We start from the raw sequence: 87,848 nt of genomic DNA, 5'->3' as shown, positions 1-87,848 counted from the left end.
TAAGTAGTAAGCCGGTGCATAAATCCGGTGGTTACAGCAGTCTTCGGTGGAGCGGTAGTTCAGTCGGTTAGAATACCTGCCTGTCACGCAGGGGGTCGCGGGTTCGAGTCCCGTCCGTTCCGCCACTTATTAAGACATTAAGCCTGCCTTTCCTGGCAGGCTTAATGGCAAGAAAATTTAGGGGCGTAGCTCAGTTGGTAGAGCACCGGTCTCCAAAACCGGGTGTCGCGAGTTCGAGTCTCTCCGCCCCTGCCATATATAATCCTTTGCTTAGGCAAAGGATTTTTTTTGCCTGTAAAACAGCGAAAACTCGCCTTCTGAATGTGCTGCCTGCATCCCTGCAGGCTTATGCATTAATCCGTTATGTTGATTTTTAGCAGATCTTTTATCTGTGATTGTTTGTCACTGTTTTGCAGCCAGATCGCATATAGCGGCCTGGAAAGCGTTGTGGAATCTGTGACAGCATGCAGTCCAGCTTTGTTGTCTGCCCAGCGGGTAGGTAACCAGGTACAACTCTTCAGCAAAGCAAGTTGCTGACAGGCGATCTCTGCAGAGCTTGTGGTGAGCTGCGGAACATCGTCGCTGGCAATTAATCCTGCTTCATGTTGTTGAAAATCCGGGCCCCATTCCAGACGCAAATAACTGAGATCTGCCTTCATCATAGAAGGCTCAGAAGCATAAAGCGCCAGGCCAAATTGCCCAACAATCTGGCTGCTAAATTCGTCCATCTTGGGGGCTTCGGTCGTGATCAGAAGATCAAGCTGACGCTCATGAAGTTGCTTAACAAGCGACTGGCGTTGCGCAATTCTGGCCTCAAATTGCAGATGGCTATGAGAGTGGTACAACCGGGTAAGCCACTGACTCAGCATGCATTCCCACAGGGAGGCGCTGGCACCAATAGAGAACTCATTGTGCCTTGAGGTATGTGCAACCTCTTTACGAGCCGCCTGCCAGGTGTTCATCAACGTTTCTGCATACGGGAGAAGTTTTTCACCGGCTGGCGTTAAGCGGATGTTGTTGCGGTGACGGGTAAAAAGATTTACACCCAGTTGATTTTCCAGCTGTCGAATACGAAAACTGACCGCTGACTGCGTCAGGTAGAGGGCTTCAGCTGCTCGCCCAAAGTGGCGCGTTCTGCTCACTTCAAGGAAAGTTTTTAGCAATTCCGTATCCACATCTTTCTCCACAAAATTATTTGTCGTTATGATTTAAATGTTTTGTTTTACACTCTGTCAAGCGTAACTAATACTCCGCGCCATAAATAGCTCGGCCAAAGAATTAGGAGCGTGTAGGATGGCGGAAAGCTTTACGACGACTAATCGTTTTTTCGACAATAAAAATTATCCACGCGGGTTCTCTCGTCACGGCGATTTCACCATCAAAGAGGCGCAGTTACTTGAGCGTCATGGTTATGCCTTCAACGAGCTGGATCTGGGTAAGCGTGAACCAGTAACCGAAGACGAAAAACAGTTCGTTGCTGTTTGCCGGGGTGAGCGTGAACCGCAGTCTGAAGTAGAACGTGTATGGATCAAGTATATGGCTCGCATTAAGCGTCCAAAGCGTTTCCATACGCTGTCAGGCGGTAAGCCGCAGATGGAAGGTGCTGAAGACTACACCGAGTCTGAAGACTAATCTGATGTGAAAAGGGGCTACGGCCCCTTTTTTACGCCAGCATCTTTTGCAGATGTAACAACAAGCGATCGATCGCGCGATAGCTTAACGCCTCCTGCAGGTGTCGTCTTTCAATGTCAGGGTCACCTTCGATGTCGGCAATGGTTCGGGCCACTTTCAATAAACGTTGCCATGCCCGGATGGAAAGACCAAACCGCGACAGTGTTTCCTCCAGCCAGCCTGCATCCTCAGGCGACAGAGGGCAATACTGACGAATTCCGGTGTTGTCCAGCCGTGCATTCAGTCTGTTCTGACGCGCATGCTGCCGTGCCTGAGCGGCAATAACTCTGTCGCGTACTTTTACCGTACTTTCTCCTTTCATGTTTGTCTGCCGAAGCAGGCCTGGCGGCGGCAGTGGGATCTCCAGCGATAAATCAAATCGATCGAGAAAAGGGCCGGATAATTTGCCCAAATAGCGAAGCGTCTGTTCAGGCGTACAGCGGTTATGGTTGCCCTGGTAATGTCCCGTAGGACTAGGGTTCATTGCGGCAACAAGTTGAAACTGCGCGGGATAGCTGATTTTAGCGCGTGTGCGTGAGATATGAATCTCACCTGATTCGATGGGTTCTCGCAGCGCATCCAGGACGCGGCGTTCAAACTCAGGCAGCTCATCCAGAAACAGAATACCGTTATGCGCCAATGAAATTTCACCTGGCGCGGGGATAGACCCGCCACCGACCATCGCGGCAAGAGAGGCGCTATGGTGCGGGGAACGAAACGGGCGACGTCGCCACTGTTTTTGCAGTGACGTTGAACTTACCAGGCTAAAGATTGCGGCACTTTCGAGCGCCTCGTGGTTATCAAGGGGAGGAAGCAAGCCGCTCAACCGACTGGCCAGCATGGTCTTACCCGTACCGGGAGGGCCTATCAGCAAAAGATTATGCCCGCCTGCGGCGGTGATCTCTAATGCTCGCTTTCCCTGCTCCTGGCCCATGATATCGCTAAGATCTTCAGGCGCATCCGGCAGGATATCGTCACTCTCTTCCGGTTCGGCCAGTTCATGGCGACCTTCCAGATACGCGCATACCTCCTGCAAATGCCCGGCTATAAGGCATCCTTTCTCTGCAATAAGGCTCACTTCTGAAGCATTCTCATTCGCCACAATAATTTGTCGACCGGCTCGTATGGCTTCCAGAGCCCCGGAGATAGCACCAGGAACGCCTCTGAGCGAGCCTGTAAGCGCCAGTTCACCGATGAACTCATACGAGCTTAGCCTTGTCGTATTAAGCTGCTCAGAGGCTGCGAGAAGCGCAATAGCGATAGGTAAATCATATCGCCCTCCCTCTTTGGGCAGATCAGCAGGGGCGAGATTGATCGTGATCTTCTTTGCGGGAAAGGTATAACCACTATTGATAATCGCGCTACGTACCCGATCTCTGGCCTCTTTAACCGTGGTTTCTGGTAAGCCGACGAGCGTCAGCCCGGGCAGCCCATTACTCAAATGAACCTCAACAGAAATGAGTGGGGCCTTCACTCCAATAGCGGCTCGGGTATAAACAACCGACAGTGACATAAATACCTCCTTCTGGCGTAACTATGCCAGTAGAGGATTTTCACTTTTATCGTTAATTTGTTTATTTACGGCGCATGTTCCTGCTTTTTCGCTGCAAGTTGTAATTGTTGCAGGGAAATGGAACCCTCCTCGCAGCGATTGAATATTCACCGTTTTGGCGAGGGACAGATAACCCAAAAAATGAAAAATATTCATTTTCTAATTTATTCATATAAAACAAAGGTTTTTAGAAATTCTGTTTGCGGGTTAACAAAATCAGCCATAAATAAATCTTGTGTTTGATTTTAAAACTGTGATAACTCTTTAGGCATTCCTTCGAACAAGATGAAAAAAGAACTGAAAATGACAGCCCTTCTACGAGTGATTAGCCTGGTCGTGATTAGCGTGGTGGTGATTATTATCCCACCGTGCGGGGCTGCACTTGGACGAGGAAAGGCTTAAAAATCAAGCCTTAACGAACTAAGACCCCCGCACCGAAAGGTCCGGGGGTTTTTTTATGACTAAAAAACGTAAACGAGGAGCAGAGAATGACGACTAGCATAAAATTCTGTTTCTCACGATTTATGACGGGGAACTAACTATGAATGGGGCACAGTGGGTAGTACATGCGTTGCGTGCACAGGGAGTCGAGACTGTCTTCGGTTATCCGGGGGGCGCAATTATGCCGATTTACGATGCATTGTATGACGGCGGCGTGGAACACCTGTTGTGCCGACACGAGCAGGGTGCAGCGATGGCCGCTATTGGCTATGCGCGTGCTACCGGTAAAACAGGCGTCTGCATGGCAACATCAGGCCCGGGCGCAACCAACCTGATCACCGGTCTGGCGGATGCACTGCTTGATTCTGTTCCTGTGGTGGCGATCACCGGCCAGGTGGCTTCCTCGTTCATCGGTACCGATGCCTTCCAGGAGGTAGATGTACTCGGTTTGTCGCTGGCCTGCACCAAACATAGCTTCCTTGTTCAGTCCCTGGAAGAGCTGCCGCGCGTGATGGCAGAAGCGTTTGAAGTGGCCAACTCTGGCCGCCCTGGCCCGGTTCTGGTTGATATCCCGAAAGACATTCAGGTTGCCTCTGGCGATCTGGATCCACACTTCTCCACTGTAGAAAATGATGATGCTTTCCCACATGAAGAAGTGGAAGAGGCGCGCCAGATGCTGGCTCAGGCGAAACAACCAATGCTGTATGTCGGTGGTGGCGTGGGTATGGCTCAGGCAGTTCCGGCCCTGCGCGAATTTATCGCAGCAACCCAAATGCCAGCCACTTGCACATTGAAAGGTCTGGGTGCGGTTGAGGCTGACTACCCATACTATCTGGGCATGCTGGGGATGCACGGCACCAAAGCGGCAAACCTGGCGGTGCAGGAATGTGATTTGCTCATCGCGGTAGGCGCGCGTTTCGATGACCGCGTAACGGGTAAGCTGAATACCTTCGCACCGAATGCCAAAGTCATCCACATGGACATCGACCCTGCTGAAATGAATAAGCTGCGTCAGGTGCATGTGGCACTTCAGGGCGATCTCAACGCATTGTTGCCGGCTTTACAGCAGCCGTTGAACATCAATGAATGGCGTCAACACACGGCAGATATGCGTGCTGAACACGCCTGGCGTTACGATCACCCTGGCGAAGCAATCTATGCCCCTCTGCTGTTAAAACAGTTGTCCGACCGTAAACCAACAGACAGTGTGGTGACGACCGATGTCGGTCAGCATCAGATGTGGTCTGCACAGCATATGACTTACACCCGTCCGGAAAACTTCATCACCTCCAGCGGGTTAGGGACAATGGGCTTCGGTCTGCCCGCAGCGGTGGGGGCGCAGGTTGCCCGCCCGAACGATACGGTTATCTGTATCTCCGGTGACGGCTCCTTCATGATGAACGTTCAGGAGTTGGGCACCGTTAAGCGTAAGCAGTTACCGCTGAAAATCGTATTGCTCGATAACCAGCGTTTAGGGATGGTTCGCCAGTGGCAACAGCTGTTCTTCCAGGAGCGTTACAGCGAAACCACCCTGACCGATAACCCCGATTTCCTCACTCTGGCCAGCGCCTTTGGCATCCCTGGCCAGCACATCACCCGTAAAGACCAGGTTGAAGCGGCACTCGACACCATGCTGTCAAGCGAAGGGCCGTACCTGCTTCATGTCTCAATCGACGAGCTTGAGAACGTCTGGCCGTTGGTACCGCCAGGTGCCAGTAACTCACAAATGCTGGAGAAATTATCATGATGCAACATCAGGTCGCCGTGCAGGCTCGCTTCAATCCCGAAACGTTAGAACGTGTTTTGCGTGTGGTTCGTCATCGTGGTTTTCAAATTTGCTCTATGAATATGGAAACGGCCACTGACGCCCGGAACATCAATATCGAATTAACCGTTGCCAGTCCGCGGTCGGTCGACTTACTGTTTAGTCAGTTAAATAAACTGGTAGATGTTGCCCATGTCGCTATCTGCCAAAGCACAACCACATCACAACAAATCCGTGCTTAAGCGCGGCAGGAAGAGAAAATGACGACGAAAAAAGCGGATTACATTTGGTTCAATGGTGAGATGGTTCGTTGGGAGGACGCGAAAGTTCACGTGATGTCCCACGCGCTTCACTATGGTACGTCTGTGTTTGAAGGTATCCGTTGCTACGATTCCCACAAAGGGCCAGTAGTGTTCCGTCATCGCGAACATATGCAGCGCCTGCGTGATTCAGCCAAAATCTATCGTTTCCCGGTTTCTCAGAGCGTTGATGAACTGATGGAAGCTTGCCGCGCAGTGCTGCGTAAGAACAACCTGAAAAGTGCCTACATTCGCCCACTGGTGTTCGTGGGTGATGTGGGGATGGGTGTTAACCCGCCAGCCGGTTATACCACCGATGTGATCATTGCTGCGTTCCCGTGGGGTGCGTACCTGGGTGCGGAAGCACTGGATCAGGGGATCGATGCAATGGTTTCTTCCTGGAACCGTGCGGCACCTAACACCATTCCGACGGCGGCTAAAGCGGGCGGTAACTACCTCTCCTCACTGCTGGTCGGCAGCGAAGCACGCCGTCATGGCTACCAGGAAGGTATCGCGCTGGATGTGAATGGCTATATCTCTGAAGGCGCAGGCGAAAACCTGTTTGAAGTGAAAGATGGCATTCTGTTCACTCCGCCATTCACCTCTTCCGCGCTGCCGGGTATTACCCGTGATGCCATCATTAAGCTGGCGAAAGATCTGGGTATCGAAGTGCGTGAGCAGGTGCTGTCTCGTGAATCCCTGTATCTGGCCGACGAAGTATTCATGTCCGGTACCGCCGCTGAGATCACACCGGTGCGTAGCGTAGACGGTATTCAGGTAGGCGAAGGCCGCTGTGGCCCGGTAACTAAACGTATTCAGCAGGCATTCTTTGGCCTCTTCACCGGTGAAACGGAAGATAAATACGGCTGGTTGGATCAGGTTAATCAATAAGTATAAATATGGGGTGGCACGCACCGCCCCAGTTAAATAGTCAGACGGGAGTAAATAAAGCATGCCTAAGTATCGTTCCGCCACCACCACCCACGGCCGTAACATGGCGGGGGCCCGCGCGCTGTGGCGCGCCACCGGGATGACCGACGCCGATTTTGGCAAGCCAATTATCGCGGTGGTTAACTCCTTTACCCAGTTTGTGCCGGGCCACGTACACCTGCGCGATCTCGGTAAACTGGTTGCCGAGCAGATTGAAGCCTCTGGCGGTGTGGCGAAAGAGTTCAACACCATTGCGGTGGATGATGGTATCGCGATGGGGCACGGGGGCATGCTCTATTCACTGCCGTCGCGCGAGCTGATCGCTGACTCGGTGGAGTACATGGTGAACGCCCACTGCGCTGATGCAATGGTCTGTATCTCCAACTGCGACAAAATTACCCCGGGGATGCTGATGGCTTCCCTGCGTCTGAACATTCCGGTGATCTTCGTTTCCGGCGGCCCGATGGAAGCAGGTAAAACCAAGCTTTCCGACAAAATCATCAAGCTCGACCTGGTCGATGCGATGATTCAGGGGGCCGATCCGAAAGTCTCCGACGAGCAGAGCAATCAGGTGGAACGCTCCGCGTGTCCGACCTGCGGTTCCTGTTCCGGAATGTTCACTGCGAACTCCATGAACTGCCTGACCGAAGCGCTGGGCCTGTCTCAACCGGGTAACGGATCGCTGCTGGCGACGCATGCCGATCGTAAACAGCTGTTCCTCAACGCCGGTAAACGTATCGTTGAGCTGACCAAACGTTACTACGAGCAGGACGATGCAAGCGCGCTGCCGCGTAACATTGCCAGTAAAGCCGCGTTTGAAAATGCCATGACCCTGGACATCGCGATGGGTGGCTCCACCAACACCGTTCTGCACCTGCTGGCTGCAGCCCAGGAAGCGGAAATCGACTTCACCATGAGTGATATCGACAAGTTGTCCCGTAAAGTGCCACAGCTGTGTAAAGTCGCACCGAGTACTCAGAAGTACCACATGGAAGATGTACACCGCGCCGGTGGCGTTATCGGTATTCTCGGCGAGCTGGACAGGGCCGGTCTGCTGAACCGTGATGTGAAGAACGTTCTCGGTCTGACGTTACCGCAGTCTCTGGACAAATACGACGTGATGCTGACCAAAGACGAAGCGGTCAAAAACATGTTCCGCGCAGGCCCGGCAGGTATTCGCACCACTCAGGCTTTCTCACAGGATTGTCGCTGGGATACCCTGGATGACGATCGCGCCGAAGGCTGTATCCGTTCTCTGGAACACGCTTACAGCAAAGACGGTGGTCTGGCTGTTCTGTACGGTAACTTCGCGGAAAATGGCTGTATCGTTAAAACCGCAGGCGTGGACGACAGCATCCTGAAATTCACCGGCCCGGCTAAAGTGTACGAAAGCCAGGACGATGCGGTAGAAGCCATTCTCGGTGGCAAAGTGGTGGAAGGCGATGTAGTTGTGATCCGCTACGAAGGGCCAAAAGGCGGGCCAGGGATGCAGGAGATGCTCTACCCAACGACCTTCCTGAAATCGATGGGTCTCGGTAAAGCTTGTGCGTTGATCACAGATGGTCGTTTCTCTGGCGGTACATCTGGATTATCCATCGGCCACGTTTCACCGGAAGCGGCAAGCGGCGGCAACATCGCAATCATCGAAGATGGCGATCTGATTGAAATCGACATTCCGAACCGTGGTATCCAGCTGAAGCTGAGTGACCAGGACATTGCCGCCCGCCGTGAAGCGCAAGAAGCGCGCGGCGACAAAGCGTGGACGCCAAAAGATCGCCAGCGCGAAGTTTCCTTCGCTCTGCGTGCTTATGCGAGCCTTGCCACCAGTGCAGATAAAGGCGCGGTGCGCGATAAATCGAAACTTGGGGGTTAATGATGGCTGAGTCACAACCCTTATCCGCCGCCCCTGAGGGGGCGGAATATCTCAGAGCGGTGCTACGTGCGCCGGTCTATGAAGCCGTGCAGGTTACGCCACTGCAGAAAATGGAAAAACTCTCCTCGCGCCTCGACAACGTGATCCTGGTGAAGCGTGAAGACCGGCAGCCGGTACACAGCTTCAAGCTGCGTGGTGCCTACGCGATGATGGCCGGGTTAACCGATGAGCAAAAAGCACGTGGCGTGATCACGGCTTCTGCGGGCAACCACGCGCAGGGCGTTGCGTTCTCGTCTGCACGTCTGGGGCTGAAAGCGCTGATCGTAATGCCCGTTGCAACCGCAGATATCAAAGTCGATGCGGTACGCGGTTTCGGTGGCGAAGTGTTGCTCCACGGTGCCAATTTTGACGAAGCGAAAGCCAAAGCGATTGAGCTGGCGCAGCAGCAGGGGTTCACCTGGGTGCCGCCGTTCGATCATCCGATGGTGATTGCCGGACAAGGCACACTGGCGCTGGAGCTGCTGCAACAGGATGCGCATCTCGACCGTGTCTTTGTGCCGGTTGGCGGTGGTGGCCTCGCGGCAGGCGTGGCGGTGCTGATCAAACAGTTGATGCCGCAAATCAAAGTCATTGCTGTTGAAGCAGAAGACTCTGCCTGTCTGAAAGCAGCGCTGGATGCGGGTCATCCGGTGGACTTACCGCGCGTCGGGCTGTTTGCCGAGGGCGTAGCGGTCAAACGTATTGGCGATGAAACCTTCCGTTTGTGTCAGGAATATCTCGACGACATTATCACCGTTGATAGCGATGCTATCTGTGCGGCGATGAAAGATCTGTTCGAAGATGTTCGCGCGGTGGCGGAACCTTCCGGCGCGCTGGCGCTGGCGGGAATGAAAAAGTATATCGCGCAGCACAACATTCGCGGCGAGCGTCTGGCACATGTACTTTCTGGTGCCAACGTGAACTTCCACGGCCTGCGCTACGTGTCCGAACGCTGCGAGCTGGGTGAACAACGTGAAGCGTTACTGGCGGTAACTATTCCGGAAGAGAAGGGCAGTTTCCTGAAGTTCTGCCAGCTGCTGGGTGGTCGTTCGGTGACAGAGTTCAACTACCGTTTTGCCGATGCCAAAGATGCCTGCATTTTTGTCGGTGTGCGCCTGAGCCGTGGTCTGGAAGAGCGCAAAGAGATCCTTAACCTGTTGCACGAAGGCGGCTACAGCGTGGTGGATCTTTCCGACGACGAAATGGCGAAGCTGCACGTGCGTTACATGGTGGGGGGGCGTCCGTCGAAGCCACTCCAGGAGCGTCTGTTCAGCTTCGAGTTCCCGGAATCACCTGGTGCGTTGCTGAAGTTCCTGCATACGCTGGGCACCTACTGGAACATTACCCTGTTCCACTATCGCAGCCACGGCACCGACTATGGTCGCGTGCTGGCGGCGTTCGAACTGGGCGAGCATGAACCTGATTTCGAAACGCGGCTGAACGAGCTGGGCTATGAGTGCCATGACGAAACCCATAACCCGGCGTTCCGGTTCTTCCTGGCAGGCTAGTGGTTCGGCAAAATCTGCCAGAACGCGTCAATAAGCGGCTCATGCAGCCGCTTTTTTTGTGCGCACACGCCAAGCTCGAACGGTGTTTTTTCATCGCTGCGTTCTAAAATCATCACGCGGTTGCGCACCGGTTCCGGGCTGTTTTCCAGCACCACTTCTGGCAGCAATGCCACGCCACAGCCCAGGGCCACCATTGACACCATCGCCTCATGGCCGCCAACTGTCGCGTAAATTGACGGGTTGCTGATCTTCTGGCGGCGGAACCACAGCTCAATGCGGCGGCGTACTGGCCCCTGATCGGCCATGATAAACGGTACCGTTGACCAGTCGGGCTTTTCCACCGATACCTGGTTACGCACCGGGCAGGGCAGTGCCGGGGCAATCAGCACCACGGCCAGATTTTCCAGCATTGAGAAAGCCACCGCACCCGGCAATGTTTCTGGTTTCCCTGCGATGGCGAGATCCGCTTCACCCGTCACCACTTTTTCCATCGCGTCGGCGGCATCACCGGTGGTGAGTTTAATCTCTACTGACGGATGTTCGGCGCGGAAGCGGTCGAGGATAGGCGGAAGGTGGCTATAGGCGGCGGTGACGGAACAGAAAATATGCAGCTCGCCGGACAGCGACGGTCCTTGCTGGTCGATGGTGTGGCGCAGTTGCTGATACTGCAACAGCGTTTGCTGGGCAAAAACGCGCAGCTCTTCCCCGGCTTCCGTGAGGGTGACGGTACGGTTATCGCGCACAAACAGCGGCTGGCCGAGGTCTTCCTCAAGACGCTGGATCTGGCGCGAAAGCGTGGAGGGGCTGACGTGCATCGCGCGTGCGCTGCGGCCAAAATGACGGCTTTCCGCCAGATGCAGGAACATTTTCAGATCGCGTAAATCCACCGATTCCACTCCCCCTTTTTACATTGCAGATATTGCAACGTGACGTTGTGAATATATCAATTTCCGCAATAAATTTCCTGTTGTAATGTGGGTACATTCTCGCTGAACGGCGAACCGAACAATAAGCACCACAACACAACATCACGGAGTCCAACATGGCTAACTACTTTAATACACTGAACTTGCGCCAGCAGCTGGCGCAGCTGGGCAAATGCCGCTTTATGGCGCGCGACGAATTTGCTGATGGCGCGAGCTACCTTCAGGGTAAAAAAGTGGTCATCGTCGGCTGTGGCGCACAGGGCCTCAACCAGGGTCTGAACATGCGTGACTCTGGTCTGGATATCGCCTACGCCCTGCGTAAAGAAGCCATTGCTGAGAAGCGTGCTTCCTGGCGCAAAGCGACCGAAAACGGCTTCAAAGTGGGTTCTTACGAAGAGCTGATCCCGCAGGCGGATCTGGTGGTTAACCTGACGCCAGACAAACAGCACTCTGATGTTGTACGTTCCGTGCAGCCGCTGATGAAAGATGGTGCGGCACTGGGTTACTCCCACGGCTTCAACATTGTCGAAGTGGGCGAGCAGATCCGTAAAGACATCACCGTTGTGATGGTTGCACCAAAATGTCCAGGTACGGAAGTGCGTGAAGAGTACAAACGTGGCTTCGGCGTTCCAACGCTTATCGCGGTTCACCCGGAAAACGATCCGAAAGGCGAAGGTATGGCGATTGCTAAAGCATGGGCAGCGGCAACTGGCGGACACCGTGCGGGCGTTCTGGAATCTTCCTTCGTTGCAGAAGTGAAATCTGACCTGATGGGCGAGCAGACTATTCTGTGCGGGATGCTGCAGGCCGGTTCTCTGCTGTGCTTCGACAAGCTGGTGGAAGAAGGTACCGACCCGGCATACGCCGAAAAACTGATTCAGTTCGGCTGGGAAACCATCACTGAAGCGCTGAAGCAGGGCGGTATCACGCTGATGATGGATCGCCTGTCCAACCCGGCGAAACTGCGTGCTTATGCGCTGTCCGAACAGCTGAAAACCATCATGGCTCCGCTGTTCCAGAAACATATGGATGACATCATCTCCGGTGCGTTCTCTTCCGGCATGATGGCTGACTGGGCGAACGACGATAAGAAACTGCTGACCTGGCGTGAAGAGACCGGTAAAACCGCGTTCGAAACCGCACCACAATTTGACGGCAAAATCAGCGAGCAGGAGTACTTCGATAAAGGCGTACTGATGATCGCAATGGTGAAAGCGGGCGTCGAACTGGCGTTCGAAACGATGGTGGATTCCGGCATCATTGAAGAGTCTGCTTACTACGAATCACTGCACGAACTGCCGCTGATTGCGAACACCATCGCCCGTAAGCGTCTGTACGAAATGAACGTGGTTATCTCTGATACCGCTGAGTACGGTAACTACCTGTTCTCTTACGCTTGCGTACCGCTGCTGAAAGAGTTCATGACCACCCTGCAGGCGGGTGATCTGGGCAAAGCCATTGCCGAAGGTGCAGTAGATAACGCGCAGCTGCGCGATGTGAATGAAGCGATTCGCGGTCACGAAATCGAGAAAGTAGGCCAGAAATTGCGTGGCTACATGACCGACATGAAGCGTATTGCAGTAGCGGGTTAACAACCTTGTCGGGTGGCGCTTCGCCTACCCGACCTACAAAACCGTAAGATGTAGGCCGGGTAAGGCGCAGCCGTCACCCGGTTTTTTTATTTGCGGTACAGAACCTTAATAATGTGGTAACCAAACTGCGTGTGCAGTGGGCCAGTTGGCTCTAGCACTGGGCAAGAGAACACGACTTTATCAAACGCCGGAACCATCTGACCCTGACGGAATTCACCTAAGTCACCGCCGCGTTTGCCTGACGGGCAAATGGAGTGCTTCTTCGCCAGCTTGCCGAAGTCGGCACCGTTTTTAATCTGTTCCAGAAGATCTAAAGCCAGTTTCTCTTCTTTAACAAGGATATGCACTGCTGCTGCTGTTTTTGCCATGATCGTGCCTTGAATGGGTTGAGATAAATCGGGGCGCAATATACCACGCGTTAGCGGCGATACAGCACCTTAATGATATGGTAGCCAAACCTGGTTTTAACCGGGCCGAAGGGCTTCAGGAGCGGACAGCTAAAGACCGCCTGATCGAATGGCCCGACCATCGCCCCCTGCTTAAACTCCCCTAAATCACCGCCGTTGCGCCCGGACGGGCACTTAGAGTAACGCTTTGCCAGATGATCAAAGCTGATGCCACGTTCAAGCTTAGCGAGGATCTCCTGGGCCAGCTTTTCTTCTTTTACCAGAATGTGCAGGGCTGCTGCGGTCTTTACCATAATTCTGCTCTCGGGATTAATCGCGTTTTCTTCACTTTATCATTAGCCGGTAAATCCGCGCCCGGCTTTCTGCTACAATCCATCCCCCGTTCGAAGATTGAGCAATATTCCCATGCGTTTAAACCCTGGACAACAACAAGCGGTCGAATTCGTTACTGGACCATGCCTGGTGCTGGCAGGGGCAGGTTCCGGTAAAACCCGCGTGATCACCAACAAAATCGCCCACTTGATCCGTGGCTGCGGGTATCAGGCACGCCATATCGCGGCGGTCACCTTTACCAATAAAGCGGCGCGCGAGATGAAAGAGCGCGTCGGTCAGACGCTGGGACGCAAAGAGGCGCGCGGGCTGATGATCTCCACGTTCCACACGCTGGGACTGGATATCATCAAACGCGAGTATGCGGCGTTGGGGATGAAGTCCAACTTTTCGCTCTTTGATGACACCGACCAGGTCGCGTTGCTTAAAGAGCTCACCGAAGGGTTGATTGAAGACGACAAAGTCTTGCTGCAGCAATTGATCTCGACGATCTCCAACTGGAAAAACGATCTGATGACGCCTGCCCAGGCGGCGGCGAGCGCCAAAGGTGAACGGGATCGGATCTTTGCTCATTGCTATGGCCTGTACGATGCGCATATGAAAGCGTGCAACGTGCTGGATTTCGACGATCTGATCCTGCTGCCCACGCTGCTGCTGCAGCGTAATGAAGAAGTGCGCGAGCGCTGGCAGAACAAGATCCGCTATCTGCTGGTGGATGAATACCAGGACACCAACACCAGCCAGTATGAACTGGTGAAGTTGCTGGTCGGGCAGCGCGCCCGCTTTACCGTGGTCGGTGATGACGATCAGTCGATCTACTCCTGGCGCGGTGCACGTCCACAAAACCTGGTGTTGTTAAGCAAAGATTTCCCGGCGCTGCAGGTGATTAAGCTGGAGCAGAACTACCGTTCGTCCGGACGCATCCTGAAGGCGGCGAATATCCTGATCGCCAATAACCCGCACGTGTTTGAAAAGCGTCTGTTCTCTGAACTTGGCTACGGTGCCGAACTGAAAGTGCTCAGCGCCAACAATGAAGAACACGAGGCGGAACGCGTCGCGGGTGAACTCATTGCTCACCACTTCGTTAACAAAACCGAATACAAGGATTACGCGATCCTCTATCGCGGTAACCACCAGTCACGCGTCTTTGAAAAGATGCTGATGCAGAACCGCATCCCGTACAAAATTTCGGGCGGCACGTCGTTCTTCTCGCGTCCTGAAATCAAAGACCTGCTGGCGTATCTGCGCGTCCTCACCAACCCGGATGATGACAGCGCATTTCTGCGCATCGTGAATACGCCGAAACGTGAGATTGGCCCCGCGACGCTGCAAAAACTGGGTGAATGGGCGATGACCCGCAACAAAAGCTTGTTCACCGCCAGCTTTGATATGGGGCTGAGCCAGACGCTGACCGGGCGCGGCTATGATAACTTAACCCGCTTCACCCACTGGCTTGGCGAGGTACAGCGCCTGGCGGAACGCGAGCCTGTGGCGGCGGTGCGTGATTTGATCCACGGTATTGATTACGAATCCTGGTTATACGAAACCTCTGCCAGCCCGAAAGCGGCAGAGATGCGGATGAAAAACGTTAACCAGCTGTTTAGCTGGATGACCGAAATGCTGGAAGGCTCTGAGATAGACGAGCCGATGACCCTGACCCAGGTAGTCACCCGTTTTACGCTGCGCGATATGATGGAGCGCGGTGAGAGCGAAGAAGAGGCCGATCAGGTTCAGCTGATGACGCTGCATGCGTCGAAAGGGCTGGAGTTCCCGTATGTCTATCTGGTGGGCATGGAAGAGGGGTTGCTGCCGCATCAGAGCAGCATCGATGAAGATAATGTCGATGAAGAGCGCCGCCTGGCCTACGTGGGGATCACCCGCGCCCGTAAAGAGCTTGTCTTTACGCTGTGTAAAGAACGTCGACAGTATGGCGAGCTGGTACGCCCGGAACCGAGTCGCTTCCTGCTGGAGTTACCGCAGGACGATCTGACATGGGAACAGGAGCGCAAAGTGATTACGGCCGAAGAACGGATGCATAAAGGTCAGGCTAACGTGGCAAACATTCGTGCCATGCTGGCAAAAGCCAAAGAGAAGGGATAACTTTTGAAAGCCGGGTAAGCGCAGCACCACCCGGCATGTTTCGCTGTATTACTTAACGTCCAGCACCCAGTGCACATAGCTTTGCCACTGGCACTCCTGCTCGACAAGTTCTGCACCAAGCGGGTGATTCTCAAGCCATTTTTCCGGAAGCGTCAGTGAAAGTTTCTCATTTTCCGCCACCAGGTTAATTGCAGGCAGTAAATCATCGCGGCGACGGCTGGCAAACAGGATGGCCAGTCGCAGCAGCCGGCACAGATGCTCGGCAACGCGCGGCGGTACGGCGTTTTGCTGATGCAAAGAGGAGAGGTCAACGGTGTTGGTCTGGTTTAGCAGCAGGGTAGCCAGCAACTTTTTCTGTGCGGGGGTGTAGCCCGGTAAATCGAGATTACGTACCAGCCAGGCTGCATGCAACGGTGCTTGCTTGTACTCAACGCTCAGACCAATTTCATGCAGCGCACACGCACTTAGCAGCAGATCGCGGCTTAAAGGTTCAATATCCCAGCTTTTGCTAACCTGATCGGCGAACAACGACGCCAGTTGCCCGACTCGCTGCGCCTGATCGGTATCAACGATAAAGCGGCGCTGAACGTTGCGCAAGGTACGGCTGCGGATGTCCTGATCAACCGACAAGTGAAGCATCCCGTAGACCAGACCTTCGCGCAGTGCGCCGCCAGCCAGAGTCATACACTGAATGTTCAGCTCGGTGAAAATGGCGATCAGAATGGCAAGCCCGCTTGGGAAAACCAGCGCACGTTCGAGTGTCAGACCTTCAATTTCCAGCTCTTCCAGACGACCACACTGGATGGCACGCTGTTTTAGCTGCTGGAGTTTGGCGAGCGTGATCCGCTCGTCCATCCCCTGCGCCATCATGATTTCCTGCAATGCCTGCACGGTACCCGAAGCACCCACGCAGACTTTCCAGCCGTGGTAGCGCAACTCATCCATCACCGGGCGCAACACCTCACGCGCGGCATTTTCCGCCTCGTCGAAGTTCTCTTTCGCGAGATTACGATCGGTAAAGTAGCGCTCAAGCCAGGTCACGCAGCCCATCGACAGGCTGAATAACGATGTCGCCTGTGCACCCGTGCCGGTCACCAGTTCGGTACTGGCTCCGCCGATATCCACCACCAGACGACGATCGTCACCCCCGGTGGTGTGGGCAACGCCCTGATAAATCAGGCGGGCTTCTTCTTCACCGCTGATGACCTGAACCGGGCAACCGAGAATGTCCTGCGCTTTGGCAATAAATTCTCCGGCGTTCACCGCCAGGCGGAGTGTCGCGGTGGCGACAACGCGAATCTGATTATGCGGGATATCCTGCAAACGTTCGGCAAAGAGGCGCAGGCACTGCCAGCCACGTTCCATCGCTTCAGGAGAGAGGTGATTGCTGCTGCTCAGGCCCGCTGCGAGGCGGACCTTGCGCTTAATGCGCGTCAGCGTTTGTATACTTCCCGCCACCTCGCGAACAACCAGCATATGAAAACTATTGGAACCGAGATCAATGGCCGCGTAGAGCGAGGAGCTGGAGAGCATAGTGACCTTTCTTAACCTGAACGACGACGATTACGCGGCGCGCCGGAACGACGCGGGCCGTTGCCGGAGCGGGCGCGGGTTAGGCGCTTAGGCGGCGGCAGTTCGCTTAACAGTGCTTCCGGATTGTATTTGCTCTGCGGAATAGAGTGACCGATGTAGGTCTCAATCGCTGGAAGATTCAGCGCATACTCTTCACACGCAAGGCTAATAGAGTGACCGCTTGCACCAGCACGACCGGTACGACCGATACGGTGTACGTAGTCTTCGCAGTCATCCGGCAGGTCATAGTTGAAGACGTGCGTGACGGCAGGAATATGCAGGCCGCGAGCCGCAACGTCGGTTGCGACCAGAATATCCAGGTCACCACGGGTGAATTCGTCGAGAATACGCAGGCGTTTTTTCTGCGCAACGTCGCCAGTCAGCAGACCAACACGGTGACCGTCGGCAGCCAGATGGCCCCAGATATCTTCACAGCGGTGTTTGGTATTCGCGAAGATGATGGCGCGATCTGGCCACTCTTCTTCGATCAGGGTTTGCAGCAGACGCATTTTCTCTTCATTAGAAGGGTAGAAGAGTTCTTCTTTAATGCGGTGCCCTGTTTTCTGTTCCGGTTCCACTTCCACATATTCGGCGTTGTTCATCTGCTCGAACGCCAGCTCGCGGACGCGATAAGAAAGGGTTGCGGAGAACAGCATGTTCAGGCGTTGGTTCGCCGGAGGCATGCGACGGAACAGCCAGCGGATGTCTTTAATGAAGCCCAGATCGTACATACGGTCAGCTTCATCCAGCACGACAACCTGAATGGCACCGAGATTAATGTGATTCTGTTTTGCGTAGTCGATAAGACGGCCAGTGGTACCGATCAGGATATCTACGCCGCTTTCCAGCACTTTCAGCTGTTTATCGTAGCCGTCGCCGCCATAGGCCAGGCCCAGCTTCAGGCCAGTAGCCTGCGCCAGGGGTTCCGCGTCTGCGTGGATCTGTACCGCCAGTTCTCGCGTCGGGGCCATAATTAGCGCGCGCGGCTGGTTAACTTTGCGGTCTGCAATCGCTGGATGAGAAAGTAAATAATGAAACGTTGACGTTAAAAACGCCATCGTTTTGCCAGTACCGGTTTGCGCCTGCCCTGCAACATCGCGACCAGCCAGCGTCAGCGGCAGGGCGAGGGCCTGAATGGGCGTGCAGTTATGAAACCCTTTATTTTCAAGGGCTTCAATCACTTTTGGGTGCAGGGCGAAGTCGGAAAACTTCTGTTCTGTTAAATGTGTTTTGCTCATAGTGTGGTAGAATATCAGCTTACTATTGCTTTACGAAAGCGTATCCGGTGAAATAAAGTCAACCTTTAGTTGGTTAATGCGACATCAACACGTCGTTGGTGGAGACAAAACCAACGTACCAGGCTTATTCCTGTGGAGTTATATATGAGCGATAAAATTATTCACCTGACTGACGACAGTTTTGACACGGACGTACTTAAGGCTGACGGGCTGATCCTCGTCGATTTCTGGGCTGAATGGTGTGGTCCTTGCAAAATGATCGCCCCGATTCTGGATGAGATCGCTGACGAATATCAGGGCAAACTGACCGTTGCCAAGCTGAACATCGACCAGAACCCGGGTACCGCGCCGAAATACGGCATCCGTGGCATTCCGACCCTGCTGCTGTTCAAAAACGGTGAAGTGGCGGCGACCAAAGTGGGCGCACTGTCCAAAGGTCAGCTGAAAGAGTTCCTGGACGCCAACCTGGCGTAAGGTTTCTCGGCTGAGCGTCCAGAGCGCCTAAATTGTGTGGATCTCTGGACGCCCGGCTTTAGTCGTGCTAAGTTAGCTATGACTTCGTTTTAAACATATCTTGTTGTTTGAATCTTGTTTTACCCGATACTTCCCGTTGTTGCCATAAACAGTGCGTGAAGTTGCTAAATTCCGGGCTTGTCACTCAATCCGTCTTGTCGTTTCAGTTCTGCGTTCTTTCCCTGTGACCAGACAGCGAACAGACATGAGTTGATGGCCGCTAAACAGGCATGGATGACCCTGCCATACCATTCACAACATTAAGTTCGAGAATCACCCCGAGTTTAAGAACCCACACCATTATGAATCTTACCGAATTAAAGAATACGCCGGTTTCTGAGCTGATCACTCTCGGCGAAAATATGGGGCTGGAAAACCAGGCTCGTATGCGCAAGCAGGACATCATTTTCGCCATCCTGAAGCAGCACGCTAAGAGTGGCGAAGATATCTTTGGCGACGGTGTGCTGGAGATATTGCAAGACGGATTTGGTTTCCTCCGCTCTGCAGACAGCTCCTACCTCGCCGGCCCTGACGACATCTACGTATCCCCTAGCCAAATCCGCCGTTTCAACCTCCGCACTGGTGACACCATTTCAGGTAAGATTCGTCCTCCTAAAGAGGGTGAACGCTACTTTGCGCTGTTGAAAGTTAACGAAGTTAACTACGACAAACCAGAAAACTCGCGCAATAAGATCCTGTTTGAGAACTTAACGCCGCTGCACGCGAACTCTCGCCTGCGCATGGAGCGTGGTAACGGTTCAACCGAAGACTTAACCGCGCGTGTTCTGGATCTGGCTTCTCCAATTGGTCGTGGTCAACGTGGTCTGATTGTGGCTCCGCCAAAAGCGGGTAAAACCATGCTGCTGCAGAACATCGCGCAGAGCATCGCCTACAACCACCCTGACTGTGTGCTGATGGTGCTGCTGATTGACGAACGTCCGGAAGAAGTGACCGAGATGCAGCGTCTGGTGAAAGGTGAAGTTGTTGCTTCTACCTTCGACGAACCAGCATCTCGCCACGTTCAGGTTGCTGAAATGGTTATCGAGAAGGCCAAGCGTCTGGTTGAACACAAGAAAGACGTTATCATTCTGCTCGACTCCATCACCCGTCTGGCACGTGCGTACAACACCGTGGTACCGGCTTCCGGCAAAGTGTTAACCGGTGGTGTGGATGCCAACGCCCTGCACCGTCCTAAACGCTTCTTCGGTGCGGCACGTAACGTGGAAGAGGGCGGCAGCCTGACCATCATTGCAACCGCGCTTATCGACACCGGTTCTAAGATGGATGAGGTTATCTACGAAGAGTTTAAAGGTACAGGTAACATGGAACTGCACCTCTCCCGTAAGATCGCTGAAAAACGTGTCTTCCCGGCTATTGACTACAACCGTTCCGGTACGCGTAAAGAAGAGTTGCTCACCACGCAGGAAGAGCTGCAGAAAATGTGGATCCTGCGCAAAATCATCCATCCAATGGGTGAAATTGACGCGATGGAATTCCTCATTAATAAGCTGGCGATGACCAAAACTAACGACGACTTCTTCGATATGATGAAGCGCTCGTAACGGAAATGAATCCAGCAAACGCCACGTTTTTACGTGGCGTTTTTCTTTTATGGCTTATACGCTGTTACCACAGACTCCCAATTTTGACTGAACGGTGCGACAATAAGACGGTTTGTATAGTCAAAGAAATAATTGATTGAAAAACATACAAAGGGAGTTGTAGGAAGCCCGCTTTATTCTTTCTGGGGCAGGGGCTTCATAGTTATACTTCCGGGACTAACATTTGTTGAGAGCAATCCATTGTGAATCTACTCACTGCAGTTACTGAGTTAATTAGTATTTTCTTATTCACAACCTGTTTTTTGTTCATCGCACGCAAGGTGGCCAAAAGAGTCGGGTTGGTGGATAAACCCAATTTTCGTAAACGTCATCAAGGGTTGATCCCACTTGTGGGGGGCATCTCTGTTTACGCTGGTATCTGTTTCACATTCGGTATTGCGGATTACTACATCCCGCACGCTGCACTCTACCTGGCATGTGCGGGTGTGCTGGTGTTAGTCGGGGCACTTGATGACCGGTTTGATATCAGTGTGAAGTTCCGTGCTACCGTACAGGCGGCCATTGGCGTCATTATGATGGTAGTCGGCGGCCTTTACCTGAGAAGTCTCGGCTATGTTTTCGGTCCCTGGGAGTTAGTGCTTGGTCCATTCGGTTTCTTCCTGACACTGTTTGCCGTCTGGGCGGCGATTAATGCCTTCAACATGGTTGATGGTATTGACGGCCTGCTCGGTGGGTTATCGTCCGTCTCGTTCGCCGCTATCGGCATCATTCTGTGGTTTGATGGACAGTACAGCCTGTCAATGTGGTGCTTTGCCATGATTGCCGCCATCCTGCCTTATATCCTGTTGAACCTCGGTGTCCTGGGTCGTCGCTACAAAGTCTTTATGGGTGACGCAGGCAGTACATTAATCGGTTTTACCGTTATCTGGATTTTGCTGGAAACCACGCAGGGTAAAACTCACCCAATCAGCCCGGTTACCGCACTGTGGATTATTGCTATTCCGCTGATGGACATGGTGGCGATTATGTATCGCCGTCTGCGTAAAGGCATGAGTCCTTTCTCTCCGGATCGTCAGCATATCCATCATCTGATTATGCGTGCCGGTTTTACTTCTCGTCAGGCATTCGTCCTGATTACCCTGGCAGCGGCTATTCTGGCCGGGGTTGGTGTTGCCGCAGAATATGCTCATTTCATTCCTGAATGGGCAATGTTGGTATTATTCTTGCTAGCATTCTTCCTGTACGGTTACTGCATTAAGCGCGCATGGAAAGTTGCGCGATTCATTAAACGTGTAAAACGCAGGATGCGTCGTAACAGTGGCAAAAACACAACATTAACTAAGTAAAGCCGGGATTATGATGACTCAACCGTTGGCGGGAGCGAAATCAGTGGTAACTGAAAATGAGCTGGATATTCGTGGTTTGTTTCGCGTGTTATGGGGAGGCAAGCTGTGGATTGCGGGGATTGCGCTGGGATTCGCCCTGTTAGCACTGGTCTATACCTTCTTTGCAAAACAAGAGTGGAGCACCACGGCGATCACCGACCGGCCAACGGTTAACATGCTGGGTGGGTACTATTCCCAGCAGCAATTCCTGCGTAATCTGGATATTAAAGCCAATCTTGCCGCGCCCGATCAGGCGTCAGTGATGGATGAGACTTATAAAGAGTTTCTGATGCAGCTGGCTTCATGGGATACGCGTCGTGATTTCTGGTCTCAGACGGATTATTACAAGCAACGCATGGTCGGAAACAGCAAAGTCGATGCTGCTCTGCTGGATGACCTGATCAACAATATCCAGTTTATGCCGGGTGATGCAGCACGCAACATCAACGATAGCGTGAAGCTGGTTGCGGAAACCGCGCCAGATGCTAATAACCTGCTGCGTCAGTACGTTGCGTTTGCCAGCCAGCGTGCGGCGAGCCATCTCAATGATGAGCTGAGAGGTGCCTGGTCTGCGCGCACTATCCAGATGAAGGCTCAGGTGAAGCGACAGGAAGAAGTGGCGAGAGCGATTTTTACTCGTCGCGTCCACAATATTGAGCAGGCTCTGAAAATAGCGGAACAACGCAATATTTCTCGCAGCGAAACTAATGTTCCGGCTGATGAACTGCCAGATTCCGAAATGTTCCTCCTTGGTCGTCCAATGCTGCAGGCGCGTCTGGAAAATCTTCAGGCAGTCGGTCCAGATTTTGACCTCGACTATGACCAAAACCTTGCGATGCTCAATACCCTGAATGTAGGGCCAGCACAGGATCCACGTTTTCAGACGTATCGTTATTTAAGAACGCCTGAAGAACCTGTAAAACGCGATAGTCCGCGTCGCGCATTCCTGATGATTATGTGGGGGATTGTGGGCGCACTGACTGGAGCAGGCGTGGCATTAACTCGCCGTCGCACGAAATAAGAACGGCGTCTACGATGAAGGTTACTGCCTTCATCGTCTAATCGAAGAGAATCGATGTGAAAGTACTTACCGTATTTGGCACCAGGCCGGAGGCCATTAAGATGGCTCCTCTGGTGCATGCGCTGGCCAGGGATCCTGATTTTGACGCGAGAGTGTGCGTCACTGCCCAGCATCGGGAGATGCTCGATCAGGTCTTAACGCTCTTTTCTATCGTTCCGGATTACGATCTCAATATTATGAAACCGGGACAAGGGCTGACGGAGATCACCTGCCGTATTTTGCAAGAACTCAAGCCCATTCTGGAATCCTTTAAGCCTGATGTAGTACTGGTTCATGGTGACACCACCACGACAGTGGCGACAAGCCTGGCCGCGTTTTATCAACGTATTCCTGTCGGCCATGTTGAGGCAGGTCTGCGTACCGGCAATCTTTATTCGCCGTGGCCGGAAGAAGCTAACCGAACGCTCACCGGACATCTGGCGATGTACCATTTCGCACCAACGGAAAACTCGCGCCAGAATCTGCTGCGAGAAAATATCGTCGACAACAAAATCTTTGTAACCGGAAATACGGTCATTGATGCGCTGATTTGGGTACGTGACCGCGTGCTGGCAAACCGTGAACTCCAGTCTGAACTCACGGCACGCTATCCGTTTTTGAATAACGGTAAAAAGACCATTCTGGTCACCGGCCACCGTCGCGAAAGTTTTGGTCGCGGTTTTGAGCAAATCTGCCACGCGCTGGCTGAAATTGCCGCGCAAAACGAAGACGTGCAGATTGTCTATCCGGTGCACCTCAACCCTAACGTCAGCGAGCCGGTAAATCGCATTCTGGGTCATGTCGACAACGTCTTACTGATTGAGCCGCAGGACTATATGCCGTTTGTCTGGCTGATGAACCATGCCTGGCTGATCCTTACCGATTCCGGCGGGATTCAGGAAGAGGCTCCTTCCCTCGGCAAGCCGGTGCTGGTCATGCGTGAAACCACCGAACGCCCGGAAGCAGTAAAAGCGGGCACGGTACGTCTGGTGGGAACGGACACGCAGCGTATCGTCGAAGAGGTCACGCGACTGCTGCACGACGATGAAGAGTATCAGGCGATGAGCCGGGCCCATAACCCGTATGGTGATGGGCAGGCTTGTGGCCGCATTTTGCACGCACTTAAACACAATCGGGTATCGCTATGAGTTTTACTACCATCTCTGTCATTGGTCTTGGCTACATTGGGTTGCCGACTGCGGCAGCCTTTGCCTCTCGTCAACAGCAGGTTGTGGGTGTGGATATCAACGCGCGTGCGGTGGAAACCATCAATCGTGGCGAAATTCATATTGTGGAGCCCGATCTCGACCGTGTGGTGAAAGCGGCCGTTGAGGGGGGATTCCTGAGCGCCAGCACGACGCCAGTGACAGCCGATGCGTATCTGATTGCTGTTCCAACGCCGTTTAAAGGCGATCATGAACCCGATATGCGCTACGTCGAGGCGGCGGCGAAATCCATTGCGCCCGTTCTGAAGAAAGGGGCGCTGGTGATCCTGGAGTCGACCTCCCCGGTTGGGGCAACGGAACAGATGGCGCAGTGGCTTGCAGAAGCCCGCCCTGATTTAAGTTTCCCGCAGCAGGCAGGTGAGCAGGCGGATATCAATATCGCTTACTGCCCGGAGCGCGTGTTGCCGGGCCAGGTGATGGTTGAACTGATTAAAAACGATCGCGTGATTGGTGGTATGACTCCCGTCTGCTCCGCGCGTGCCAGCGCGCTGTACAAGATTTTCCTCGAAGGTGAATGTGTGGTGACCAACTCCCGCACTGCCGAAATGTGCAAGCTGACGGAAAACAGCTTCCGTGACGTTAATATCGCTTTTGCGAACGAACTGTCGCTGATTTGCGCCGATCAGGGGATTAACGTCTGGGAACTGATTAGCCTTGCGAATCGCCATCCGCGCGTCAACATTCTCCAGCCAGGCCCGGGTGTGGGTGGTCACTGTATCGCCGTTGACCCGTGGTTTATCGTGGCGCAAAACCCGGATCAGGCGCGTCTGATCCGTACCGCGCGTGAAGTGAACGACAGCAAACCACACTGGGTTCTTAACCAGGTGAAAGCCACGGTCGCGGATTGTCTGGCGGACAGCGGTAAGCGCGCCAGCGAGCTGAAAGTTGCCTGCTTTGGCCTGGCATTCAAACCGAACATTGACGATCTGCGCGAAAGCCCGGCGATGGAAATTGCCGGAATGATTGCTGACTGGCACAGCGGTGAAACGCTGGTTGTAGAGCCTAACATCCACGAACTGCCAACAAAACTGATGGGGCATTGCACGCTTACTGCGCTGAATGATGCGCTGGCTACAGCGGATGTGCTGGTACTGCTGGTGGATCATAAAGCGTTTAAAGCAATCCCTGGTGATGCTGTACATCAACAATATGTTGTTGATACCAAAGGCGTGTGGCGTTGAGTGAACTGAAAGGGGTGCTTGAATCCCTCCCGTGGGAAAGTACCTTCTTTGGTCTTCCTTCGGCAATCGTGCGTCTGCGCGACGATGCCCATGCCCTGACAGAAACCGACTTTGCTGCCTGGCCACGCGTGCAGGCCAAAATCCCGGCAGGGCGTGCCGATTTGCTGGATGTGCTTCAGGAGCATGGTTTTTGCCTGGTCGAAGGTGAGGTTGATCTTTCCATTACGGTGACCCACCACGATTCGCCCGGCGCGGAAATGGCAACGGAGCAGGATATACCGGTGCTGCGTCAGATGGCAGCGCAGGCATTTGCTCAGAGCCGCTTTCGTGCGCCCTGGTACGCGCCTGAAGATAGCGGACGTTTCTATGCCCAGTGGGCAGAAAACGCGGTAAAAGGGACGTTCGACCACGTCTGTCTGGTTTTCCGCGCCGCAGATGAACATATTCAGGGTTTTGTCTCGCTTCGTAAGCTCAATGAGCACGAGGCGCGTATCGGCTTATTAGCCGGGCGCGGTATGGGCGAGAAACTCATGCAGGCGGCGCTCTACTGGACGCAGCAGCAACAGCTTTCAACTCTGAGGGTGGCGACCCAACTGGGCAACACCGCCGCGCTTAAACGTTATATTGCGAGTGGTGCCAACATCGATGCCACTGCGTACTGGTTATACAGGTGACAAGATGATTCCATTTAACGCACCACCCGTCGTGGGAACCGAACTCGATTACATGCAATCTGCTATGGGCAGCGGCAAGCTCTGCGGTGACGGCGGGTACACTCGTCGCTGCCAGCAGTGGATGGAACAGCGTTTTCGCAGCGCCAAAGTGCTGTTGACCCCGTCCTGTACCGCCTCGCTGGAAATGGCGGCGCTGTTGCTGGATATCCAGCCTGGCGATGAAGTGATCATGCCGAGCTACACCTTCGTCTCCACGGCGAACGCGTTTGTTCTGCGTGGGGCGAAAATCGTCTTTGTGGATATTCGCCCGGATACCATGAATATTGATGAAACGCTGATTGAAGCGGCGATCACGGAAAAAACGCGTGCGATTGTGCCGGTTCACTACGCAGGTGTCGCCTGCGAAATGGACACCATTATGGCGATCGCTAAAAAGCACAACCTGTTCGTGGTGGAAGATGCCGCTCAGGGGGTGATGTCCACCTACAAAGGACGCGCGCTGGGTACGATTGGTCATATTGGCTGCTTTAGCTTCCACGAAACCAAGAACTACACCGCGGGTGGTGAAGGTGGCGCGACGCTGATTAACGACCGTGCCCTGGTAGAGCGTGCGGAAGTGATCCGCGAAAAAGGCACTAACCGCAGCCAGTTCTTCCGTGGTCAGGTAGATAAATACACCTGGCGTGATATTGGCTCAAGCTATCTGATGGCCGATCTGCAGGCGGCCTATCTCTGGGCGCAACTGGAGGCGGCAGAGCGAATCAACCTGCAGCGTCTGACCCTGTGGCAAACCTACTACGATGCGCTGGAGCCGCTGGCAAAAGCTGGCCGGATTGAGCTGCCGACCATTCCGGCAGATTGCGTCCATAATGCCCATATGTTCTACATCAAGCTGCGTGATAACGACGATCGCAGCAATCTGATTGCCTGGCTGAAAGAGGCCGAGATCATGGCGGTGTTCCATTATATCCCGCTGCACTCCAGCCCGGCCGGGGAAGCGTTTGGGGTGTTCGTGGGTGAAGACCGTTACACCACTAAGGAAAGTGAGCGTTTGCTTCGCCTGCCACTGTTCTACAACCTTGCGCCTGTTAACCAGCGTACAGTGATCAATACCCTTCTGAGTTATTTCGGCTGATATGTCTCTGGCAAAAGCTTCGGTGTGGACCGCTGCGTCCACACTTGTAAAAATTGGCGCTGGGTTACTGGTCGTCAAGCTGTTGGCCGTCTCATTTGGCCCCTCAGGCGTTGGCCTGGCGGGTAATTTTCGCCAGCTGGTTACCGTACTTGGGGTACTGGCAGGTGCGGGGATCTTCAACGGCGTAACCAAATATGTTGCCCAGTACCATGATGATGCAGCACAACTGCACAGGGTAGTTGGCACGTCATCGGCGATGGTGTTGGGTTTCTCAACGCTGCTGGCCGCCGTGTTTTTGCTGGCGGCAGCGCCGGTTAGTCAGGGGCTGTTTGGACATACGCACTATCAGGGGCTGGTACGTCTTGTCGCGCTGGTTCAGATGGGGATTGCCTGGGCTAACCTGTTGCTGGCGCTGATGAAAGGTTTTCGTGATGCGGCCGGGAATGCGCTTGCGCTGATCCTGGGCAGTATCATTGGCGTTATTGCCTACTACTTCTGTTATCGCCTGGGTGGCTATGAGGGTGCACTGCTGGGGCTGGCGCTGGTGCCTGCGCTGGTGGTCGTTCCGGCATCAATTATGCTGATGCGCAGAGGCCTTATCCCACTGCGCTATCTCAAACCGCAGTGGGATAAGGCTCTGGCAGGGCAATTAGGGAAATTTACCCTGATGGCGCTGATTACCTCCGTCACGCTTCCGGTGGCCTACGTGATGATGCGAAACCTGCTGGCGGCGCATTACAGCTGGGACGAAGTGGGGATCTGGCAGGGTGTCAGCAGCATTTCCGATGCCTACCTCCAGTTTATTACGGCTTCCTTTACCGTTTATTTGCTGCCAACCTTATCGCGCCTGAATTCCAGGTCGGATATAACTCGCGAGATTCTCCGTTCCCTGCGCTTTGTGCTTCCCGCCGTGGCGGCAGCCAGTTTTACCGTCTGGTTGTTGCGCGATGTCGCCATCTGGCTGCTTTTCTCCGCAAAGTTTACCGCGATGCGCGATCTCTTTGCCTGGCAGCTGGTGGGGGATGTATTGAAAGTAGGCGCTTACGTTTTCGGCTATCTGGTCATTGCGAAAGCGTCACTGCGGTTGTATATCCTGGCAGAAATTAGCCAGTTTACGTTACTGACCGCGTTCTCACACTGGCTGATCCCCGCGCACGGTGCGCTGGGGGCGGCTCAGGCCTATATGGCAACCTATATCGTTTATTTCGCCGCCTGTTGCGGTGTATTTTTACTTTGGCGTAAACGCGCATGACTGCACTGATTCACATCCTGGGATCGGATATCCCACACCATAACCAGACCGTTTTGCGGTTCTTCAATGATGAGCTGGCATCGGGCACGCCTGAGGCTCGCGAGTTTATGGTTGCAGGTCAGGATAATGGTTTGAGTACGGCGTGCCCGGCGCTGAACATCACCTTCTGGCCGGATAAGGCCGCGCTGGCGAAGGCGGTTGTCGCCAAAGCTAAAGCGGATCGGGAGCAACGCTTCTTCTTTCACGGCCAGTTTAATACCGGCCTGTGGCTGGCGCTGTTGAGCGGTGGGATCAAACCTGCTCAGTGCAGCTGGCATATCTGGGGAGCCGATCTTTATGAAGTCTCCCGTGGCTGGAAATTCCGCCTTTTCTATCCACTGCGCCGTATGGCACAGGGACGCGTGGGTTGCGTTTTTGCTACCCGTGGCGATCTTAGCTACTTTGAGAAACAGCACCCTGGCGTACGCGGTGAGCTACTCTATTTTCCAACCCGTATGAACCCGGCGCTGAATAATATGGCGAACGATACGCCGCGTGAGGGCAAGCTAACGGTGCTGGTGGGGAATTCCGGGGATCGCAGCAATGAGCATATTGAGGCGCTTCGGGCGGTGCATCAGCAGTTTGGCGATACGGTCAATGTGGTTGTGCCGATGGGATATCCGGCAAATAACGATGCGTATATTGATGAGGTTCGCCAGCAGGGGCTTACGCTGTTTAGTGCGGCGAATTTACATATTCTCCGTGATAAGCTGGAATTTGATGACTACCTCGCGCTGTTGCGCAAGTGTGACCTGGGCTATTTCATCTTTGCCCGCCAGCAGGGGATTGGTACGCTGTGCCTGCTGATTCAGGCTGGGGTACCTTGCGTGCTTAACCGTAAAAACCCGTTCTGGCAGGATATGGCTGAGCAGCATCTTCCGGTGTTGTTCACAACAGATGCGCTTAATGAGAATGTGGTACGGGAAGCACAGCGGCAGCTGGCGCTGGTGGACAAAAGCACCATCGAGTTCTTTAGTCCAAATTACCTCACCCCGTGGCACCGTGCGCTGCGTATCGCTTCAGGAGACAAAGCATGAGCCAGTTGCAATTCAGCGGCTTGTTGGTGGTTTGGCTACTGAGCACATTATTTATCGCCACGCTCACCTGGTTTGAATTCCGCCGTGTGCGCTTTAACTTTAACGTCTTCTTCTCGTTACTGTTTCTTCTGACCTTCTTTTTCGGTTTTCCGCTGACCAGTATTCTGGTCTTCCGCTTTGATGTGAGCGTTGCACCGCCAGAGATTCTGCTTCAGGCGCTTCTGTCGGCAGCCTGTTTCTATGCCGTGTACTACGTCACGTATAAAACGCGTCTGCGTTCAGTACAACAGACTGCGCCACGCCGGGCTCTGTTCACCATGAACCGGGTGGAAACGCACCTGACATGGGTGATGCTGATGACCATCGCTCTGGTAAGTGTCGGTATCTTCTTCATGCATAACGGCTTCCTGCTGTTTAAGCTGCAGTCCTACAGCCAGATTTTTTCTGCTGAAGTCTCCGGCGTTGCGCTCAAGCGTTTCTTCTATTTCTTCATTCCGGCGATGCTGGTGGTCTTTTTCCTGCGTCAGGACAGCAAAGCGTGGCTATTTTTCCTGGTCAGTACCGTTGCCTTCGGCTTCCTGACCTACATGATAGTGGGCGGGACGCGCGCTAACATCATTATCGCTTTCGCGATCTTCCTGTTTATCGGCATTATTCGCGGGTGGATCTCCCTGTGGATGCTGGTGGCGGCAGGGGTGTTTGGTATTGTGGGGATGTTCTGGCTGGCGCTGAAGCGCTACGGGCTCAACGTGGCCGGTGATGAAGCGTTTTACACCTTCCTGTACCTCACGCGCGATACCTTCTCGCCGTGGGAAAACCTGGCCCTGCTGTTGCAAAACTACGACAAAATTGATTTTCAGGGCTTAGCGCCGATTGTGCGTGATTTCTATGTCTTTATCCCGACATGGCTATGGCCCGACCGCCCGGGTATCGTCCTGAACACAGCGAACTACTTTACCTGGGAAGTCCTGAATAACCATTCCGGCCTGGCTATCTCGCCCACGCTGATTGGCTCGCTGGTGGTGATGGGTGGCGCGTGGTTTATCCTGCCTGGTGCGGTGGCTGTAGGGTTAATTATTAAGTGGTTTGACTGGCTTTATCAGCGCGGTAACGAAGAGACGAACCGCTATAAGGCGGCGATTTTGCACAGTTTCTGTTTTGGTGCCATTTTCAATATGATCGTCCTTGCGCGTGAAGGGCTGGATTCATTTGTCTCGCGTGTCGTGTTCTTTATGGTCGTTTTCGGCGTCTGCCTGCTGCTGGCCAAACTGTTGTACTGGTTGTTCGACAGTGCAGGGCTTGTGCATAAACGCGAGCCCCGGGGCAGCACGCCACTGTCGCAAGTCTGAGTAGGGATTGTCATGACTGATACAACTTCCGCGCCGCGTTATGCGTTGCGCGGTCTGCAGCTTATTGGCTGGCGTGATATGCAACACGCGCTGGATTTTCTGTTCGCTGATGACCAGATGAAATCCGGTACTCTGGTGGCCATCAACGCGGAAAAGATGCTGGCGGTAGAAGATAATGCTGAAGTGAAAAGCCTGATAGAAGCCGCCGAGTTTAAATACGCTGACGGTATTAGCGTGGTGCGTTCTATCCGCAAAAAGTATCCCGATGCTAATGTTTCACGTGTGGCGGGAGCCGATCTCTGGGAAGCGTTGATGGCGCGCGCAGGCGCAGAGAGCACACCCGTGTTCCTGATTGGTGGTAAGCCGGATGTGTTGGCACAAACCGAACAGAAGCTGCGTAGTCAGTGGAATGTTAACATTGTGGGCAGTCAGGATGGCTACTTCAAAGCGGAAGATCGACAGGCTCTGTTTGAACGCATACGTGACAGCGGGGCGAAGATTGTCACCGTAGCGATGGGCTCCCCGCGTCAGGAAATCCTGATGCGCGATTGCCGTCAGGTCTGCCCGAATGCCCTCTATATGGGCGTTGGTGGCACCTACGACGTCTTTACCGGTCACGTTAAACGCGCGCCAAAGGTATGGCAAAACCTGGGGCTGGAATGGCTGTACCGTCTGTTATCGCAACCGACGCGTATCAAACGGCAGATCCGTCTGCTGCGTTATCTCACCTGGCACTACACCGGGAAAATGTAATCAAAATGTAGCGCGATATGCTGTTCGCGCTGCAACTCTCCTGCAAAACTGCTGCGATTCTGTGCAATGCATTCATTTTTTTTATGCATCGTTTGCCATTTGCCCGATTTTAAGAAACCATTCGCTCCGTATTTCAGTACCCCAAAAAACAATAACCGGCAAAAAGCCGGGAAACAGCAAACACAACCGAGGATTTATGGCAGAGAAAAAACCAGAGCTTCAGCGTGGGCTGGAAGCTCGACATATTGAATTGATAGCGCTGGGCGGCACTATCGGCGTGGGCCTGTTTATGGGCTCCGCAAGTACGCTCAAATGGGCAGGCCCTTCTGTATTACTGGCGTATATCATCGCCGGGCTGTTTGTTTTCTTCATCATGCGTTCAATGGGCGAAATGTTGTTCCTGGAACCGGTGACTGGTTCTTTCGCCGTTTACGCGCACCGTTATATGAGCCCGTTCTTTGGCTATCTCACGGCCTGGTCGTACTGGTTTATGTGGATGGCAGTGGGTATCTCGGAAATCACCGCGATAGGGGTCTACGTGCAGTTCTGGTTCCCTGACATGGTTCAGTGGATACCGGCGCTGATAGCCGTGGGGCTGGTGGCGCTGGCAAACCTTGCCGCGGTGCGCCTGTACGGTGAGATTGAGTTCTGGTTTGCGATGATCAAGGTCACCACCATTATCGTGATGATTGTGGTTGGCCTGGGCGTTATCTTCTTCGGCTTTGGTAACGGTGGACACGCCATTGGTTTCGGTAACCTGACCGAACACGGAGGCTTCTTCGCGGGGGGCTGGAAAGGCTTCCTGACGGCGCTGTGTATCGTTGTGGCCTCGTATCAGGGTGTGGAACTTATCGGTATTACCGCTGGTGAAGCGAAAAACCCGCAGGTCACACTGCGTAGCGCAGTAGGTAAAGTGCTGTGGCGTATCCTGATTTTCTACGTGGGTGCGATCTTCGTTATTGTGACCATCTTCCCGTGGAATGAAATCGGCACGACAGGCAGCCCGTTTGTCTTAACCTTTGCGAAGATTGGTATCACGGCGGCGGCAGGTATCATTAACTTTGTGGTGCTGACGGCGGCACTTTCCGGCTGTAACAGCGGAATGTACAGCTGTGGCCGCATGCTTTACGCACTTTCCAGAAACAACCAGCTGCCTGCAGCAATGGGCAAAGTGTCGCGTTCTGGTATTCCGGTGGCGGGCGTGGCGGTATCGATTGTGATTCTGCTGGTCGGTTCATGTCTGAACTACATCATTCCTAATCCGCAGCGCGTCTTTGTGTATGTCTATAGCGCCAGCGTGCTGCCGGGGATGATTCCGTGGTTTGTTATCCTGATTAGCCAGCTGCGTTTCCGTCATGCGCATAAAAAGGCGATTGCCAGCCATCCGTTCCGTTCCATTCTGTTCCCGTATGCGAACTACCTGACGATGGCGTTCCTGATTTGCGTATTAATCGGGATGTACTTTAATGAAGATACCCGCATGTCGCTGTTTGTCGGGATGATCTTCCTGGCTGCCGTCACGGCGGGATATAAGCTATTTGGTCTGGGTCGCCGCGCCACCACGCAGAAAGTGGAGGAATAAGCGGCAAAATGTGCAAACCATAACCAAACGCGCATTTTTTTAAAAAAAGCACTAGACAGCGGGGACGGAGGTACGTAATATCCAGCCCCGCAACGGCGCTAAGCGCCCGTAGCTCAGCTGGATAGAGCGCTGCCCTCCGGAGGCAGAGGTCTCAGGTTCGAATCCTGTCGGGCGCGCCATTTTAGTCCCGGCGCTAGAGCTGCGGTGGTCTGAGAAGTAGTCAGTACCGCGTGAAAGAATACAGTGGTGGCTATAGCTCAGTTGGTAGAGCCCTGGATTGTGATTCCAGTTGTCGTGGGTTCGAATCCCATTAGCCACCCCATTATTTGAAAGAGTTGTGAATTGCGAAGGTGGCGGAATTGGTAGACGCGCTAGCTTCAGGTGTTAGTGTCCTTAGGATGTGGGGGTTCGAGTCCCCCCCCTCGCACCACGACTTTTTAAATGAATTGAACTAAAAATTCAAAAAAGCAGTACATCGGCGAGTAGCGCAGCTTGGTAGCGCAACTGGTTTGGGACCAGTGGGTCGGAGGTTCGAATCCTCTCTCGCCGACCAATTTTGAACCCCGCTTCGGCGGGGTTTTTTGTTTTCTGCGATTTATCGCCCTGTAGCCACTCCCCGACAATGCCGTTTCTTAATGTCGCCATTCAGCGACACCTAACTACATAAAAAATAAATAAATTATCTGATAGTGGCATTGTTGTCTCTTTCTGGCGACACATCGACATGCTTAGCGGTACGTTGTGTGGGTTCAGACGGGTCTTAACAGCAGAAATTCCTTTTATCTTAAAATGTTGCGCGATGTAAAAGTTCTGCGTGTAACGTTGGCATGTTACGTGCAATAATATGCGTGTAGATGCTCATTCCATCTCTTATGTTCGCCTTAGTGCCTCATATACTCAGGAATGACGCAGAGCCGTTTACGGTGCTTATCGTCCACTGACAGATGTCGCTTCGGCCTCATCAAACACCATGGACACAACGTTGAGTGAAGCACCAAATATGTTGTCTTAAAGACCTGTTTTAACGCCTGCTTTTATAGCAGGCGTTTTTTTATGCCTCATTCCTGGCAACGGCTCATGACTACAGGTGAGCATCATTCATGAAGATTTCCTTGTTACACCGGCGGGTTCGTTTCCTGATGAAGGTGTAAGGAATGTAGCAGGGGAAGGGCGATAAAAAAGGAGGCCAGCTGGCCTCCTTCATGTTTACTGCTGGGTGTTGTTATTCTGCAACGTCAACAACAACCCGTCGCGCCGCATAGCGGCAGCTTCTTCCGGCTTATGCTGCTTGTCCAGCGTATCGGCCAGCCACGCGTAGTCAAACGCATCCGGACGCTGTTTCAGTGCCGCGCGGAAGGCGAGGCTTGCCTCCTGCCATTCACCGTGCTTCATCAGCGACTGGCCCAGCGTGCTCCACAACAGCGGGCGGTCACCCACGGTTTTGATCTGCTGGCGCAACAATTTCTCAAGCTGTTCCGGATTATTGGTTTTCAGGCGCGGGATCACCATCACCAGGCGATCGTCATACTGACGCTTCAGGCCATCAAGGAGGATCTCCTGAGCTGTGTCATGATCGTCACATTCAATCAGATGTTCTGCCATCGCGACCTGCAGTGGGATCTGCTGGCGTGTTTTACGGCTCTGATTCTTCCACCAGTCTTTCAGACCATTGCTGCCCAGATCGGCACGAGCCTGATCCATCAGCCCAATCCACGCCTGACGCTGCAGCGCATCACGATGCTCATCGTCACCCACATCCGCTTTCGCCATTGAAGGAATGATGTCCAGCAATGAGCCCCATGCGCCAGTACGAATGTAAGCCTGCTCGGCAAGACGCAACACTTCAGGGTGACGTGGGGTAATTTCCAGCAGACGGTCTACGCCGTGTCTCGCTGCGTGGTTTTCATTACGTACCAGCTGCAGGCGAACGCGGGTAATTTCTACCGGGATCTGGTCACTGGAGGCCAGCTCTGATGCGCGCTCCAGATGCTGATTGGCGCGGGCTTCATCACCACGCTGTTGCGCTGCTTCAGCGGCCAGCAGGTAGTTCACCACCGGCTGCTCGGCGTGGTCGGCATTTTTCGACATCAGCTTTTCAACCTGCTGATAGTCCCCTTCGGCGAGCTTCAGCAGTGCCTGTTCGGTTTGCTTACGGGCACGACGACGCTTACGACCCACGAACCAGCCGCGGGTATGCGCCCCGGTGCGGAAAATGCGGCGCAGGAGCCATTCCACGGCAAACAGTACCACGACGGCAAGGATCAGAATGATCACCAGTCCCGTTACGCTGGTTTCGATGTTGTAGTTATCGGTCTGGATCAACACATAGCCCTGATGACCGGCAAGCATTGGTCCCAGAACGATCCCGGCGATCAGCAATAAGAAGAGTAAAAGCACTTTCAACATGATTACTCTCCTTGTGGCGTGTTTTCAGGTGCAGGCACGGGGGCGGGCGCGGGTACGACAGCAGGGGCAACACCGGCCTGTTCCGCCGGAACGCCTGGCTGTGCCAGCAGGTTACGCACACGCGTCTGCATCAGTTTCTCCAGAATAGGCTGGCTTTCCAGCTTATCCGGCACATTCATGGTGATGTTCTGCTGGCTCAGCTTATCAATATCTTCGAGGAATGCGGTGGTCGTCTCATCATCGGTATTGTAGTAAGCACGTACCCACGTAGAGACATTATCCAGCGCCTGTTTATAGGTCTCTTCCTGATGGCGTGGTACGGCCTGTGCGGCAACCAGCAGGCGGGAACGAATGTTTTCGCGCAGGTAAATATCCTGATTAGGAGCCAGCAGCGGTACGGCGGTTTCGTCGCGGCGACGAATTGTAATGAAGCTGTCCATAAAGTTCTGCCAGCTTTTTTGCAGGTTCACACGCCATTCGCTCAGTGAGCTGGAAAGCTCGGTGCCGTCGGAATCCATCGGGGAGTCATCGTCGTTGTTATCCGCCAGCTGCAGGTTATCAATCTGGTTCGAGAGCTGGTTTACCTTGAGGATAATGCCATCGTAATCCACCTGCGAAACGGCGGAGAGACTGGCGATATCGGCGGTAATGGCACGACGTGCGGTGATCAGGCTTGGGTCGTTCATGTCAGCCAGGCTGGCATCGGCGCTTTTCAGCAGCGTGGCAGCGGTGGTGACGTCCTGATCGCTCCAGAGCTTACGTCCGGCCAGTTTCACCAGGAAATCGGCCTGTGAGAGCAGCCAGGTTTTGGCATCAGTACCGGAAATGGTGGCGACTTTTTGCTGCACTTCACCCAGCTGTTTGGTCAGCTCTTCCTGCTTGCTGTTGGCTTCGGCCAGCGCAGTCGCTTGCTGTTTGATAACGCTTTCCAGCTCGGTTTTTTGCGTCTCCTGCGCTTTTTGCAGGGCTGTGAGCTGGTTGACCAGCGCGTCGCTGGTGGCGGTCTGGTTTGTGCTTTGTTGCTTAACAAGACCATACAGACCAACGCCTGCGGCCAGCGCAATGGCGATGGCAATCGCGCTGAGTGCAAGGCTGGTTTTATTGCTGCCGTTTTTCTTCTCAGCGGCCTTTTTAGTCGTCTCTGGCTGTGACGTGGTGTCCACAGTCTCCCTGGTCTCTTCAACCACGGCGGAGGATTTTTCGTGTTCCGTCATTATGGCTTCCCATTATGAGAGTTATTGTAATGCGCGCAGCAGCGCATCGTTGTCGGCGTTATCAGCGATCCGAATATCTTGCCAGCCCAGTTCCCGGGCATGGTTCGCCAGACGCTCACTGACGACCAGAAGCCGACAGCGGAGTAACCAGTTTTCACGATACCATTGTGGAATCAGCGACCAAAGTTGCTGCAGCATTTCACCACTGGTGACCACCAGGGTGTTGATGCCGCGCATATGCCAGCGCATTGCCTCTTCCGCACCATCATAATTTTTTGCACAGCGCTGGTAGCATTCGCAGAACGTGACGTTGGCACCACGTTCCCGCAGCGCTTCACCCAGCAATTCGCGCCCGCCGTTGCCGCGTAAAATCAGCGCCCGTTTTCCTTCAATGGTTTGTAATTCAGGTAATTGTAGCAAGACTTCGCTGATTTCCCGATCTAACGGATAACGAACGTCAATTCCGCTTACGGTATGCAAAGCCAGTGCGGTGGAGCGACCAATAGCAAAGTAGCGGGGGGCCGTTGGCCAGCGTTGTCCTTCCTGCTGCAATTGCGCCTGGGCAAATTCCACGGCATGTTGCGACAGGGCAAAGAGCAGATCGCCTGCCTGCAGGGTATTCATACGGTCGGTGAGCGCAGACAGCTCCCGACCAGGGGAGAATTCAATCAGCGGAAAACTCCAGGCCACCTGCCCCAGTGCGCGCAGACGGCTCACTAATTGCTCTCCTGCGGGAGAAGGGCGGGTGACAAGAATACTCATGCAGGGGGTTCTCCGTTATAAACCTCGGTCAGAATCTCACGAGCGCCGTTATTGAGCAGCTCTTCCGCCAGCGATACGCCAAGCTGTTCGGCGTCTTGTGGCTGGCCGCGACGTTCACCACGTACCATCTGCGAACCGTCCGGTGCGCCAACCAGCGCACGCAGCCACAGTTCACCGTCGATTAATTCAGCATAGCTGCCAATGGGCACCTGACAGCCTCCTTCGAGGCGGGTGTTCATTGCCCGCTCGGCTTTCACCCGGATGGCGGTCTCGTCATGGTTGAGCGGTGCAAGCAGCTCACGGGTACGCGCATCAATCAGGCGGCACTCAATACCGACGGCACCCTGGCCCACGGCGGGCAGCGACAGTTCTGGCGGCAGCGCGACACGAACGCGTGACTCCAGCCCCAGGCGCTTCAGGCCCGCCACGGCGAGGATAATTGCGTCATAGTCACCGTTATCCAGCTTGCTAAGGCGTGTGCCAACGTTACCGCGCAGCGAGCGAATGACCAGATCCGGGCGGCGTTCAGCCAGCTGACACTGGCGGCGTAAACTTGACGTGCCAACCACGCTGCCCTCTGGCAATGCATCCAGCGAATCATAGTGGTTGGAGACAAAGGCATCGCGCGGATCTTCGCGCTCGCAGATGGTCACCAGCCCCAGCCCTTCCGGAAACTCAACGGGGACATCTTTCATTGAGTGAACGGCGATATCGGCGCGGTTCTCAAGCAATGCCAGTTCCAGCTCTTTAACAAACAAGCCCTTTCCGCCGACTTTCGCCAGAGGCGTATCAAGAATCACATCACCGCGCGTGACCATTGGCACTAGCTCGACGCGCAATCCGGAGTGGCAGGCTTCAAGGCGCTGCTTAACATAATGTGCCTGCCAGAGCGCAAGAGGGCTTTGGCGTGTGGCAATTCTCAAAACATTGTCTAACATGCTTGTTACCGTCATTATCAATCGCTAACCATCCTAACATTGTTGACTCTGGGATGGCAGTTTTCGGTTGATGAAGATAAAGAGGGACAAGGCGGCGTTCTCGTCAGCCATCGCCGTATTCAGGAATTTACACGTACAGAACGGTGCTACACTTGTATGTAGCGCAACTTTCTTTACGGTCAATCGGCAAGGTGTTAAATTGATCACGTTTTAGACCATTTTTTCGTCGGTACCACCATTAAAGATAAGGGCGAAAAAGGGTAACGGTTATCTTTTTGAAATACTGCGGGCTCGCCGTTATTCGATTCTGGAATAGCTTGCGACACCGGAAACATCAGGCGATACGTCTTGTACCTCTATATTGAGACTCTGAAACAGAGACTGGATGCCATAAATCAACTGCGTGTGGATCGCGCGCTTGCTGCTATGGGACCTGCTTTCCAGCAGGTTTACAGTCTGCTGCCGACATTATTGCACTATCACCACCCGCTGATGCCGGGTTACCTTGATGGTAACGTTCCCCGTGGCATCTGCGTTTTCACGCCTGATGAAACCCAACAGCATTATCTGAATGAGCTGGAACTCTACCGTGGCATGCCGCCACAGGAATCCCCGAAAGGCGAGCTGCCAATCACTGGCGTTTACTCTATGGGGAGTACCTCATCGGTAGGGCAAAGCTGTTCATCTGACCTGGATATCTGGGTCTGCCATCAATCCTGGCTCGATAACGACGAGCGTCAGCTGTTGCAGCGTAAATGCAGCCTGCTGGAAAGCTGGGCGGCATCGCTCGGTGTGGAAGTGAGTTTCTTCCTGATTGATGAAAACCGTTTCCGCCATAACGAAAGCGGCAGTCTGGGTGGTGAAGACTGCGGCTCAACGCAGCACATCCTGTTGCTGGATGAGTTTTACCGTACTGCCGTTCGCCTGGCCGGTAAGCGTATTCTGTGGAATATGGTGCCGTGCGAAGAAGAAGAGCATTACGATGATTACGTCATGTCGCTGTATGCGCAGGGCGTACTGACGCCAAACGAATGGCTGGATCTGGGTGGCCTTAGCTCCCTGTCTGCCGAAGAGTACTTTGGTGCGAGCCTCTGGCAGCTCTATAAAAGTATCGACTCACCGTATAAAGCGGTGCTGAAAACGCTGCTGCTCGAAGCCTATTCCTGGGAATACCCCACACCGCGCCTGCTGGCGAAAGATATCAAGCAGCGTCTGCACGACGGGGAGATTGTCTCCTTCGGGCTTGATGCCTACTGCATGATGCTGGAACGCGTTACCGAATACCTGAAAGCCATAGATGACACCACGCGTCTTGACCTGGTGCGTCGGTGTTTTTATCTCAAAGTTTGTGAAAAACTGAGCCGCGAACGCGCATGCGTGGGCTGGCGTCGTGAAGTGGTCAGTCAGTTAGTCAAAGAGTGGGGATGGGACGAAGAGCGCCTGTCCATGCTCGACAACCGCGCTAACTGGAAAATCGATCAGGTGCGTGAAGCGCACAACGAACTGCTCGATGCGATGATGCAAAGCTACCGTAACCTGATCCGCTTTGCGCGCCGTAATAATCTCAGCGTTTCCGCCAGCCCGCAGGATATTGGGGTACTGACCCGTAAACTGTACGCCGCGTTTGAAGCGCTGCCGGGCAAAGTGACGCTGGTGAACCCGCAGATTTCACCTGATTTGTCAGAACCGAACCTGACCTTTATCTATGTTCCTCCGGGCCGTGCGAACCGCACCGGGTGGTATCTGTACAACCGTGCGCCAAGCATGGACTCGATCATCAGCCATCAGCCGCTGGAATATAACCGCTACCTGAACAAGCTGGTGGCCTGGGCCTGGTTCAATGGCCTGTTGACCTCCCGTACCCGCCTGTTTATTAAAGGCAACGAAGGGGTCGATTTAGCCAAACTGCAGGAAATGGTGGCGGATGTGTCGCACCACTTCCCGCTGCGTCTGCCGGCTCCGACGCCAAAAGCGCTCTATAGCCCGTGTGAAATTCGCCATCTGGCGATTATCGTCAATCTGGAATATGACCCGACGGCGGCGTTCCGCAATCAGGTGGTTCATTTTGACTTCCGCAAGCTGGACGTCTTTAGCTTTGGCGAGCAGCAAAACTGCCTGGTCGGCAGTGTAGACCTGCTGTACCGCAACTCGTGGAACGAAGTGCGTACCCTGCACTTCAACGGCGAGCAGGCGATGATCGAGGCGCTGAAAACCATTCTCGGTAAGATGCACCAGGATGCCGCACCGCCGGACAGCGTTGAGGTGTTCTGCTACAGCCAGCATCTGCGCGGTTTGATCCGTACCCGCGTGCAGCAACTGGTGTCTGAGTGCATTGAACTGCGTCTTTCCAGTACCCGTCAGGAAACCGGGCGCTTTAAAGCGCTGCGCGTCTCCGGCCAGACCTGGGGCCTGTTCTTCGAGCGCCTGAATGTGTCGGTGCAAAAGCTGGAAAACGCCATCGAGTTCTACGGCGCAATTTCGCACAACAAGCTGCATGGCCTGTCAGTACAGGTGGAAACCAACCACGTCAAACTGCCGCAGGTGGTGGATGGTTTTGCCAGTGAAGGGATTATTCAGTTCTTCTTTGAAGAGTCGGGTGACGACGCCGGTTTTAACATCTACATCCTGGATGAAACCAACCGCGCTGAGGTGTATCACCACTGTGAAGGCAGCAAAGAGGAGCTGGTACGCGACGTCAGCCGCTTCTACTCGTCGTCACACGACCGTTTCACCTACGGCTCAAGCTTTATCAACTTCAACCTGCCGCAGTTCTATCAGATTGTGGACGTGGACGGTCGTGCACAGGTCATCCCGTTCCGTACCCAGGCTGTGGCACCTGCGGTACCTGCCAGCCAGGATGCGACTGCTCCGTTGTTGCAGCAGTATTTTTCCTGAGACGTTGTACCGGGTGGCGTAGCGCCACCCGTGTAACGCTTACCGGAAGCTAACCTTTTCACCCGCCTGCGCGGTCGCCGCCTGCTCCAGCAGGTTCCAGAACGTTTCGCCGCTACGGTCGCAAACCCACTCGCCCTCTTTCAGATCGAAATGGTAGCCACCCTGACGGGTTGCCAGCCATACCTGGTGAAGTGGCTCCTGGCGGTTAATAATAATTTTGCTACCGTTTTCGAAGCTGAGGGTCAACACGCCACCGTTGATTTCACAATCGATATCGTTGTCGCCGTCCCAGTCGTCCAGACACTCTTCAATGGTCATCCACAGGGTGTCGGCAAGGCGATGGAATTCACTGTCGTTCATGGTTTTGTTCCTGTTTTTCGTGATGTCGGCAGTATAACGCTAAATAATTCCCGTTGCAGGAAAGCGGCAAACTCTTGCTTTTGTGTCTTCTCCTGCGATGATAGAAACAGATTTGAACTTACGGGCAACTTGAATAATGAAAAACGTTTTCCGAACGCTTGCCGTTCTCATCACGCTGTTTAGCCTGACAGGCTGTGGTCTGAAAGGGCCGCTGTACTTCCCGCCTGCAGATAAAAGCGCGCCGCCGCCGACGAAACCGGTGCAAAGCGGTATTGAGTCCACGACGCCAACCACGAACGATCGTGGCGACAATGGCGGTCCGACTCAGGTCAATCTCTGACGATTACGTTCTGTACCCGCGCAATGGAGCAAATGATGCAGTTCTCTAAAATGCATGGCCTTGGCAACGATTTTATGGTCGTCGACGCGGTAACGCAGAATGTCTTTTTCTCCCCGGAACTGATCCGCCGTCTGGCGGATCGGCATCTGGGTGTGGGGTTCGATCAGCTTTTGGTGGTTGAGCCGCCGTACGATCCCGATCTCGATTTCCACTACCGTATTTTTAACGCAGACGGCAGCGAAGTTTCCCAGTGCGGCAATGGCGCACGCTGTTTTGCCCGCTTTGTTCGCCTGAAAGGGCTGACCAACAAGCGCGATATTCGCGTCAGCACGGCTAATGGCCGCATGGTGCTCAGTGTCACCGATGACGAGCTGGTGCGTGTGAACATGGGCGAGCCGAATTTTGAACCTTCCGCCGTGCCGTTTCGCGCGAACAAAGCGGAAAAGACCTATATTATGCGTGCGGCCGAACAGACAGTATTGTGCGGCGTCGTCTCAATGGGTAACCCGCACTGCGTGATTCAGGTTGATGATGTGGAAACCGCGGCGGTCGAAACCCTCGGCCCGGTGCTGGAAAGCCACGAACGCTTCCCGGAGCGGGCGAATATCGGTTTTATGCAGGTGGTGAAGCGTGAGCACATCCGCCTGCGTGTCTACGAACGCGGCGCGGGTGAAACCCAGGCCTGCGGAAGCGGTGCCTGCGCTGCTGTGGCAGTCGGCATCTCTCAGGGATTACTGGCAGAAGAGGTTCGCGTGGAATTACCAGGCGGTCGTCTTGATATCGCCTGGAAAGGCCCGGGTCATCCACTGTATATGACTGGCCCGGCGGCACATGTCTATGACGGGTTTATCCATCTATGAAACAACCAGGGGAAGAACTGCAGGAAACGGTGACGGAACTGGACGACAGAGCTGTTGTTGATTATCTGCTGCGCAATCCTGAGTTTTTTATCCGCAATGCACGCGTCGTCGAACAGATGCGCGTGCCGCATCCGGTACGTGAAACCGTGTCGCTGGTCGAATGGCATATGGCGCGCTCACGCAACCATATCAATCAGCTCGAAGAGAACATGACGCTGCTGATGGAACAGGCGAGTAATAACGAAAGCCTGTTTTATCGTCTGCTGCATCTGCAGGCACGTCTGGCGTCGGCGCATAGCCTTGAAGAGTTCCTCAACCGTTTCCACCGTTGGGCACGTGAGCTGGGGCTGGCTGGCGCAACCCTTCGTCTTTTCCCTGACCGCTGGCGCATTGGTGCACCGTCTGGCTTCACCCATCTGGCGCTGAGCCGTCAGGCGTTTGAACCGCTGCGTATTCAGCGTCTGGGCCATGAACACCACTATCTGGGGCCGCTGAACGGACCAGAGTTGCTGCTGCTGTTACCAGAGGCCAAAGCCATTGGCTCGGTGGCGATGTCACTGATGGGGCGCGATGGCGATCTGGGGGTGATGATATTTACCAGCCGCGATGCACACCACTATGAGCAGGGGCAAGGCACGCATCTGTTGCAGGAGATTGCCCTGATGCTGCCGGAGCTGCTGGAGCGCTGGATTGAGCGCGTATGACCGACGGACTGCTCGGCCCTGACGTCACGCGATTTCTGCGCTACCTGGGCGTTGAACGTCAGCTTAGCCCCATTACGCTGCTGAACTATCAGCGTCAGCTTGATGCCATCATGCAGATTGCCGACGAGATCGGCCTGAAAAGCTGGCAACAATGTGACGCTGCGACGGTACGCGGGGTTGTCGTGCGTAGCCGCAAAAAAGGGCTAGGCCCGGCGAGTCTGGCACTCCGGCTCTCAGCCCTGCGCAGTTTCTTCGACTGGCTGGTCAGCCAGGGGGGGTTAACAGCCAACCCGGCTAAAGGGATCGCCACGCCAAAAGCGCCGCGCCATCTGCCCAAAAATATCGACGTCGACGATGTGAACCGCCTGCTGGATATCGATCTTAACGATCCGCTGGCCGTACGCGACCGCGCGATGCTGGAGGTGATGTATGGCGCAGGGCTGCGTTTGTCTGAGCTGGTGAACCTTGATTTAAAACACCTTGATCTCGAGTCCGGCGAAGTGTGGGTCATGGGTAAGGGCAGCAAAGAGCGCCGCCTGCCGATGGGGCGCAACGCCGTCTCCTGGATTGAACACTGGCTGGATCTGCGCGGGCTGTTTGGCGCAGAAGAAGATGCGCTATTCCTGTCAAAACTCGGGAAGCGGATCTCGGCGCGTAACGTGCAGAAGCGCTTTGCTGAGTGGGGCATCAAACAGGGGCTGAACAGCCATGTTCACCCGCACAAGCTGCGCCACTCGTTTGCCACCCATATGCTTGAATCGAGCGGCGATCTGCGCGGCGTGCAGGAGCTTCTCGGCCACGCGAATCTGTCGACCACTCAAATCTACACCCACTTAGACTTTCAGCACCTTGCCTCGGTGTATGACGCGGCGCATCCACGCGCCAAACGGGGGAAATAATGCGTTTTTACCGCCCACTCGGTCAGATTTCCGCAATCACATTTGACCTTGATGACACCCTTTACGACAACCGTGAGGTGATCCTGCGAACCGAGCAGGAGTCGCTGGCGTTTGTGCAAAACTACCATCCGGCGCTGAAGGCAATGCAGAGTAAAGACTTTCAGCGACTGCGCCAGGCCCTGCGGGAGACCGAGCCGGAGATTTATCATGACGTGACGGAATGGCGTCGCCGCGCGGTTGAGCAGGCAATGCTGAACGCAGGAATGAGCGCGCGTGATGCGGCCATTGGGGCAGAAGCCTCAATGGAGAACTTCGCCAGGTGGCGCAGCCGCATTGATGTGCCGCAGGAAACACATGATACGCTGGCAAAACTGGCCGAAAAGTGGCCGCTGGTGGCGATCACCAACGGCAATGCCCAGCCGGAGTTGTTTGGTCTGGGCGACTATTTTGAATTTGTGCTGCGTGCGGGTCCGCACGGACGCTCGAAACCCTTTAACGATATGTACCATCTGGCGGCGCAAAAACTGCGCCTGCCGCCCGGTCAGATCCTGCACGTCGGGGATGACCTGACCACGGACGTGGCCGGGGCGATCCGCTGCGGCATGCAGGCCTGCTGGATCAAACCGGAAAATGCCGATCTGATGACAACGCTGGACAGCCGTCTGCTGCCGCACGTGGAAATTTCGCGGTTGGCATCCCTCACGACGCTGATATAATCATCAATTGTTCTGTATAAATTAACAGGGTTTTGGCGAATGATAACATTCGCCTGCCCGACATGACGTGACGGTGCCAATGGACGTTTCTTACCTGCTCGACAGCCTTAATGACAAACAGCGTGAAGCCGTAGCTGCCTCGCGCACTAACATGCTGGTGCTGGCTGGGGCGGGCAGTGGTAAGACGCGCGTGCTGGTTCACCGTATCGCCTGGCTGCAAAGCGTGGAACACTGCTCGCCGTACTCCATTATGGCGGTGACGTTCACCAACAAGGCGGCGGCAGAGATGCGCCACCGTATCGCACAACTGATGGGCACCAGCCAGGGCGGTATGTGGGTCGGCACTTTCCACGGCCTGGCGCACCGCCTGCTGCGCGCGCACCATATGGACGCCAACCTGCCGCAGGATTTCCAGATCCTCGACAGCGAAGATCAGCTGCGTCTGCTGAAGCGCCTGATCAAGGCAATGAACCTCGATGAGAAGCAGTGGCCGCCGCGTCAGGCGATGTGGTACATCAACGGTCAAAAAGACGAAGGGCTGCGTCCGCACCATATTCAGAGCTTCGGTAATCCGGTTGAGCAGACCTGGCAAAACGTCTACAAGGCTTATCAGGAAGCGTGCGATCGCGCCGGTCTGGTCGATTTCGCCGAGCTGCTGCTGCGTGCCCACGAGCTGTGGCTCAACAAGCCGCATATCCTGCAGCACTATCGCGAACGTTTCACCAATATCCTGGTGGACGAATTCCAGGATACCAACAACATTCAGTACGCGTGGATCCGCCTGCTGGCGGGTGATACCGGCAAGGTGATGATCGTCGGCGATGACGACCAGTCAATCTACGGCTGGCGTGGAGCGCAGGTGGAAAACATCCAGCGCTTCCTCAAGGATTTCCCGGGCGCGGAAACTATTCGTCTGGAACAGAACTACCGCTCGACAAGCAACATCCTGAGCGCCGCCAACGCCCTGATTGAAAACAACAACGGGCGTCTGGGTAAAAAGCTGTGGACTGATGGCGTCGACGGTGAGCCGATCTCTATCTACTGTGCGTTTAACGAACTCGATGAAGCGCGCTTCGTGGTTAATCGCATTAAAACCTGGCAGGACAACGGCGGTGCGCTGGAGCAGTGCGCCATTCTCTATCGCAGCAACGCCCAGTCGCGCGTGCTGGAAGAGGCGCTGCTGCAGGTGAGTATGCCGTACCGGATTTATGGCGGGATGCGCTTCTTCGAGCGTCAGGAAATCAAAGATGCGCTCTCCTATCTGCGTCTGATTGCTAACCGTAACGACGATGCTGCGTTTGAGCGCGTGGTGAATACGCCGACGCGTGGCATTGGTGATCGTACGCTGGACGTGGTGCGTCAGGCGTCCCGCGACCGTCAGCTTACCCTGTGGCAGGCCTGCCGTGAGCTGTTACAGGAGAAAGCCCTCGCCGGACGTGCCGCCAGCGCGCTGCAGCGCTTCCTGGAACTGATTGATGCTTTGGCTCAGGAGACGGCAGATATGCCGCTGCACGTGCAGACCGACCGGGTGATTAAAGACTCTGGCCTGCGAACCATGTACGAGCAGGAGAAAGGTGAAAAGGGCCAGACCCGTATTGAGAACTTAGAGGAACTGGTCACGGCAACGCGCCAGTTCAGCTACAACGAAGAAGACGAAGACCTGATGCCACTGCAGGCGTTCCTCTCCCATGCTGCGCTGGAAGCGGGCGAAGGGCAGGCGGATACCTGGCAGGATGCGGTTCAGCTGATGACCCTGCACTCCGCCAAAGGTCTGGAGTTTCCGCAAGTGTTTATTGTTGGCATGGAAGAGGGGATGTTCCCGAGCCAGATGTCGCTGGATGAAGGTGGGCGTCTGGAAGAAGAACGCCGTCTCGCCTATGTGGGCGTGACCCGCGCTATGCAAAAGCTGACGCTAACCTACGCCGAAACTCGTCGTCTGTATGGCAAAGAGGTGTATCACCGTCCGTCGCGCTTTATTGGCGAACTGCCAGAAGAATGCGTGGAAGAAGTTCGTTTACGCGCCAGCATCAGCCGTCCGGTCAGCCATCAGCGCCTGGGCTCACCGATTTCTGAAACCGACACCGGTTACAAGCTGGGCCAGCGCGTGCGCCATTCTAAGTTTGGTGAAGGCACCATCGTAAACCTGGAAGGCAGCGGTGAGCACAGCCGCCTGCAGGTGGCGTTCCAGGGGCAGGGGATCAAATGGCTGGTGGCGGCTTACGCCAGACTGGAAACAGTGTAACATTCAGAAAATTATCATTATTTTGTAATAATCTGCTAGCCTTATACGTTGAAGGTCAATTAATGCCTTTCAGCGTTCCGTTGCGTGTTGACGCCACAGTTACTGCTGGCGTAACATGCGCGCACGATTACGCTAAGAGGACATTCGCCTTGGACACACCCAGTAGATACTGGCTCAATTCCCTGTCATCCAGGAACAACTCCTAAGGCTATCTCCTCTTGCTGATGGCCTTAGTGGTTGTCAGCGACCTGTATTATTCCCGTCGCGCTGAGTCAGGCTGTTTAATGGTCTGAAACCCAATTTGTTTCTGTGTGCCCACCGAACTGTCCGATATTTTTTGCATTGGGAGTCCCGGTCATGTTGAGCGCATTTCAACTCGAAAATAACCGACTGACTCGGCTTGAAGCCGAAGAGTCACAGCCCCTCATTGATGCCGTATGGGTGGATCTGGTCGAGCCGGACGACGATGAACGCCTTCGCGTACAATCTGAGCTGGGGCAAAGCCTGGCAACCCGTCCGGAACTGGAAGACATCGAAGCATCGGCACGTTTTTTTGAAGACGAAGACGGTCTGCACATTCACTCCTTCTTCTTCTTTGAAGATGCGGAAGACCACGCGGGTAACTCCACCGTGGCGTTTACCATTCGCGATGGCCGCCTGTTTACCCTGCGCGAGCGCGAACTGCCTGCATTTCGTCTCTACCGTATGCGCGCCCGTAGCCAGGCGATGGTGGACGGCAACGCGTATGAGCTGTTGCTCGACCTGTTTGAAACCAAAATCGAACAGCTGGCGGATGAGATAGAAAACATTTACAGCGACCTGGAAAAGCTGAGCCGTGTCATCATGGAAGGTCATCAGGGCGATGAATATGACGAAGCGCTCTCGACGCTGGCAGAGCTGGAAGATATCGGCTGGAAGGTGCGTTTGTGTCTGATGGATACCCAGCGTGCGTTGAACTTCCTGGTGCGTAAGGCACGCTTGCCGGGTGGTCAGCTGGAGCAGGCGCGTGAGATCCTGCGCGATATCGAATCCCTGCTGCCGCACAACGAATCCCTGTTCCAGAAGGTTAACTTCCTGATGCAGGCGGCGATGGGTTTTATCAACATTGAGCAGAACCGCATCATCAAGATCTTCTCGGTGGTATCCGTGGTGTTCCTGCCGCCTACGCTGGTGGCATCAAGCTATGGGATGAACTTTGAGTTTATGCCGGAGCTGAAGTGGAGCTTTGGTTACCCGGGCGCGATTATCTTTATGATCCTCGCCGGGCTTGCGCCGTATCTGTACTTTAAGCGCCGCAACTGGCTGTAGGAATCTGGCGGGTGGCGTTGTGCCAGCCCGCCCTATAACGTCCCTATTGACCTTTACGCGTCCTGCGCTGGGTATAAATTGCATCGGCGACAAAAATCGCCAGCGCGACCCAGATAAAGGCGAACGTCACCATTTTATCCGCACCCGGCACTTCACCGTAAAACACCACTGCCAGCAGGAACATCAGCGTCGGGCCGATGTACTGGAAGAAGCCCAGCGTGGAGAGGCGCAGGCGCGTCGCCGCACCGGTGAAGCACAGCAGTGGGATGGTTGTCACCACGCCTGCCGCCATCAACAGCATATTCAGCGACCACGGGTTATTGCCCATATGGCTGGTGGAGCTGTCGGCAATGCCAAACAGGTAGACTGCGGCTACTGGCAGCAGCCACAGGGTTTCGAACAGCATCCCGGTTTGTGCTTCCACGGCGATTTTCTTACGCACCAGCCCGTAGAATGCAAAGCTGAACGCCAGCCCCAGCGCGATGATCGGCAGCGAACCGAACGTCCACAGCTGAACCAGTACGCCGCAGAAGGCGAGGATCACCGCCAGCCACTGCATACGGCGGAAGCGCTCACCGAGGAAAATCATCCCCAGCACAATATTCACCAGTGGGTTAATAAAATACCCCAGGCTGGCTTCGAGCATGTGATGGTTATTCACCGCCCAGATAAACAGCAGCCAGTTACCGCCAATCAGCACCGCAGAGAGCGCCAGCAGAAACACCTTTTTCGGTGTTTGCAGCAATGTTTTTACGCCTGACCACTGACGACTGATGCTCATCAGCGCAATCATAAAGAAAAATGACCAGATCACGCGGTGAGTGAGGATCTCATCAGCCGGTACGTAAGCGATAAATTTGAAGTACGCCGGAGCGATACCCCAAATAAAATAAGCGGCAAGGGCGAGTAAAACGCCCTGCCGCGTCTGTTTAGCATCCATCGGGAAAATCCGTTACAAGAAAGTGCATTCACTTTAACTGATTTTACCCACTCAACCCACCATATAAGTGGCGGTTGCGCTGGCGATATAAACCTGTTCTTCGTTATGTAACTCAACGCGGGCAACGGCGACTTTATTACCCGCGCGCAGCAGGCTACTGGTGCAGGTAAAGCGGTTTCCACGCCCGGGGCGCAGGTAGTCGACGCGTAAGTCGATGGTTCCCATGCGCGACAGGCGCTGACGTAGCTCATCTTCATTGATGGTGTCGTGGCGTGTCAGTGTGCTACCAACACAGACCAGTCCTGCCGCGACATCCAGCGCCGAGGCAATCACACCGCCATGCAAGATGCTTTGCGCCCAGTTGCCCACCATCATTGGCTGGTTGTTAAAGCTAAGCTGGGCAAACTCTTTCTCGTACCGCTCCAGTTCCAGCCCTAGCGCGCGGTTAAAGGGCATATGGTAAACAAAAATCTCGCCCACGAGTTTTAACGTTTCTTCGGCGGTAAGCGTGGCTGACATGAGAATTGACATCCTTTTTGTTAACAAAATGTTGATTTTATGCCTCATGCTTCAGGATTTCCACTTTCAGAAAGGAGGAGGCGGAAGTTACTGAAGAAGCCTGTAGAATGTCTGCTCATAACGATTCATGAAATCAATCTGTTTTTCAGGAGAACACCACCGATGCGGACGTATCTGGGTTGGTTACTGGCGGCGATTGCGCTGCCTCTCACAGCATATGCGCAGGAAGCGACGGTAAAAGAGGTACACGATACGCCAGCGGTGCGTGGCAGCATTATCGCCAACCTGCTGCAGGAGCATGATAATCCCTTCACGCTTTACCCGTACGACACCAACTATCTGCTCTATACCTGGACCAGCGATATCAACAAGGAGGCCATTCGCTCCTATGACTGGTCAGATAACGCACGCAAGGATGAGGTGAAGTATCAGCTCAGTCTCGCCTTCCCGTTCTGGCGTGGCATTTTAGGGCCGAACTCGGTGCTCGGGGCGTCCTATACGCAGAAATCCTGGTGGCAGCTCTCCAACAGCGGGGAATCTTCGCCGTTCCGTGAAACCAATTACGAGCCGCAGTTGTTCCTCGGTTTCGCAACGGATTACGAATTTGCGGGCTGGACGCTGCGCGACGTAGAGATGGGTTTTAACCATGACTCCAACGGCCGTGCCGACCCGACTTCCCGAAGCTGGAACCGTCTTTATACCCGCCTGATGGCGCAAAACGGCAACTGGATGGTGGAAGTGAAGCCGTGGTACGTGGTAGGCGAAACCAATGACAACCCGGACATCACCAAATATATGGGCTATTACCAGCTCAAAATTGGCTATCAACTGGGTGATGCGGTGCTGAGCGCCAAAGGCCAGTACAACTGGAACACCGGCTACGGTGGTGCGGAAGTGGGCCTGAGCTATCCGGTGAGCAAGCATGTGCGCCTGTATACGCAGGTCTACAGCGGTTACGGCGAGTCGCTTATCGATTACAACTTCAACCAGACCCGCGTCGGCGTGGGCGTGATGTTGAACGATATTTTCTAGGCTGCTCGAATGTTTTTCCGTTAAACGTTGAAGTTTCTCTCTCAGGCGCTGAAAATAGCGCCTGTTTTATTTCTGGCATATGGGGTTAACGTGGCGCAGGCGGAAGTATTGAATCAGGAATCGCTGGCTAAACAGGTTCTGCATGAAACCTTTGGCTACCAGCAGTTCCGTCCTGGCCAGGAAACCATCATTGATACCGTGCTGGAAGGGCGTGATTGCCTGGTGGTGATGCCAACTGGCGGCGGTAAATCGCTCTGCTATCAGGTTCCCGCGCTGGTGCTCAACGGCCTGACGGTCGTGGTATCACCCCTTATTTCGCTGATGAAAGACCAGGTTGACCAACTGCTCGCCAACGGCGTGGCGGCAGCCTGTCTTAACTCCACGCAGACGCGTGAGCAGCAGCAAGAGGTGATGGCCGGTTGCCGTACCGGGCAGATCCGCCTGCTGTATATCGCACCAGAGCGCCTGATGCTGGATAACTTCCTCGATCATCTGGCGCACTGGAACCCGGTTCTGCTGGCGGTGGATGAAGCGCACTGTATCTCGCAGTGGGGGCACGATTTCCGCCCGGAATACGCCGCGCTTGGTCAGCTGCGTCAGCGCTTCCCCGAGCTGCCGTTTATGGCGCTCACCGCAACGGCAGATGACACAACGCGTCTGGATATCGTTCGCCTGCTTGGGCTGAATGATCCGCTGATTCAGGTCAGTAGCTTCGACCGCCCGAACATCCGCTATATGCTGATGGAAAAATTCAAGCCGCTGGATCAGCTTCTGCGTTATGTGCAGGAGCAGCGCGGCAAGTCGGGTATCATCTACTGTAACAGCCGTGCGAAGGTGGAGGACACCGCCGCACGTCTGCAAAACCGTGGCTTTAGCGCTGCGGCCTATCATGCTGGCTTAGAAAATCACATTCGCGCCGACGTGCAGGAGAAATTCCAGCGCGACGACCTGCAAATCGTGGTCGCAACGGTGGCGTTCGGGATGGGGATTAACAAGCCCAACGTGCGCTTTGTGGTGCACTTCGATATCCCGCGTAATATTGAATCCTACTACCAGGAAACTGGCCGTGCCGGGCGTGATGGTCTGCCAGCCGAGGCGATGCTGTTTTACGATCCGGCTGATATGGCGTGGCTGCGTCGCTGCCTGGAAGAGAAACCGCAGGGACAGTTGCAGGATATCGAACGTCATAAGCTCAATGCGATGGGGGCGTTCGCTGAAGCGCAAACCTGCCGCCGTCTGGTACTGCTCAACTACTTCGGTGAGGGGCGTCAGGAGTCGTGCGGCAACTGCGATATCTGTCTTGATCCGCCGAAGCAGTACGATGGCCTGATGGACGCGCGTAAAGCGCTCTCGACCATCTACCGTGTTAATCAGCGCTTCGGGATGGGCTACGTGGTGGAAGTGCTGCGTGGAGCCAACAACCAGCGCATCCGCGATATGGGGCACGACAAACTTCCCGTCTACGGGATTGGCAAAGAGCAGAGTCACGAGCACTGGGTGAGTATCATCCGCCAGCTGATCCACCTGGGGTTCGCCGCGCAAAACATTGCCCAGCACTCCGCGCTTCAGCTTACTGAAGCCGCACGTCCGGTGCTGCGCGGTGACATTGAACTGAAGCTCGCCGTTCCGCGCGTTATCGCCCTGAAACCACGCGTGATGCAAAAATCGTACGGTGGCAACTATGACCGCAAGCTGTTTGCCAAACTGCGCAAGCTGCGTAAGGCCATTGCCGATGAAGAGAACATTCCACCGTACGTGGTGTTCAACGATGCGACGCTGATTGAGATGGCCGAGCAAATGCCACTCAGCGCTGGCGAGATGCTCAGCGTTAACGGCGTGGGTACGCGCAAACTGGAGCGCTTCGGTAAAGAGTTTATGGCGCTCATCCGTTCTCACGCAGATGGTGATGATGAGGAGTAGTCAGCCGGGCTAAAAAGTGCCAGGATGGTGACTCACTGTATTATTTCCCCGCGAGCTAATTATGTTAATGCTATTTCTCACCGTGGCGTTAGTGCATATCGTTGCGCTGATGAGCCCCGGCCCTGACTTTTTCTTCGTGTCACAAACGGCGGTCAGCCGCTCCCGCAAAGAGGCGATGATGGGCGTGCTGGGTATCACTGCGGGTGTCATGGTCTGGGCGGCGGTGGCGCTACTCGGTCTGAACCTGATTCTGGCAAAGATGGCCTGGCTGCATAACATTATTATGGTCGGCGGGGGTCTCTACCTGTGCTGGATGGGCTACCAGATGCTGCGCGGAGCGCTGAAGAAAGAAGTGAAAAAGCCGGAAGAGCCAAAGGTTGAGCTGGCAACGGGCGGCCGTAGCTTTGTGAAAGGGCTGCTGACCAACCTGGCGAACCCGAAAGCGATCATCTATTTTGGCTCCGTGTTCTCTCTGTTTGTCGGTGACAGCGTGGGCGCGGGGGCGCGCTGGGGTATCTTCCTGCTGATTGTCGTTGAGACGTTTGCCTGGTTCACCGTGGTGGCAAGCCTGTTTGCCTTACCGGCAATGCGCCGTGGTTACCAGCGCATCGCAAAGTGGATTGACGGTTTTGCCGGCGCGTTGTTCACCGGCTTCGGTATCCATTTGATTATCTCTCGCTAAGCATGACGCGCTGACGCCAGGAGCGCGCCAACCAGCATAAACAACGAACCGAACACTTTATTCAGGGCCTTCATCTGCTTAGGCCCTTTAATCCAGGCCGCGATTTGCTGCGCCAGCGTCGCGTAACCAATCATCACAATGATGTCGACAACAATGGTGGTCGTACCCAGCACCACGTACTGCATCACCTGCGGCTGGTGTGGCACGATAAACTGCGGGAACAACGCGGCCAGGAAAACAATGCTTTTCGGGTTAGTCAGGTTAACGAACACTGCGCGTTTAAACAGACGACCGCGCGTTTGTGCCTGAGCGAGTGTGTTCAGGTTGATTGATCCTGCGGCACGCCATTGCTGAATACCCAGCCAAATCAGATATGCCGCGCCGGCCCATTTCAGCACCTCAAACGCCAGTACAGAGCGGGAGAACAATGTCCCCAGACCAATCCCTACCAGCACGATGTGAATGCCCAGCCCGGTCTGCAAGCCGGCAATGGACGCCGCCGCACCGCGATAGCCGTGGTTGATGGATGTGGTCATGGTATTGATCGCGCCAGAGCCAGGGGAAAGGCTGAGGATGATGGATGTCAGCAGGTAAGCGAACCACCACTCGAAGGTCATTTGAAACTCCCGAATCGTCTGTTTTTATGCCACAATACGCTATTGCTGAGTCATTTTGTGACCAGTGATGAAAAAACGATATTCCTTGGCTTACAGGGGTGGAAACCCGATGTTTCAGCAGAAAAAGGACTGGGAAACACGAGAAAACGCATTTGCTGCTTTCTCTATGGGGCCGCTGACCCATTTCTGGCGGCAACGTGAGGAAGATGAATTTACAGGCGTAGGTCGTGTTCCGGTACGCTTTGTCCGTTTTCGGGATAAGAAAAATGATCGGGTGATTGTGATATGCCCGGGGCGTATAGAAAGCTACGTTAAATATGCCGAACTGGCTTATGATCTGGTCCATACAGGGTTCGATGTCCTGATTATTGACCATCGTGGGCAGGGGCTTTCCGGTCGTATGTTATCGGACACGCACCGTGGTCATGTGGATAATTTCAGCGATTACGTCGACGATCTTGCCGCATTCTGGCAACAGGAAGTTCAGCCAGGCCCGTGGCGTAAGCGTTATATCCTTGCGCACTCAATGGGCGGTGCGATCTCCACACTGTTTTTGCAGCGTTACGAGCACCAGTGCGATGCCATTGCGCTCACCGCGCCGATGTATGGCATCGTGATGCGTTTTCCTGACTGGATGGTGCGTCATATTCTTGACTGGGCTGAGGGCCATCAGCGCATTCGTGAAGGGTATGCCATCGGGACAGGACGCTGGCGGGCACTACCGTTTGCCATCAATGTGTTAACCCACAGTCGGCAGCGTTATCGCCGTAACCTGCGCTTTTATGCCGATGAACCGCGTTTACGCGTCGGTGGTCCCACTTATCACTGGGTGCGGGAAGGCATTCTGGCCGGTGAGCAGGTATTGACTGGCGTCGGCAATGACGACACACCGACACTCCTGATTCAGGCGGAAGAAGAGCGTGTGGTCGATAACCGCATGCATGACCGCTTTTGTGAACTGCGCGCCGCCGCCGGTCACCCTTGTGAAGGGCGAAAACCGCTGGTTATAAACGGCGCATTCCATGAGATCCTTTTCGAAAAGGACGCTATGCGCTCAGTCGCGCTTAACGCCATTGTTGAGTTTTTCAACCGGCATAACTGATTTTCTATTGAGGTTAAATTTCCCTATGTACCAGGTTGTTGCATCTGATTTAGATGGCACACTACTTTCCCCCGACCACACCCTGTCGCCTTATGCGAAAGAGACCCTGAAACTCCTGACTGCCCGTGGCGTGAACTTTGTGTTTGCCACCGGTCGCCACCACGTGGATGTAGGGCAGATCCGCGATAATCTGGACATCAAGTCCTACATGATCACCTCCAACGGTGCGCGAGTACACGATACCGATGGCAACCTGATTTTCACTCACAATCTGGATCGTGGCATTGCCGCCGATCTGTTTGGTGTTGTGCATAACAACCCGAATATCGTCACCAACGTTTATCGCGACGATGAGTGGTTTATGAACCGCCACCGTCCGGAAGAGATGCGTTTCTTTAAAGAGGCGGTATTCCAGTATTCGCTGTACGAGCCGGGTCTGCTGGAGCCGGAAGGCGTCAGTAAAGTGTTTTTCACCTGCACCAGCCATGAAGAACTGTTGCCGCTGGAGCAGGCGTTTAATGCGCGCTGGGGTGACCGCGTCAACGTCAGTTTCTCTACGCTTACCTGTCTGGAGGTCATGGCGGGCGGTGTCTCGAAAGGTCACGCGCTGGACGCTGTCGCCAGGCGTATGGGTTTTGGCCTGAAAGACAGCATTGCCTTTGGTGATGGTATGAACGATGCAGAAATGCTCTCGATGGCAGGGAAAGGCTGCATTATGGAGAATGCGCACCAGCGTCTGAAAGATCTGCACCCCGAGCTGGAAGTGATTGGTTCGAACGCCGATAACGCGGTACCAAAATATCTGCGCAAATTGTTCCTTGAATAATCTTTAATTGGTTATTTACTGCCCAGTTGTCAACTGAGTAGTTCGCTACAATGCCTGTCCTTCTTTCTGAGAGACAAGCATTGTGGCGCTACTCATTATCACCACTATCCTGTGGGCCTTCTCCTTTAGCCTGATCGGTGAATACCTTGCCGGACATGTTGACAGCTACTTCTCGGTACTGATGCGTGTCGGGCTGGCGGCGCTGGTGTTCCTGCCGTTTTTGCGTACTCGCGGGCAGTCGCTAAAAACCATTCTGCTGTACATGCTGGTGGGGGCGATGCAGCTCGGCATCATGTATCTGTTCAGCTTCCGGGCATACGTCTACTTGTCCGTCTCCGAATTCCTGTTGTTTACCGTGCTGACACCGCTCTACATCACGCTGATTTACGATCTGCTGAGCAAGCGTCGCTTACGCTGGGGCTATGTGCTGAGTGCGCTGCTGGCGGTTGTGGGGGCGGCGATTATTCGCTATGACAAAGTGAGCGATCACTTCTGGACTGGCCTGATGTTCGTGCAGCTGGCGAATATCAGCTTTGCTATTGGTATGGTTGGCTACAAACGCCTGATGGAAACCCGTCCGATGCCACAGCATAACGCGTTCGCCTGGTTCTATATGGGGGCTGCTATCGTCGCGGTGGCGGCGTGGTTTATGCTCGGTAACCCGCAAAAACTGCCGACCACCTCCGTGCAGTGGGGCATTCTGGTCTGGCTGGGCGTGGTGGCATCCGGGTTGGGGTATTTCATGTGGAACTACGGCGCTACACAGGTAGACGCCGGTACGCTGGGGATTATGAACAACGTTCATGTGCCTGCGGGGCTACTGGTGAACCTCGCCATCTGGCAGGAACAACCGCACTGGCCGAGCTTCCTTACTGGAGGGACGGTGATCCTGGCTTCGCTGTGGGTACATCGCCGTTGGGTCGCTCCGCGCTCCGCACAAACGGAAGATGGTCGCACGCGTGGTTCCGCGCTGAGCGAATAAACGCTTCCGTTACTGGCTGACGCTGCTCGCCGTCGCGCACGGCGGCGTACAGCCGGCTCCACAGTCCTTCACCCAGGGTTTTGGTCACGACCAGACCCTGGCGTTCAAAGCTTTCCACCACCCAGTGAGGCAGCGCCGCGATACCCATTCTGGCCGCAACCATCTGAATCAACAGCAGGGTGTTATCCACGCTTTTCAGCTGTGGGCTAATACCTGCGGGCTGCAGGAAGTGACGCCAGATATCCAGGCGGCTGCGCTGCACCGGGTAAATCAGCAGCGTTTCCGTCGCCAGATCTTCCGGCGTGATGCGCGTTTTACTGGCCAGAGGGTGATCCGGAGCCAGAACCAGGCGCACTTCAAAATCAAACATCGGCGAATAGTGCAGACCACTGCGCGGCAGAATGTCTGAGGTCATGACCAGATCCAGCTCGCCCTGCTGGAGCGATGGCTGAGGGTCAAACGTCACACCGGATTTAAAGTCCATCTCCACCTGCGGCCACTTCTGACGGAAGCTCTCAAGCGCAGGGGTCAGCCACTGAATACAGCTGTGACACTCAATTGCGATACGCAGTTTGGTTTGCTGCGGCTCGTTGCAGGATTGCAGGGCGCTGGCAATCTGCGGCAGCACCTGGTTGGCCAGCTGCAACAGGATCTCACCCTGCGGCGTAAAGCGTAGCGGCTGACTCTTACGCACAAAAAGACGAAAGCCGAGGCGTTGTTCCAGATCGCTGAACTGGTGAGAAAGGGCGGACTGGGTCTGGTGCAGTGTGGCCGCAGCCGCTGCGAGAGAACCGCAGTTCCGCAACGCTTGTAGCGTTTTCAGGTGTTTTATCTCGATCATGAAAGTCCTTCACTTCGGCATGAACATTTTGCGCTTGAGGAATATACAGTAACCGCCAATTATGGATGTGTAAACATCTGGACGTCTAAATCGTAAAAATTCACAAGGGGCATACCATGACAATCCGTAATCACACTCTCGGTTTCCCTCGCGTTGGCCTGCGTCGCGAGCTGAAAAAAGCGCAAGAAAGCTACTGGGCGGGCAACACGACCCGTGAAGAACTGCTGACCGTTGGCCGCGAGCTGCGTGCCCGTCACTGGGATCAGCAAAAACAGGCGGGTGTTGACCTGCTGCCAGTGGGCGATTTCGCCTGGTACGACCATGTTCTGACCACCAGCCTGCTGCTTGGCAACGTGCCGGCTCGTCATCAGAACAAAGATGGATCGGTAGATATCGACACCCTGTTCCGCATTGGCCGTGGCCGTGCGCCAACAGGGGAGCCAGCGGCAGCGGCGGAAATGACCAAGTGGTTCAACACCAACTATCACTACATGGTGCCGGAGTTCGTAAAAGGCCAGCAGTTCAAACTGACCTGGACGCAACTGCTGGACGAAGTGGACGAAGCGCTGGCACTGGGGCATCAGGTAAAACCTGTGCTGTTGGGGCCGGTTACGTACCTGTGGCTGGGTAAAGTGAAAGGCGAGCAATTTGACCGTCTCAGCCTGCTGAACGATATTTTGCCGGTCTACAAACAGGTGTTGATTGAGCTGGGTAAACGCGGCATTCAGTGGGTGCAAATTGATGAGCCAGCGCTGGTGCTTGAGCTGCCGAAAGAATGGCTGAACGCCTTCAAACCGGCTTACGACGCGCTGACGGGTCAGGTGAAGCTGCTGCTGACCACGTACTTTGAAGGTGTCACGCCAAACCTCGACACGATCGCGGCGCTGCCGGTTCAGGGGCTGCACGTTGACCTGGTTCATGGCAAAGATGATGTGGCGGAGCTGCACAAGCGTCTGCCAACGGACTGGCTGCTCTCGGCGGGTCTGGTCAACGGTCGCAACGTCTGGCGTGCCGATCTGACGGAGAAGTATGCACAGATTAAAGATGTCGTCGGTAAACGCGATCTGTGGGTCGCCTCTTCCTGCTCCCTGCTGCATAGCCCCATCGATCTGAGTGTGGAAACCCGCCTGGATGCGGAAGTGAAAAGCTGGTTTGCCTTCGCCCTGCAGAAATGTGAAGAGCTGTCGCTGCTGCGTGATGCGCTGAACACGGGCGATACGGCGGCGATTACCGAATGGAGCGCGCCGATTCAGGCACGTCGTCACTCCACCCGCGTTCACAATGCGGCGGTCGAAAAACGTCTGGCGGCCATCACGGCGCAGGACAGCCAGCGTCAGAACGCTTACAGCGTGCGTGCCGAAGCCCAGCGCGCCCGCTTCAGCCTGCCTGCGTGGCCGACCACCACAATCGGTTCTTTCCCGCAGACAACGGAGATCCGCGGCCTGCGTCTGGACTTCAAAAAGGGCAACCTGGATGCGAACCACTATCGCACCGGCATCGCTGAACACATCAAACAGGCGATTATCGAGCAGGAACGCTTAGGTCTGGACGTGCTGGTACATGGTGAAGCCGAGCGTAACGACATGGTGGAATACTTTGGTGAACACCTGGACGGCTTCGTCTTTACCCAGAACGGCTGGGTGCAGAGCTACGGCTCCCGCTGCGTGAAGCCGCCGGTGGTGATCGGCGATGTCAGTCGCCCGGAAGCGATCACCGTTGAGTGGGCGAAGTATGCGCAATCTCTCACCGACAAACCGGTGAAAGGCATGCTCACCGGCCCAGTGACGATCCTCTGCTGGTCGTTCCCGCGTGAAGACGTAAGCCGCGAAACCATCGCGAAACAGATTGCACTGGCGCTGCGTGACGAAGTGGCGGATCTGGAAGCGGCGGGCATTGGCATCATCCAGATTGATGAACCGGCACTGCGCGAAGGTCTGCCGCTGCGTCGCAGCGACTGGGATGCGTATCTGGCCTGGGGCGTGGAAGCCTTCCGCATCAACGCCGCCGTCGCGAAGGACGACACGCAGATCCACACCCATATGTGTTACTGCGAGTTTAACGACATCATGGATTCCATTGCTGCGCTGGATGCTGATGTGATCACTATTGAGACATCACGTTCAGACATGGAACTGCTGGAGTCATTCGAAGAGTTCGACTACCCGAACGAAATCGGGCCGGGCGTGTATGACATCCACTCACCGAACGTGCCGGACGTAGAATGGATTGAAGCCTTATTGCAGAAAGCGGCTCAGCGTATCCCGGCGGAGCGTCTGTGGGTGAACCCGGACTGCGGCCTGAAAACCCGCGGTTGGCCGGAAACCCGCGCGGCGCTGGCAAACATGGTGAAGGCGGCGCAGAATCTGCGTCAGGCGTAACCGGAAAACCTCTCCCTTCATTGTGGAGAGGTGTTTTATCCCCCGCTTAGCCTTGCACTTAAGGCCGGGTGCTGCAGGTAGTCCATGCACCAGCGGCACACTTTCCCCATACCGTCTGAACGGGCTGCCAGAAAAAGCGTTGTGGCATGTTTGTGTTCACGCATCGGTTTTTTGAGTAGCGTTCCCCTGTTGAGCAACGGTAGCGCCAGATGGTGCGGAATATAGCCAATCCCCACATTTTGCTCGATTAATGCAATGGCGGTGGTGAAATCAGGCACAAAAAGCGGTTTTTGCCCCTCCAGCAGCCAGGCCTGTTGCGGTGCGATGCTGATGGATGTGTCACGAATACACACGGCCGAATAGTGACGCAGTTCAGCGTTGTCGAGCGGGTGTCGGGCACCCGCGAGCGGATGCTGTGGGCTGACGACAAAGTCCCATTCCAGCTGCCCTAAAGGGGCGCTGATAATGCCCTCGCTGCCGGGAACGGCATGGGGCGCACCAATCACCAGATCTGCCCGTCTGCCGTACAGTGCATCCCAACAACCGTTGTAGACTTCAAGATTCAGCGTCAGTGTCGTTGACGAGAATTGTTGTTCAAAATCGCGGATGAACTCGACCAGCACGGCGGTGGGAATGATGTTGTTTACCGCAATCGTTAATTCACGTTCAATGCCATCGTGGATCAACACCGTGTTACGTCTGAGTGCTTCCAGATCGCCGAGGATCGTTTTGCTGTGTTCAATAAAATAGCTGCCCGCTGGCGTGAGTTCGATGTAGCGTCCTTTGCGAAGAAACAGTTCTGCGCCAAGCGCTTCTTCCGTTTTTTTGATGGTATAGCTAATGGCGGACGGGACTTTGTTTAGCTGCTCGGCGGCAGTCGTAATGCTCTGGTGTCTGGCGACCAGATGGATCACGCGGAGAGTTTCGTCAGAAATAAACATAGGGTTTCCTGGTCGGCAGAGAGCGGCTGAACCCGGGTTCGATTCAGCCGTAAAAGTGTGCCAATTATACGCAGGAACTATCGGTGTTGACCCAGACGACTGAGCAGCGCGTATGCAATACAGGCCACAACAATGGAGTCTACCGACGGAATAGTGGTCAGAGTGAACACCCCTTTCACGGTCATAAAACCTACAACAGCGCCTGAAATCCACGCGACAAACGTCAGCGCTTTAATTTGTGGTTCCTGCGTCAGAACGGAATCCTGGTAACCGTTGCGGCGGTACATGAAGAAATCGGCAATATAAATTCCGGCGACCGGGGGGGTGGCAATACCGAGGAACAGCAGGAACGGGATAAACCACGCCATAATATCCAGGCTACCGACGATGGCAGACAATCCCCCCAGCGCGAGGGTTATTTGCCATTTAGGAAAGCGGGTCAGTAACGTTGACACGACCAGCGTGCCCTGGAACATATTCCCGGCATTACCCGTTACGCAGGCGAAAATCAGCAACAGCGCGGCAGGCAGTACGGCACCAAAGACTGTCATCGCACCCAGCAGGGAACCCTGGCCGCTAATGGCGCTGGGCGTCGCGCCAGCCCAGTACAGCAGGGGGTAGGCAACCAGAAACGTCAGCCCCGCCGCGATCAGGGCGTGCTTGCGGTTATGCACGAAACTGCCAAAGTCCGGCAGAGTCGCGACCAGAACGATGATCGTGCCAACGACGGTCGATACGGCAACGCCAGTATTCATACTGACAACGGTTTGCGGCATTGCTATGTCGCTGTGGGTGGCAACATACAGGATGTAACACAGAACCAGCACAATTACAGGGACGGCAATCTGGGCGACTTTCCCTAATACCTCAAAGCCAAATGCGGTAGAGGCAACAAAAATCACGCATCCCGCAGCGACCAGCAGCGGCAGTGGAACATTCAGCCCATGCTGTGTGAGCAAATCATGCACGGAATGACCGAACATGCTGGCGGTTACCGCAATCCAGCCGAACAGACTGATGGCCATCAGGATATTGATAGCGATCGCGCCTTTTTCGCCAAACGCATATTTCACAATACCGTACGTTGGCAGGCGGGCTTTTTCGCCCACGCTGATGGTAATGGCAGACAAAATGGTGAGGATGAGTCCACCCAGCAATACCACACTCATCAGGCTGCCGCTGGAAAGCTGGTTACCCAGACTTGAAGATGACAGCAGAACCGGCGTAACGGCGATCCCAAGCAAAATCATGGCGATCCGTAACCCTGACGCAGTGTGAAGACTCTCTTCTGTTTTACGCATATCTTGTTCCCTCTGAAGTGCGCGTTACGCCGTGTGGAAATGGCCGGTGTACTGTCGCCAGCTTCCCTGTTCTGTGATTTCGCGTTGGCCCTCCGTGAGCCAGTTTTCCGCCAGCACGCCCAGCACTTCGCTGCCATCGGCGAGTTTGACTTTACCGATGGCCAGCCCCGCAGGTTCACTCATCAGTAATTCGGCAAAACTGGCGAGCGGAAGCGCCCAAATCTCCAGCGCAACCTGCGTGCCGCCTTGTGCGACGCGGATCATCCCAGGGTGTCTGTCGTTAATGCTCCACAGGCGATAGTGCGCGTCGGTGAGGTCTTCGCGCACGAATACACCGCCTGCCTTGAGCATGTTTTTGTTCAATTCCAGGCCGCGCATCAGGGTGCCATTCACAGCCAGCAGAGTAGTGGTTGTCATATTATTCTCCGGTAAATGTTATGGGGTGATCCAGGTTCCGCTCTGGTGTGAAAGGGCGGCTTTAATGGCCTGCGGGCTGGTGATCAGACCGCTGGCGTATTTACCCTGTTGTTGGCTGGTGTTCACAAAATCGAGAATTGCTTCGACTTTCGGTTGCATGCTACCGACCCCAAATTGCCCCTCTTGCACGAGCGCCTGGGCTTGTTCGACGGTAAGGGTGTCCAGCCATTGCTGCCGGGGCGTGCCGAAGTTGATCGCCACTTTTTCTACCCCGGTGGGAATGAGCAGCAAATCGGCTTGCAGTTGGCTGGCGAGCAGAGCAGACGCGCGATCTTTATCAATCACCGCCTCGACGCCTTTCAGCTGTTGTTGTGCATCGCGAACGACCGGGATCCCGCCACCGCCGCAGGCGATGACGATATAGCCCTGCTTCACCAGTTGGGCAATGGTGTTGTGTTCAATGATTTCCAGAGGTGAGGGAGAAGGCACGGTGCGTCGCCAGCCCCGGCCCGCATCTTCCATCAGTGTCCAGCCGAGTTGCTGCTGACGTTCGCGGGCGGTCGCTTCATCAAGGAATGCACCGATAGGTTTGGTTGGGTTTGCGAAGGCGTCATCCTCCTCACTGACCCGTGTTTGCGTCACCAGAGCAATAACGGGTTTGTGAATACCGCGACGTGCCAGGGCGTTATGCAGCGCTTTCTGGAACATATAGCCGATTGCGCCCTGGGTATCGCCCACGGCGTAATCCAGTGGGACGGGGGCAACTTCACCGCTCGCCAGTTCGGAACGGCGTAAAATAAACCCTACCTGCGGGCCATTGCCGTGGGTCAATACCAGATCCCACCCGGCCTCGACCATATCGGTGATATGTTCAACGCTTTCAATCACCGCATCGTATTGATCGGGAATGCTATTCCGTCGATCGTCCTGGATCAGGGCGTTACCACCGACAGCAACGACAGCCAATGGCCTGCTCATTGTGGTTCTCCTTTTGCAACGATCTGCGCCAGTGTGGAAATTGCCTCGACAAAGCAGGGCATGGGAGCGGTCGTGATGCCCGCTCCAATCTGGCCGATGCCGGCCTGTTTGTGCGCAATCCCGGTGTTGATGACGGGTAAAATACCGCGGTCGGCGACCTTGCGGGCGTCGATACCGGCAGCCGTCGGGGCAAAGTTCAGGGCTGGCAGTGTGAAGGCCGGGTTACCACCCAGGGTAATTGACTGCATGCGGCGGCTATTGTTGGTCGCATCTGCGGGGGTTCCACCGACAAATTTTACAATTGCAGGGGAAGATGCCATTGCAAATCCACCCACGCCGGCGGTTTCCGTAATGGCGCTATCACCAAGATCTGCGGCAGCATCGTCCACGCCATAGCCCGGGAAAAATAGCCCTTCGACCGCGTTGGCTGGAGCCTGGAACCATTGCTCTCCGGTGCCGGACAAGCGAATGCCGAAATTAACACCGTTGCGTGCCATCACCGTAACCATTGAACTGAATGGCACACCGGCGGCTGCGTCCATCATGGCTTTACAGGCCGCCATCGACAGGTTGAGGAAGAAGTGATCGTTGCTGGTGATAAAGGCCACGACCTTTTGTACGCTCGTACCAGGCAAGTTGCAGGCCAGTAGCGCGGGCAGCAGGCGTTTGATCAGTAGACCGGTTGCTGCGGCGTTACGGTTATGGACTTCATCACCCATATGTAACGCCTGTGCCATCAGCGGTTTTAACTCCAGCTCGCCCAGGTGACGCACGGCGGCTTTAAGCGCAGGTCCCAGCTCATCGCGCATCCAGCACAGACGTTCGAGCACTTCTTCGTTGTTGGCACCAAAGCGTAAAACCTTACCTAACCCTTCGTTAAAATTGCTGAAGGCGCGTTGTCCGTTGGTTTTATTTTCAATAACCCACAGCGGCATAGACGGGCTGATAATGCCAGCCATCGGCCCAATGGCGTGATGGTGATGACATGGCTCAAGTGCTACCTCTCCCGCCAGGATCTGTCTCTCGGCCTCTTCATGGCCGCTAGCCCAGCCTTCAAACAACATTGCACCCACAATGGCCCCTTTCACCGGGCCGCACATGTTTTCCCAGCGAATGGGCGGGCCGGAATGCAGGATGAGTTTGCGATGAGCCATTTCGGGAATCGCTTCGCTGGCCGGCATGACATCCACCAGAGCCGGCTGGGCACTGAGGTAACGCGCCATCGCAATCTGGTTGGCGTGTTCTACTAAGGGGTGATGCAGCAGAGAGGCAAGATCGTGTCCGGCATCGATATTGCCCAGCGCAGGGGGTTGCCAGCTGAGTGCGATAACCTCGCCACCGACTTTCTGGATATTACTGGCAAAGCTCTGAAGCCCGACATTCACTACTTTCAGGGGCTGATTAAATAAGGTGTTCATGCGCAGACGTCCTTCTTCTGGAGCTGAATGTTAGCCACGATGCTGGCCCAGGCTGCGGCCTGCGCGTTGCAATCGGCGATGATGACGCCCGCTTCACGCAGGGCGTCAACCTGGCGGCTGCGCTGTTGTGGATCGGCTTCTGTGCCGCATACATGCGCAATCAATACCGGGGCATGGTGTTTATCAATGTGAGCAAGTTGCTCCAGTAATTCACTGGCAGGGGTTTCGGATGCGCCATATCCCAGCACCACATCGAACAACACAACGGCAGTCTGTGGATCGTTCAGCTCGTTAATGAGGCGCTGGTTGCGCAGCGTGGGGTCAATCATCGGGTGCGGTTTACCGCGGGTGAAATCGTCATCTCCCATGTCGATTAGCGTATGACCGTGGCTCTGCCAGATATCCTGCAGTTTTTTATTTCCGGAAACGGGGGTGTTTGATGCGGCGCTGAAACCGTTTTGTTGGCAGATGAGTTGCGCTTCATAGCAGAACGTCCCTCCCGCGAAGACGCCGCGAATATCCTGCCTTGCCGCAGACAAATTCAGGCAAGCCTGTTGCAGGGTAACGATGTCACGAGGTGTTGGGTCTGCCGGTTTTTCTGGTAATGGCTGATGGTTGGCTAATGCAACCGCGATTTCAGCTGCGCTGGCAAGCGTCATTGCGGCGCTTACGTTAGGGCGTGCGATCTCCTGCGGATCAGAACCAATAAAGTTCACTACCACGGGTTTCCCGGCAAACTGAGCCTGCTCCAGAATGCGCGTAGCCACAGTGGGTGAAGGTGGTTTTGAGATCAAAACGATGACGTCGGTGGCTTCATCTTGCATAAGTGCCTGGAGTCCATCCAGCATGGAAATCCCGCCGATTTCTTCGCTGAGGTCATGGCCGCCTGTGCCCAGAGCCTGCGAGATGCCTGACCCAAGTCTGTCAATACGGCACGTCACCTCCTGCAACCCGGTACCGGATGCACCGACGATACCGATGACCCCGCGTTTAACCACATTAGCAAAACCCAACGGAATACCGTTGATAATGGCAGTGCCACAGTCGGGACCCATCACAATACGGCGATGTGCGTGCGCGAGGGTTTTAATCGCTTTTTCCTGCCCGGAACTGACGTTATCGCTGAACATCATCACGTTCATACCCAGATTCAGCGCTTTTATCGCCTCGGCGGCCGCGTAGTCTCCGGGAACGGAAATCAGCGCCAGATTAGCATCGGCCGCGGTTTCCAGCGCCATATCCAGGCTAACCGGGTCGGGAGATTTGCTGATATCCGCACTCTCTTCAGGCTTACTGTTCAGGCGTTGCTCAGCGAGATCCAGCGCCGCTATGCAAGCGGCTTCTTCTCCCATGACGGCAATGATCAGATCGTTCGGACCGGCGCGGAGCTCCGTACCAAGTCCAGCTTCACGAAGCTGTTCGAGGTTCATCGGGGTTCCCATCACCACTGACGCGTTATGGATACCTGGTAGCTTGCTGATCCGCGCTGAAATCTGCATCAAAGACACAGAGTCCTGGTATAGGTTGCTGAAAACTTTGCTCTGAATTTTCATTATGTTAAGCCTGGTAATGACTGCCCGACAGCAGAGTGCGGACAAAGGGAACCCGCATAGCGTGGTATCGGGCGCTACGAAAAGGTCGTGATAATGTGAGGTTGTTAGATAGCGGATACCGCGAGGCCTCGACGGTATCTCCGTTATTTAGCCCTTAAGGCCTTCCTGAATGGCGGAGGAATGGCTGACCCAGCCGAAAATGGCACCCTGTGCCTTGATCATCTCCAGCGCATATTTCTGGAATTCCGGGAAATAAGAGCCGACACAGTCTTCCGGGATAATGCACTCGTAACCCCGATCGTTAGCTTCGCGAACGGTCGTGGTGACGCAAACTTCAGTGGTGACGCCGCAGACAATCAGCGTTTTAATGCCGTGGTTCTGTAAAATGAGATGCAGGTCAGTCTGATAGAACGCACCCTTGCCCGGTTTATCGATAACCGGTTCGCCCGCGACAGGGTAGAGCTCTGGAATAATGTCGTGGCCCGCTTCCCCGCGCACCAGAATACGCCCCATTGGGCCGGGTTCGCCGATAAAGGTTTTGCCCCCGCGGGTGAGCTTGGCTGCCGGGCAATCGCTAAGGTCTGCGCGGTGCCCCTCACGGGTATGGATCACCAGCATTCCCTGACTGCGGGCTGCTGCGAGCACGTTTTTACAGGGCTCGATGGCGCAACGAACCCGCGAAACATCGTTACCGAGCGCTTCACCAAACCCACCGGCTTCCACAAAATCACGCTGCATGTCGATCATCACCAGAGCGGTGCTATGGGGGGCAAATGGCAGAGCAAAAGGTTGAGCCTGGAATACGTATTGCGTCATGGTAAATCTCCTGTTCAGGTCATAAACGATCCGTAAATCTGATGCTGAGTATTCAGCAGAAAGAGGTGGTGAGACAGGAAAATAGTTTGGTGTGCAGCAACGAAAAATTTGTATTGGCAGGCGTTATACCCGGTGAGTGTGAAGGGAGTCATATCGCTGAATAATGTGGCAAAAAATTTGATGAGAAGAATATTTAGAGTGAAAAAATTTGTCGCAAGAATGTGATGAAATGCACTTATTTTTCATGTGGGAATGGCTCCGGTGTGCCCCGGAGCCATAAAAGTTATTTCTTATTACCGTACTGGCTGAACCAGGCCAGCATACGCTCCCAGCCATCTTTAGCGGATTCCACGTGATAGCCCGGACGATAATCGGCATTAAAGGCGTGCCCGGCATCCGGATACACCACAATTTCAGCCTTTGCGTTGGCTGCACGCAGCGCATGGCGCATCGTTTCCACGGTATCGAGTGGAATACCCGTATCCTGTCCGCCGTACAACCCCAGAACCGGTGCATTCAGGTCTGTTGCGATATCAACAGGGTGCTTCGGTGAATTCAGCGTCTTCTCACCCACCAGCTTACCGTACCAGGCCACGGCGGCTTTGAGCTGTGGATTGTGCGCGGCATACAGCCAGCTAATACGGCCACCCCAGCAGAAACCGGTCACCATCAGGCGATGCGGATCGCCACCGTTACGCGCCGCCCAACTGGCAACGTGGTCAAGGTCGGCCAGCACCTGCGCATCTGGCACTTTGCTGACCAGGTTGCTGAAAAGCGTAGGGATATCACTGTAATCATTCGGATCGCCCTGGCGGAAATAGAGCTCTGGTGCAACGGCCAGATACCCTTCCAGAGCCAGTCGACGGCAGAGGTCGCGAATATGTTCGTGAACGCCAAAAATCTCCTGAACCACAATCACGATAGGCAGCGGGCCGTCAGCGGATTTTGGCCGTGCGTGGTAAGCAGGCATATTATCGCCCTGCGAGGGAATGGAGGTTTCACCGGCCAGGATCGATTCTTCAGAGGTGGAGACGATGGTCGAAGCAAGAGGGGCGGCGGCAGGCGCAAAATTGGTTTTCTGAGTCATGGTATTCTCCGTACCCGTAAGTGCATATAAATATAGACCTCAAGATAACAACCCACAGTGCCTTAAACCGTCTATCTTTTGTGCAGTGCCCCGCGATATAACTTGTTAATGTGATGTGAATCACCATTTCATGGAAATCTACTGCAATCATTTTCATTCATGGTGAGGTGTGTCACGAAATTGTGCTTATTGCTTCTGTAAAGTACCATTTTACTTCTTCTGACTAACCGACCCACAGAGGAGTCACCTATGTCTAAGTCTGATGTTTTTCATCTCGGCCTCACTAAAAACGATTTACAAGGGGCTACGCTCGCTATCGTCCCTGGCGATCCTGAGCGTGTGGAAAAGATCGCCGCGCTGATGGATAAGCCGGTTAAGCTGGCAGCCCATCGTGAATTCACCACCTGGCGCGCTGAGCTGGATGGCAAAGCAGTGATCGTGTGCTCGACCGGTATCGGCGGCCCGTCTACTTCTATTGCAGTTGAAGAGCTGGCGCAGCTGGGCATTCGTACTTTCCTGCGTATCGGTACCACCGGTGCTATTCAGCCACATATCAATGTCGGCGACGTGCTGGTCACCACCGCGTCTGTGCGTCTGGATGGAGCAAGTCTGCACTTTGCGCCAATGGAATTCCCGGCAGTGGCTGATTTCGAATGTACCACTGCACTGGTTGAAGCCGCGAAATCCGTGGGGGCAACGACTCACGTGGGCGTGACCGCCTCTTCTGATACCTTCTACCCAGGCCAGGAGCGTTACGACACCTTCTCTGGTCGCGTCGTGAGCCGTTTTAAAGGCTCAATGGAAGAGTGGCAGTCTATGGGCGTAATGAACTACGAAATGGAATCTGCAACACTGCTGACCATGTGCGCAAGCCAGGGTCTGCGTGCCGGTATGGTGGCAGGCGTTATCGTCAACCGTACTCAGCAAGAGATCCCGAACGCCGAGACCATGAAGCAGACTGAAAGTCATGCGGTGAAAATCGTGGTTGAAGCCGCTCGTCGCCTGATCTAGTCCCGTCTTATGAGATAAAAGGCCGATACGTTCGGCCTTTTCTTTTTGCGTAGCGCCTCGCAGGAAAACCCTTTCAAACTGGACGTTTATACAGCACAATTCTATTTTGTGCGGGTAATACGTTGATGCAGGGGGCATTGTGGATATCTCAATCCTGATTTATGCGGTGATTGCGCTGGTGGGTGTGGGTATAGGCTGGCTGATTTCCAGCTACCAGCACGCGCAGCAGAAAGCCGATCAACTGGCAGAACGCGAAGAGATGGTCGCGGAGTTAAGCGCGGCAAAACAACAGCTTGCCCAGGGTTCGCACTGGCGCGACGAGTGTGAGTTGCTCAATAACGAACTGCGCAACCTGCGCGACATTAACACCTCACTGGAGGCCGATCTCCGCGAAGTGACCACCCGCCTTGAATCTACCCAGCTGCATGCGGAAGATAAAATCCGCCAGATGATCAACAGCGAGCAGCGCCTCAGTGAGCAGTTCGAGAACCTTGCGAACCGCATTTTTGAGCACAGCAACCGCCGCGTTGACGAACAAAACCGCCAGAGCCTGAACAGCCTGCTGACACCGCTGCGTGAACAGCTTGACGGTTTTCGTCGTCAGGTGCAGGACAGCTTTGGCCAGGAAGCCCGCGAGCGTCACACGCTGGCGCATGAAATTCGTAATCTCCAGCAGCTGAATGCGCAGATGGCGCAGGAAGCAGTCAACCTGACGCGCGCCCTGAAAGGGGATAACAAAGCGCAGGGTAACTGGGGCGAGGTGGTACTGACCCGCGTGCTGGAAGCTTCTGGTCTGCGTGAAGGGTATGAATACGAAACGCAGGTCAGCATTGAGAACGATGCCCGCTCGCGCATGCAGCCGGATGTGATTGTGCGGTTGCCGCAGGGCAAAGATGTGGTGATTGACGCCAAAATGACGCTGGTGGCCTACGAGCGTTACTTCAATGCAGAGGATGATTACATTCGCGAGGCGGCGCTGCAGGAACATATTGCCTCTGTACGTAACCACATTCGTCTGCTGGGCCGAAAAGACTATCAACAGCTGCCGGGTTTGCGTTCTCTGGACTACGTGCTGATGTTCATCCCGGTAGAGCCCGCATTCCTGCTGGCGCTCGACAGGCAGCCAGAACTGATTACTGAAGCACTGAAAAATAACATTATGCTGGTAAGTCCCACCACGTTGCTGGTGGCCTTACGTACCATTGCGAACCTGTGGCGCTACGAGCACCAGAGCCGCAATGCGCAGCAGATTGCCGATCGCGCCAGCAAGCTGTACGACAAAATGCGCCTGTTCGTGGACGATATGTCCTCGGTTGGGCAAAGCCTTGACCGCGCGCAGGATAACTACCGTCAGGCAATGAAAAAGCTCTCCTCCGGGCGCGGCAATTTGCTGGCGCAAGCCGAAGCGTTTCGCAGCCTGGGGGTGGAGGTCAAACGCGAGATTAATCCGGAACTGGTGGAACAGGCCACGGCTCAGGACGAAGAATTCCGTCTGCGAGAAGGTCATGCTGAACAAAAGACAAACAGTGAAGACAACGATTTAACGGCGGATTTATCGCCAGAAGAGGAGCCGACGCGTTTCTTTCGCGGTGGTTGAATCGTAGGGCAAACGCGCCCAATCTGTTACACTTCCCGGACATTTTACTGATAAGCAGGCTCTGAGATGGTTGACGATTCACAAGACACGACGCACTTTGGCTTTCAGACTGTCGCCAAAGCGCAGAAAGCTGACATGGTGGCCCACGTATTTCATTCCGTGGCGGCGAAGTACGATGTGATGAATGACTTAATGTCATTCGGCATTCATCGCTTGTGGAAGCGCTTCACCATCGACTGTAGCGGTGTGCGTCGTGGACAAACGGTGCTGGATTTAGCGGGTGGTACGGGCGATCTGACCGCGAAATTCTCCCGTCTGGTAGGGGAAAGCGGTCGCGTTGTTCTGGCCGATATCAACGACTCCATGCTGAAAATGGGACGCGAGAAGCTGCGTAACATCGGCGTTGTGGGTAATGTGGAATATGTACAGGCCAACGCTGAAGCTCTTCCGTTCCCGGATAATACCTTTGACTGCATCACTATCTCGTTTGGCCTGCGTAACGTTACGGATAAAGACAAAGCGCTGCGTTCCATGTACCGCGTGCTGAAGCCGGGCGGACGCCTGCTGGTGCTTGAGTTCTCCAAACCGGTTATCGAGCCGCTGAGTAAAGCCTACGATGCCTATTCATTCCACATTCTGCCGCGTATTGGTGAGCTGGTGGCAAACGATGCAGAAAGCTACCGCTATCTGGCAGAGTCTATTCGTATGCACCCGGATCAAGACACGTTGAAAGCCATGATGCAGGATGCGGCATTTGAGAACGTTGAGTACTTCAACATGACGGCCGGTGTCGTCGCGCTGCATCGTGGTTACAAGTTCTGAGTGGAGGTGTCCCGTGCCCTTTAAACCCCTGGTCACCGCAGGCATTGAGAATGTACTGAATGCCTTTCTGTACCGCGCACCTGCGCTGAAATCCGCACGTCAGCGGCTTAACGGAAAGGTACTGCGTATCGTTTTAAAAGAGTTTTCGACACCGCTTGTGCTGGTCTTCAGCGAACGTCAGCTCGACGTTCTGGGTGAGTGGGAAGGCGAGGCGGACTGCTCGGTCATTACGCACATGAGCGTGTTACCAAAACTGCGTGACCGCCAGCAACTGACCGCGCTTATCCGCAGCGGTGAACTGGAAGTTGAAGGCGATATTCAGGTCGTGCAGAACTTCGTTGCGCTTAGCGACCTGGCCGAGTTTGATCCGGCAGAACTGCTCGCGCCCTTTATTGGCGACATTGCTGCTGAAGGGATCGGTAAAGCGATTCATGGTGGTTCGGCTTTCCTGCGCAAAAGCCTGCAGCGACAGCAGCGCTATGCGTCAGAAGTGCTGACCGAAGAATGGCGCATGGCACCCGGGCCGCTGGAAGTGGCATGGTTTGCGGAAGAGACTGCCGCTGTTGAACGCGCGGTTGATGCCTTAACCAAACGGCTGGAAAAACTGGAGAGCAAATGACGCCTGGTGAAATTCGCCGCCTCTATTTTATCGTCCACACCTTTTTGAGTTACGGGCTAGACGAACTTATCCCCAAAATGCGCATTACGCTGCCGCTTCGGATCTGGCGGCGGATGTTGTTCTGGATGCCAAATCGTCATAAAGGTCAGCCGCTGGGTGAACGTCTGCGTCTGGCGCTACAGGAGCTTGGCCCGGTATGGATCAAGTTTGGGCAGATGCTTTCTACCCGTCGCGATCTCTTCCCACCAAACATTGCCGACCAACTGGCACTGTTGCAGGATCGCGTTGCCCCGTTTGACGGGGGAAGGGCGAAGAAACAGATTGAAGAAGCGATGGGCAATATCCCCGTCGAAACCTGGTTTGACGATTTCGACATTGAGCCTTTGGCATCAGCCTCCATTGCTCAGGTACACACGGCGCGTCTGAAAGAAAACGGCAAAGAGGTGGTTATCAAGGTTATTCGCCCGGATATCCTGCCGATAATCAAAGCTGACATGAAGCTTATCTACCGCCTGGCCCGCTGGGTTCCACGCTTGCTGCCTGATGGCCGTCGACTGCGTCCAATGGAAGTGGTGCGGGAATACGAAAAAACGCTGATTGATGAACTTAATCTGCAGCGTGAAGCAGCAAACGCCATTCAGCTGCGTCGTAACTTTGAAGACAGCCCGATGCTGTATGTGCCTGAAGTCTATTCTGACTACTGTAGCCAGAATATGATGGTGATGGAACGTATCTACGGGATCCCGGTATCGGATGTGGTTGCGCTGGAAAACCAGGGCACCAACATGAAGCTGCTGGCCGAGCGTGGCGTGCAGGTCTTCTTCACCCAGGTGTTCCGCGACAGCTTTTTCCATGCGGATATGCACCCGGGCAATATCTTCGTGAGTTACGAACACCCTGAGAACCCGAAGTACATCGGTATTGACTGTGGCATTGTGGGCTCGCTGAACAAAGAAGATAAGCGCTATCTTGCCGAGAACTTCATCGCCTTCTTTAATCGCGACTACCGTAAGGTGGCCGAGCTGCACGTAGATTCAGGCTGGGTTCCGGCGGATACTAACGTCGAAGAGTTTGAGTTTGCTATCCGTACCGTATGTGAACCGATTTTTGAAAAACCACTGGCGGAGATCTCCTTCGGCCATGTTTTGCTGAACCTGTTTAACACCGCCCGCCGCTTCAATATGGAAGTGCAACCGCAGTTAGTTTTACTTCAGAAAACATTACTTTACGTTGAAGGCGTAGGTCGTCAGCTCTATCCTCAGTTAGACTTATGGAAAACCGCGAAACCTTTCCTGGAATCCTGGATTAAGGATCAGGTTGGCATTCCGGCGCTGGTGCGCTCTCTGAAAGAGAAAGCCCCGTTCTGGATTGAAAAAATGCCTGAAATTCCTGAGCTGGTTTATGACAGTTTGCGTCAGAACAAGAACCTTCAGCACAGCATGGATAAAATCGCCCGCGAGCTTCAGTCCAGCCGCGTTCGCCAGGGACAGTCACGCTATCTCTTTGGTATTGGGGCGACATTGCTGCTGAGCGGTACGCTGTTGCTGATCAATCGCCCGGACTGGCAGATGATGCCTGCCTGGCTGATGGCTGGCGGGGTTGTTGTCTGGCTCGCAGGCTGGAGAAAAACGCGCTGATTTAGCGTCGCTATCGCCGGGTTGCATACGTATAATGCGATCTGACTAATTAATCATCTATCCCTGAGGAACATGTATGGGTGGTATCAGTATCTGGCAATTGTTGATCATTGCCGTCATCGTCGTGCTGCTGTTTGGCACGAAGAAACTCGGTTCTATCGGTTCCGACCTCGGCGCATCTATCAAAGGCTTTAAGAAAGCCATGAGCGATGATGAGAGCAAGCAGGATAAATCCAGCCAGGATGCTGACTTTACTGCGAAATCCATCTCTGACAAGCAAGATGACGCCAAAAAGGAAGACGCTAAACGCCACGATAAAGAGCAGGTGTAATTCGTGTTCGATATTGGTTTTGGTGAGTTGCTGCTGGTCTTCGTGATTGGTTTGATCGTGCTGGGGCCGCAGCGTTTACCTGTTGCGGTGAAAACCGTCGTCGGGTGGGTGCGTGCGCTTCGCTCGCTGGCAAGTACCGTTCAGAACGAGCTGGCGCAGGAGCTTAAGCTTCAGGAATTTCAGGAAAGCCTGAAAAAGGTTGAGAAGGCGAGCATGGATAACCTGACGCCGGAACTGAAGGCCTCGATGGATGAGCTGCGTGAAGCGGCGGAGTCCATGAAGCGTTCTTACAGCATCAATGATCCTGAAAAGGCGAGTGATGAAGCTAACACCATCCATAACCCGGTGGTGAAAGATAACGAAGCGCAGCGAGAAGGTGTAACGCCAGCCAGCGCCGGGCATCAGGCTGCCGCGCCAGAACAGACGCCGCAGGAAACTGAAGTGAAAAAGCAGGTGCAGCCGGAAGAGCCCGTTGTAAAAGCGGCTGAAGCAAAACCCGCCGTACCCGTTTCCGAATCATCCCCCTCGTCGAGTGATAAAGCGTAAACATGGCAGTAGATGATACTCAACCGCTCATTGCACATCTCATTGAGCTGCGTAAGCGCCTGTTAAACTGCATTATTGCAGTTTTCCTCATTTTCTTGTGCCTGGTCTATTTCGCCAACGATATCTACCAGGTGGTTTCTGCACCGCTGATTAAGCAGATGCCGCTGGGCGCAACAATGATTGCAACGGATGTTGCTTCGCCGTTCTTTACCCCCATCAAGCTGACCTTCTGGGTTTCGCTGATTGCGTCTGCGCCCATTATTCTTTATCAGGTCTGGGCCTTTGTGGCTCCGGCGTTGTATAAGCATGAACGCAAATTAGTTATCCCGCTGTTGGTATCCAGCTCGCTGTTGTTCTATATCGGCATGGCGTTTGCTTACTTTGTGGTCTTCCCACTGGCCTTTGGTTTCCTGACACACACCGCGCCGGAAGGGGTTCAGGTATCGACGGACATCGCCAGTTATCTCAGCTTTGTCATGGCGCTGTTTATGGCGTTCGGCGTTGCGTTCGAAGTGCCGGTGGCGATAGTGCTGCTCTGTTGGGTGGGGGTTACGACGCCAGAAGATCTGCGCAAGAAGCGTCCGTATATCCTGGTGGGGGCATTTGTAGTGGGTATGCTGCTGACTCCGCCGGATGTCTTCTCGCAAACGTTGCTGGCAATACCGATGTACTGCTTGTTTGAAGTCGGTGTGTTTTTCTCGCGTTTCTACGTGGGTAAGCGACGTCCACAGGATGACGAAGACGACGAGTCTGAAAAGACCACTGAAGAATAAAACCAGCCGCCCGTCAGGGCGGTTGTCATATGGGGATCCGCATGTTTGATATTGGGCTTAACCTGACCAGCTCGCAGTTTGCGAAAGATCGCGATGAGGTGGTGGCGCGTGCTTTTGCCGCTGGGGTGAAGGGGCTTTTGCTGACGGGTACTAACCTGCATGAAAGTGAACAGGCTCAGCAACTGGCGCAACGCTACGACCGTTGCTGGTCAACCGCAGGAGTGCACCCTCATGACAGTAGCCAGTGGACACACGACAGCGCTGAGGTGCTTCATCGTCTGGCAAAAAAACCAGAGGTGGTGGCCATCGGTGAATGTGGGCTCGATTTCAATCGCAACTTTTCAACACCCGAAGAGCAGGAAATAGCATTTACCGCGCAGCTCGCGATTGCGGCGGAACTCGGGATGCCAGCTTTTATGCACTGCCGTGACGCGCATGAGCGCTTTCTCGCTTTGCTGGAACCGTGGCTGGATAAACTGCCTGGCGCGGTGCTGCACTGCTTTACCGGTTCCCGGCAGGAGGCGCTGGATTGTCTGAACCGTGGGCTGTATCTGGGTATTACTGGTTGGGTCTGCGATGAACGCCGCGGGCTGGAACTTCGTGAGTTGCTGCCGGTGATCCCTGCTGAACGGTTGCTGGTAGAAACGGATGCACCGTATCTGCTGCCACGTGATCTCTCACCGAAGCCCGCTTCGCGTCGTAATGAACCAGCGTATCTGGGGCATATTGTTGAGAAAGTGGCGCACTGGCGTGGAGAAGAGCCGCACTGGCTGGCGGCGCAGACGAATGACAACGTGCGTCGCCTGTTCGGAGTAAACGTTTAAACTTTGCGGAACCCGGTGTTTTTAATGCTCTGCAGCACCTGTTTATTCAACAGATTGAGCAACAGTATGGAGCGTGTTTCGCCGTCAGGTTCGGAGAAAATTGCCTGCAATCCTTCGAAGGAGCCTTCAGTGATCACCACGCAATCGCCCGCGAAAGGGGTTTCCGGGTCGGTGATATTCTCGGGTTGTTGGTAAACCGAAAGCTGATGAATGACCGTCGACGGGACGGTTGCCGGGTGAGTACCAAAACGTACGAAGTGGCTGACACCGCGCGTTGCGCTAATGGTGGTGGTATGGATCACTTCCGGGTCGAATTCGACGAACAGGTAGTTCGGGAACAGAGGTTCACTGACGGTGGTACGCTTCCCACGCTGCATTTTTTCAAGCGTGATCACGGGTGTCAGGCAGTTTACAGACTGACGTTCCAGATGTTCCTGTGCGCGCTGAAGTTGCCCGCGTTTGCAATACAGTAAATACCAGGCCTGCATAATCACTCTTTCCCTTAGTTCGGGGCGCAAGCATATCAAAACCCTGGCGGGATCGCTAAGTTGATTATAATGGTCGAAAGTGAAACAGGACGCAGAAGTTCACGCTAATTTAACAAAATTACAGCATCGCGCAGGCTTACGCCGTATAATGAAGCGCTTACAGAGAGGCCATGACTAACTGCATGAAATACCACGATCTACGCGACTTCCTGACGCTGCTGGAAAAGCAGGGCGAACTCAAACGCATTACACTTCCTGTTGATCCTTATCTGGAAATGACAGAAATTGCTGACCGTACCTTGCGTGCCGGTGGCCCTGCGCTGTTATTTGAAAACCCAAAAGGCTACTCCATGCCAGTGCTGTGCAACCTGTTTGGCACACCACGCCGTGTGGCGTTGGGAATGGGGCAAGAGGATGTGACTGCGTTACGTGAAGTGGGCAAATTGCTGGCCTTTCTGAAAGAGCCGGAGCCGCCAAAAGGCTTCCGCGATCTGTTCGACAAGCTGCCACAGTTTAAGCAGGTGTTGAACATGCCAACCAAACGCCTGCGCGGTGCGCCGTGTCAGCAGAAAGTGCTGGAAGGCGATGCGGTTGATCTGACAAAAATTCCCATCATGCAATGCTGGCCAGAAGATGCCGCTCCGCTTATCACCTGGGGGCTGACCGTCACGCGTGGCCCGTATAAAGAGCGGCAAAATCTTGGTATCTACCGTCAACAATTGATAGGTAAAAATAAGCTCATTATGCGCTGGCTGTCGCATCGCGGTGGTGCGCTCGATTTCCAGGAGTGGTGTGCGGAACATCCGGGAGAGCGTTTCCCGGTGTCTGTGGCGTTGGGTGCTGATCCGGCAACGATTCTGGGTGCGGTAACGCCAGTGCCTGATACGTTGTCTGAATATGCCTTTGCAGGGCTGTTGCGCGGTACCAAAACCGAAGTCGTGAAGTGTATTTCTAATGACCTGGAAGTGCCCGCCAGCGCTGAAATTGTTCTGGAAGGTTATATCGAACAGGGTGAGATGGCACCGGAAGGGCCATACGGTGACCACACGGGTTATTACAACGAAGTCGATAACTTCCCGGTGTTTACCGTTACGCACATTACCCAGCGTGAAGATGCGATTTACCATTCGACCTATACCGGCCGTCCACCGGATGAACCCGCAGTGCTGGGAGTGGCGCTGAACGAAGTGTTCGTGCCGATCCTGCAAAAGCAGTTCCCGGAAATTGTTGATTTCTATCTGCCGCCGGAAGGGTGTTCGTATCGCCTGGCGGTGGTGACGATGAAGAAGCAGTATGCTGGTCACGCTAAACGCGTAATGATGGGCGTATGGTCTTTCCTGCGTCAGTTTATGTATACCAAATTTGTTATCGTCTGCGATGATGATGTCAACGCCCGCGACTGGAATGACGTCATCTGGGCCATTACCACACGAATGGATCCGGCGCGCGATACGGTGTTAGTCGAAAACACACCGATAGATTACCTGGATTTTGCCTCACCGGTTTCCGGTCTTGGTTCAAAAATGGGACTGGATGCCACAAACAAATGGCCTGGCGAAACCGACCGTGAATGGGGTCGCCCGATCAAAAAAGATCCTGCCGTGACCGCGCGAATTGACGCGATCTGGGACGAACTGGCCATAATGAATAACGGTAAACCCGAATCTGACCGTTAAGCCCTTAGACTTCCCGACAGAGAGAGCGAATGACAACCTTAAGCTGTAAAGTGACCTCGGTAGATGCCATCACCGACACCGTATATCGCGTCCGTTTAGTGCCAGAAGCGGCATTCTCTTTCCGCGCTGGTCAGTACTTAATGGTGGTGATGGATGAACGTGATAAGCGCCCTTTCTCAATGGCTTCTACGCCAGCAGAGCAGGAATTTATTGAGCTTCATATTGGTGCGTCAGAGCTGAATCTGTATGCGATGGCCGTTATGGATCGCATTCTTAAAGAGCGTGAAATTGTCGTAGATATTCCACACGGTGACGCCTGGCTGCGTGAAGATGAAGACCGTCCGCTGATCCTGATTGCCGGTGGTACAGGCTTCTCCTATGTGCGTTCTATTCTGTTGACCGCACTGGAGCGTAACCCGAACCGCGATATCACCATTTACTGGGGTGGCCGCGAAGAGAAACATCTGTACGACCTGTCTGAACTGGAAGCGCTGAGCGTAACCCATCCGAACCTGCGTATTGAGCCGGTAGTCGAGCAACCGGAAGAGGGCTGGCGTGGGCGTAGCGGTACGGTGCTGACGGCAGTGCTGCAGGATTACGGTACGCTGGCCGGGCATGATATCTACATCGCTGGTCGTTTCGAGATGGCGAAAATTGCCCGTGACCTGTTCTGTAATGAACGTGGTGCGCGTGAAGATCGCCTGTTCGGCGATGCGTTTGCATTCATCTAAATAAAAAACCCGCCCCTGACAGGCGGGAAGAACGGCAACTAAACTGTCTCTCTTGCCAATGACGCCATAACTGCGCTCACTTGTCGCCTTGTTCTGACGCCATTGGCTTTGAGATACTTTTCCTGGAATTACACTCTTTCAAATACTGTCGCGATACCCTGACCTAACCCGATACACATCGTTGCCAGTCCAAACTGAGCATCTTTGCGTTCCATCAGGTTAATCAGCGTGGTGCTGATACGTGCCCCGGAACAACCCAGCGGGTGACCCAAGGCGATCGCGCCACCGTTGAGGTTAATCTTCTCGTCGATCTTGTCCATCAGCCCCAGATCTTTAATGCATGGCAGGATCTGTGCGGCGAAAGCTTCATTCATCTCAAACAGATCGATATCGCTTGCAGTCAGACCTGCTTTTTTCAGCGCCAGTTTTGACGCCGGAACCGGGCCGTAACCCATAATCGACGGGTCGCAGCCCACCACCGCCATTGAACGCACGCGAGCGCGTGGCGTCAGGCCAAGCTCACTGGCACGGCTTTCACTCATCACCAGCATGGCAGCTGCGCCATCGGAAAGTGCTGAGGAGGTACCAGCCGTTACCGTGCCGGTCACCGGATCAAACGCCGGACGCAGCGTGGAGAGCGCTTCGACGGTAGTTTCCGGGCGGATGACTTCGTCGTAGTTAAACTGCTTCAGTACGCCGTCAGCATCGTGACCTCCGGTCGGGATGATCTCGTTCTTAAATGCACCAGATTGCGTGGCGGCCCAGGCACGAGCATGGGAGCGCGCAGCAAAGGCATCCTGCATTTCCCGGCTGATACCGTGCATGCGGGAGAGCATCTCGGCGGTCAGCCCCATCATACCCGCGGCTTTCGCCACGTTACGGCTCATGCCTGGGTGGAAATCTACCCCGTGGCTCATCGGCACATGGCCCATATGCTCTACGCCACCCACCAGGCAGGCCTGTGCATCGCCAGTCATGATCATGCGGGCAGCATCGTGCAGCGCCTGCATTGACGAACCACACAGGCGGTTCACGGTGACAGCCGGAACGGAGTGTGGGATTTCCGCCAGCAGCGAGGCATTACGGGCGATGTTGAAACCTTGCTCCAGGGTCTGCTGTACGCAGCCCCAGTAGATATCGTCCAGCGCAGTTGGGTCCAGCGCCGGGTTACGCGCCAGCAGGCTGCGCATCAGGTGCGCGGAGAGGTCTTCCGCGCGCACGTTACGGAATGCGCCGCCCTTTGAACGGCCCATCGGGGTGCGAATTGCATCAACAATGACAACCTTTTCCATTGTGACTCCTTAAGCCGTTTTCAGTTCGCCAACCGGACGGGCTGGCTCAACTGCTGGATAGTAGGGTTCGTTATGGCACGCTTTGTTGCGCAGACCTTCCGGCACCTCATACAGCGGGCCGAGATGCTGATATTGCTGAGCCATATCGAGATAGCGGGCGCTGCCGAGCGTATCCAGCCAGCGGAACGCACCGCCGTGGAACGGAGGGAAACCGAGGCCGTACACCAGCGCCATGTCGGCTTCTGCCGGGCTGGCGATGATGCCTTCTTCCAGGCAACGCACCACTTCGTTGATCATCGGAATCATCATCCGGGCGATGATTTCATCGTCTGTGAAGTCGCGTTTCGTCTGGCATACCCCGGCCAACAGATTGTCCACTGCGGCATCTTCTTCTTTCTTCGGTTTGCCTTTGCTGTCTTCTTTATAGCGCCAGAAGCCCAGGCCATTTTTCTGGCCGTAGCGGCTGGCGTCAAACAGGGCGTCAATCGCATCGCGGTAATCTTTCTGCATACGCAGTGGGAAGCCAGCAGCCATGACTGCCTGTGCGTGATGCGCGGTATCAATGCCGACCACATCCAGCAGATAGGCAGGCCCCATTGGCCAGCCGAACTGTTTTTCCATCACTTTGTCGACTTTGCGGAAATCCGCACCGTCGCGCAGCAGCTGGCTGAAACCAGCGAAGTAAGGGAACAGCACGCGGTTGACGAAGAAGCCCGGGCAGTCGTTCACCACGATTGGCGTTTTACCCATCTTGCTGGCCCATGCCACCACTTTGGCAATGGTTTCATCAGACGTTTTTTCGCCACGAATGACTTCAACCAGCGGCATACGGTGCACCGGGTTAAAGAAGTGCATGCCACAGAAGTTTTCCGGGCGTTTCAGCACGCTTGCCAGCTCACTAATCGGAATGGTGGAGGTGTTCGACGCCAGAACAGTCTCCGGGCGAACTTTATCTTCAGTTTCCGCCAGCACTGCTTTTTTGACTTTCGGGTTCTCAACGACCGCTTCAACCACGACGTCCACACGGTCAAAACCGGTGTATTCCAGCGTTGGCTGAATAGTGGAAATGACGCCGGCGAGTTTGAGACCGTCGATCTTGCCGCGCTCCAGTTGTTTATTCAGCAGCTTGGCTGCTTCGGTCATGCCCAGCGTCAGGGATTTCTCGCTGATATCTTTCATGACCACCGGCACGCCTTTCCAGGCCGACTGATAAGCAATACCGCCACCCATAATGCCAGCACCGAGTACCGCCGCATGTTTTGGCGTCTCAATGTTTTTGGTCAGCTGTTTGGCTTTGCCTTTCACGAACTGATCGTTCAGGAAGATGCCAACCAGTGCGCGGGCTTCATTGGTGTGTGCCAGCGGAACAAAGCTCTGATTTTCTAACTTAAGGGCTTCATCGCGACCAAAGCGGGCTGCGGCTTCAATGGTTTTTACGGCGGTAATCGGAGCCGGGTAGTGCTTACCTGCCGTCTGCATCACCATGCCTTTGGCGATGGTGAAGCTCATGGTGGCTTCAATTTTGCTGAGTTTTAACGGTTCCAGCTTCGGCTGACGTTTGGCTTTCCAGTCGAGGTCGCCGTTAATAGCCTGGCGCAGAATGGCGAGGGAACCCTCAACCAGTTTTTCTGGTTTAACGACACCGTCCACCAGGCCGATTTTCTGTGCCTGGTCAGCGCCGATGTCTTTACCCGCAGCAATGATTTCCAGGGCGCTATCGGCACCCAGCATACGTGGCATACGCACAGAGCCGCCAAAGCCCGGCATGATGCCCAGCCTGGTTTCTGGCAGGCCGATGCGCAGGTCTGGCGTCGCCAGGCGGTAGTCGGTGGCCAGCACGCATTCGCAGCCGCCGCCCAGCGCGTAGCCGTTAACGGCGGAGATCGTTGGAACCGGTAAATCTTCCAGACGATTGAAGACGCTGTTGGCAAAGTGCAGCCACTGGCTGAGTTGCTCTTCCGGTACCAGGAACAGCGAGAGGAATTCGGTGATGTCGGCACCGACAATAAAGGCCGCTTTGTTCGAGCGTAGCAGCAGCCCTTTTAATTCAGATTGCTTTTCAAGTACATCCAGCGCCTGGCCAAGACTGGCCACTGTCGCGGTATCGAGCTTGTTCACTGAGCCGGGGGCATCGAACACCAGTTCGGCAATGCCACTTTCCAGCCAGTTGAGGTACAGGGTGTCGCCTTTGTAGAGCATGTCAGTCTCCTGAATCCAGCAATTGGATCTGGTCATACCAGATGAAACGGAGTGTGGAATTTATGTTAATAAAATGCAAATCACTCATTAAGAAATTGCTGCATTGATCACGGTCGGTGGAAATCACGCAGTCGGAGTCAGGTGTGCTAAGATGCGAGAACTTGAGGTCAAAAAAACAAAAGGAAGAAAGATGGACTCACTGTCTTCGCTTTATAAAAATCATATCGTTACCCTACAGGAACGTACCCGTGATGTCCTGGCACGCTTTAAGCTGGATGCTCTGCTTATCCACTCCGGTGAGCTGATGAATACGTTTCTTGATGACCATGCTTATCCGTTCAAAGTTAACCCGCAGTTTAAAGCCTGGGTTCCAGTAACACAGGTTCCAAATTGCTGGTTGCTGGTGGATGGCGTGAACAAACCGAAACTGTGGTTCTACCTGCCGGTGGATTACTGGCACAACGTAGAGCCGCTGCCGACCAGCTTCTGGACGGAAGAAGTGGATGTCATTGCCCTGCCAAAAGCAGACGGCATTGGCAGCCAGCTGCCTGCTGCACGTGGCAATATCGCCTACATTGGCCCTGTCACTGAGCGTGCGCTGGGTCTGGGGATCCAGGCGGACAAACTGAACCCGAAAGGGGTACTGGATTATCTGCACTATTACCGTGCGTATAAAACCGACTACGAACTTCACTGCATGCGTGCAGCGCAAAAAACGGCGGTGAATGGTCACCGTGCAGCGTATGAAGCGTTCCAGTCTGGTATGAGCGAGTTCGATATTAACCAGGCGTACCTGACCGCAACCGGCCACCGTGATACTGACGTGCCTTACAGCAACATTGTCGCGCTGAATGAGCATGCGTCTGTTCTGCACTACACCAAACTCGATCACCATGTTCCGTCTGAAATGCGCAGCTTCCTGCTGGATGCGGGGGCAGAGTACAACGGCTATGCGGCTGACCTGACCCGTACCTGGGCGGCGGATGCAGATACCGATTTTGCGCACCTGATTAAAGACGTTAACGATGAGCAACTCGCGCTTATCAGTACCATGAAAGCGGGAACCCGCTATGTGGATTACCACATTCAGTTCCATCAGCGCATCGCTAAACTGCTGCGTAAGCATCAGATTGTGAAAGAGATGAGTGAAGAAGCGATGGTAGAAAACGACCTGACCGGGCCATTTATGCCTCACGGTATTGGCCACCCGCTGGGTCTGCAGGTTCACGATGTTGCAGGTTTTATGCAGGATGACACTGGCACGCATCTGGCGGCACCGTCTAAATATCCATACCTGCGCTGCACGCGTATCCTTGAGCCGCGTATGGTGCTGACCATCGAGCCGGGCATCTACTTTATCGAGTCACTGTTGGCTCCGTGGCGTGAAGGCCCGTTCAGCAAGCACTTCAACTGGGCAAAAATTGAAGCGCTGAAGCCGTTTGGTGGCATTCGTATCGAAGATAACGTGGTTGTTCACGAAAGCAATATCGAGAATATGACGCGAGATCTGAAGCTGGCCTGATGGAAAGCTGGCTGATACCGGTTGAACCGGTCACCTTTGTTGAGGAAATCAAGAAAAGCCGTTTTATCACGCTGTTGGCACATACCGATGGCGTAGAGGCGGCAAAGGCGTTTGTGGAAGCTGTTCGCGCGCAACATCCTGATGCTCGTCACCACTGTGTGGCGTGGGTGGCAGGGCCGCCGAACGACTCGCAGCAACTGGGGTTTTCTGATGACGGTGAACCGGCAGGTACGGCCGGTAAACCCATGCTCTCACAGCTTATGGGCAGTGGTGTGGGTGAGATCACCGCCGTAGTGGTTCGCTACTACGGCGGCATTTTGTTAGGTACGGGTGGGCTGGTTAAAGCCTACGGCGGTGGCGTTCAGCAGGCGCTTAATCTGCTGATAACCACCCGCAAAACACCGCTCACTGAATATACTTTACTGTGCGATTACGCTCAGTTATCCGGTGTCGAAACGCTGCTGAAACAATTTAACGGCGTAATTGCGCACAGTGAGTACCAGGCAAAGGTACAATTGCGCGTGGCGCTCCCTCAGGCTGAACAGGCTGCTTTTTCAGCAAAACTGGCGGATTTTAGTCGTGGTTCGTTGCAATTGCTGCCGATTGAAGAATAATCCCCACCTCACTTTTTTGAATACCAAAGGAAGCGGCAGAGATGCATTTTCGTGCCATTACCCGAATTGTTGGACTGCTGGTCATACTTTTTTCCGGGACAATGATCCTCCCAGGGCTGGTGGCACTTATCTACCGGGACGGCGCAGGGCGGGCATTTACCCAGACCTTCTTTGTCGCACTGGCGATTGGTTCGTTGTTGTGGTGGCCAAACCGTCGCCAAAAAGGTGAGCTGAAATCTCGCGAAGGGTTTTTGATTGTTGTTCTGTTCTGGACGGTACTGGGGAGCGTCGGTTCGCTGCCCTTTATTTTCTCTGAACAACCCAACCTGAGCGTCACGGATGCATTCTTTGAATCCTTCTCTGGTTTAACGACAACCGGGGCGACCACGCTGGTGGGGCTGGATTCGTTGCCGCACGCCATCCTCTTTTATCGCCAGATGCTTCAATGGTTCGGCGGTATGGGGATCATCGTCCTGGCTGTGGCTATCCTGCCTATTCTGGGCGTCGGTGGGATGCAGCTCTATCGCGCCGAAATGCCCGGCCCGTTGAAAGATAACAAAATGCGCCCGCGTATTGCGGAGACGGCGAAAACGCTGTGGCTTATTTATGTCTTGCTGACGATTGCCTGTGCGCTGGCGCTGTGGTTTGCCGGGATGCCCGCTTTCGATGCCATCGGACACAGCTTTGCGACTATCGCCATCGGCGGGTTCTCCACGCACGATGCCAGCGTTGGCTACTTTAATAGCCCAACGATTAACACCATCATTGCCATCTTCCTGCTGATCTCCGGCTGTAACTATGGCCTGCACTTCTCTTTACTTAGCGGACGCAGCCTGAAGGTGTACTCGCGTGACCCGGAGTTTCGGATGTTTATCGGTGTCCAGTTGACCCTGGTGGTCATCTGTACTCTGGTGCTGTGGTTCCACGATGTCTATAGCTCGGCAGTGACAACATTAAACCAGGCCTTCTTCCAGGTGGTGTCGATGGCGACAACCGCCGGGTTTACGACGGACAGTATTGCGCGCTGGCCGCTGTTCCTGCCTGTACTGCTTCTGTGTTCTGCGTTTATCGGGGGCTGTGCCGGGTCAACGGGCGGTGGCCTGAAAGTGATTCGTATTCTGCTGCTGTTTAAGCAGGGGAACCGTGAACTGAAACGTCTGGTACACCCGAATGCGGTCTACAGTATCAAACTGGGGAACCGTGCTCTGCCGGAACGCATTCTTGAAGCGGTGTGGGGGTTCTTCTCAGCGTATGCGCTGGTGTTTATCGTCAGCATGCTGGCGATCATCGCCACCGGGGTGGATGATTTCTCTGCCTTCGCTTCTGTTGTGGCAACGCTGAATAACCTGGGGCCTGGACTGGGGGTTGTGGCAGATAACTTTGCCAGCATGAACCCGATAGCGAAGTGGATCTTAATCGCCAACATGTTGTTTGGTCGTCTTGAGGTCTTTACGTTGCTGGTGCTGTTCACCCCAACATTCTGGCGCGAATAAGGAGTCGTCTGTGAAAACACTTATTCTTTTTTCTACGCGAGACGGACAAACGCGTGAGATTGCCTCTTATCTGGCATCTGAATTAAAAGAGCTGGGCATTTACTCGGATGTGGTGAACCTGAATCGCGCGGAGCATATTGCCTGGCAGGATTATGATCGCGTGGTGATTGGCGCATCCATTCGTTATGGTCATTTCCATCCGGCGCTGGATCGTTTTGTGAAAAAGCATACGGCGATACTTAACAAGTTGCCCGGTGCTTTCTATTCGGTAAACCTGGTTGCCCGTAAAGCCGAAAAACGCACGCCGCAGACTAACAGCTATACGCGTAAGTTTTTGCTGGGTTCGCCCTGGCAGCCAGACCTGTGTGCTGTGTTTGCTGGCGCGCTGCGCTATCCACGCTATCGCTGGTATGACCGTTTTATGATCCGTCTGATTATGAGGATGACCGGCGGTGAAACGGATACACGTAAAGAAGTGGTTTATACCGACTGGTCGCAGGTAGCCAGTTTTGCACGGGAAATCGCACATTTAACGGGCGATTCGCGTCTTAAATAAGCGTTGAGTTTGAAAAGTGAGCGAACGAAAAGTTTTTTGTATTTTGTGCTTGTCACTTCAGAATAACTCCCTATAATGCGCCTCCACTGACACGGAACAACGGCTTACAGGCCGCCGGGTTAGCGGGGTTCA

General features: G+C 54.5%; 81 protein-coding genes and 6 tRNA genes. 60 read left to right on the top strand and 27 right to left on the bottom strand.

Going from position 1 to position 87,848, the window contains the following annotated elements:
* The first annotated feature begins 48 nt into the window (after positions 1–48).
* Positions 49–125: transfer RNA gene (locus ACJ9N4_RS17840), tRNA-Asp, on the top strand.
* A 54-nt stretch (positions 126–179) separates the two neighbouring features.
* Positions 180–255: transfer RNA gene (locus tag ACJ9N4_RS17835), tRNA-Trp, on the top strand.
* A gap of 98 nt (positions 256–353) precedes the next feature.
* Here the strand turns inward: ACJ9N4_RS17835 and hdfR are convergent.
* Positions 354–1,175: an HTH-type transcriptional regulator HdfR gene (hdfR, locus tag ACJ9N4_RS17830; RefSeq protein ID WP_182919127.1), complete on the bottom strand. Its 822-nt coding sequence runs from the start codon at positions 1,173–1,175 to the stop codon at positions 354–356.
* 118 nt (positions 1,176–1,293) lie between these two features.
* Here hdfR and ACJ9N4_RS17825 point away from each other — a divergent pair, with 118 nt between their 5' ends.
* The gene (locus ACJ9N4_RS17825) at positions 1,294–1,632 is read left to right on the top strand and encodes a DUF413 domain-containing protein (protein ID WP_182273292.1); all 339 of its coding nucleotides are present in this window, start codon (positions 1,294–1,296) and stop codon (positions 1,630–1,632) included.
* Positions 1,633–1,663: 31 nt separating this feature from the next.
* Here ACJ9N4_RS17825 and ACJ9N4_RS17820 read toward each other — a convergent pair whose 3' ends face one another.
* Complete coding sequence (locus tag ACJ9N4_RS17820) at positions 1,664–3,184, bottom strand: YifB family Mg chelatase-like AAA ATPase (RefSeq protein ID WP_182919126.1); 1,521 nt, start codon at positions 3,182–3,184, stop codon at positions 1,664–1,666.
* 342 nt (positions 3,185–3,526) lie between these two features.
* Between ACJ9N4_RS17820 and ilvL the strand changes: the two genes are divergently transcribed.
* From ilvL to ilvA, 7 genes are all read left to right on the top strand, one after another.
* Positions 3,527–3,625: an ilv operon leader peptide gene (gene ilvL, locus ACJ9N4_RS17815; protein ID WP_001311244.1), complete on the top strand. Its 99-nt coding sequence runs from the start codon at positions 3,527–3,529 to the stop codon at positions 3,623–3,625.
* Between the two features lie 86 nt (positions 3,626–3,711).
* Entirely contained in the window at positions 3,712–3,762 is a 51-nt protein-coding gene (gene ilvX, locus ACJ9N4_RS17810) for a peptide IlvX (protein ID WP_201405605.1), read from the top strand.
* Between the two features lie 2 nt (positions 3,763–3,764).
* Entirely contained in the window at positions 3,765–5,411 is a 1,647-nt protein-coding gene (ilvG, locus tag ACJ9N4_RS17805) for an acetolactate synthase 2 catalytic subunit (protein ID WP_182273294.1), read from the top strand.
* Positions 5,408–5,671, top strand: a complete 264-nt coding sequence (ilvM, locus tag ACJ9N4_RS17800) for an acetolactate synthase 2 small subunit (protein WP_182273295.1) — start codon at positions 5,408–5,410, stop codon at positions 5,669–5,671. Before ilvG ends, ilvM begins: the two co-directional genes overlap by 4 nt.
* 18 nt (positions 5,672–5,689) lie before the next feature.
* Positions 5,690–6,619 (top strand): branched-chain-amino-acid transaminase, encoded by a 930-nt coding sequence (gene ilvE, locus ACJ9N4_RS17795; protein ID WP_182919124.1) that lies wholly within the window; start codon positions 5,690–5,692, stop codon positions 6,617–6,619.
* A 61-nt stretch (positions 6,620–6,680) separates the two neighbouring features.
* Positions 6,681–8,531, top strand: coding sequence for a dihydroxy-acid dehydratase (ilvD, locus tag ACJ9N4_RS17790; RefSeq protein WP_182273297.1), 1,851 nt, complete (start codon positions 6,681–6,683; stop codon positions 8,529–8,531).
* 2 nt (positions 8,532–8,533) lie between these two features.
* Complete coding sequence (gene ilvA / locus ACJ9N4_RS17785) at positions 8,534–10,078, top strand: threonine ammonia-lyase, biosynthetic (protein ID WP_182274604.1); 1,545 nt, start codon at positions 8,534–8,536, stop codon at positions 10,076–10,078.
* Here the strand turns inward: ilvA and ilvY are convergent.
* Complete coding sequence (gene ilvY, locus ACJ9N4_RS17780; protein WP_182273298.1) at positions 10,075–10,965, bottom strand: HTH-type transcriptional activator IlvY; 891 nt, start codon at positions 10,963–10,965, stop codon at positions 10,075–10,077. The genes ilvA and ilvY overlap by 4 nt on opposite strands.
* 155 nt (positions 10,966–11,120) lie before the next feature.
* Here ilvY and ilvC point away from each other — a divergent pair, with 155 nt between their 5' ends.
* Positions 11,121–12,596, top strand: coding sequence for a ketol-acid reductoisomerase (gene ilvC / locus ACJ9N4_RS17775; protein ID WP_182273299.1), 1,476 nt, complete (start codon positions 11,121–11,123; stop codon positions 12,594–12,596).
* 86 nt (positions 12,597–12,682) lie between these two features.
* Here ilvC and ppiC (ACJ9N4_RS17770) read toward each other — a convergent pair whose 3' ends face one another.
* Both ppiC (ACJ9N4_RS17770) and ppiC (ACJ9N4_RS17765) read right to left on the bottom strand, forming a co-directional pair.
* Positions 12,683–12,964, bottom strand: a complete 282-nt coding sequence (gene ppiC / locus ACJ9N4_RS17770; protein WP_023309650.1) for a peptidylprolyl isomerase PpiC — start codon at positions 12,962–12,964, stop codon at positions 12,683–12,685.
* Positions 12,965–13,014: 50 nt separating this feature from the next.
* Complete coding sequence (ppiC, locus tag ACJ9N4_RS17765; RefSeq protein ID WP_046886622.1) at positions 13,015–13,296, bottom strand: peptidylprolyl isomerase PpiC; 282 nt, start codon at positions 13,294–13,296, stop codon at positions 13,015–13,017.
* Between the two features lie 112 nt (positions 13,297–13,408).
* On the opposite strand from ppiC (ACJ9N4_RS17765), the gene rep reads away from it, so the two are divergent.
* Entirely contained in the window at positions 13,409–15,433 is a 2,025-nt protein-coding gene (rep, locus tag ACJ9N4_RS17760) for a DNA helicase Rep (protein WP_182919123.1), read from the top strand.
* A 48-nt stretch (positions 15,434–15,481) separates the two neighbouring features.
* Here the strand turns inward: rep and gppA are convergent, their stop codons facing one another.
* Positions 15,482–16,966, bottom strand: a complete 1,485-nt coding sequence (gene gppA / locus ACJ9N4_RS17755) for a guanosine-5'-triphosphate,3'-diphosphate diphosphatase (RefSeq protein ID WP_182919122.1) — start codon at positions 16,964–16,966, stop codon at positions 15,482–15,484.
* 11 nt (positions 16,967–16,977) lie between these two features.
* Entirely contained in the window at positions 16,978–18,243 is a 1,266-nt protein-coding gene (rhlB, locus tag ACJ9N4_RS17750; protein ID WP_182919121.1) for an ATP-dependent RNA helicase RhlB, read from the bottom strand.
* 144 nt (positions 18,244–18,387) lie between these two features.
* Between rhlB and trxA the strand changes: the two genes are divergently transcribed.
* The 17 genes from trxA (at position 18,388) to ACJ9N4_RS17665 (ending at position 33,544) form a co-directional block, all read left to right on the top strand.
* Entirely contained in the window at positions 18,388–18,717 is a 330-nt protein-coding gene (trxA, locus tag ACJ9N4_RS17745; RefSeq protein WP_006179218.1) for a thioredoxin TrxA, read from the top strand.
* Between the two features lie 341 nt (positions 18,718–19,058).
* Positions 19,059–20,318, top strand: a complete 1,260-nt coding sequence (rho, locus tag ACJ9N4_RS17740; protein ID WP_001054528.1) for a transcription termination factor Rho — start codon at positions 19,059–19,061, stop codon at positions 20,316–20,318.
* A 242-nt stretch (positions 20,319–20,560) separates the two neighbouring features.
* Entirely contained in the window at positions 20,561–21,664 is a 1,104-nt protein-coding gene (wecA, locus tag ACJ9N4_RS17735) for a UDP-N-acetylglucosamine--undecaprenyl-phosphate N-acetylglucosaminephosphotransferase (RefSeq protein ID WP_182273302.1), read from the top strand.
* A 13-nt stretch (positions 21,665–21,677) separates the two neighbouring features.
* Entirely contained in the window at positions 21,678–22,724 is a 1,047-nt protein-coding gene (gene wzzE / locus ACJ9N4_RS17730; RefSeq protein WP_182274605.1) for an ECA polysaccharide chain length modulation protein, read from the top strand.
* Positions 22,725–22,780: 56 nt separating this feature from the next.
* Entirely contained in the window at positions 22,781–23,911 is a 1,131-nt protein-coding gene (gene wecB / locus ACJ9N4_RS17725; protein ID WP_182273303.1) for a non-hydrolyzing UDP-N-acetylglucosamine 2-epimerase, read from the top strand.
* Positions 23,908–25,170 (top strand): UDP-N-acetyl-D-mannosamine dehydrogenase, encoded by a 1,263-nt coding sequence (gene wecC / locus ACJ9N4_RS17720; RefSeq protein WP_182919120.1) that lies wholly within the window; start codon positions 23,908–23,910, stop codon positions 25,168–25,170. The genes wecB and wecC overlap by 4 nt, the downstream gene beginning before the upstream one ends.
* Positions 25,167–25,844, top strand: a complete 678-nt coding sequence (gene rffC / locus ACJ9N4_RS17715) for a dTDP-4-amino-4,6-dideoxy-D-galactose acyltransferase (RefSeq protein ID WP_182273305.1) — start codon at positions 25,167–25,169, stop codon at positions 25,842–25,844. The genes wecC and rffC overlap by 4 nt, the downstream gene beginning before the upstream one ends.
* A gap of 4 nt (positions 25,845–25,848) precedes the next feature.
* Positions 25,849–26,979: a dTDP-4-amino-4,6-dideoxygalactose transaminase gene (gene rffA / locus ACJ9N4_RS17710; protein ID WP_182273306.1), complete on the top strand. Its 1,131-nt coding sequence runs from the start codon at positions 25,849–25,851 to the stop codon at positions 26,977–26,979.
* 1 nt (position 26,980) lies between these two features.
* A complete protein-coding gene (gene wzxE, locus ACJ9N4_RS17705) occupies positions 26,981–28,231 on the top strand; it encodes a lipid III flippase WzxE (RefSeq protein ID WP_182919119.1) in 1,251 nt (416 codons plus the stop codon).
* A complete protein-coding gene (locus ACJ9N4_RS17700) occupies positions 28,228–29,307 on the top strand; it encodes a TDP-N-acetylfucosamine:lipid II N-acetylfucosaminyltransferase (RefSeq protein WP_182919118.1) in 1,080 nt (359 codons plus the stop codon). Before wzxE ends, ACJ9N4_RS17700 begins: the two co-directional genes overlap by 4 nt.
* Positions 29,304–30,656: an ECA oligosaccharide polymerase gene (gene wzyE / locus ACJ9N4_RS17695; RefSeq protein WP_182273309.1), complete on the top strand. Its 1,353-nt coding sequence runs from the start codon at positions 29,304–29,306 to the stop codon at positions 30,654–30,656. The genes ACJ9N4_RS17700 and wzyE overlap by 4 nt, the downstream gene beginning before the upstream one ends.
* 12 nt (positions 30,657–30,668) lie before the next feature.
* Positions 30,669–31,409, top strand: coding sequence for a lipopolysaccharide N-acetylmannosaminouronosyltransferase (gene wecG, locus ACJ9N4_RS17690; RefSeq protein WP_182273310.1), 741 nt, complete (start codon positions 30,669–30,671; stop codon positions 31,407–31,409).
* A gap of 196 nt (positions 31,410–31,605) precedes the next feature.
* The gene (gene thrP, locus ACJ9N4_RS17685; RefSeq protein WP_182273311.1) at positions 31,606–32,991 is read left to right on the top strand and encodes a bifunctional threonine/serine APC transporter ThrP; all 1,386 of its coding nucleotides are present in this window, start codon (positions 31,606–31,608) and stop codon (positions 32,989–32,991) included.
* A 102-nt stretch (positions 32,992–33,093) separates the two neighbouring features.
* Positions 33,094–33,170 (top strand) — tRNA-Arg (locus tag ACJ9N4_RS17680).
* 67 nt (positions 33,171–33,237) lie between these two features.
* Positions 33,238–33,313, top strand: a tRNA-His gene (locus ACJ9N4_RS17675).
* Positions 33,314–33,335: 22 nt separating this feature from the next.
* Positions 33,336–33,421, top strand: a tRNA-Leu gene (locus ACJ9N4_RS17670).
* Between the two features lie 46 nt (positions 33,422–33,467).
* Positions 33,468–33,544 (top strand) — tRNA-Pro (locus ACJ9N4_RS17665).
* Between the two features lie 653 nt (positions 33,545–34,197).
* Here ACJ9N4_RS17665 and hemY read toward each other — a convergent pair.
* Genes hemY through hemC form a run of 4 tightly spaced genes read right to left on the bottom strand, consistent with a single transcriptional unit; the run spans position 34,198 to position 38,311 of the window.
* Positions 34,198–35,397: a protoheme IX biogenesis protein HemY gene (hemY, locus tag ACJ9N4_RS17660; protein WP_182273312.1), complete on the bottom strand. Its 1,200-nt coding sequence runs from the start codon at positions 35,395–35,397 to the stop codon at positions 34,198–34,200.
* A 2-nt stretch (positions 35,398–35,399) separates the two neighbouring features.
* Complete coding sequence (hemX, locus tag ACJ9N4_RS17655) at positions 35,400–36,611, bottom strand: uroporphyrinogen-III C-methyltransferase (RefSeq protein ID WP_182273313.1); 1,212 nt, start codon at positions 36,609–36,611, stop codon at positions 35,400–35,402.
* Positions 36,612–36,632: 21 nt separating this feature from the next.
* On the bottom strand, positions 36,633–37,373 hold the full coding sequence (hemD, locus tag ACJ9N4_RS17650; RefSeq protein ID WP_182919116.1) for a uroporphyrinogen-III synthase: 741 nt from the start codon (positions 37,371–37,373) through the stop codon (positions 36,633–36,635).
* A complete protein-coding gene (gene hemC / locus ACJ9N4_RS17645) occupies positions 37,370–38,311 on the bottom strand; it encodes a hydroxymethylbilane synthase (protein ID WP_182273315.1) in 942 nt (313 codons plus the stop codon). The genes hemD and hemC overlap by 4 nt, the downstream gene beginning before the upstream one ends.
* Before the next feature lie 348 nt (positions 38,312–38,659).
* On the opposite strand from hemC, the gene cyaA reads away from it, so the two are divergent.
* Positions 38,660–41,206 carry a class I adenylate cyclase gene (gene cyaA / locus ACJ9N4_RS17640; RefSeq protein ID WP_182273316.1) on the top strand — a complete coding sequence of 849 codons (2,547 nt, stop codon included), beginning with the start codon at positions 38,660–38,662 and terminating at the stop codon, positions 41,204–41,206.
* A 39-nt stretch (positions 41,207–41,245) separates the two neighbouring features.
* Here the strand turns inward: cyaA and cyaY are convergent, their stop codons facing one another.
* The gene (gene cyaY / locus ACJ9N4_RS17635; protein ID WP_182273317.1) at positions 41,246–41,566 is read right to left on the bottom strand and encodes an iron donor protein CyaY; all 321 of its coding nucleotides are present in this window, start codon (positions 41,564–41,566) and stop codon (positions 41,246–41,248) included.
* A gap of 136 nt (positions 41,567–41,702) precedes the next feature.
* Here cyaY and lptM point away from each other — a divergent pair, with 136 nt between their 5' ends.
* From lptM to corA, 8 genes are all read left to right on the top strand, one after another.
* Positions 41,703–41,906 carry an LPS translocon maturation chaperone LptM gene (gene lptM, locus ACJ9N4_RS17630; protein WP_182273318.1) on the top strand — a complete coding sequence of 68 codons (204 nt, stop codon included), beginning with the start codon at positions 41,703–41,705 and terminating at the stop codon, positions 41,904–41,906.
* A gap of 35 nt (positions 41,907–41,941) precedes the next feature.
* Positions 41,942–42,766 (top strand): diaminopimelate epimerase, encoded by an 825-nt coding sequence (dapF, locus tag ACJ9N4_RS17625; RefSeq protein WP_182274606.1) that lies wholly within the window; start codon positions 41,942–41,944, stop codon positions 42,764–42,766.
* Positions 42,763–43,470, top strand: a complete 708-nt coding sequence (locus ACJ9N4_RS17620) for a DUF484 domain-containing protein (protein ID WP_411500682.1) — start codon at positions 42,763–42,765, stop codon at positions 43,468–43,470. Before dapF ends, ACJ9N4_RS17620 begins: the two co-directional genes overlap by 4 nt.
* On the top strand, positions 43,467–44,369 hold the full coding sequence (gene xerC, locus ACJ9N4_RS17615; RefSeq protein ID WP_182919115.1) for a tyrosine recombinase XerC: 903 nt from the start codon (positions 43,467–43,469) through the stop codon (positions 44,367–44,369). The genes ACJ9N4_RS17620 and xerC overlap by 4 nt, the downstream gene beginning before the upstream one ends.
* Positions 44,369–45,085 carry a 5-amino-6-(5-phospho-D-ribitylamino)uracil phosphatase YigB gene (yigB, locus tag ACJ9N4_RS17610; RefSeq protein WP_182273321.1) on the top strand — a complete coding sequence of 239 codons (717 nt, stop codon included), beginning with the start codon at positions 44,369–44,371 and terminating at the stop codon, positions 45,083–45,085. Before xerC ends, yigB begins: the two co-directional genes overlap by 1 nt.
* 79 nt (positions 45,086–45,164) lie before the next feature.
* A complete protein-coding gene (gene uvrD, locus ACJ9N4_RS17605) occupies positions 45,165–47,327 on the top strand; it encodes a DNA helicase II (RefSeq protein ID WP_182273322.1) in 2,163 nt (720 codons plus the stop codon).
* A 149-nt stretch (positions 47,328–47,476) separates the two neighbouring features.
* Positions 47,477–47,533 (top strand): YsgD/CorL family protein, encoded by a 57-nt coding sequence (gene ysgD / locus ACJ9N4_RS17600; protein ID WP_212743980.1) that lies wholly within the window; start codon positions 47,477–47,479, stop codon positions 47,531–47,533.
* Positions 47,534–47,684: 151 nt separating this feature from the next.
* Positions 47,685–48,635, top strand: coding sequence for a magnesium/cobalt transporter CorA (gene corA / locus ACJ9N4_RS17595; RefSeq protein ID WP_008501540.1), 951 nt, complete (start codon positions 47,685–47,687; stop codon positions 48,633–48,635).
* Between the two features lie 43 nt (positions 48,636–48,678).
* Here corA and rarD read toward each other — a convergent pair whose 3' ends face one another.
* Positions 48,679–49,575, bottom strand: coding sequence for an EamA family transporter RarD (gene rarD / locus ACJ9N4_RS17590; protein WP_182273323.1), 897 nt, complete (start codon positions 49,573–49,575; stop codon positions 48,679–48,681).
* A 51-nt stretch (positions 49,576–49,626) separates the two neighbouring features.
* Positions 49,627–50,094 (bottom strand): acyl-CoA thioesterase YigI, encoded by a 468-nt coding sequence (gene yigI / locus ACJ9N4_RS17585; protein WP_182273324.1) that lies wholly within the window; start codon positions 50,092–50,094, stop codon positions 49,627–49,629.
* A 162-nt stretch (positions 50,095–50,256) separates the two neighbouring features.
* Between yigI and pldA the strand changes: the two genes are divergently transcribed.
* The 3 genes from pldA (at position 50,257) to rhtC (ending at position 53,728) form a co-directional block, all read left to right on the top strand.
* Entirely contained in the window at positions 50,257–51,126 is an 870-nt protein-coding gene (gene pldA / locus ACJ9N4_RS17580; protein WP_182273325.1) for a phospholipase A, read from the top strand.
* A 90-nt stretch (positions 51,127–51,216) separates the two neighbouring features.
* Positions 51,217–53,046: an ATP-dependent DNA helicase RecQ gene (recQ, locus tag ACJ9N4_RS17575; RefSeq protein ID WP_182273326.1), complete on the top strand. Its 1,830-nt coding sequence runs from the start codon at positions 51,217–51,219 to the stop codon at positions 53,044–53,046.
* Positions 53,047–53,107: 61 nt separating this feature from the next.
* The gene (gene rhtC / locus ACJ9N4_RS17570) at positions 53,108–53,728 is read left to right on the top strand and encodes a threonine export protein RhtC (protein ID WP_182273327.1); all 621 of its coding nucleotides are present in this window, start codon (positions 53,108–53,110) and stop codon (positions 53,726–53,728) included.
* Here rhtC and rhtB read toward each other — a convergent pair.
* Positions 53,725–54,345, bottom strand: a complete 621-nt coding sequence (gene rhtB, locus ACJ9N4_RS17565) for a homoserine/homoserine lactone efflux protein (RefSeq protein ID WP_182273328.1) — start codon at positions 54,343–54,345, stop codon at positions 53,725–53,727. The two genes, rhtC and rhtB, sit on opposite strands and share 4 nt — an antisense overlap.
* A gap of 109 nt (positions 54,346–54,454) precedes the next feature.
* On the opposite strand from rhtB, the gene pldB reads away from it, so the two are divergent.
* The 3 genes from pldB to ACJ9N4_RS17550 all read left to right on the top strand — a co-directional run bounded on the left by pldB (position 54,455) and on the right by ACJ9N4_RS17550 (position 57,255).
* Entirely contained in the window at positions 54,455–55,447 is a 993-nt protein-coding gene (gene pldB / locus ACJ9N4_RS17560; RefSeq protein ID WP_182273329.1) for a lysophospholipase L2, read from the top strand.
* A 25-nt stretch (positions 55,448–55,472) separates the two neighbouring features.
* Entirely contained in the window at positions 55,473–56,273 is an 801-nt protein-coding gene (yigL, locus tag ACJ9N4_RS17555; protein ID WP_182919114.1) for a sugar/pyridoxal phosphate phosphatase YigL, read from the top strand.
* A gap of 82 nt (positions 56,274–56,355) precedes the next feature.
* Positions 56,356–57,255, top strand: coding sequence for a carboxylate/amino acid/amine transporter (locus tag ACJ9N4_RS17550; RefSeq protein WP_182273331.1), 900 nt, complete (start codon positions 56,356–56,358; stop codon positions 57,253–57,255).
* Here ACJ9N4_RS17550 and metR read toward each other — a convergent pair.
* Complete coding sequence (gene metR / locus ACJ9N4_RS17545) at positions 57,143–58,096, bottom strand: HTH-type transcriptional regulator MetR (RefSeq protein ID WP_182273332.1); 954 nt, start codon at positions 58,094–58,096, stop codon at positions 57,143–57,145. The two genes, ACJ9N4_RS17550 and metR, sit on opposite strands and share 113 nt — an antisense overlap.
* Before the next feature lie 116 nt (positions 58,097–58,212).
* Here metR and metE point away from each other — a divergent pair, with 116 nt between their 5' ends.
* Positions 58,213–60,474 (top strand): 5-methyltetrahydropteroyltriglutamate--homocysteine S-methyltransferase, encoded by a 2,262-nt coding sequence (gene metE / locus ACJ9N4_RS17540; protein WP_182919113.1) that lies wholly within the window; start codon positions 58,213–58,215, stop codon positions 60,472–60,474.
* Between the two features lie 35 nt (positions 60,475–60,509).
* Here the strand turns inward: metE and ACJ9N4_RS17535 are convergent, their stop codons facing one another.
* From ACJ9N4_RS17535 to ACJ9N4_RS17500, 8 genes are all read right to left on the bottom strand, one after another.
* Positions 60,510–61,415, bottom strand: a complete 906-nt coding sequence (locus ACJ9N4_RS17535; protein WP_182273334.1) for a LysR substrate-binding domain-containing protein — start codon at positions 61,413–61,415, stop codon at positions 60,510–60,512.
* A 77-nt stretch (positions 61,416–61,492) separates the two neighbouring features.
* The gene (locus ACJ9N4_RS17530) at positions 61,493–62,716 is read right to left on the bottom strand and encodes a cytosine permease (RefSeq protein WP_411500681.1); all 1,224 of its coding nucleotides are present in this window, start codon (positions 62,714–62,716) and stop codon (positions 61,493–61,495) included.
* 24 nt (positions 62,717–62,740) lie between these two features.
* Positions 62,741–63,133, bottom strand: coding sequence for a glutamyl-tRNA amidotransferase (locus ACJ9N4_RS17525; protein ID WP_182273336.1), 393 nt, complete (start codon positions 63,131–63,133; stop codon positions 62,741–62,743).
* An 18-nt stretch (positions 63,134–63,151) separates the two neighbouring features.
* On the bottom strand, positions 63,152–64,111 hold the full coding sequence (gene arcC / locus ACJ9N4_RS17520; RefSeq protein WP_182919110.1) for a carbamate kinase: 960 nt from the start codon (positions 64,109–64,111) through the stop codon (positions 63,152–63,154).
* The gene (locus ACJ9N4_RS17515; RefSeq protein WP_411500680.1) at positions 64,108–65,529 is read right to left on the bottom strand and encodes a DUF1116 domain-containing protein; all 1,422 of its coding nucleotides are present in this window, start codon (positions 65,527–65,529) and stop codon (positions 64,108–64,110) included. Before ACJ9N4_RS17515 ends, arcC begins: the two co-directional genes overlap by 4 nt.
* Positions 65,526–67,082, bottom strand: a complete 1,557-nt coding sequence (gene fdrA, locus ACJ9N4_RS17510) for an acyl-CoA synthetase FdrA (protein WP_182919108.1) — start codon at positions 67,080–67,082, stop codon at positions 65,526–65,528. Before fdrA ends, ACJ9N4_RS17515 begins: the two co-directional genes overlap by 4 nt.
* A 147-nt stretch (positions 67,083–67,229) precedes the next feature.
* Positions 67,230–67,898: a cysteine hydrolase family protein gene (locus ACJ9N4_RS17505; protein ID WP_182919107.1), complete on the bottom strand. Its 669-nt coding sequence runs from the start codon at positions 67,896–67,898 to the stop codon at positions 67,230–67,232.
* 283 nt (positions 67,899–68,181) lie between these two features.
* On the bottom strand, positions 68,182–68,985 hold the full coding sequence (locus ACJ9N4_RS17500; RefSeq protein WP_182273341.1) for a dienelactone hydrolase family protein: 804 nt from the start codon (positions 68,983–68,985) through the stop codon (positions 68,182–68,184).
* A 249-nt stretch (positions 68,986–69,234) separates the two neighbouring features.
* Here ACJ9N4_RS17500 and udp point away from each other — a divergent pair, with 249 nt between their 5' ends.
* The 9 genes from udp (at position 69,235) to tatD (ending at position 77,145) form a co-directional block, all read left to right on the top strand.
* Positions 69,235–69,996, top strand: coding sequence for a uridine phosphorylase (gene udp / locus ACJ9N4_RS17495; protein WP_003860792.1), 762 nt, complete (start codon positions 69,235–69,237; stop codon positions 69,994–69,996).
* 139 nt (positions 69,997–70,135) lie between these two features.
* Positions 70,136–71,593, top strand: coding sequence for a DNA recombination protein RmuC (gene rmuC / locus ACJ9N4_RS17490; protein ID WP_182919106.1), 1,458 nt, complete (start codon positions 70,136–70,138; stop codon positions 71,591–71,593).
* A 66-nt stretch (positions 71,594–71,659) separates the two neighbouring features.
* On the top strand, positions 71,660–72,415 hold the full coding sequence (gene ubiE, locus ACJ9N4_RS17485; protein ID WP_182919105.1) for a bifunctional demethylmenaquinone methyltransferase/2-methoxy-6-polyprenyl-1,4-benzoquinol methylase UbiE: 756 nt from the start codon (positions 71,660–71,662) through the stop codon (positions 72,413–72,415).
* 13 nt (positions 72,416–72,428) lie between these two features.
* A complete protein-coding gene (gene ubiJ, locus ACJ9N4_RS17480; protein WP_182919104.1) occupies positions 72,429–73,034 on the top strand; it encodes a ubiquinone biosynthesis protein UbiJ in 606 nt (201 codons plus the stop codon).
* Positions 73,031–74,671 (top strand): ubiquinone biosynthesis regulatory protein kinase UbiB, encoded by a 1,641-nt coding sequence (gene ubiB / locus ACJ9N4_RS17475; RefSeq protein ID WP_196390599.1) that lies wholly within the window; start codon positions 73,031–73,033, stop codon positions 74,669–74,671. Before ubiJ ends, ubiB begins: the two co-directional genes overlap by 4 nt.
* Positions 74,672–74,747: 76 nt before the next feature.
* A complete protein-coding gene (tatA, locus tag ACJ9N4_RS17470) occupies positions 74,748–75,002 on the top strand; it encodes a Sec-independent protein translocase subunit TatA (RefSeq protein ID WP_182273345.1) in 255 nt (84 codons plus the stop codon).
* A gap of 3 nt (positions 75,003–75,005) precedes the next feature.
* Positions 75,006–75,548, top strand: a complete 543-nt coding sequence (gene tatB / locus ACJ9N4_RS17465; protein ID WP_182273346.1) for a Sec-independent protein translocase protein TatB — start codon at positions 75,006–75,008, stop codon at positions 75,546–75,548.
* Positions 75,549–75,550: 2 nt separating this feature from the next.
* Positions 75,551–76,321, top strand: a complete 771-nt coding sequence (tatC, locus tag ACJ9N4_RS17460; RefSeq protein ID WP_182273347.1) for a Sec-independent protein translocase subunit TatC — start codon at positions 75,551–75,553, stop codon at positions 76,319–76,321.
* Positions 76,322–76,362: 41 nt separating this feature from the next.
* Positions 76,363–77,145, top strand: coding sequence for a 3'-5' ssDNA/RNA exonuclease TatD (gene tatD / locus ACJ9N4_RS17455; RefSeq protein ID WP_182273348.1), 783 nt, complete (start codon positions 76,363–76,365; stop codon positions 77,143–77,145).
* On the opposite strand, the gene rfaH is transcribed toward tatD, so the two are convergent.
* Positions 77,142–77,633: a transcription/translation regulatory transformer protein RfaH gene (gene rfaH / locus ACJ9N4_RS17450; protein WP_182273349.1), complete on the bottom strand. Its 492-nt coding sequence runs from the start codon at positions 77,631–77,633 to the stop codon at positions 77,142–77,144. The genes tatD and rfaH overlap by 4 nt on opposite strands.
* A gap of 170 nt (positions 77,634–77,803) precedes the next feature.
* Here rfaH and ubiD point away from each other — a divergent pair, with 170 nt between their 5' ends.
* Both ubiD and fre read left to right on the top strand, forming a co-directional pair.
* Positions 77,804–79,309, top strand: a complete 1,506-nt coding sequence (ubiD, locus tag ACJ9N4_RS17445) for a 4-hydroxy-3-polyprenylbenzoate decarboxylase (protein ID WP_182273350.1) — start codon at positions 77,804–77,806, stop codon at positions 79,307–79,309.
* Between the two features lie 29 nt (positions 79,310–79,338).
* Entirely contained in the window at positions 79,339–80,040 is a 702-nt protein-coding gene (fre, locus tag ACJ9N4_RS17440; protein WP_182273351.1) for an NAD(P)H-flavin reductase, read from the top strand.
* Positions 80,041–80,168: 128 nt separating this feature from the next.
* Here the strand turns inward: fre and fadA are convergent, their stop codons facing one another.
* Both fadA and fadB read right to left on the bottom strand, forming a co-directional pair.
* Entirely contained in the window at positions 80,169–81,332 is a 1,164-nt protein-coding gene (fadA, locus tag ACJ9N4_RS17435) for an acetyl-CoA C-acyltransferase FadA (protein WP_182919102.1), read from the bottom strand.
* A gap of 9 nt (positions 81,333–81,341) precedes the next feature.
* Complete coding sequence (gene fadB, locus ACJ9N4_RS17430) at positions 81,342–83,531, bottom strand: fatty acid oxidation complex subunit alpha FadB (protein WP_182919101.1); 2,190 nt, start codon at positions 83,529–83,531, stop codon at positions 81,342–81,344.
* 190 nt (positions 83,532–83,721) lie between these two features.
* On the opposite strand from fadB, the gene pepQ reads away from it, so the two are divergent.
* From pepQ to hemG, 4 genes are read left to right on the top strand one after another with little or no spacing between them, the layout of a single operon-like run.
* Complete coding sequence (gene pepQ, locus ACJ9N4_RS17425; RefSeq protein ID WP_182919100.1) at positions 83,722–85,053, top strand: Xaa-Pro dipeptidase; 1,332 nt, start codon at positions 83,722–83,724, stop codon at positions 85,051–85,053.
* A complete protein-coding gene (locus ACJ9N4_RS17420; RefSeq protein WP_182273355.1) occupies positions 85,053–85,667 on the top strand; it encodes an IMPACT family protein in 615 nt (204 codons plus the stop codon). Before pepQ ends, ACJ9N4_RS17420 begins: the two co-directional genes overlap by 1 nt.
* Before the next feature lie 41 nt (positions 85,668–85,708).
* Complete coding sequence (gene trkH / locus ACJ9N4_RS17415) at positions 85,709–87,160, top strand: Trk system potassium transporter TrkH (RefSeq protein WP_182273356.1); 1,452 nt, start codon at positions 85,709–85,711, stop codon at positions 87,158–87,160.
* A 10-nt stretch (positions 87,161–87,170) separates the two neighbouring features.
* Positions 87,171–87,716 (top strand): menaquinone-dependent protoporphyrinogen IX dehydrogenase, encoded by a 546-nt coding sequence (gene hemG / locus ACJ9N4_RS17410; protein ID WP_182273357.1) that lies wholly within the window; start codon positions 87,171–87,173, stop codon positions 87,714–87,716.
* Positions 87,717–87,848: the final 132 nt, after the last annotated feature.

Source organism: Enterobacter sp. LM3, assembly GCF_046622475.1.
Taxonomy (GTDB): domain Bacteria; phylum Pseudomonadota; class Gammaproteobacteria; order Enterobacterales; family Enterobacteriaceae; genus Enterobacter; species Enterobacter cloacae_P.
The sequence above is the reverse complement of the archived record's forward strand: the minus strand, read 5'-3'. Positions and strand labels throughout refer to the sequence as shown.

Excerpts from the sequence above, each read along its gene's own strand:
- ACJ9N4_RS17825 (WP_182273292.1), top strand. The coding sequence starts at position 1,294 with ATGGCGGAAAGCTTTACGACGACTAATCGTTTTTTCGACAATAAAAAT.
- ACJ9N4_RS17820 (WP_182919126.1), bottom strand. The coding sequence starts at position 3,184 with ATGTCACTGTCGGTTGTTTATACCCGAGCCGCTATTGGAGTGAAGGCC.
- ilvL (WP_001311244.1), top strand. The coding sequence starts at position 3,527 with ATGACAGCCCTTCTACGAGTGATTAGCCTGGTCGTGATTAGCGTGGTG.
- ilvG (WP_182273294.1), top strand. The coding sequence starts at position 3,765 with ATGAATGGGGCACAGTGGGTAGTACATGCGTTGCGTGCACAGGGAGTC.
- ilvM (WP_182273295.1), top strand. The coding sequence starts at position 5,408 with ATGATGCAACATCAGGTCGCCGTGCAGGCTCGCTTCAATCCCGAAACG.
- ilvE (WP_182919124.1), top strand. The coding sequence starts at position 5,690 with ATGACGACGAAAAAAGCGGATTACATTTGGTTCAATGGTGAGATGGTT.
- ilvD (WP_182273297.1), top strand. The coding sequence starts at position 6,681 with ATGCCTAAGTATCGTTCCGCCACCACCACCCACGGCCGTAACATGGCG.
- ilvA (WP_182274604.1), top strand. The coding sequence starts at position 8,534 with ATGGCTGAGTCACAACCCTTATCCGCCGCCCCTGAGGGGGCGGAATAT.
- ilvC (WP_182273299.1), top strand. The coding sequence starts at position 11,121 with ATGGCTAACTACTTTAATACACTGAACTTGCGCCAGCAGCTGGCGCAG.
- ppiC (WP_023309650.1), bottom strand. The coding sequence starts at position 12,964 with ATGGCAAAAACAGCAGCAGCAGTGCATATCCTTGTTAAAGAAGAGAAA.
- ppiC (WP_046886622.1), bottom strand. The coding sequence starts at position 13,296 with ATGGTAAAGACCGCAGCAGCCCTGCACATTCTGGTAAAAGAAGAAAAG.
- rep (WP_182919123.1), top strand. The coding sequence starts at position 13,409 with ATGCGTTTAAACCCTGGACAACAACAAGCGGTCGAATTCGTTACTGGA.
- gppA (WP_182919122.1), bottom strand. The coding sequence starts at position 16,966 with ATGCTCTCCAGCTCCTCGCTCTACGCGGCCATTGATCTCGGTTCCAAT.
- rhlB (WP_182919121.1), bottom strand. The coding sequence starts at position 18,243 with ATGAGCAAAACACATTTAACAGAACAGAAGTTTTCCGACTTCGCCCTG.
- trxA (WP_006179218.1), top strand. The coding sequence starts at position 18,388 with ATGAGCGATAAAATTATTCACCTGACTGACGACAGTTTTGACACGGAC.
- rho (WP_001054528.1), top strand. The coding sequence starts at position 19,059 with ATGAATCTTACCGAATTAAAGAATACGCCGGTTTCTGAGCTGATCACT.
- wzzE (WP_182274605.1), top strand. The coding sequence starts at position 21,678 with ATGACTCAACCGTTGGCGGGAGCGAAATCAGTGGTAACTGAAAATGAG.
- wecC (WP_182919120.1), top strand. The coding sequence starts at position 23,908 with ATGAGTTTTACTACCATCTCTGTCATTGGTCTTGGCTACATTGGGTTG.
- rffA (WP_182273306.1), top strand. The coding sequence starts at position 25,849 with ATGATTCCATTTAACGCACCACCCGTCGTGGGAACCGAACTCGATTAC.
- wzxE (WP_182919119.1), top strand. The coding sequence starts at position 26,981 with ATGTCTCTGGCAAAAGCTTCGGTGTGGACCGCTGCGTCCACACTTGTA.
- ACJ9N4_RS17700 (WP_182919118.1), top strand. The coding sequence starts at position 28,228 with ATGACTGCACTGATTCACATCCTGGGATCGGATATCCCACACCATAAC.
- wzyE (WP_182273309.1), top strand. The coding sequence starts at position 29,304 with ATGAGCCAGTTGCAATTCAGCGGCTTGTTGGTGGTTTGGCTACTGAGC.
- wecG (WP_182273310.1), top strand. The coding sequence starts at position 30,669 with ATGACTGATACAACTTCCGCGCCGCGTTATGCGTTGCGCGGTCTGCAG.
- thrP (WP_182273311.1), top strand. The coding sequence starts at position 31,606 with ATGGCAGAGAAAAAACCAGAGCTTCAGCGTGGGCTGGAAGCTCGACAT.
- hemY (WP_182273312.1), bottom strand. The coding sequence starts at position 35,397 with ATGTTGAAAGTGCTTTTACTCTTCTTATTGCTGATCGCCGGGATCGTT.
- hemX (WP_182273313.1), bottom strand. The coding sequence starts at position 36,611 with ATGACGGAACACGAAAAATCCTCCGCCGTGGTTGAAGAGACCAGGGAG.
- hemD (WP_182919116.1), bottom strand. The coding sequence starts at position 37,373 with ATGAGTATTCTTGTCACCCGCCCTTCTCCCGCAGGAGAGCAATTAGTG.
- hemC (WP_182273315.1), bottom strand. The coding sequence starts at position 38,311 with ATGTTAGACAATGTTTTGAGAATTGCCACACGCCAAAGCCCTCTTGCG.
- cyaY (WP_182273317.1), bottom strand. The coding sequence starts at position 41,566 with ATGAACGACAGTGAATTCCATCGCCTTGCCGACACCCTGTGGATGACC.
- lptM (WP_182273318.1), top strand. The coding sequence starts at position 41,703 with ATGAAAAACGTTTTCCGAACGCTTGCCGTTCTCATCACGCTGTTTAGC.
- dapF (WP_182274606.1), top strand. The coding sequence starts at position 41,942 with ATGCAGTTCTCTAAAATGCATGGCCTTGGCAACGATTTTATGGTCGTC.
- ACJ9N4_RS17620 (WP_411500682.1), top strand. The coding sequence starts at position 42,763 with ATGAAACAACCAGGGGAAGAACTGCAGGAAACGGTGACGGAACTGGAC.
- xerC (WP_182919115.1), top strand. The coding sequence starts at position 43,467 with ATGACCGACGGACTGCTCGGCCCTGACGTCACGCGATTTCTGCGCTAC.
- yigB (WP_182273321.1), top strand. The coding sequence starts at position 44,369 with ATGCGTTTTTACCGCCCACTCGGTCAGATTTCCGCAATCACATTTGAC.
- uvrD (WP_182273322.1), top strand. The coding sequence starts at position 45,165 with ATGGACGTTTCTTACCTGCTCGACAGCCTTAATGACAAACAGCGTGAA.
- corA (WP_008501540.1), top strand. The coding sequence starts at position 47,685 with ATGTTGAGCGCATTTCAACTCGAAAATAACCGACTGACTCGGCTTGAA.
- rarD (WP_182273323.1), bottom strand. The coding sequence starts at position 49,575 with ATGGATGCTAAACAGACGCGGCAGGGCGTTTTACTCGCCCTTGCCGCT.
- yigI (WP_182273324.1), bottom strand. The coding sequence starts at position 50,094 with ATGTCAGCCACGCTTACCGCCGAAGAAACGTTAAAACTCGTGGGCGAG.
- pldA (WP_182273325.1), top strand. The coding sequence starts at position 50,257 with ATGCGGACGTATCTGGGTTGGTTACTGGCGGCGATTGCGCTGCCTCTC.
- rhtC (WP_182273327.1), top strand. The coding sequence starts at position 53,108 with ATGTTAATGCTATTTCTCACCGTGGCGTTAGTGCATATCGTTGCGCTG.
- rhtB (WP_182273328.1), bottom strand. The coding sequence starts at position 54,345 with ATGACCTTCGAGTGGTGGTTCGCTTACCTGCTGACATCCATCATCCTC.
- pldB (WP_182273329.1), top strand. The coding sequence starts at position 54,455 with ATGTTTCAGCAGAAAAAGGACTGGGAAACACGAGAAAACGCATTTGCT.
- yigL (WP_182919114.1), top strand. The coding sequence starts at position 55,473 with ATGTACCAGGTTGTTGCATCTGATTTAGATGGCACACTACTTTCCCCC.
- metR (WP_182273332.1), bottom strand. The coding sequence starts at position 58,096 with ATGATCGAGATAAAACACCTGAAAACGCTACAAGCGTTGCGGAACTGC.
- metE (WP_182919113.1), top strand. The coding sequence starts at position 58,213 with ATGACAATCCGTAATCACACTCTCGGTTTCCCTCGCGTTGGCCTGCGT.
- ACJ9N4_RS17535 (WP_182273334.1), bottom strand. The coding sequence starts at position 61,415 with ATGTTTATTTCTGACGAAACTCTCCGCGTGATCCATCTGGTCGCCAGA.
- ACJ9N4_RS17530 (WP_411500681.1), bottom strand. The coding sequence starts at position 62,716 with ATGCGTAAAACAGAAGAGAGTCTTCACACTGCGTCAGGGTTACGGATC.
- ACJ9N4_RS17525 (WP_182273336.1), bottom strand. The coding sequence starts at position 63,133 with ATGACAACCACTACTCTGCTGGCTGTGAATGGCACCCTGATGCGCGGC.
- arcC (WP_182919110.1), bottom strand. The coding sequence starts at position 64,111 with ATGAGCAGGCCATTGGCTGTCGTTGCTGTCGGTGGTAACGCCCTGATC.
- ACJ9N4_RS17515 (WP_411500680.1), bottom strand. The coding sequence starts at position 65,529 with ATGAACACCTTATTTAATCAGCCCCTGAAAGTAGTGAATGTCGGGCTT.
- fdrA (WP_182919108.1), bottom strand. The coding sequence starts at position 67,082 with ATGAAAATTCAGAGCAAAGTTTTCAGCAACCTATACCAGGACTCTGTG.
- ACJ9N4_RS17505 (WP_182919107.1), bottom strand. The coding sequence starts at position 67,898 with ATGACGCAATACGTATTCCAGGCTCAACCTTTTGCTCTGCCATTTGCC.
- ACJ9N4_RS17500 (WP_182273341.1), bottom strand. The coding sequence starts at position 68,985 with ATGACTCAGAAAACCAATTTTGCGCCTGCCGCCGCCCCTCTTGCTTCG.
- udp (WP_003860792.1), top strand. The coding sequence starts at position 69,235 with ATGTCTAAGTCTGATGTTTTTCATCTCGGCCTCACTAAAAACGATTTA.
- ubiE (WP_182919105.1), top strand. The coding sequence starts at position 71,660 with ATGGTTGACGATTCACAAGACACGACGCACTTTGGCTTTCAGACTGTC.
- ubiB (WP_196390599.1), top strand. The coding sequence starts at position 73,031 with ATGACGCCTGGTGAAATTCGCCGCCTCTATTTTATCGTCCACACCTTT.
- tatA (WP_182273345.1), top strand. The coding sequence starts at position 74,748 with ATGGGTGGTATCAGTATCTGGCAATTGTTGATCATTGCCGTCATCGTC.
- tatC (WP_182273347.1), top strand. The coding sequence starts at position 75,551 with ATGGCAGTAGATGATACTCAACCGCTCATTGCACATCTCATTGAGCTG.
- tatD (WP_182273348.1), top strand. The coding sequence starts at position 76,363 with ATGTTTGATATTGGGCTTAACCTGACCAGCTCGCAGTTTGCGAAAGAT.
- rfaH (WP_182273349.1), bottom strand. The coding sequence starts at position 77,633 with ATGCAGGCCTGGTATTTACTGTATTGCAAACGCGGGCAACTTCAGCGC.
- ubiD (WP_182273350.1), top strand. The coding sequence starts at position 77,804 with ATGACTAACTGCATGAAATACCACGATCTACGCGACTTCCTGACGCTG.
- fre (WP_182273351.1), top strand. The coding sequence starts at position 79,339 with ATGACAACCTTAAGCTGTAAAGTGACCTCGGTAGATGCCATCACCGAC.
- fadA (WP_182919102.1), bottom strand. The coding sequence starts at position 81,332 with ATGGAAAAGGTTGTCATTGTTGATGCAATTCGCACCCCGATGGGCCGT.
- fadB (WP_182919101.1), bottom strand. The coding sequence starts at position 83,531 with ATGCTCTACAAAGGCGACACCCTGTACCTCAACTGGCTGGAAAGTGGC.
- pepQ (WP_182919100.1), top strand. The coding sequence starts at position 83,722 with ATGGACTCACTGTCTTCGCTTTATAAAAATCATATCGTTACCCTACAG.
- ACJ9N4_RS17420 (WP_182273355.1), top strand. The coding sequence starts at position 85,053 with ATGGAAAGCTGGCTGATACCGGTTGAACCGGTCACCTTTGTTGAGGAA.
- trkH (WP_182273356.1), top strand. The coding sequence starts at position 85,709 with ATGCATTTTCGTGCCATTACCCGAATTGTTGGACTGCTGGTCATACTT.